This window comes from Peptoniphilus sp. KCTC 25270, from assembly GCF_021012875.1.
GTDB lineage: Bacteria > Bacillota > Clostridia > Tissierellales > Peptoniphilaceae > JAJMZJ01.
Genome location: NZ_JAJMZJ010000001.1, coordinates 57,672 through 173,014 on the forward strand (window position 1 = coordinate 57,672; position 115,343 = coordinate 173,014).

Below are 115,343 nucleotides of genomic sequence, written 5' to 3' on the forward strand. Positions count from 1 at the left end.
GAAACGCCTGTAATTTTAGGGGGGAATAGCGAAGGATTAGTAGATTCCGCTACGCCTACAGTGGAGGTTCTAGTCAGCAGTTTCGAGGAGTTGAAAGCGGCCATTGAAAATGCACCAGAAGGTCAGGCGACGACCATTGTCATCGATACGAGCTTTGAATTAGTAGAAAAGCTGACGATTAAAAAAGGTCAAAATATTATCTTGACTGCCAAAAACATTAGACTGGAAGAAGATAAACATTCCTGGGAAAAACCTTGGAGCCCTATCACACAACCGGCCGATGTCGCTGAACAGGGTGAAGAAAAACAAAGAGAAGTGATTGAAGAAGCCGTAGGTCGTGGCGAAGAAGCTATTCAAGAGGCCGATGTACCACTTCCTGATGAAAACAAAGGTGACATTATCATTAAAAGAGCAAAGGAATTTGTAAAAGACAGTTTGTTTAATGTTTTGGGCAAGCTGACCTTGGGGACAGAGGATTCTGCAATTTATATTGATGGAAACAGCGATGTTCAGACTGCTCTTGACGATAGAGGAACGGTTATTAATGTTGATAATGGTGGACAGCTTACTATGAAGAATGCTGTCATTATGAACTCTAAGAATGGACACGGTTACACCGGCCCTATTAAAGTTAAAAAGGGCGGATCCTTTACCATGGATGGAGGAAGGATTTCTAGCAATACTTCCTACGAGAAAATTGACCCTGACTATAACCGTCCGACTTCCGCCGGAGCTGTGTATGTGGATCTGGGTGCAAACTTTACCATGAACAATGGCCTTATTGACAATAACAATGGGGGCATGACCGGTGGAGTTTTTGCCGGTTCCTTATTTGGTAGCTCAGGAGATCCAGCCATAGTAGAAATTAACGGTGGTATTATTGCCAATAACAAGTCTAATACTCGTTTTCAATCGGGCGGCGGCGTAACAGCCTATCCTAAGGCTAAACTTACTATAAAGGATGGCATTATTGCTGGCAACCGTTCTGGTTCTGGCGGAGGCGTGGCCGTTTCCGACCAATTTATATCCGAATTTAGCAATATTGTAAACAGAGAGTACGCTAATACTCCGGCAGATTACGAAAAACATCTAAAGGAGAATAAGGCTGAAGCCAATTTAAATGGAGGCTTAATCTACAAGAATGTCGCTTCCAATGTTGGTGGTGGGGTCTATGTGGACTCAAACCATGTGAACTTTAATAAGACCATGATTTTGGATAATAGCGCAGGAAATTTTGGTGGAGGTATTTATGTATCTTTCCCTCCTAGGGTGCAAGATCTAGAGAATCTCTTAGTTACTGAAAACAGTGCCAAGGCTACTTGGGTAGATTCTTTTGGTGGCGGTAACGGGGGAGGACTTTGGAACTGTCCGACTGGCTATGTCCACATCGGCGATGGCCACAGTGTCTATGTATTTAACAATGCATCCGATTCTTTCGGAAAAGATTTAACTTTTTCAAAAAAGACCGGCTATTTTAAATTAAATGGTGTGAATATTAAAGATATCTTCTATTCTCATGTTTCGCCTGTGACAAAAGAGGGAAACATCATTAAGTTTTTAGAAGACGGCGAAGAAGGCGTCGATATTCCAAAGGAAATGTCCTTTACCAATGATGTTGTTCATTTAAGAGCTGTTTACGACGCAATATTGCAAAAAGAGGCTTGGAAGAACGCTCAAACCTTTATTTTGGGCAATACGGCTCGAAATGGTGGCGGAATCGGCTCCAATGCCAATTTACAAACGCCGAATGACGAGGGCGAATATGGTTTAAAGATTAAGAAAAAATGGGACGGAAGCATTGATACGGATGCGTTTGATTCTAACAAAACCGTCAAAGCGGATATCTTTATTGTCCCTGTGGACAAGGATGAAGCCTATGTGAGATTACACTACGGTATCGATCCGAATGTATATAAATACGGCGAGATCGAACTTAGCAAAAAGAACAATTGGGAATCCTTCTTCCACACACAAGGCGGTTCCTTCTCTCCGGACTTGGTCGAAAAATTCCCAGCGATCAAGGGTTGGGATTTTGCCTATAACAAAGACAAGGGTCTTCCCTTTACGGCAGAAGAGCTAAAAGCAAGAGGTTTAAAGTATTTGGTTGTGGAACAGGGAAATGAATTTTTCTCCATAGTTGAAGAAATTCCTGAAAAGAAAGACGCACAAGTGGAAGCGGGCGCTGTGAAAATCACAAGAATTGAGAGTGAAGACTACGGTGAGTATGCAAGTAGCAAGCAAGACATTTACTTATTCTACTACGATCAAGAGGCCAACAAGGGTCTGGGCCGCTTGGAACTTTTGACAAAAGAAGAGCTTAATGACGAAAATAATCATACAGCAATCTTTAGAGATCCCGGGCTCTTAGATATCGATACAATCGAATACTATGGCGAGGATCTAAGGCTTATGGAATGGGGAAAGGATTGGTATGAATCAGACCTAAGAGGTTTTGAAATTACAGATCGTGGTAACGCCTTTGTCCTTGTGGAAAAGGACGGCAAAAAAACTTTGCTGGTGCCATATCTTTGGACCATGTACGATAAAAAGTCCGGTTATTTTGCAGAGATTGTAGATTCTACGAATGAAATGATCGACCTTGCCGGCAATCCTCACACCTTTGAAATTACCAATTACCCTCGGACCGATCTCCCCGTAGAAAAAGTTTGGAAATTGGACGAGGCGGATGAAAAAAACATTCCCGATTCTGTTAAAGTGTATTTGTTATTGGATAATAAGCGTATTCTAATCGGCTACGAAAAGGACAAGGACGGAAACTATCTCAAAGATGCACAGGGAAACTTTATCCCTATCTATCAGTCCCTTGTCTTAAAAAAAGCGGACGGTTGGAAAGGAAAATTTGATAATGTAAATCCTATCGCGCTAGTCAACAACCGCTATTCCATTGAGGAAGAAGAAAATGGATATTTGCCTTTCTTTTATCTTCAAGAGAATGGAAAAATAAGTTTTCGCATTGGATTTAAAAAAAATTATCATGAAATTGGCGATCCTCAAGGTTATTCGAAAGCCATCACTGATGCTTTCCATGACTTTGTAGGTGACGTCACCTTACATCTTCATATTCGCATTCCCAATCAGGATGAAAAAGTCTTGACACAAAAGTATACTTGGAGACAAATCAATAATCCACTTTATCCTGACTATTCTGACAATGAATATATCATGGAGATGGATAGAGATCATGCGTCCTTTGACAATATTTCCTTGGATCTCAAGGGCATGAATCTGCGAGTGGAGTATTATGATGCGCCTGAGACTAAATTAGGTTTGACGGATTATCATTTCTATTTACAACAAGATGAGCAAGGATTTTATACCTTATATATGCCTTCTGTGATGATCCATGGCGTGCCCTATGGTCAATTTGAGTTAGAAGACTTTAAACATGAAGAAAAAGATGCTTTTATCGGAAAGGTAGAAAATTATCCCGGTCCGCATCATGACATCGACATCGAAAAGATTTGGCACGGGGATGAGGAAGGAGATCGTCCCGAAACTCTTAAAATTACGATTCGTGATAAGAGCGGTAAGGTGCAGGAGATTTTCTTAAAAGAAGGGGACGATTGGAAAGCTTCCTTGCAAGGTCTTCAAGGAAAGCTCAATGCCAAGGACTATGAATTGGTGGAAGAAGCCATCGATAAATATCGTTCTGAAAAGGCGACATCCGTTCAATTAAAACTTTTGAGAAAAGTAAAAGAAGGAGAATCTCTCTTACCAATCAAGCTTTACCTTGACGGAAAAGAAGTCGAGGATGCCGTCATTTATTCGACCATCGATCGCAGTGAAGTTCGAATCGATAGTCAGATACTTTCGGATATTCTTCTAAAGGGAAATTACAAGTATAAACTGTATAAGTCGCAAGAAGAGACCGAACAAGCCGTAAGAATTATAAAAAATGAAGACGGAAGTTATCTCATCGAAGTACCTGTCGATATCACCATGGCGGAAGTCTTAGACGTCAAGTTTAATAACTTCTACACTCCGGTAACACCACCGGATGTACCGGAAGAACCACCGGTAACACCACCGGATGTACCGGAAGAACCACCGGTAACACCACCGGATGTACCGGAAGAACCACCGATAACACCACCGGATGTACCGGAAGAACCGCCGGTAACACCACCGGATGTACCGGAAGAACCGCCGGTAACACCACCGGATGTACCGGAAGAACCACCGGTAACACCACCGGATGTACCGGAAGAAGTGTCAAGGAGACAACCGAAGACACCGCAGACAGGTCCACCAAAGACCTTTGATCCTGGAATCGCAGGTTATGCATTTACGAGCATTATCAGTATATTGGTGCTCGCAATACTTGGGTTCGAGGGCAAGAAAAAAAGAATGTAAAAAGTAGGGCAAGTAACCTTGCCCTACTTTCTTTAGTGAGGAAATATGAAGGATTACTTTAAAAAAATACTCGTCGTGGTGTTAGTCATCGTGGCCGTTTTTTCTATTTATCAAATTGGCGATTATATTGCAATAAATGTCCGATTTGACGAAGAATTAGAAGAAATTCAAACACAAAAGACCGAGGAAACCGCCATACCATCGACGGTCCAGAAAATATCGAAAAAGCCTGATGAAATGAGCCCGAACGAGGCGGAGAGGATTCGTCGTCTGCAGGCATTGTATCCTGATCTCGTGGGTTGGATTACTATTGTGGGAACGGAGATCGATTTTCCTCTTATGTATAGCGAAAACAACTATTTTTATCTAGATCATAACTATAAAGGGGAATATCATCCTTTTGGTACGCCCTATATCGATGCTGGAAATCGAACGGATTTTACGGATCAAAATACAGTTATATATGGTCATAATGTCCGCTCAGGCAAAGTATTCCATGATTTAACACAATATATGGACAAGGAATTTGTAGAGAAAGCGTCAGAAATTTGCATCAGTACGAGTCAGGGGGTTTTGCGATATGAGATTTTTGCTGCCTATGTGGCGGATCCATACGACAATTTTCGTTCTCCGACATATGAGGGAGAAGCAAAAGCAACTTTTCTCGCCGAGATTGGTGAGAAAAATTTATTGGATAAGGATGTACCAAAAGATGTGAAAAACTTTTTAACACTACAAACCTGCTTGGATGACAATAAAAGGCTTGTTATTCATGGAAAGATACAGACGAATCTATAGTATGTTTTTAGGAAGTACTTTTGTACTTCCTTTTTTATATCCTGATCTATCCGGGGTGATTATTATCTGGTTATTTATATAGGTCATTCTTTTCTTAATGATACCAAAGAGAACACATTCAAAAATTCAGGAAAAAGATTCTATATTTTGCTGTTCTCACCGTCATTCATTATTAAGTAAAAAGATGAGGTGATGTGTAAAGTAAAGCAAAAAGCGGATAAGTTGATTCATCAAATAAAATAAATAATAATTATTTCGATATATTTTGTAGACTCTTTGCTCTGTGAAAAGAAATAGCCTGATTGGAATTTTTGGAAAAGTCTATATGCTTTGCGGAAGAGTGAGAGCGGGTTTTAAAAAATTTCTTAAATATAATTAAGTGGATAGTATGTTCTTATCCTTAGAAAAATAAGAAAGGAAATTTTTATGGAATCTTTATATGTATGCAAAGATATAAGACTTTCCTCTTGTTGTGAATGAGAGAGTGATAGGTTATAGGATGTGTTTATAGGCATGAAAAATCCTCCTGATTTCATCTATTTCGTTTCAATCAGGAGGGTATACTTGTACTAAAATTTGGTCCATTCTTGATTTTTATTAAAATTTATCCTATATTCAATTTATGTTATAGGATAGGCATAAAATATAAGCCTCTGTGACGCACTTCCTAAAGAATGAAAAGGATAACAAGTAGTAATCAATAGAACCTCTTCTCCCATAGGTTTTACAATGGTAGTATCATCCGCATTAACGATTTTTTGTATCTCTTATTTCATATTTATATTCGCCGTAAGGCATCTTTAATAAAAAAATATCTCCTAGTTCAATCTGAACAAATTCTTTAAAAACGGTATCTCTATGCCCAGAGATGATGATTTGTTCACCTTCACCAGGCATTGCGGTTTCAATCATATGTCCAGCTCCTCTGGATAAGTTTTCGTAATCCGTTCCTTCAACTATAGCTATTTCTTTATTCAATTTCTCGACGTAGAGTATTCCAAAGGACGATCCTGGATTGGGCTTTGGAATTTTTGCATTTGAGATAGAATCTTGAGTAAGAGAAGAATTTTCTAAATTAGGAAGTATTTTATGCACATCATTTTTAATAGGAATGGCTAGTATAATTTACTCTAGATTATACTCTACGTCAAATGTAGAAATAAACAAGTATAAAATAATGGTAAAATCAGGTATGGAAAAGAAACTAATAAAAAAAGCAGCTTCTAGTGCAATAAAATGGATATTCTTACTACCAATTGTCCTAGGACTTATAGCAACTCGGATCTTTATATTACTAATGAGCAAATATTTTTTAACATCATATATTCAAATAATGCTAATATGTAGCGGAGTATATATAGTTATAGAATCCATCCTATATGTAATAATAAGAAACAGATACCAAAAAATGATAACAGGAGGGGTATATGAAAAATAAATTAACATCATTTGATTTAAAAATAATAGCCTTAATATTTATGGTGGTAGACCATATTAATACAGCTTTTGGCCATCAATTGGGGTTGCCTTCATGGGTTGGCTTTTTAGGACGATTCGTGGCTCCGGTGTTTTTGTATTTGTTAATGGAAGGATTTAAGTATACAAAAGATAGAAAAAAATATTTAACACGATTGTTTATAGGCGCAATGGTGATGTATGGAATCAATATTGTTCACAATATTTTAACAAAAGCATATATTCATCCTTACACAAAGGAATTTGAAGCATTTCGAATTATAAGTGGAAACAATATCTTCTGGACGCTATTTTTGTTTTTAAGTCTATTTCTTATGATGGATAAAATAAAAGAGGAATCCAAAGGGGGCAAATGGAAGTGGGGGATTCTCTTTATCCTACTTCTTCCTTTTGTGCTATTGAGTGAAGGTGGTGTGTACTTATTCCCAATAGCTCTAGCGTGTTACTTTTTTAAGAATGATAAGAAAAAAGTAAGTTTGGCCATTCTAGTTTGGTCGACTGTTTTACTTGGAAAGGCCATCTTTGGATATTATACAAGTTCAAGGGGATTGATTTCCTTATGTGAACATTTAGCTTATGCAAATGAATTTGTGATATTTACCTCTATTCCGTTTATTTGTCTTTATAATGGACAAAGAGGAGGAAAAGGTAAAGCGTGGGAGAAGAATCTATTCTACATGTTCTATCCTCTTCATTTTGTAATAATTTATTTTATTATGTGGTTTGCAAATATTTAAGCAAAAAGGAATTTTTGGTAGCTTTATGAAAAGATCGGATCGAAAAGAAATCTAAAAATTAAACAATCATTTCTTGTTAAAAACATAGGAAATGGATTTTTTGGTAAAGTTTTTCATCTATGGATTGGAATGATAATAGTGGGGTAAAAAGAAAATGTAAAAAAAGATTTGTTTTGGGAAATTCATGTTTTGTGTTTTTCAAAGTTCACAGATAATAAAAGGAGAGAAAAATGAGTATAATGAAGGCATTAAGAGAGAGAAGAACCTATTACGCAATCAACAAGGATCTACCAATTTCTGAGGAAAAAGTAGTGGAGAAAATTAAAGAAGTCGTAACTTTGGTTCCAGACGCTTTTAATATGAAGAGTGCAAGAACGGTAGTGGCTCTAGGGGAAAAGCAAGATGAACTTTGGGACGCGATTTATGATGTATTTGATGGCAAAGTAGAAAGAGAAAAAATCGATTCTTTCAAAGCGGGTGCAGGGACAATTTTGTATTTTATCGATGAAGACGTGGTAAAATCTTTACAAGAAGAGTTCCCAAATTATGCGGAGAATTTTCCTATTTGGGCCAATCATGCCAATGGAATGCTTCAATTGGCGATTTGGAGCGCTTTAAGGGAGGAAGGAATTGGGGCGTCTTTGCAGCATTACAATCCTGTTATTGATGAAAAGGTAAAAGAGATGTTTTCGGTTCCAGAAAGTTATAAATTAATTGCTCAAATGCCTTTTGGTGGAATTGTTCAAGAACCAGAAGCGAAGGAAGCAGAAGATCCAAACAACCGAACAAAAGTTGTGAAATAAAAAATAAATAGGCAGAGTTTCCAATGGAATTTTGGTGCTCTGCCTATTTTCTTTTTTAGAGAAGGGATAGATTTATCCTAAACCTAACAAGAAGTTCATTTAGAACCATACATTGGAATGGTATTATAAAAATAAGACAACTTAAAATGAAGAAAGAAACCTTCCGGATGGACAGATTTTTTATAAAAACGAAAGATTCTTTGTAAGTGGGAAGATAAGCGGGTTATAAAGATTATAGAAAATGCCCTTTTATCTTTTGCAACTTTGATTTGACAAATTGACAGCCTGAGATGGTGGTTTGCAAATAGAGGAAAAGTTATGATTTGTTTAGAAAAGAAAATAAGGAGGGGAAAAATGATTTTAGCAGACAAGATTATAGAAGAAAGAAAAAAGAATGGTTGGTCTCAGGAAGAATTGGCAGAGCGCATGGGCGTTTCTAGACAGGCAGTTTCAAAATGGGAAAGTGCAGGGGCGATTCCAGATCTTAAGAAGATCATTCAGTTGGCGAGTCTTTTTGGGGTAAGCACAGATTATTTGTTAAAAGATGATATGGGCCCAGAAAATCTTTCTGATTCTATGGTAGAGAATGTATCCAATGAGCCCATCCATCGGGTTACCATGGAAGAAGCCAATGAATTTTTGGACTTGAGAAGGACTCAGGCTCCGATGCTTGCCAATGCCGTGTCTATGTGTATTTTAAGTCCCGTGGTCCTTGTAATTTTAGCGAATTTTTCCGAAAGCAAAATGTTTCAGATCACCGAAGGCATGGCCGTTGGTATTGGAGGAACCATTTTATTTGCGATGATTGCAGCGGCGGTATTTATTTTTATTACCTCTGGCATCAAAGGAGATCATATGGAGTTTTTGGAAGAGGAATATTTTGATACAGAATATGGCGTAACGGGAATGGTAAAAGAGAAAGATCGCGGGTATAAAAATGTCTTCGCTCAAAACATTGCCTTAGGCGTTGTGTTGTGTATTGTTGGTGTAATTCCAATTGTGGTGGCAGGAGGAATGAATGCCTCAGATTCTGTTGTTGGGGTTCTTATCGGCTTGCTTCTTTTCTTAATTGCCATAGGCGTAAATCGGATTGTTCGTGTAAGTATCATCAAAAGCAGCTATGAGACGTTGCTTCAAGAAGGAGAATTTACCCGTTCTGAAAAACGAATAAAGAAAAAAATGAGGGCGTTTTCAGCCATTTACTGGTGTGTTGCAACAGCGATCTATTTAGGTTGGAGTTTTTGGACAGGAGATTGGGGCTCTACTTGGATGGTATGGCCCGTTGCGGGAGTACTTTTTGCCGTAGTGCCCAGTATTGTTCGTTTGGGAATGAACGAGGACGAATAATTGAGAAAATCGATAGAGAAATCTATCGATTTTTTTTTGTGGAGAAGAAAGAAATTTTCTATGTTTATTTCCATAAATAACTAGTTTATGTCTTTTAGGGTAAATATCAGAGGAAAAGTGGAAGATGTAAGTTTGCGATGGATTTGTTTATAAAGGAGAAGAAAATGAATGAAATGATAAAAGGAATAAAAGAGCGTAGAAGTATACGAAAATTTAAGCCAGAAATGCCAGAGAAGAAGGATTTGGAGCAAATTATAGAAGCGGGGCTTTGTGCTCCCAACGGCAAGGGGAAACAGTCAACCATTATTGTGGCAGTAATCAATAAGGAATTGCGAGATAAGATTTCTAAGGCGAATGGTAAAATTGGCGGTTGGGAAGAGGATTTTGATCCTTTTTATGGAGCGCCGGCGATTTTGATTGTTTTGGCCGAAAAAGATTGGCCAACTCGCGTTTATGATGGAAGTCTGGTTATGGGAAATATGATGTTGGCATCTCATTCTTTGGGACTTGGTAGTATTTGGATTCATCGGGCAAAAGAGGAATTTGAAAAAGAAGAGTATCAAGAAATATTAAAAAGCCTTGGAATCGAAGGAGAATGGGAAGGGATTGGTCACTGTGCTATTGGATTTATAGAGGGAGAAAATCCTAAGGCTCCAGAGAGAAAAGAAAATCGAGTATTTTGGGTGGAATAAGAGAATATAGATTTGTTGATTATGGAAAAATCGGAGGAGAAATTCTTCGATTTTTTGATACAATAGAAGAAGAAAAAAAAGATAGGTGAAACAAGCAATAAAGGGAAATCAAGGAGAATTCTATGGAAAGACAAATCAAAAAAATTATTTTGAAAGGAACCTCAGGCTATTGTGATTTCAAAGACCAATTTCAAGAAAAAGTAGAAATTACAGAGGAATCCATCACCTATGAAGGAATTTTTCCAGGAAAAGAAGAAAAGAAGGAAGAGCGTTGGGAAGGGGAAACTTTGCCCCAAGAGTTTGAAAAAATTGCGAACCTTTTTGTGGAAGGTTGGGAAAAAGAGGTAGCCTTATTTGTTACCGATGTGGGGACGATCGAAATTATCCTTGTCCATTCGGATGGGAAAGAGGAGAAAAAAGAAATTTCCATGGTAGGGCATTTCTTCCAAAAGGCTTTAGAAGAAGTGAGGAAATGGATTCCGGAAGGAGAGGAAGTCCCAGTTCTTTTAAGCGTTGTGGAGTAAGAGAGAGGAAGAACCGTTGAAGAAACCTTCAGCGGTTTTTCTATGTTATAATAAAAATAACTAAGAATGGGATTGTTAGGAGGATCTATGGAACGAGATATACGTAGTTTGAACCCTTTAATGGAAACGGGCTTGGCTCTTCGAATCATTTGCAAAGATGGAGATGTTTTTGAGGGAGATTATATGGCCAGCGGCAGTTTAGCTGAAAAGGGAAAAAAAGAAATGGCAGAAATTTTTTATATTGAAATTTCCTGTGGGGGGATAGAAATAGATTTCTACGAAAATGAAATTGAGCGAATCGAGGAGATTTAAGGCCAAGGAAAGGAAGAGGGATGAATAAAGTCAAACTTTTTTTTCGAGATGTTGTATTGGTAGAGTTTTTTTTAATTGCTTTTCTAACTATAGTTGAATCCCAATTTACGTTTACAAGGGGAAAAAGCGAGATTTTTTCTGTTGGATTTAAGTTGGCTATGGTGGTTCTTTTTCATCTTTTCTATGATGGGATTTTATGGAAGAAAAAGAAAATAACAAAAGATCATCAAAAACTATATGGATGTATCACTTTGTATTTTTCAGGGATTTTTGCTCTTTATTACGCTCTTCGATTTTTTGGTCTAAGTGTAGCGACTTTAGAGGGAAGCGTTTTTTATTCAACCCTTCCATGGCTTATTTATTATGTGATCTTCAAATGGGGAGGTTCCGTCTTCTATTATGGGCTGATTCTTATAATTCACACAGGAATCCGTTGGCTCTTTGCTCTTGTAGCAAATCGAGGATTTAGAGAAAAAGAGGTAAAACCATTGGCCCTGCTGACTGTTTTCTTTACTTTATTGTTGGGATTTTTCGGGTCGAAAGTTCCAGAAATTCGCTATCAGGGACACAATTTCTCCTATATGAAAGGATATTCTAGTACAGATTTTTCCGATTACATGGTTTATAATCCTGAAAATCGATTGTTTTTATTGGATGAATCCCCTTCTTTGTGGATTGAGAAAGAAGAAGAAATGCCCATTTTAGACGGAGCGGAGGCCGTCTATCCACTGTATGCTTCCGTTGCCAAAAATATCTATAAAGACATTGACAAAATTGAAAAAAATGCCCTAGAAACGGATTTTGTTTTTACCAACGGACAAATTGTTTCTTTTACCAATACGGTGGAGGGATATTTTAGGCTGTTGAATAAAGATGTGGATATTTTCTTTGGAGCGATGCCTTCAGAAACGGATCAAGCCACTGCAAAAGAACTAGGAGTAGAGTTTCAGTTGACGCCTATTGGAAAAGAAGCCTTCGTGTTTTTTGTAGAAGAAGATAACCCAATAGAAAATATTTCTTCAGAAGACGTTCGAAAAATTTATAATGGAGAAATTACCAATTGGAAAGAACTCGGAGGAGAAAATCAAAAAATTCTAGCGTTTCAACGACCAGAAAATTCCGGTTCTCAAGTAATGATGCGTCATTTTATGGGAGAAATTCCCTTAAAGAAACCAATAGAAAAAGAAGAGATCGGCGCCATGGGTGGCGTAATTTCTGAAGTGGCTCGTTATAAAAATGAAGAAGGAGCCATGGGCTATACATTCCGTTATTTTTTAACGGGATTGCATCAGGAGGAGAAGGTAAAGATTTTATCCATTGATGGAGTTTCTCCAACGGAAGAAAATATTTCTAACGGGGAATATCCTTTTGTAGGAAAAGTTTATGCTTCGACAATCAAAGGAAATCCAAAACCAAATGTAGAAAAAGTTCTGAATTTTATGGTTTCGGATCAAGGACAAGAATTAGTAAAAAAATCGGGATACGTTCCCTATACAGAAGAAACAGCAAAATAGGCTGTTTCTTTTTTTGTAGGAAAAAGGTACTTCCAGCGCTCCTCCCTACCACACCATTTCCACAGAGCTCTCCCCAACCACGTCATTTCCACGGAGCGTCCTCCCTACCACGTCATTTCGACTAAGAAAACCGAAGGTTTTCGCATGGAGAAATCTCCCCGGGGTGGGCGTTTACCTGTGGGAAGGCCCTTGGAAGTGTCAGCGTAAAAGGTGTGTGAGATTTCTCCACTCCAAAATTCTTATCAGAATTTTTCCGGTCGAAATGACGTAATTGGTGAAGATAATTCCTCCCGCGAATCCATACCAATGCTTTTTCGTCAGAAAAAGCCACATCTAGAAAGGCGTTAGGGTAACAAGGATGGGGGTCCTAGGGGAGGGACATAGGGCGAATCGCAACGCCCTTGTCCCTGCCCCTAGAAAGCAAAGCACAAAAGAATGAGAAAGTTTGCGAAATTCACGAAGAATGGGGCATCAAAAATATCCCCTTTTTCTTTAGAAGAATCCTCCCAACCACGTCATTTCGAGGGAGCGAAGCGAGTCGAGAAATCTCACCGGGTGGGCGTCCACCTGTGGGAAGGCCCTTGGGCGTGTCAGCGTAAAAGGTGTGTGAGATTTCTCCGCTACAAAATCCCTAACGGAATTTTTCCGGTCGAAATGACGTAAGTGGGGAAAATTCTTCCGTACTTCCTCGGTCGAAATGACGTAAGTGGTGGGGGAAATCCCTATGCAAAATCTCATTGAAAATAACAGAACCAGCGAAGAAGAATCCTTCTTTCTTACTTATTGGATAAATATTAGATTTTCTCCATACTTTGGCTACTTTTTTTCCACAATTTTTTCATATTTTTGGCGTACTCTTTTTCTAGGAGGAGAGTCATGAGAAATTTTGGGAGAGTGTTTTATTTGATTCTTGGTGTGGTTATGCTTTTATCTGCGTGTGCTCCAAGTGATTCAGAAAATAATGGCAATTCTATGGATTCAGACCAAGGGATTTATGGGAAAAGCCTTGATATAGACGGAAAATTTATGAATGTATATGAAGGGGGAAAGGGGAAGAGGACTATTGTTATTGTTCCGGGAACGGAAGATTATTCCCCGATTCAGTCCTATACAAATCTTGTGAAAGAATTGGAAAAAAATTACCATGTTGTTTTGATTGAACCCTTTGGCTACGGTCTAAGTGATGGGACGGATGAGCCTAGAACTTCGGAAAATATTGGGGATGAAATTCACCAGGCAGTGAAAACTTTGGGAATTCAAAAATATGTTTTGCTAGGCCGTTCCATGGCGGGGATTTATGCCTTAAAATACGTGGAAAAATATGGGAATGAAGTAGAAGCTTTTGTTGGATTGGATACAAGTACCCCCTGGATGAATGGAGGAAATCCGATTCCCGTTGAGGCAACTCGCTTGGAAGATATTCCCATGATTCCAGATGTAGAGGAAGAAATCAATCGACAATATTTGGATGCTTTACGGAATAATTTGAACAATTCCACAAGAATGAATGAAAAGGCGGCAGCGACGGAAAATTTGAAACAGGCGGAAAATCAAAAGTTTCCAGAGGGATTTAAGACTCTTCAGTTGATTGCACAAGAAAGTTTTGATCAAATGGAAGATCGAAGAAAAGACTTAGGAGTGGAGGAAACTTGGGAGGAACAACATATTTCTTTGCAAAAAGATCCTACAGACGCTCGGGTTAAAATTTTTCCGGGGAATTCCCTATTTTACCAAGTGTCCTATAGGGAAATTGGAGAAGAAATTCATAGATTTTTAGAAAATCAATAAAAAGATATAAAAAATAAAATCCTATATGATACAATAAAATAAGTTAAAATATGTAAATTATATATCATTATAGGTGGGATAGGATGAGAAAGTTTTCGCTTGGGATATTGTGTCTTTTTTTCTTAGTCATTGCTTTGGGTTGTCAGAAAAAAGATATAGGAGAAAATCCTCCTACCCCTATGGAGGTACCTGGAACCCTTGTTTCTACGGAAGAAATGCAAAGGGCGAAGAAAGAATCCAACCCAGAGGTAGATGCAGAGAATGTGATTTTAATGCAAATAATAGATAGGGAGTTGGCTGAAAAAAGCGAGAGTTTAACGGAAATGTACCAGACACCTACTTATGTGGCAAAGGTGGATGAAATGAATTTACGGATTCGAGATGTGGAAAATTGGACGAAAGAGGCTCCAAAAAATAAAATTTCTTTGCGAATGGATGTAGTGGATGCATTTGATTTAATGGGGTTTGTAGGAGAAGATGGAACGGAATATAAAGTGGAGAAAGAGGGAGACTATTTTTGGGTTTCTAAGAATTTAGATAAGGATTTGGCTCCAGGGACCGACGATTCTATGATTGGCAGCGTATTGAAAACGGCGATTTATAAAAATGTTTCTCATCCAGACTTTGAGAAAGGGGCTTTGCTCATTGCGCCGGTTCCTGCTTTTTTCATTACAGATCCTGTAGAAGAATAAAAAAATCCCCTAAGGAGGGGAATTTTTTCAAAGAAGATTTATTGAAAAACGATAAAAAATGATAAGATTAGGGCAAGGAGGGAAAAATGAAAAAGGTAAGTTTTTATGGAATGATTTTTTTATTGGCTGTGATTTCGATTTTTCTGGGATTTTTGTTTGTGGGTGGATCAAGGATCGCTTATGAGATTTTAACCAATACAAAAGGGGAAATTTTTAGTGGAAGACAATATATGTTTCTTCCTACGTTGTCCTATGTTTTAATAGGAATTTTATTTAGTATTTTTGCAATTTTTCCTTTGATTTATGCCAATGCACAATACATTCGAGGGAAAACTTTTCAAAGAAAAACGGTGGATGCTTTGAGATGGTCTTTGAATTTTTTCGCGGGTACGGATTTGTGTGTTTTTCTGCTGATTTTGTATTTTTTCTTTAATCGATATTACGGGATTCCTTTGCTGATTTTGCTTTTTGCTGTTTGTGTATTTTCTCTGGTACTTCTTGTGCTGCATTCGATTACAAATATTGTAAAAGACGGAGTAGAAATGCAAGAAGAACAGGATCTTGTGATTTGAGGGGCTTATGATTCGAGTAAATTTAGATTTGGTATTGGAAAAACGAGGAATGAGCTTGACGGAATTGTCCCAAAAAGTGGGGATTACTATGGCGAATCTTTCGATTTTGAAAACGGGGAAAGCAAAGGCCGTTCGTTTTTCTACATTGGACAAAATTTGTCAGGTATTGCATTGTCAGCCAGGGGAGATTTTAGTGTATGAGGAGGAAGGACATGAATAAAAAAATTTTTGGAAAGGGAAAGATTTTTTTGCTCCTATTTTTCGTGGTTTCTTTGGCAGTCCTCTATAAGAATTCCGATTTACGGGATCCAGGGGTTCAAACTGTATCGACCATAATGGAAATTCCTCTTTCTAGGGAGACAAAAGACGAAGCAGTTACCATGCGGAAATCTAGTTTTTTAGGAGATGGAAGTGATGCGATTGTTTTGAAATTGGGGGAAGAGGACCGAAGAAATTTAGAAGAACAGATTCAGAGAGAGGGTTGGAAAGTTCCTGATGAAGAGTCGTGGGAAGAATTTCAGCGGATTATCTCTGATGCGAAACCTTTGGAGAACCAATTGGGGAAAGACGACTTTGTCTATAAATGGAAAAGCACCAATGAAAAAGCGGGAGGAAGGTTTTGGAACTACGCCATGGTATTTTATTCTCCCCAAAAGGAAAAATTATATTATGTGGCGAGCGATTCTTAAGGATTTTTTGTAGAAAAAAACACAACTTACGCAAAAGTAGGTTGTGTTTTTCTTTTGGGGAAATTTATGCTCTTTCCACCAATTTTTTGAATAATACTAACAAAGTTTCCTTTGCCATTTCCATATGTTGAACAGGGATGTATTCGAATTTTCCGTGGAAATTCATTCCTCCTGTAAATAAATTTGGGGTAGGAAGTCCCATCCAAGAAAGACGGCTTCCGTCGGTTCCGCCACGAATCGGTTCTACAATGGGTTCGATTCCTAACTCTTCCATGGATTCAATGGCCAAATCGACCCAATCCATATGAGGCTCGATTTTTTCTCTCATATTTCGATAGGATTCTTCCATTTCCAAAACAATGCGTTTTCCATATTTTTCGTTTAAGAAAGAAACGGCATCGGTTAAGGTTTTTTGCATTTTCAAGATATTTTCTTCGGCGAAATCCCGTAGAATGTACTCCATTTCGGTAGAATCTACATTTCCCTTTATTTCGTCTAAGTGGAAAAATCCTTCATAATTTTCCGTATATTCTGGTCTTTGGGCCTTTGGCAACATTCCATCCAATTCCATAGCCAAAGAAATGGAATTGATCATTTTGTTTTTGGCAGATCCAGGATGGACGCTGACCCCTTGAATCTTTATTTTTGCTCCCACAGCAAAAAAGCATTCGTATTGGATTTCTCCCAAGCGAGAACCGTCTAGGGTAAAGGCAAAATCGGCCCCAAATTCTTCCACGTTAAAATAATCTACGCCACGGCCGACTTCTTCATCGGGAGTAAAAGCAACGCGAATTTTTCCGTGGGGGATTTCTGGATGGGAGGTAAGATGTTCTAAAGTATCCATAATAATGGCAATCCCGGCTTTATCATCGGCTCCCAATAGGGTTTTTCCATCGGTAACAACCAAATCCAATCCCTTGGCCTTTTCCAACTCAGGAAAATCTTCCACTTTCATAACAATATTTTCTTCTTTGTTTAGAACCACATCTTTTCCATCGTAATTTTTCACGATTTGAGGATTTACATTTTTTCCTGTAAAAGCGGGCGCCGTATCCATATGGGATAAAAGCCCTAAAACGGGAATGTTTTTTTTCGTGTTGCTCTCTAATGTAGCCGTAACATAACCGTATTTGTCCACTTTCACTTCCGTAAGTCCCAATTCTTTTAATTCTTCTTCTAAAATATATGCCAAGTCAAATTGTTTTTTTGTACTTGGAAACGAATCCGAATGAGGATCGGACTCGGTATCAATTTTTACATATTTCAATAAACGTTCTGAAACCATAATTTCCTCCTATACTGTTTCTTGTATCAAGAATAGCCCAAATGGTATACTAAAGTCAACAGAGGGGGGTATTGTTTTGAAAATTGGAATTATTGGTGGTGGCGCATCGGGTTTGGCCTGTGGTATCTTTTTGGCACGAGAAGGCCATGAAGTAAAAATTTTAGAAAGAGGCGATCGCGTAGGAAAAAAACTTTTGGCTACGGGAAATGGTCGTTGCAACGTTTCCAATGTGGATTTGTCCTCCCATCATTTTCATAGTGTAGAAGGGGAAGTTTTTTCTTCTATATTAGAGGAGTTTACAGGAGAAGATACGAAAGAGTTTTTTGAGTCCTTGGGAATGGACTTGGTAGAAGAGGCCCGGGGAAAATTGTATCCGATTACCTTAAACTCCAATACGGTCTTAAACGCTTTTCGAGAAGAACTTTCTCGTCTAGGTGTGGAGGAAATTACCCAGTGGAAAGTGCGAGAGATTCAAAAAGAAAAAAAGGGATTTCGTCTAATTGGCCAAGGAGAATTGTTTGTGGACCGTGTAATTTTAGCCACGGGAGGAAAAACCATGGCAAAATCCGGTTCAGATGGAAATGGATATGGGCTTTTGGAAACATTTGGCCATAAGAAAAGTAAATTGTTTCCTGGGATCTGCGCTGTTCAATTGGATTCCCCCCATTTGCGTCATTTGAGTGGTACAAAAGTAGTAGGAGAAATTGAACTATATAATGGTAAGAAAAAGATTTTTTCTTCTCATGGGGAAATTCTTTTGGCAAAAGACGGAATTAGCGGTCCGCCGGTTTTGGATTTGGCACGTTATGTAAATTGCGGGAGAGGCGATTTGTTTGTAAAATTCCCTCTTTTGAACCATCTGGATCAGCGTCCTTCCAACTACCGAGAAATATTGGAATCTCGCACCTACTTGGATCGTTCTTTGGAATCCTTTTTACAAGGGATCGTTTCAAAAAAATGGATTCATGTGATTTGCAAAGAATTAAATCTTTCTCCAGAAAGTAGCGTAATGGATTTAGAATACGAGCAAAGACAAACGGTATTGGATTTGCTTTTTGGTATGGAGATGAAAGTACTGGGAACGAGAGATTTTGAGTCGGCGCAAGTCACTTGTGGGGGGTTGCGACTGGAAGATTTTGATGAAAAAACCTTAGAGTCAAAAAGAGTCCCTGGAATTTTTGCCATTGGGGAAGTATTGGATGTGGACGGAGATTGTGGAGGATATAATTTGCAATGGGCTTGGGCCTCAGCTTGGGCTTGCGCTAGGGGAATGGAAAAAAACTAAATATTTTTGAAAAAATCCCATAAAATACTTGCATTCCACAGGGAGATTTGGTATTATATTTCATGTTGAAACCGCAGACAGTAGGTGGCGTGTCCTTAATTTCCTACCGAGGTATATATGAATCTGAATTCGTGTAATCTCATTGTGTCTGCAATGCGATTTTTTTATGTAAAAAATTGGGAGGTGAAGAAGTGAAAGAAGCAAAACTTCAATCAAAAATCGGTCTTGTTGATGAAATCAAAGAAAAGATCGAGAATGCTCACTCCATCGTCCTAGTCAACTATCGTGGATTAACTGTAGAAGCAGTTACTGAACTTCGTAAACAACTTCGTGAAAATGGTGTTGATTACAGAGTTTACAAAAATACCATGATGAGACGTGCTTTCAATGATTTAAGCTTTGAAGGCCTAGACGAGTATCTTGTAGGACCATCTGCAATTGCTTTTGGTATGGAAGATGCTGTTGCTCCAGCAAAAATTATTTCTGAATTTGCAAAAGATAATGAAGCAATCGAAATTAAAGCTGGTGTAGTAGATGGAAAGGTTATTGATGTTGCTGGTATCGAAGCTTTGGCAAAATTACCACCAAGAGAAGTACTTATTGCACAAGTACTTGGCGGCTTGAATTCACCAATTCAAGGATTTGCGAATGTTCTTCAAGGAAACTTACGTGGCCTAGCAACAGTAATGAACGCAATCAAAGAAAAGAAAGAACAAGAAGAGAGCGCTTAATTAGCGCGTAACCAGGAGGTATTATACAATGGCAAGTGAAAAAGTATTAGCTCTTATTGAAGAAGTAAAAAACCTTACAGTTTTAGAATTATCTGAAGTTGTTAGTGCATTAGAAGAAGAATTTGGCGTAAGCGCTGCTGCACCTGTAGCTGCTGTAGCTGCTGCTCCAGCTGCTGGCGGAGCTGCTCCAGCAGAAGAAAAAACTGAATTCGACGTAATTTTAGCTTCAGCTGGTGCTGAAAAAGTTAAAGTTATCAAAGTTGTTAAAGATGTAACTGGTCTTGGATTAAAAGACGCTAAAGCTTTAGTTGACGAAGCTCCAAAACCAATCAAAGAAGGCGCAAACAAAGAAGAAGCTGAAGAAATCAAAGCTAAATTAGAAGAAGTTGGCGCTACTGTAGAAGTTAAGTAATGGAATAAGGTAGCTGTCTCAATGAGGCAGCTATTTTTTTTTGAAAGAGGTTAAAATGAGTTTATTAAAGAAAGTTTTTCCAAAAACTATACCCGTTTTAATCACGTATTTCTTTTTGGGGATTGGCTTTGGCGTTTTGGTAAAGTCAATGGGATACGGCTCCTTAATGAGTCTTTTAATGAGTGGATATATTTATGCTGGAGCGATGCAATTTGCAACTCTAGGCCTATTTCAAAATCCATTTCAGATCTTTGACATAATATTGCTGGCTCTTTCTGTCAATTTGCGATATTTATTTTATTCCATTAGCTTTATTCATCAGTTAAAAGGAACGGCTACATGGAAGCAATTATTGATTTATCATTTCTGCAGTGACGAAAGTTATTCTCTTTATTTATCGCCGGATCGTCCAAAGGGCATAAAATTAGAAGATTATATGCTTGGTATAGGTTTTCTAAATTTTATCTACTGGATTGGAGCTTCTGTGCTGGGAGTTTATATTGGAACCATTATACCGATTGATGCTACAGGAATTGATTTTATGATGACGGCATTATTTGTTATTATAGTAATGGATCAATGGGAATCTCGGGGAGATAAATTTCCAACTCTTTTAGGATTTGGAGCTTCGATTTTGTGTTTGCTACTGTTTGGCCCACAAAATTTTATTTTGCCTTCCATGTTTATTATTTTGGTAGGCAATCTTCTTCATAGAAGGAGGGCAGGAAAATGACGAGTACACAAGCAATCATTACCGTTCTCATTGTAGGTTTTATAACCATGGTGATTCGCCTTTCTCCTTTTTTATTTTTCCGGAAAAGAGAAGAGCTTCCAGAAGTGATTAAGGATTTGGGAAATTTGCTTCCTTATTCTATGATGGCGTTGTTAGTTGTTTATTGCTTAAAAGGGATCCATTTCCAAGAGCCCAGTGGTTTTGTTCCTCTTTTAAGTGGTGTGGTAATTACCGCAGTAAGTTATAAATGGAAGAAGAAATTAATTCTTTCCATGGTATTGGGCACGGTCGTCTATATGTTTTTCGTTCAGCAAGTTTTTGTTTGATCGGGGATGAATTTGAAAAGGAGAAATTGATGGACAAATTTTTCAAATTGGGTGAAAATGGCACAAATGTTTCTACGGAAATTTTAGCTGGTTTGACTACATTTTTTGCCATGAGCTACATTATCTTCGTTAATCCAGCTATGTTGGCTCAAACCGGTGTACCTTGGGGCGCGGTTTACTTGGCTACCATTTTGGCGTCTGTAGCTGGAACTTTGGTTATGGGATTGTTTGCAAATGTACCTTACGCATTGGCGCCAGGTATGGGACTCAATGCATTCTTTACCTATACGGTTGTATTCGGTTTAGGATTTACCTGGCAACAAGCTTTGGGAATGGTATTTTTATGTGGTTTGATTAATGTAATTATCACCGTTACAAAATTCCGTAAACAAATTATTGTTTCCATTCCAGAATCTATGCAACACGCAATTTCTGGCGGGATTGGTATTTTTATCGCCTATATCGGAATTAAAAACTCTGGCTTCTTAACCTTTACTTTAGATCCAGGAACATACACTGCTTTGGATTCTGGAACCATTATTGGTAGTGCAGCAGCGATTCCTGAAATGGCAACATTTAACCAAGCTGGTGTGTTATTGGCTTTGGTTGGTTTGATTATTACAGTTCTATTGGTAATTAAAAATGTAAAAGGTGCCATTTTAATTGGTATCATTGCTACGACTCTATTGGGAATTCCTTTTGGCGTTGTAGATTTAAGCCAATTGAACGCTGGTTCTACAACTTCTGTAAGCCAAGCATTCTCAGAATTGGGGACCGTAATTGGTGTGGCTGTAGGTCCAGAAGGTTTGTTGAGTCTGTTCCAAGATTCTACAAAAATTATTACCGTTTTAATGACAGTATTTGCCTTCTCCCTAAGCGATACATTTGATACATTGGGAACTTTCATTGGAACTGGTCGTCGCTCTGGAATCTTCAGTGACGAAGACATTGCTTCTATGGAAAATAGTACAGGATTCAAATCCAAATTGGATAAAGCATTATTTGCCGATGCCATTGGTACAAGTGTAGGTGCCGTGTTAGGTACTTCCAATACAACCACTTACGTAGAATCTGCCGCTGGGATTGGGGCCGGTGGACGCACAGGTTTGACTTCTGTTGTAATTAGTATCTTATTCTTATTGAGTATTTTTGCTGCTCCTATAGCTGGATTGGTTCCAGGACAAGCAACGGCTCCCGCTTTGATTGTTGTAGGGGTAATGATGTTAGCAAGCTTCAAAGATATTGATTGGACGGATTTAGATATGGCTGTTCCAGCATTCTTTGCCTCTGTATTTATGGGATTATCTTATTCCATTAGTAACGGAATCGCAGCTGGATTCGTATTCTATTGCCTAATCCAAATTGTAAGAGGAAAAGCAAAAGAGTTGCATCCAATCTTAATTGTTTCAACCATTTTGTTTATTATCAACTTTATCTTGCTTGCTTTCCTATAAAAGCAAAAGAAAAAGCAGCCAAAAGGCTGCTTTTTTTGTGTCTATTTTTTTGTTTTTCGCTGAAAATAAAAGGCGATTCCTACAAAAATTCCCAAAGGGAGGATTATTTTTAAGGGAGTAATAGAATTTTTTTGGGTTTCTTCTGGAATATATTCCCCTCGATGTCCCATGCCGTCTTCTAAAACGGCGTAGTCAAAGGAAATTTTTGGATCAAAAACAAATTCTCCTTTTTCATCTACATTCCCTTGGGCGAGAATCTCATCCTTTTGATTGTATAAAGTGACTGTCATACGAGGGGAAAATCCACCACCGTCGTATTCTCCTCGGAATTTTCCAGGCTCCACCAAAATCAAATGAATTCCATGGGCGTAGAGGATTGTAGGAAATAAAAGGAGGAAAGCCAATATTATAAGCAAAGTTTTTTTCATATTCATTCTCCTTGTATCCATTGTGGCTTGGTTTTTTCAATAAAAGAAACCGCTCCCCCTGTAACAATGCCTTCCAAAAGGGCAAGGGGAATGTGTGAAAGGAAAAGAACGGTTAAAATGGAAATTTCCCCTTGAGCAAATTGAGAATGGGAAAAATATAAAATTCCCAACAATAGGAAAAGGGCAAAAAGAGTAGCTAGAACCCCAGCGAGGAATCCTCGCAAAAAATAGGAGAGTTTTTTTGTGCGGAAATAGAGAAAATGAGCCAATAGGGCGGGAAGATAGAAAAGGAGCAAATTCGCTCCAAGGGATGTAATGCCTCCATGTTGAAAAAGAAGAGCCTGTAGCAATAGGGCGGGGAATAGGGCGAGACTGGCTCGTCTTCCCAATAAAATCCCTAACAATCCACACAAAATAGGATGGACGGAAGAGGGAGGAATGGGAATGGAAATCAAAGAGCCGGCAAAAAAAGTCGCCGCCAACAATGAAATTTTTGGAATTTCTTCTTCCTTCAGTCCCTTTGCTCCGTAAGCAACGGCTGCGACCGCCCCAATGGAGGTGAGAGTAATGGTCTTTCCGTCTAAAACGCCATCAGAAATATGCACAAGATCACCTTATTTTTCCAAAGAAATAGGGGTAAGAACCGTTCCTTCTTTATCTAGAATTTGCCATTGAAGATCTTCTTCCTCTAAAGAAAAAGCAAAGGCATATTCTCCGTCTTTTTCAATGGAAAAAACAAGGGACTCCTCTGGAGTTTCTTGTGGAAACTCATAGGCATAATCCGCTTTTGGAAGGAATGGATTTCCTACAGAAATCATTTCTTTTTCACTAGATAAAACGTGGCTGGCATGGTGTTCAATATCATCGATTCCATTGCCTAAATCCAAAAACGCAAAATCTATGGTTCCGCCCTTTGGATAGGTTGTTTTTAGGGTATATTCTCCCGCTGGCAATTGGTAGGCATAGAGCTGGCCAATGTCGTGGTGATGATGGTCGTGATCGTGGTCGTGTTCTGGGTTTTCAGCCATTGCATTGTGGCTGTGATTGTTTTCCATAGAGTGGTTGTTTTCTACTTGGTTTTCGATTGGATTTCCTATATTTTCCATACTGTTGTTTTCTGCTGGGCTATTTCCCGTAGTACAAGCGACCAAAGATAGGCCAAGCAATGCGACTCCTAATGTTTTTGTGTGTTTTTTCATTTTGTACTCCTTTTGATTTGTTTTTTCGCCTCTTCTATATTTCGAGGAAGATCCTCTTTTTCTTCAAATAGAGAAAGAAAAAAGGGTTTTTCCAATTGCGTTTTCTCATAAATTTCGTTATTTCTTAAAATTTCTAAGGTTTTTCCGTACTCTAAAATTTCTCCTTGATCTAGGACGATAACCGAATCGGCCCATTCGTAGGCCAAATTCATATCGTGGGTGGAAAAAATTAACGTGTGTTGGTTATCAATCCACTGATCCAATAAATTTTTCAGTGCCTTTTTATTAGGCGGATCCAAACCGGCGAAAGGTTCATCGGCCACCAAAAGTTTTGGATTGAGAACGAGAAGGCCAGCCAGGGCTACGGTTTTTTTCTGTCCTAAACTAAGTTGATGGGGAATTTTTTCCAATAGATTTCCTAAGGAAAGTTTTTTAGAAATTTCCTTTATTTTTTCACGGATTTCTTCCCTTGAATAGCCGTAATTTTCCAAACCAAAAGCCAAATCTTTTTTCACAGTAGAAGAAATGAGCTGATGGTCTGGATTATCAAATAAAAATCCAATATGTCGGCGAAGGGTTTTTACGTTTTTCTTCTCCATTTTGGTATCCCAGAGGAAAATTTCTCCTTCTTGAGGGAGAAGAATCCCGTTAAAATGGGAAAGGAAGGTTGTCTTTCCGCTTCCGTTTCTTCCCACAAGAGCGATTTTTTGTCCTTCTTCCAATTCCAAGGAAATATTCTTTAAGGTAGATGTTTCTTTGGGATAAGAATAGGAAAGATTTTTAATTGTAATAGACATGGAAAAATCTCCTTTCCCAAAGAAGAAATAGAAGGCAAATGGCCACAAAAGTAAGGAAGAGAAGGGTATAAGAAGGATTCCAAATGGAAGAATCCTTTGATTTCCCTTGAAATCCTCTTGCTAACATCGCTTGATAGATTTTTTCGCTATGATCGATGCTGTGGAGAAAAAATCCCCCCATCCATTCTCCTGTAGAAAAAAGTCTTTGGAAAAGTGGACGTTGGAGAAACCCGCGAGAGTGCAAGGCCTTTTGGCTGATTTGGAGTTCTTGCCATAGAGAATAAAAATAGCGAAAGCTTAAGACAAAAATCTGGTTCATAAAGGGGGGAAGTCCAAGAGATAGAATCCCATTTATCATTTCAATGGGACGATAAAATCGAATCAAAGAGCCTAAAATCAAAGCGGAAATCAAAACTTTTAGAAAGATCCGACTTTGAAAAAGAAAGGCCACCTCATTTCCTGTATAGAAAGAGATTCCTGCAAAAATTCCCATAAGAAGTAAAAAGGGAAATACGGGAAGAATCTGTTTATGAACAAAAAAATCCTTCGTTATCCCAATAGAAAGGACAAGGGAAAAACCAAGGAAGAGTAGCAATATTTCCAAAGATAAAATCGAAGATAGAAAAAATAGGAAGACAAAAGAAAGAGCCAAAGTTTGTCCAGATTTCATGGTTTTCATCCTTTCCTAATATTTAGATTCTTCGAAAATAATTGAAATGTGCTATCAAATTTGTTTTTTAATATGGAAATGATATCAAAATTCTTTTATTTTGTCAAAATTTCTCTCTAAAAGGGGAAGAAAAGAGAAATAGGGTAAAAGGGAAAATAGGAGGAAGAAATATGAAAAAATTTATTCGAAACAGATGGACACTGGTAATTGCATTTGTTATAGTACTTCTACTAAATTATTTATCATCAGCAGGGATTGTACTTCCTTATTCTCAAAAAGAAATTTCGGATATGTATTATAATTTGTACGCTCCGGCTGATTTCATTTTCAGTATTTGGGGTGTAATTTATTTAGGTGTAGTATTTACAATTTATCGAGAGTTTGGAAAATTTCCTAATTCTTTTCAAGAAGCATTTAGGAAACGATTAAAGGGATTGTTTTTGGGTTGGATGATTTGTAATATTTTTTGGAATATTACATGGAACTTGAACTTCTTGTCAATCTCTTTTGTATGTATTTTTATTTACACTCTTTTATTGTATTTTGCCAATGAAGAAGTAGCAAAAGATCACATTCTGTATAGAGAAAAATGGATGGTTCGCTATCCAATTGGATTACATTTGGGGTGGCTAATTCCTGCTAGTTTTGCCAATCTCTTTACTTTATTGGTAAAATGGGGAATGAATGGTGTTGGGACCTTGGCTTGTGTATTGACCTGTTTAGCAATTATAATAGTTGTATTTACCGTTATTATTATTGCTGTTCGCACAAAAAATATAGCTGTGGCAATTCCGTCCTTATGGGCTTTGATTGGGATTGGCGTGAAAAATTTTGGTTTCACAGACTTTGCCTACCCAGAGCTTTCTGTGGCTATCTCAGCTTCAATATTCTTTGTATTAGGTATTGTTGCTCTAATAATTTTCTATCCTAGAAGAGAAAGTTATAACTAAAATAAATGAGTATTTATTTTACCGTTTTTTGTATTGAGGATTGTGTTAGAATAGGAAAGAAGATATATTGAGATATATTTGAAAGGAGTTTTTATGAAGTTTAATTTGAATAAAAAAGGTGGAGTAAAAGTACATTTTGTTCCTAAGGGAGAAAGTATTGACTCGCCTGTTTTTGTTTGGGCAAAAGAACACGAAAAATTTGAAGGAAAAGGCGGCCAATTGGTTTATTTCCCAAAAGTAGAGGGAGAGGCAGAAATTCTATTGGGCGTAGGAGATGTAGAGGAACTAAGCCTTTATGATTTGCGTGCCTGGGCCAAAAAATTGGCAAAACTTCTTCAATCCAAAGGAGAAACCGAAGTAGAACTTTCTCTAATTGACTTAAAAGTTTGCAATCGTAAAGTTCTAATGGCGATTTATGAAGGATTCCGTCAAGTGGAATATCGTTTCTTGAAAAAAGAAGAAGAAGTTCCTGCAGAGATTACAGTAAACTATACTGCCTTCAAAGGACCAGAAGAAAAATTAATGGAAGGTTTGAATCGAATCCAAGGCCAATTGGACGGGGTATTCTTTGCCCGTGATTTGGTAAACGAAACGTCTAACGTTATTTATCCTGAAACCTTGGCACAAAAAGCCGTAGAAAATTTATCAGAAGTAGGGGTAAATGTTACAGTTTACGACAAAAAACAAATTGAAGAAATGGGAATGGAAGCCTTTTTAAGCGTTGGAAAGGGATCCGACAACGAACCTCGTTTTATTGTAATGGAATACAAAGGAAATCCAGATTCGAAAGAAGTAACTGGTCTTGTAGGAAAGGGATTGACTTACGATAGTGGTGGATATAGTATCAAAACACCTGGCGGCATGGTAACCATGCATTGCGACATGGGTGGGGCAGGAACCGTTATTGGTACCATGTATGCCTTAGGAAAAACCAAAGCCAAAGCCAATGTTACCGCTGTAGTAGCCGCTTGTGAAAATTTAATTTCTGGTCATGCTTACAAAACGGGAGATATTATTTCTTCCTTATCTGGAAAAACCATTGAAGTAGTAAATACGGACGCAGAAGGCCGTATTACATTGGCTGATGCTATGTATTATATTACCAATGAATTGAAAGTAGACCGTGTTATTGATTTGGCTACTTTAACGGGAGCGGTTTTATCAGCTCTAGGAGAAGAGTATACAGGGGCATTAACCAACAACCAAGAATTCTTTGATAATTTCCAAAAAGCAGCGGATTTAGCGGGAGAAAAAGTATGGCAATTGCCAAATGATGAAGCCTTCAAACGCGGTTATAAATCCAAAGTGGCCGATTTCAAAAATTCAGGGGGACGAAATGCCGGAACCATTACAGCGGGCCAATTTGTAGGAGAGTTTGTTGCCAACGATATTCCTTGGATTCACTTGGATATTGCAGGAACGGCATATCTATCCAAAGAAAACGCTTATTTACCAGAACTTGCCACAGGGGTTCATGTAAAAGCTCTTTACAATTTAGTGGCGCCAATGGACGAATGCTAAAACAAAAGAAACCAAGAGGGAAATCCTCTTGGTTTTTTATTTTGGCAAAATGTTTTGTCCGTTTTGATACAATTGTTCTCGCACTTGTTCTAAGGGAAGATGTTTTTCCTTGGCGATGGATTCCACAATCATTTTAATGTAATCTGGTTCTCCATAGATTCCATTGACCCATTCCACGGAAGTGGCGCCGTCGGTTTCGGAAAGAATTCGATCCAGTGGGAGGATTTGCAATAACTCGCTCGTAATTTTACTATAGCCAACATCAGGGCCAATGGTAAAATAACAGCCTTCTTCCAAATATTTTTCCACCAATTCCAAAGGTCCACTATACCAATGAATAACAGGAGTGGGGACGTTATATTTTTGAAGTAGGGACAGGATTTCTAATTCGGCTCCCTTGGTGTGAATATTGGGAAATTTTTGGTATTCTTCCGCCTTTTGTAAGAAGAATTCAAAAACTTCTTTTTGTTGGGGATAATATTCTTTCTGTTCCGCCCAATAAAAATCCATGCCAATTTCCCCAATAAAATCGCAAGAGGAGAAATAGGGTTCTAAGGATTTTAAGTTGTTTTCTTTTTTGACTTCCCAAGGATGAATCCCCAAACCAATGGAAATAAGGGGATGATCCGAAAAAGTTTCTTTTAATGAAAGATATTCTTCTAAATTCATAGAAACAAAAAGAGTATGGATTTTTTCTTTTTCTAAAATGCTAAGGGATGTTTCCTTGTCTTTATAAAAAGAATAATGGTCGTGAAAATTAAAATACATGATTTCCTCCTTCCCTTCCTATACTATAGTATGTACTTATGTTATAATAAAAGCAACAATTGAATCATTCACTGGGGGAGCGTAAGCTGAGAGTTCTTATGGAACGACCCTTTGAACCTGATATAGGTAAAACTAGCGTAGGGAAGTGTGTTTTTTGACTCGAACTTTCCAAAGGTTGGAGTCTTTTCTATTTTATGGGGAGGTTTTTATGAATTGTGCATTGGCATTGCAAACATTGCCACAAGTAGACGACACCAAAGAATTGGTGCGAATTGTAGACGAAGTGATAGCATATATTGAATCTACGGGATTGGAATATTTTGTTGGTCCCTTTGAAACCACAGTAGAAGGGGATTTGGACCAAATTATGGATATTATCCGTAAAAGCCAAGAAATCGCCATTCGCGAAGGAGCGCCTATGGTAAGCTCTTATGTAAAATTGGTTTATAGTCCAGACCAATCCATTTTAACAACGGATGAAAAAGTTTCAAAATATCACGAATAGAGCGCAATCTCTTTCTGGGATTGTAGGGATATTGCTTTTGTGGACGTTTCTTTCTGAAACGGGGATTGTCAATTCCTATATGTTGCCAAGTCCTATTGATGTAATCAAAGCCTTAATTCAAGATGCGCCTTTGCTTATAGAACATGGAAAAGTAACATTATTGGAAGCTTTTATTGGGCTATTTTTGGGGATTCTTTTGGGATTTTCCATGGCTCTTTTAATGGAATATTTCAATCCTTTGTACAAAGCAATGTATCCTGTTTTGGTTGTAACCCAAACTGTCCCAACGGTGGCGATTGCCCCATTGTTGGTTCTTTGGTTTGGCTACGACATCCAAGCAAAAATTGTTTTAATTGTTATCGCTACGTTTTTTCCTATTACAGTAGGAGTTTTGGATGGATTCAAATCGGTGGATCCGGATATGATTAAATTGTTTCGCTCTATGGGAGCGAATCCTTTACAAATTCTTTGGCATGGGAAATTGCCCCATGTAAAGTCTTATTTTTTTGCCAGTCTAAGAATTTCAGCGGCCTATGCAGTAGTAGGAGCTGTAATTGCAGAATGGCTAGGAGGTTATAGTGGATTGGGCGTTTATATGACTCGCGTTCGAAAATCCTATGCCTTTGATCGAATGTTTGCTGTAATTTTATTAATATCTGTATTAAGTGTACTCTTGATGAAACTGGTAGATTGGATTCAAATTTTGAGTATGCCTTGGATAAGAAAACACAGAGGGGATTGAGATGAAAAAAATATTGTCCGCTATATTGCTTGCGGGTGCTTTTATTTTTGTAGGATGTAGCAATGGAGAGATGGCAAAGACAGAAGATGGAAAAGAAATGCACTCTCTACAATTGGTATTGGATTATACGCCAAATACAAACCATACGGGAATTTATGTAGCTGATGCTTTGGGATATTATGAAGAAGAAGGAATTGATTTGGATATTGCCCAACCGCCAGAAGGAGGCGCGCCTGTTTTGGTAGCTTCTGGAAAAGCACAGTTGGGAATTGATTACCAAGATACCATCGCTTCGGCCTATGCCCAAGAAAATCCGTTGCCTGTTACAAATATTGCGGCTTTGGTTCAACACAATACATCTGGAATCGTATCTTTGAAAGGAAATGGAATGGATCGTCCTAAGGGGATGGAAGGAAAAAGATACGCAACTTGGGGTATGGAAACAGAACAAGCCATGGTAAAAAATGTAGTGGAAGAAGATGGGGGAGATTTTTCAAAGGTACAATTGTTGCCATCGAATTTCACCGATGTGTTTACAGGTTTAGGAAATGAAGCAGACGCCGTATGGATTTTTTACGGATGGGATGGTGTAGCTGCAGAAGTAAAAGAGGTTCCGATTGACTATTTCGCCTTTAGAGATATCAATCCAGTATTTGATTATTACACACCAACCATTATTGCCAATAACGAATTCTTAGAAGAAAATGGCGAGTTAACCAAAGCCTTTTTACGAGCAACAAAAAAAGGATATGAATATGCCATTGAAAATCCAGAAGAAGCAGCGGATATTTTATTAAAAGCCAGTCCAGAGTTGGACCGCGACATTGTAGTAGCGAGCCAAAAATATTTGAGCAAAGAATATATTGCCGATGCAGAAAAATGGGGATATATTGACAGCGCTCGTTGGAACGCATTCTATCAATGGTTATATGAAAACAAATTGATTGAAAGTGAGATAGAAGATGACTTTGGATTCACCAACGAATTCTTACCAGAATAACGCCGTCTTAACCGTAGAAGGGGTTATGAAATCCTACCAAAACATTCCCACCATTGAAGACATCCATCTTCAAGTAAAAGAGGGCGAAATTGTTTCTCTTTTGGGTTTAAGTGGAGTAGGAAAGACAACCCTTTTTAACGTAATTTCTGGAGTAGGAATTCCCGATAAGGGAAAGGTATTTTTCCAAGGAATGGACGTAACGGGAAAGCCGGGACATATTAGCTATATGTTACAAAAGGATCTTTTGATTGAACAAAAAAACATTATGGACAATGTGATTTTGCCTTTGATTCTAAAGGGAGAGAAGAAATCTTTGGCCCAAGAAAAGGCGAAAAAACTTTTGCCCATGTTTGGTTTGGAAGGATATGAAAAATCCTATCCCAATGCTTTATCAGGAGGAATGCGTCAACGGGCCGCCTTTTTGCGAACTTACTTTGCCTCAGAGGAAGTGGTCTTATTGGACGAACCCTTTAGTGCCTTAGATGCCATAACAAAAAAGCAAATGCATAAGTGGTACCAAGAAATGAGTGAAACCTTAGGTCTTACAACGCTTTTTATTACCCACGATATTGATGAAGCCCTTTTGTTGTCCGATCGCATCTATTTAATGACAGGGTCCCCAGGACGAATTTCCTTTGAATTGCCTTTGAAAAAACGAGATGGGGAAGATTTTTCCCTTACGCCAGAATTTTTAGAATACAAAAAACAAATCCTAAGAGAATTGGGGTTGGAATAGAAATGCGACTTCTTCGGAAGTCGTATTTTTTGTAGAAAAAAAGAAAAATACACGGATTTTTCTTCAATCGACCGAAATTCCCAAGAAAGGGTATAGGTATAGGGAAAGCACGAAAAGAAAGAGAAAGTAGAGGATTTATGAATAATACTTGGAATTTGCTTACCACCAATGGAGATTTTTTTCTTCGGCTATTTATAGAACATTTACAAATTGCTGGTACATCTATTTTTATTGCCAGTATATTGGGTCTAGCCATTGGGATACTGATTACTCGATACGAAAAAATTGCGGAATTTGTATTGGGATTTGTGAACATTGTTTATACGATTCCATCCATTGCCCTTTTGGGAATTTTGGTAGCATTTACAGGAATTGGAAACACGACAGCCATTATTGCTTTAACGATTTACGCTTTATTGCCAATGGTTCGTAGTACATATACAGGAATCAAAAATATTAATCCGAATATTATTGAAGCAGCTTATGGAATGGGGAGTACAGACCGAGAAGTTTTAACAAAAATTACTTTGCCCTTGGCCCTTCCTGTTATTATGACGGGGTTAAGAAATATGGTAACTATGACCATTGCTTTGGCAGGAATCGCTTCTTTTGTTGGAGCCGGTGGACTGGGAGTCGCTATATTTCGTGGAATCACCACCAACAAAACAGAGATGATTTTAGCCGGAAGTATTTTGGTGGCGTTATTGGCTTTATTGTGTGATTTTATTTTGGGAAGAATAGAAAATCGCATAGAAAATCACAAGAAAGTATATGGAAAGATTCTCATCCCCTTAGCGGCTCTTTTATTGATTGTACCTATGGTGCTTTCTAGTATTTCTGGGAATAGAACCATTCATATTGCAACAAAACCAACAACAGAAAATTATATTACAGGACAGATTACAAAACTTTTAATAGAAGAAATGACGGATTTAGAACCCATTGTTACAAGTGGCGTTGCTGGGGGAACTTCTAATATTCATCCCGCTATGGAAAAAGGAGATTTTGACATCTATACAGAGTATACGGGAACGGCTTGGCAAGTTATTTTGAAACGAGAAGATCATTACGACGAATCAAAGTTTGAAGAGTTAAAGCAAGCCTATGAAGAAGAGTGTGGTTTGACCTTTGATGGAATGTTTGGTTTTAACAACACCTATGGAATCGCCGTATTGAATTCTGTTGCGGAACGTTATAATTTAGAAACATATAGCGACTTAGGAGCCGTATCTTCTGCCTTAACCTTTGGAGCAGAAGCCGACTTTTTTGAAAGAGAAGATGGGTATCAGGCTTTGGTAGATACCTATGGATTTGAATTTGGAAGTATTTCTGATATGGATGTTGGACTAAAGTATAAGGCGATTCAACAAGAAGAAATGGACGCTATGGTTATTTATACAACCGATGGGCAACTTTCTTCTACGGATGTAAAAGTTTTAGAAGATGACAAAAAACTCTATCCTTCTTATTTGGCTGGAAACGTAGTTCGAATGGATACCTTAGAAAGCCATCCCGAATTGCAAGAGGTTCTAGACGCTATGGATGGATTGATTGGAGAAGAAGAAATGATTGAAATGAACAATAAAGTAGAGTCTTTGGGAGAAACCCCAGAGAATGTTGCCAGAGAGTTTCTTCTTTCCAAAGGAATGATAAAAGAGGAGGGAAAAAATGGGAATTGAATATAAAAACGTAACGAAATCCTATGGGGATCGGATGATTATTCCTCCTTTTCATTTAGAGATTCATGAGGGAGAATTTTTAACCATTATTGGAGAATCTGGCTCAGGGAAGACGACGATTATGAAAATGATCAATGGATTGGTGGAACCTGATTCTGGGGAAATTCAAATGAATGGAGAAAATATTGCCAATATGGACATGATTCAGCTTCGCCGGAAAATAGGCTATGCGATTCAAGGAAATATTTTGTTTCCTCATTTAACGGTAAAGGAAAACATTGCCTATGTTCTTCGACTTTTGGGAAATTCAGAGGAAAAAATCGATGAAATTGTAGAAAATTTGTTGGAAATGGTCAATTTATCCATAGAAGAAAAAGAAAAATACCCCTCGGAACTTTCCGGTGGGCAAAAACAAAGGGTGGGGATTGCCCGTTCCATAGCAGCTTCTCCTGATGTTTTATTAATGGATGAGCCCTTTGGTGCCTTAGATGCCATAACAAAGCATCAGCTCCAAAAGGAGATGAAAGCCATTCACAAAAAGTTGGGAACGACCATCGTCTTTATTACCCATGATATTTCGGAAGCCTTAAAGTTGGGAACGCGGGTTATGGTTATGTCTAAGGGAGAAATTCAGCAAATTGGAACGCCTAGAGAAATTGTAGAAGAACCAGCCAATGAATACATTCAAGAATTAATTGAAACTGCTTTTATCCGCTGGGAAGAAGAAGTGTAGCCATGTAAAAAGGCCCCCGAAATTTCGGGGACCTTTTTTTGTTTATTTTTCGTAAGCCAAAGCACCGTTGACAAAAGTTTTTTCTACGGTAATGTCTTTGATTTCCATGGGGTCACAAGTAAAAATATCTCGATCCAAAACAATAAAATCGGCATAATATCCAGGTTTTAATCGTCCTTTTCGATCTTCAACGCCTTCCATATAAGCAGATTCTAATGTATAAGAATCAATGGCATCTTCCACAGAAACTCGCTCTTCTGGATAAAATCCGCCCTCTGGGAATCCGTTGGTTTTCTGACGTGTTACGGCAGAAAAAATACAAGGGAATGGATTTAAGTCTTCCACGGGAGAATCGGTACTATAGGCCGTATGGGCTCCATAGATATTTTTCATAGAATGATAAGCGTAGGAAGTAGAAGCAAGTTCTGGACCAACGCGATCTTCCATCATAGTAATATCATATTCTAAGAAAATAGGTTGATAACTGACAACAATATCCAAATCGCCAATTCGCTTCATCAATGGTTTGTCCGTAATTTGGCAGTGAACCAAAGTGTGGCGAAGAGAATTTTTCCCGTCCTTAAAATGTTTTTCGTAACTATCTACAACCGTACGAATGGCCTCATCTCCAATGGTATGAACCAAAAGTGGGATGCGTTTTTCTTCTGCAAAAGCACAAAAAGCATCCATATCTTCCTTGGAAATGGCCTCGACGCCCTTAGTACTTGGATCATCATAATAAGGTTTTGACAAAAGAGCCGTTCTTGCCCCTAAAGAACCATCCTTAAACAATTTAATGGCCCCTTTTTGGTAAACATCGTCATAAATATCTTGGTAATAATATTTTTCAATGTATTCCTTTAATGTGTCCATTTGGTTGAAATTAAATTGAGGGAAATAACGCATAGGCGTTTTCTTTTCCTTATAAATCTTTTGAATCACAGAAAACATAGGGTCCCAATGGTCCGCCATCATAATATCGCAAGATTGAACCGTTGTAACGCCATTTTTTAAGGCATAATCAGCAGCCAATAAGAATTTCTTCTCAATTTCTTCTTCGCTATCCTGTGGGACGATGGAACGAGCTTCAATGGCCGCATTTTCTGTGAAAACGCCTAACATTTCGCCGTCCTCTTCCCGATAGATTTCTCCTCCGGGAATAACCTTGTCCTTATCCCAACCCAAAAGTTCCAAAGCCTTTGTATTCATACTAATAACATGAACGCAAACACGCTCTGCTACAATGGGAACCTCTGTAGAAATTCGGTCCAAATCGTGGCGATTTACAGAGCGTTTTTCTCCCTCTTCAAAATAATCTTGATTCCATCCTCTACCAACAACAAAAGATAGATCTGGATTTTCTTCTATATATTTTTTGCCTCGTTCAACAATTTCATCGATGCTTCTAGCACCGTTTAATTGAAGTTGCGCCAAAGCATTTCCAGTAATATATAGGTGTAGATGGGAATCGTTAATCCCCGGAATTACGGTTTTTCCTTCTAAATCTACAATAGTATCTCCTTTTGAAGATTTGATTTCATCGTTGGTTCCGACGGCAATGATTTTCTCATCCTCAACAGACATAGCTTCAACAAACCGTCCCTGTTCCACGTAAATTTTTCCATTTATATATTTTGTAATCATCGATTCATCCTTTCTTCTCAAAGATTACCTTAAAGTATATCATAAATTGGCATTTTATTGAAATAAAGCAAAAAAAACAGCCCGAAGGCTGCTTTTTATAAATCCATAAGGGTTGTAGTAAATTCCTTCACCTCTTTGGCAATGTTGTCTTTTTCCTCTAAAATTTCTTCATTGGAACTAGATAAACTAATCGTAGCGAAACAATCTCCTCTGCGATTGAGAATCGGGAAGGCAATAGAGCCAATTCCATCGCTAATTTCACCAATTTCCAAAGCATATCCTTGCTTCTTTATTTCTTGCATTTCTTGGAATAGAATTTCAGGGTTTGTCTTAGTAGATTCGGTATATTTTGTTAAATTGGTTTCTTCTAGGTATTCGTGTTGCAATTTTTCGCTTAGAGTAGAAAGATACGCTTTTCCAGAGGAAGTAGCGTGGAGAGGGAAAGGAGTACGGGAACGCGTCATCAAAAGATAGCGAGAGTTATCAGGGACTTCTGTATAAAGGGTAAAAAGTCGCCCTGAAGAAATCATATTTAAGCGTACACTCATTAAGTATTCATTGGACAATTTTTTCAAAAAAGGCTGAATTTTATGTTTTGTATGATAAATAATTTGTTCTTCTACAAGCTCTGCTTTAGGAACATAAGCAAGGCCTAAGCAATAGCTATTGTCTGAAGAATCGTGAGACAAATAATGAAAATGAACAAGAGTATTGACCAAACCTCTTGTGGTATTAATGTTTAGATGAACCATTTCTGTAATATCATTTAGGCTAAGACGAGGGTGCAATTCATCAAAACAATCCAATATAGCAAAAGCTCGCTGTAATGATTGAATAATTCTATGATTTTTTTCCATATTTATTCCTTCTTTCCTAGGGTTGACTTTATTATACATGATTCTAAAAATCTTAACAATTAACATTTGTGACCAATCTGTACTTGTTTTCATAAGATGAAACTGATAAACTTATAAATACACTGATTCGATAAGTAAGTAGTTGGAATAGATAGGAGAAATGTAGGTTCATGAAGACATTGGCGAAGGTGTTTTTGATTTTAATCGGCCTTTTATTGGTTTTATATATTGTAGGATTCGTATTTTTCCAACAGTATTTTTTACCTAATACGATTATTAACGGGAAAGACTTTGGTTTGAAACCAAGGGCGAATTTTGTTCAGACCTATGAAGGGATTTGGAAGAACCACTCTTTGGAATTGTCTGGAAGAAACGAAAGAAAAGAAACCATTTATCCAAAAGATTTTGATTATATAGAAAAAATCGAAAACTATAAAGGATTGAATGAGAATCTTTTTTATTGGCCTATTCATAGTTTGACAAGAAATGAATACAAAGTAGATGCAAAAGTAGAATTTAATGAAGGAAAATTAAATCAAGCCATCGACAAATTAAGTATGGTTTCCTCTTCCAATATTAAAGATCCAGTACCTGCTCATATTGGTTATGAGCAAGGGAAGGGATACGTTGTAATCCCAGCAGAAGAAGGGGACCGATTAAATAAAGAAAAATTAAAAAAAGAAATTTTATCCAGCTTAAAAGCAGGAGAATATCAATTGAATTTAGAGGAGAAAAAAGCCTACGTTACGGCAGAACCTGCTGAAGATATGGATAAGATGGAAAACCATGCAAAGAGCTTAAATGAAATCGAAAGCTATAGTTTGGCTTATAATTTTTCTGACCGAGTGGAAAATTTGCGAGGAGAAGATTTAATTCGCCTATATTCTCAAGATGAAAAAGGGAATTTAATTCCCGATCGAGAAAAAGCAGCGGCCTATGTAAAAGAATTGGCAAAAAAATATGATACTTTTAAGGGAACGAGAGATTTTAATATAACAGGTGGCGGAACGGTTCGCATACCAGGTGGAATCTATGGTTGGTTAACGGATCAAGAAAAAACTACCGACGCTTTAATGGCGGCTATGGAATTAAAAGAGCCACAAGAAATGAAGCCGTTTTATTCTAGAGAAGCCCAATCTCGTAACGTAGATGATGTAGGAAATACCTATATTGAAATTGATATAGCAAGACAACATATGTGGATGTATAAAAATGGAGAGAAAGTTTTAGACACAGCGGTTGTAACGGGAGATCCAACCAAAGGAAATGGAACCCCAACAGGGACTCACGTAATTTGGAGTAGAGAACGAGACCGCTATTTAACAGGAGCAACATGGAGAAGTCATGTAAATTATTGGATGCCATTTAACTGGACCGGTTGCGGAATCCATGACAGCAATTGGCGTTCTTCCTACGGTGGAAACATTTATCGAGGAAATGGAAGCCACGGTTGTGTAAATACGCCACCAGGAATCGCGGATGATTTTTACAATCAAGCTTTCCACGGTATGCCTGTAATTGTCTATAACTCAGCAACACAAAAAATATAAGAGAGAAGAGATCTTTTATGGATCTCTTTTTTATTTGGAAAATATTTTGAGAAAATATATCAATTCCTATAATTTTACTATACAAGCAAAAGCCTTTGTGTTATAATAAGAACAAGATAAAAATAAGATATCTTCAGGGCGAGGCGAAATTCCTCACCGGTGGTTATAGTCCACGAGTCGATTGACTGAATTGGTGAAATTCCAATACCGACGGTATAGTCCGGATGAAAGAAGATGGCTTTTAAGCTGCCCCGAAGATTACGGGCATTTTTTTGTGCTCGAATTCATTTGGGAGGATATCAATGAACCAAGTATCAAGATCAAAATCTTTAAGTAGCACACAAGTAATTACTCGTGTGGCTGTATTGTCCGCTATTGCTTTTATTTTAATGTTTTTCCAATTTCCTTTGGCTGTAATCGCACCACCATTTATCCAATTGGACGTTTCTGACGTGCCAGGATTGATTGCGGGATTTGCCATGGGCCCATTGGCAGGGATTGCCGTTGAGTTCTTCAAAAATATTTTGCATATGTTATTGCAAGGAACTTCTACCATGGGAGTGGGAGAGCTTAGTAACTTTATTATCGGTTCCACATTGGTAGGCGTATCTTCTGTGATTTATCGTAGAAAACGCACATACAAAACAGCCATTATTGCTTTGTTTGCCGGAACGGTATGTATGGCATCTTTGGCCGTATTAAGCAACTACTTTGTTGTATTTCCATTGTATGCAAAGGCTATGGGATTGGAAAATATCGTAGCAGCAGGAACAGCTATAAACGGAAACATTACTTCTTTGTGGACAATGATGATTTACTCTATCTTGCCTTTTAACTTAATCAAAGGCTTGGTAATGACAATTGTAACTTTGTTGATTTACAAAAAAGTATCTTATTTATTGCATTAAAAAAGACCAGTCGAAAGACTGGTTTTTCTTTTGCGTAAAATTTTGAAATAAAAAAGAACCTGCCAGAGGGTAGGCTCTTTTTGTTTGCAAATTATTCAGCGTCTTCTTCTGTTTCTGTTTCATCAACTGTTGGAACATCAGCAGCAGAGATTTCTTCGCCTTCAACTTCTTCTTCGATTACTTCTTCTTTTGGTTCATTTAAGGAAGCAACGGCTTCTTCTGCTTCTGTAAGAACTTCGATTCCATCAATAGAAGAAACATCTAAATCAGCAACGGTTAATGTATCGCCGATTTCCATATTTTCAACATCAACAACAGCTTCGCTTGGAAGGCTTGTTGGCAAACATTCTACTTCTACTTCGTCTAATAATTGCATCAATACAGATGGTTGTACTTTGATGTTGTCGCGATTTTGAAGAACAACAGGAATAGAGAGTTTTAATTTTTCTTTCAAGTTTACTCCATAAGCGTCAAAGTGAAGAATTTGGTTTTTGTATGGGTGCATTTGAACGTCTTTGAAAAGAACTTTTGATGCAGTTCCATCTAAATCAACATCTACAAGTGTAGAAGTACCAGCAGCGTTAACGATTTTTTCTAATTCGTTTTTCTTCGCTGCCACATGTACTGTTTCTTCTCCTTTAGAGTACAATACACCTGGAACAATTTCTTCATTTCTCATTTTATCAACCTTATTTTTACCAAGGTCTTCACGTTTCATAAGATTCAATTTTAATTCTGACATGGTCTACCTCCTATTAGTATCTGTTTTCAGTCAACTATATATTATACTAGAAACCCTTGTTATTATCTACTATTATTCCAGAATTCTCCAAATTTCTTAAAATCTTTCTCCCTCAGTGGTAACGATCAAAGCTTCTGGGCCCAAATGCGCTCCTACTACAGGGCTTAAAGGCTGAATTCTGATTTCGTATTGTGGAAATTCTTCTTCGATTAACCCTTTTATTTTTTCCGCTTCCTTTTCATTGTCGCAGTGAGAAATAATGCAAGGGCCTTCTTTTAATCCATGGTCTTGGATTTGTCGAAGAATTTCTTTGTGAGCCATTTTCAATCCTCGAGCCTTAGCAAAAGGAGTCAACTTCCCTTCGGTATCAAAATTCAATAAAGGTTTGATACTTAGAGCGGTTCCTAATAGAGCACTAGATGCACTCAAACGGCCACCACGATAAAGATGGGTTAAACTCATAGCGATTCCAATTCCCATAACATCTTGCCGTGCTTTTTCCAAAAACGCAGCATTTTCTTCCACAGACATTCCAGCCTCTAAATTTTTAATGGCCTTATCCAATGGGATGCCCGCAATGGAACAAGCAGCCAAACTGTCAATTAAATACATTTTCTGATCGGGAAATTCTTTTTCTAAAATATTTTTTGCCAATTCAGCTTGAGTAAGAGTGCCTGTAATTTGGCTACTTAAAGAAAAATAAATCAGATCTTGTCCTTTTTCTAATACTTCTCGAAAGCTCTCTTCGTATTTTATAGAAGGAATCATAGAAGTAGAAGGCAACTCTTCATTTTTAATACGTTGATAAAAGTTTTTATGGAAATCTGCGGATTCGTCTCCGTAAATGGTAACAATTTCTTCGCCAAATAAAACATCCATAGGGATGACATGAACATTTTCTGGGATTTCATCCCGAATCAACTCAATGGCTGCATCGGTAAAAATTGCATAGGATGACATAGGTTCCCCCTTTCTATACATACATATACATTATATCATAATCGCTTCATATGAGGGTTAGGAATTTATAAGAAAAAAATGAAAGTGAAGTGTTTAAATTACTTACTTTTTGGGTAGGTTTATAATCGGAAAAAGAAACAAACTATATAAAGAAAGAATGTAAGGTGTATTGAAAGGGGAATTTATGAAATCAAAAATGAAGAACATGGCGCTTGTTGTTTCAGCGATGTCCTTATTGGTAGCGTGTGGACAACCTGCAGCCAACGGAAATAACAACGCCGCAAACAACACAGCCGCAAACAATGGAGCAGCAAACAACAATGCGACAACTGAGGTGGCAGCAGGGGATATGGCTAAATTAGGTCTAGGATTTGATACAGAAGTTGTAGCGAAATCTAGCGAAGGCGAAATGGGAGCAAGTACCCAAGGAAATGCCTTAGCTGTTGCCGTTGCGTTTGATTCAGAAAATAAAATTGTAGACATTAAATTTGATGCCATTCAACCAAAAGTAGAATTTGACAGCGAAAACAATTTGGTTGAAAACACAGAAGAAATTCGATCAAAAGTGGATTTAGGCGATGAGTATGGAATGAAAGAAGCAAGTGCTATTGAAAAAGAATGGTACGAGCAAGTGGCTGCCTTGGAAGAATATTTCAAAGGAAAAACAGTAGAAGAAGTAGAAGCCGTTCCTACAAAAGATGGCAATACACCAGACACTCCAGACTTGGCTTCATCCGTAACCATTAGCATTGGTGAATTCCAAAGTCTTGTAAAAGAAGCTTCTGAAAATACGGTAGATATTCCAGGAGCAACGGATATTGGTTTGAAGTTAAAAGCCGATACTTCTAAAAGCAAAGGCTTAGAAGGAGAAATGGGACCAAAGGCTGCTATGGATATTTATGCGACAGCCGTTGCAGTAGATGGCGAAGGCAAGTTGGTAGATAGTATATTAGATATTTCTCAACCAGAAGTAGAATATTCTGTAGACGGTGTAGCTCCAGAAGGATTGGAAGCATTTATTCAATCCAAACGTGAATTGGGAGCAGAATACGGAATGAAAGCGGCAAGTAAAATCGAAAAAGAATGGTTTGAGCAAATGGATGCCTTGGAAGATTATTTCCAAGGAAAATCCGTTGAAGAAATTACAGGAGTAACCTTAGAAGAAGGTAGCGAAGCGGCCGCGGATTTGGCTTCTTCTGTAACCATTAAAATTGACGAATTAAAAGAAATGATTGTTGGAGCAATGGAAAACGTAAAAAAATAATCCAATAGATGTTTGAGGACAAAGGTAAGAATGATTCTTACCTTTGTTTTTTGTGGGGAATTTGATAATATATTCTTAATTAATTTTTAAGGGGGAAGAAATGAAAAAAACATTGATTGCCTTGGTTTTGGCCATGGTTTTTATGATGACCAGTTGCGCCAATAGCGGAAAGGATTCCAATAAAAATATTTCTTTGATGCGTTATGAAGTAACCTATTATGATAGTTTTGATACAATCATTCAAGGGATTTTGTACGCCGAAAGCGAAGAAGAGGCAAAAGAATATGCCAATATTATGCATGATGAATTTTTGCGTTTGCATAAATTGTACGACAAATACAACGCCTACGATGGAATTACCAATATATATTCCATAAACGAAAACGCAGGACAAGGGCCCATAAAAGTAGAGGCAGACATTATCCATCTTCTAAAAGATGCAAAAGATTGGTACGGCCAATACGGCAGCACCAATATTGCCTTTGGTTCTGTAACTGAAATTTGGTCAGATTATCGAGATGGCCACGAAGTTTCTCAAGATTCCATGGACGCAGCGGCAGATCATCACGACCATAATCACGAAGAAACAACCGAAGAGGGGCATGATCACGAACACGAGGCGAACTCTCCTAGTTTGCCTCCTATGGCGGATTTAAAAGCGGCCAATGAACATACAAATATAGAAGATGTTATCATTGACGAAGAAAACCAAACGGTAGAGATTAAAGATCCTGATTTGCGTTTGGACGTAGGAGCCGTAGCCAAAGGATATGCCACAGAAAAAGTAGCGAAAAAATTGATAGAAAGCGGAATGGAAGCAGGATTAATAAGTGCAGGCGGAAATGTTCGTATTATTGGAAATCCTCCAGAAAATGACAAAGATTATTTTGCCGTAGGATTGCAAAATCCTGATGCGGTGATGTCTATGGATCCTTCCAATGAAAATATGATTGACACCGTTTATGCAAACAATACGTCCATTGTAACCAGCGGGGATTATCAAAGATTTTATATTGTAGATGGAAAATCTTATCACCATTTAATTGATCCAACGACCCTTATGCCAGCGGATCATTTTCGTGCAGTAAGTATTATGGCAGAAGACAGTGGATTGAGCGATTTTCTATCAACGGCAGCTTTTTGTTTGCCTTACGAAAAGAGCAAGGCTTTAATCGAATCCATTGACGGAGTTGAAGGATATTGGATTCACAAAGACGGAACCGTAACCTTTACTGAAGGAATGGCGAAACATTTGAAGAGCCAAGGAGCAACGAATCGAGGATAAAATGTTAAGAAACAATGTGTTATCAACAATATTTCAAATCCTTTTAAGTATTTTTTGGACACTGGTTTTATTGTTAATAGGAAAAAATCCTTCCATGGAACACTTTTTTTACGGGAATCCTTTGATTCCTTGGATTTTGTTTCTTTTAATATTAGGTCTATTTTTTGTTTTTGGAAAATTTCTTTTTAAGGATTTGGACAAAAAAGAAATTTTTCTTAGTACCCTTTTGCCAGCCTTAATAGGCTACCTAACCATAGGAATTGCCTTAGCTGGCTCTGGAAATGGAATTTTTCATAGTGAAGTAGGAAAAAATTTAGCTCATATGCCCATGTATCTTTATTTGATGCCTCAATTGTATGGGATGGAAATAGTAGGAATAAGTAGAACGCCTTTTACCATAGGGATCGCTCCTCTCATAGGAAGTGGAATGATGCTTTTGAGTTTGTGGATTTCCTATTGGAAGGCCAATCGATAGAAAAGGAAGAGATATGTACAATTACAATATGGAAGAATTATATGAAATGACTGTTGAAGCTTTAAGAAAAAATGGCGTAGAAATCCGAGACATAGCCGAGATTGTATACGATTTGCAAAAAGTTTATGGCGAATTGACCATGGAAGTGTGCGAAGAGAATGTAAGAGCCGTGTTGAAAAAAAGAGAGACCGTACACGCCATTTTAACCGCCATAGGCATTGATGAAATGGTAGAAAAAGGATTGTTCCCGGAACCCATCCAATCCATTATTAAAGAAGATGAAGGGTTGTATGGAATTGACGAAATTTTAGGTCTATCCATTGTGAATATTTATGGTTCCATTGGGTTGACCAATTTTGGCTATTTGGACAAACAAAAAATGGGAATTATTGATCGTTTGGATAAAATGAAAGGCAAAAAAGTTACGACCTTTATTGACGATATTGTGGCAGCCATTGCAGCGGCAGCGGCTTCTCGCTACGCCCATCAAAATGTAGCCAAAGATCCAGCCTCTGTAGAAGGGTTGGTACGATGAAATTTACGGCAAGAGGGATAACAAGAATGGCTCTAATTGCGGCCGTTTACTTTGCTTTATCCACATTGGTATCCTCTGTTGCCTACGGGCCCATTCAGTTTCGGATTTCAGAAATATTGAATTTATTGGCTTTTTATAATCCCGTATTTGCCCCGGGAATCGTTTTGGGTGTCTTTTTCACCAACTTAGGATCCCCTTTGGGCATTTATGATTTATTTTTTGGAACCCTTCACACAGCCATTTCTCTGTATTTTATGACTCGTACCAAAAATAAACTTTTGGCCAGTTTATGGCCTACGATTTTTTCCTTTATTATTGGGATGGAATTGGCCTTGGTAATGGGGGGAGGATTTAAGGGATTTATTACCATGACATTGTCTGTAATGGCTTCAGAACTGATTATTTGCACCCTTATTAGTTTGCCCGTGTATTCTATTTTAGAAAAAAACCATAAATTTATTGATATAATTGCAAAATGATGAGATACTAAATGAGAAAAGGAGTGTTGTTCAATGAATGTAAAATTATGCGTAGGCTCACGATGTACTATGATGGGATCCAATGGAATTTTGGATGCCCTAGAAAATTTAGTTGAAGACTTTTTTCAAGATGGTAGTTTAACCATTGAGCCAGTAAACTGTATGAATTTGTGCAAAAATGTTGAGAATGCAAACTCACCAGTAGTAAGTATTGATGGAGATGTTATTACCCGTGCATCTGCTCAAGAAGTGTGTGAGGCCGTTCTTAAAAGAGCCAACAAATTGGTAGACTAGGAGGTAGTAGTGAAAGAGAGTTATGTAAGTGTTGTAAATCTACGTCGTCGCGTATTCTCTGAGGTGGCACGTATTGCATACACTGATGCCCCTCTAGAGGAATTAGAAACAGCAGCCTATAGATTGTTTCCAGGGACTGCAAATTCCGATGTAGAAGATATTTTTAGAAAAAGAGCCATTGCCGAGGAAATGATTCGTTTGGCAATGGGTCTAGAAGTTCGTGATTTCCACGACTTCAAACCAGTTACCGACGGATTTGATAGAATCAATATTGACGAAAATATTTTTCAAATTCCTTTGGTAGACGTTATTAAATTTGCTTGTGAAGCTTGTCCAACTCGAGGCTTTACAGTAACAAATAATTGTAGAAAATGTATGGCTCATCCATGTTCCAATGTATGTCCTGTAAATGCGATTACCATTGGTCGGGAAGGAGCGGTAATTGATAAAGAAAAATGTGTAAAATGTGGCCGTTGCGAAAAAACTTGTCCATACAATGCGATTGTAGAATACGATCGTCCTTGTGCAAAAGTTTGTGGTGTAAATGCCATTGAATCCGATGAATTGAATCGCGCCATTATCAATCACGACAAATGTGTAGGTTGTGGACGTTGTGTAACAGAATGTCCTTTTGGTGCCATTGGAGACAAAACGCAAATCTACCAATTGGGAAAAGCATTAAGATCAAAACGGAAAATTTATGCTATTATGGCCCCCTCTTACATAGGTCAATTTGGAGCATTAACAACCCCTGCCCAATTGACAGCAGCTATGAAAAAATTAGGTTTTGAGGACATGGTAGAAGTAGGACTTGGCGCAGATATGACAACCCTTCATGAAGCCAACGAATACTTAGAAAGAGTTCCAGAAAAAATTCCATTTATGGGAACCAGCTGTTGCTATTCTTGGTCCCTATTGTTTGAATATAACTTCCCTGAATTAAAGGGTTATATTTCGGATTCTGGATCTCCTATGAAATATACGGCTGAACACATTAAGAAAATTGATCCAGAAGCAGAAGTATGCTTTGTTGGACCTTGTACATCCAAAAAAGTAGAGGCCATTGATTCCAAAGTAGAAGATTACGTAGACTTTGTTATTACTTTTGAAGAATTAATGGGAATTTTCGTGGCAGCAGATATTGAGCCATCTGAAATGGAAGCAGTAGAAGAAGAGGAAGAATCTTCTCGTTCTGCCCGTGGTTACGCTATGGCTGGCGGTGTAGCAGCGGCAGTAAAAGAAGTTGCCGAAAAAATCGACCCAAGTCGAAACATTCAAATTGAAGGAGCCAATTCTTTGAAAGAATGTATCAAGTTGATTCAAATGGCAAAAGCGGGTAAAAAAGATGGATATTTGTTAGAAGGTATGGCTTGTGATGGTGGATGTATCGCCGGTATGGGGACAGTTGCCTCCATTACTCGAGTGAGAAAAGCCTTAAGCCAATATATGAACGAAGCGGAAGCCCCCACTCCTTTTGAAAATGAATTGATTCCGGACCACTTAAAGGCGGATCATCAATAAGAAAAAAGACTCTACCAAAAGGTAGGGTCTTTTTATTTCTATTGCACGGAAAGAAAATCTGTGATATATTGAAAAAAATGAATAAATCATATATGCCTTGTGCGAGCCTATGGCTTAGGGAATTGGGTGCAAATCCCAAACTATCCCAGTAACCGTAACGTGGACAAAGGACAAAATACCACTGCCTTTTTTGGCGGGAAGGTGTCTGGAGGAAGAAGCGAAGTCGGGAGACCTGTATATGATTTGGAACTCCTGGGTTTGGGCTTTTTTTTGGTGACTTCCCAGGCGGAGTCTTTTTTTATTGGAGGAAAAAATGAAGAAATTTTTACAAGTAACAGCCATTGGATTGAGTTTATTTGCTTTGGTAGCCTGTGGACAGCAAACAACAAATAACACAGCCAATGTAGAAACCAACAATGCAGCAACAGAAAGCGTAGCAGAAAAGGGCGCCTATACGGTAACCGATATTCAAGGAAGAGAAGTTTCCTTTGAAAAAGTACCAGAAAAAGTAGTAGCCATTAACCCATCCAATACAGAAATGTTAGATGCCATTGGAGCGGCAGATAAAATTGTTGCTAGAGGAAGTTATGTAATGTATCCAGAAAGCGTAGCAACTCTTCCAGAAGTAGAATCTGGATCCAAATTAAACGTAGAACAAATTATCGCCTTAGAACCAGACGTTGTATTTATGAGCGTAATGGATCAAAGCGTAGAACAAATAGAAGCCTTGGAAAAAGCAGGGGTTCCTGTCGTAATGACAGACCATAAAAATACTTTAGAAGAAGTATACCAAGGAATTCAATTGGTAGGACAAGTTATGGACAAAGAAGACGAAGCCAACCAAGTGGTTGAAAATATGAAAACTTCTTTCGAAGAATTGGCAAAAAATAAAGAAGCCAACGAAGGAAAAACCGTTTACTTTGAAGTTTCTCCCTTGGAATATGGATTGTGGACTTCTGGCAAAGGAACTTTTATGCAAGAAGTAGCCGATATTATCGGAATGAAAAATATTTTTGATGATGTAGAAGGTTGGGCAGAAGTGTCAGAAGAACAAGTATTAGAAAGAAATCCTGACTACATTGTAACCATTACAATGTACTACGGAGAAGGACCTTCTCCAGAAGAAGAGATTCCATCTCGTCCAGGTTGGGAAAATGTAACGGCAGTAAAAGAAAATCATATTTTGCACATTAAAGATGATTTATTGTCAAAATCTTCTCCTCGCTTAGTAGAAGGAGCAAAAGCCTTCTCTGATTTTGTAAACGAGAAATAATATATGTTACAGTACAAAGGATGGAGGACGCATGTCCTCTATCTTCTTATAACCCTATTTACAATGGGAGTTTGCGTTGCCTTAGGAAGCGTCAACATTCCCTTAAAAGAAGTTTTTTCTATTATGAGCCAAGGCATCCAAGGAGGAGAAACTGGTGCAATGGGCTCCATCGTTTTATCCGTGCGATTTCCCCGGGTATTAAACGTGGCCTTAGTAGGAGCAGGACTCGCCATTAGTGGAGGAGCCATGCAAGGACTTCTTAGAAATCCACTGGCCGACGGTTCCACCCTAGGCGTTTCCGCCGGAGCCGCCCTAGGAGCCATTCTTTCCATCGCCTTTGGAATTTCTATTCCCTTTTTTCCTCTAGGAGGAACGGTGGTTATGGCCATAGTATTCGCTTTTTTGTCCATCGTATTTATACTATCGTTGGCCCATAAAGTAGACCACTCTCTTTCCACCAACACCATTATTTTAATCGGGGTAATCTTTTCCATGTTTGCCTCAAGTATCTCTAGTTTTATCATTGTTTTGGCTTCAAACAAAGTCGAAAGCATAACCTTTTGGCAAATGGGAAGTTTAGCCGGAAGCACCTATAAAGGCGCCGCTTTTATTGCGATTGTATTGATTCTAAGTTCCCTTCTCATTCTATCCAAAAGTAGAGAACTAGACGCCTTCGCCATTGGAGAAAGAAACGCCCAACACATAGGGGTAGATGTAAGAAAAACAAAACTCTTAATTATGCTCTCCATCTCTGCCATAATAGGCGTCTGTGTAGCCTTTAGCGGAATGATTGGATTCGTAGGGCTAATTATCCCTCATATGGTTCGAAAAATTACCGGGCCAAACCACAGAAAACTTCTCTCCCTTTGTATTTACGTAGGAGCGAATTTTCTCCTTTTAGCGGATCTCTTAGCCAGAACCATTTTAAGGCCACTAGAATTACCCATTGGAATCGTAACCTCCTTTGTAGGAACCCTATTGTTTATCTATATCTTCTATAATATGAGAAAGGCGGAATAATGTTACAAGTAAAAAATTTAACCGTAGCATTTACGGGACAAACCATCCTCGACTCCATAAACTTTCATATAGAAGAAGGGGACTGGCTTATGATTATTGGATCTAACGGTGCAGGAAAAACAACCATAACCAACGCAATTTCCCAAAGTCTGCCCTATACAGGGGAGATTCTTTACAAAGGAACCGACATCAAAGAAATGAGATCCAAAGATCGAGCCGAAAAAATCGGGGTACTTATGCAAAATCATATGGTATCCTACGGATTCAAAGTAAAAGAAATTGTAGAAATGGGACGTTACGCCTATTCCAAAGACTTTTTGTCCACCATAAGTGACGAAGACGAAAACATGGTAGAATATGCCCTAGAAAAAACAGGATTAAAAAAACTAAAAAATCAATCCGTATTAAAACTATCTGGAGGGGAATTGCAAAGAACCTTTTTGGCCCAACTCATTGCCCAAAATCCCTCCCTTATGATATTGGACGAACCCACCAATCACCTAGACATTTCCTATCAAGAACAAACCTTTAACCTAATACGAGACTGGTTAAAAGAAGGAAATCGTGCCGTAATTTCCGTAGTCCACGATTTGCGTCTTGCAAGAATGTACGGAAACAAAGCCCTCTTACTCAAAGAAGGAAAAATTATGTTTGCAGGAAAAATGGAAGAAGTAATGCAACAAGACGTATTAAAACAAGGATACGGCGTAGATGTCTACGACTGGCAAAAACGACTCAATAAAAATTGGAATTAAAAAAAGCGTGCCACAAAGGCGCGCTTTATTTTTTCTTCGCTTTTTCAATTTTCGGAATTTTATCCTCGCCCATTAAAAGAGCCTCAATATTTCTCTGATCAAAAAGCAAAATCTTCTCATCATTCAACTGTTTCTTTGCATTTTCATCCAATTTCGCACTATCTACAATCAATATTTTTCGGTCGTCGGTATCCCCAGGGAAATGTCCCAAAATATCCTTCACTTCCATAGGAGAAATAATTCCCTCGATTTCAAATTTCTTAATTTCCACCGCATAGGTTCGACGTTCCTTTTTCATACGAAAGTCAAAAGGCAAAGACGGATTGTCCCGGTCATTATCGATAATCTCATAACCATTCCGTTCAAAAGCAAGCTCCGCCAATTTCTCATGGGTAAGCTCCGATTCCAAAAGAGAAAGAGCCTTCAAAAGATGAGTCGGGTAGAGCTTCATAATCCCGCTACAAATATAAGTCCCATTCTCCCTATTGTAATTTCGCATATCAAAAGCAACCAACATATCATCCACCACATTAAAAAGTCCGTGGGCAATTGCATTTCGCAAATGACGCAAAAGAGAAGAAGTCTTGGTTTCTCCATCGGCCTGTGTTAAAATAATTTTCTGGCATCTTGTACAGATCGCCTCACGATAATATTCCACAATATCATCATCAATAAACTTCAAAAAAATCGCATCTTTTTCCGTAAGCTCCATCTCTTCTAAAATTAAAGAAAAAGTAAACTCATCATAAAGAGCCTTTTCAATTAACTCATTTTTAGAAGACTGTAGAGAATTAATATTGGGAACGTACCACAACAAATATTCCAAAGCCGTTTCCATGGCTTCATTAAGATTCAAAGGTCTAGGTCTGTGGAAAAGAGAATATTCTTTTCTCGAACCATGGGGGCAGTCGTATTCAAAACCCTGACGGTAAAAACTAGGTAGTTGATCTTTTTTCATATGTACCTCCTAATTTAATTATACATAAGTTTTACAAGATGGAAAAGAAAAGGAAAAAAACAAGGAAATTCTTGAAAAAACCACAACAATTGGTTGACAAACCTTGAAAAAATCGGTAAAATATCTACTAGTGTTTTGAAAAGCCCCGGAAACTTTAGAAATACAACCTGATTGAAACCTGAGGAGGATACCCAATGAAGACAACTATGGCAAAAGCCAGTGAAATCAATAGAAAATGGTATGTCATCGACGCAGAAGACAAAGTTCTAGGTCGTTTGGCAGCTGAAGTGGCTACAATTTTAAGAGGTAAAAACAAACCAATTTTTACTCCACACGTAGACACAGGAGATTTTGTAGTAATTATTAACGCAGAAAAAGTAAAAATGACTGGAAACAAATGGGAAGACAAAATCCATGCTTACCATACTGGATATCCAGGAGGACGTCGTGAAGTAAAATATAAAGATCTTCGCGCAAAACACCCAGAAAGAGTTATTGAGTATGCCGTAAAAGGTATGCTTCCAAAAAACCGTCTAGGTCGTCAAATGTATAGAAAACTTAAAGTTTATGCTGGCAGTGAACATCCACATGCAGCACAACAACCTGAAGTTTACGAATTTTAAGAAGGAAGGGTGAAAGAATGGCAACGGAACAATTCAGAGGCACAGGAAGAAGAAAAACATCTGTAGCGCAAGTACGTCTTGTATCAGGATCCGGCAAGTTCACCATCAATGGTCGCGACATCGAAGAATTTTTCGGTTTCGAAACTCTTCGTACAGTGGCTAAGGCTCCTCTTGTATTAACGGAAACTGAAGGTCAATACGACGTTTTAGTAACAGTTAAAGGTGGAGGATACACTGGACAAGCTGGTGCAATCCGTCACGGTATTTCCCGTGCACTAATCGAAGCAGACGCAGAATTACGTCCAACTTTGAAACGTGCAGGATTCTTAACACGTGATCCACGTATGAAAGAAAGAAAGAAATACGGTTTGAAAAAAGCGAGAAAAGCTCCACAATTCTCAAAACGTTAAGATTTTACAAAGAAACAAAACCCTATTCCATTATGGAATGGGGTTTTTCTTTGCTTGTAGAGGTTTGGGAATTCTTGCGAGAAAAAGAAATTGTGTAAAAGAATAGGGGAGAATAAGGGGCGCAGCTGTATTTTCGGCTTTATGGGAGAGCCATATAATGATATAATTCTAGAGATGGCTATTAAATAAAAATAGCAAAAAGATTGTGTTATCGATTTCCTAAGGAATTCGCAGAATTTAGAAAAAACAGAGGGGTAAGGAGAAATCTATGATTACATCAGAAGAAATCAAAGTGCGCTTATGGAATGGAGCCAATGAACTAAGAGGGTCCATGGACGCCAGCCGATACAAAGACTACATGTTAGGCCTTATGTTCTATAAATTTTTAAGTGACCAAACGCTAAAAACATTCGCAACCACCGCCGGCTTATCCAGTGGAGACGATTGGTACGAAGAATATAAAGAAGCACACGAAGAATATGGTGCCGAATTGGAAAAAATGATCCAAGACGTTTTGGGCTATTTTGTGCGCCCAGAACACCTTTACCAAACATGGATAAAAGATATGAACTCCGGTCATTTTGAAGTACAAAAAGTAACCGATAGTCTAAGCCAATTTGAACGCAGTATCTCCGTAACCAACGGATCCGATGACTTTCAAGGACTCTTTGCCAATTCCACTTTGGATTTATCCGACACAGCCTTAGGAAGCAACCTAAACGAACGGAGCAAAAATATTCAAGCACTCATTCGTCTATTTGAAGACTTAGACATGGTCGCTCTTCAACAAGGAGACGTATTAGGAGACGCCTATGAATATCTTATTGGAAAATTTGCCATGGAATCTGGGAAGAAGGCAGGAGAATTCTACACTCCTCACCAAGTCAGCGAAGTCATGGCCCAAATTGTTGCCACAAAGGGAGAAATTGCATCCATTTACGACCCAACCGTTGGGTCTCGTGTCATAATTATGACAACGGCAGATAGTAACGATGAATACAGGGGTTTGGCCCGCTACTAAAAATATAAAATAATGGATTGGAGATAAAAATGGATTTTGAGATTAGAGAAGCACTTCCAAGTGATGCAGAACAAATTCTTTTAAATGCAAAAAAATGTGGAGGTGAAACAGATAATTTGAGCTATGGGAAAGAAGGTTTTAGTTATACTTTAGAACAGGAAGAAGAATTTTTAAAGAACTTGTTAAAAAGTCAAAACCAAATATTATTTGTAGCAGAAGTTGATAGTAAGATTGTTGGGACAGCAAGTTACACGACTTCTAATATAAAAAGATTATCTCATCGTGGTAGCATAGGTTTATGTGTTCAGAAAAAATTTTGGAATCAAGGAATTGCTACTTCTTTTATGGAACACCTAATAAAATTTGGAAAAGAAGAAGCTGAAGCTAAAATAATTTCTTTAGGTGTTAGAAGTGATAACCAAGTGGCTATTCATTTGTATAAAAAATTTGGATTTGAAAAAATTGGAACTTTTGAAGGTTATTATGAAATAGATAATGAACTTATTGATGTCGATTATATGAATTTGAAACTTTAAAAAAGAATGTTCATTTATAGACATCTATATGAAATTTAGTTAATTTTGTAATAGTTTACAATCCACCTGAAAGAATGAAAGATTTGTAGCTATGAACAATGATATTGCCATATGATTTTACACCCGTTCTCGTGTCATAATTATGACAACGGCAAATAGTAACGATGGGAACGGGCTTTCGAGCCTTATACTAGAGAGACAAAATACAAATTGGTGTGCTATTTAGAGTATTATGGGTACATTTTAGAGAAAAGTGATTATTATCAGGAAGGTAAAAAAAATGGAACATAAAGGGACAGTTGTGATTGAAACTAAACGTCTATTACTTAGGAGATTTAATATGGACGACATAGAGTTTGCATTTAAGAACTGGACAAGTGATGAAAAAGTAACTGAGTTTTTAAGGTGGCCAACTCATAAAGATATAACAATCACCCAAAGAGTATTAGAAGATTGGATAGATAATTATAAAAACGAAAATTATTATCAATGGGCTATAGAATTGAAAGAAATATCTGAACCTATAGGTTCTATTTCTGTTGTTGATATGGATGATAAAACAGATAAGGTTCATATCGGTTATGCAATCGGTAGTAATTGGTGGAATCAAGGAATTACAAGCGAAGCATTTAAAGGAATTATTCCTTTCTTGTTTGAGGAAATCAAGGTTCAAAGAATTGAGTCACAGCATGATCCTAACAATCCAAATTCAGGAAAAGTAATGCTGAAAAATGGATTAACTTTTGAAGGGATTTTAAGACAAGCCGATTGGAGTAATAAAGGGATAGTTGATGCTTCTATGTACAGTTTATTAGCTGAAGAATACTTTAATAAAAACAAAGTTAACAACTATCCAGATTAAATCAGTAAACCATCAGAAAGCTATTAAAAATATAGTTGAAAGCATTGATATAACTATAAGATTTTTCTTGTGGATCCGGCTCCCTTCTTTTAACCGTAAAGAAACATTTAAGCGAAGACGAACAAAAAAATTTGAATTATTACGGCCAAGAAAAGAATACAGCAACCTATAACTTAACTCGAATGAACCTCCTACTTCATGGCGTTCGACCAGAGAAAATGAGCATAAAAAACGGCGACACCCTTGCCCAAGACTGGCCCGAAGATCCAGAACGACCCAACGAAGGAGTACAATTTGACGCTGTAGTAATGAATCCGCCCTATTCCATAAAAAATTGGAATCGTGCCGGATTAAAAGCAAGCGACCCACGATTTGAAATCGCCGGGATTTTGCCCCCCGACTCAAAAGGAGACTTTGCCTTCTTGCTCCATGGCCTATATCACCTATCAACAGAAGGAACCATGGCCATCGTCTTGCCTCACGGAGTTTTGTTCCGTGGCGCTGCAGAAGGAGAAATTCGGAAACGCTTAATCGAAAAAAATCAAATCGACGCCGTAATCGGATTGCCAAGCAATTTATTTACCAACACAGGAATTCCCGTATGTATTATTATTTTGAAAAAGAACCGAGGCTTACAAAAACCCGTTCTATTTATTGACGCTTCCAAAAACTTTATTAAAGTCGGTAAACAAAACGCCCTTCAAGAAAAAGATATAGCCAAAATCGTAGACATTTACCAAAATCAAATCGAAGAGAAAGGCTATAGCCACTTAGCCACTCGCCAAGAATTGATTCAAAACGACTACAATATGAACATTCCTCGCTATATAGAATCCATAGACGAAGAAATTCCCCATGACGTAGACGGCCATTTATACGGTGGGATTCCAGAAAAAAATATCCAAGACCTAAAAGTCTTAAACCTAGCTGTAAAAGAAGTATTAGAAGAAGCTCTAATCCAAAAACGCCCCGGTTATTTAGAATTGACTCTAACCACAGAAGAATTTTCAGAAAAAGTTCTATCGAACCCCGCCGTTCAAGAAAAATCTGCAAAAGTAAAAAAAGTAGTCGAAGAATACATTCAAAACTATTGGAACAAGTTGCATCAATTAACCCCTGAAACCAATACAAGAATACTAAAAGCAGCCATGTTAGAAGAAATAAAAAAACAACTGGAATCCTTTGAACACATTGACATCTATGAAGGGTACCAAATTATCGCAGAAATTTGGACAAAAACACTAACCCACGACGCAGAATTAATTGAACAACTAGGATTCTATAAAGCCGGACGGACTCGTGAACCCAACATGGTAACCAAAGGGAAAAACAAAGAAAAAATCCAAGACGGCTGGAACGGCGCAATCATTCCTAACAATCTAATAGCAGAAGAATGTTACAAAGAAGAACAATTAGAAATCGATGGGCTCAGATCTCGTATTTCAGAAATCGAAAGCCAATTAAGCGAATTAGTAGAAAACGCAAAAGTAGAAGACAGCGAAGAAAACAACGCATTATTTGACGTTCTAAAGAAAAACGAAGACGGAGACCCACAAGATAGCTTTGATGGAAAGCTAGTAAAAGCAGGACTAAAAGAAGCAGAAAAAAATTCAGAAGAATACCATTATCTAAAACAAGTGGATGATTTAACCAAAGAAAAAAGTTCTATTAATAAATCCATCAAAGAAAAAGAACAAGAACTCAAAGAAAAGGTATCCAATCGAATCGAAAACTTAACCGATGAAGAAGTGGATAGGCTATTGTACAAAAAATGGTTTGGCTCCGTTGTAGAAAAAGCCTTGTCCCTTGTAGAGATGCCATTGAAAAAAGAAATTTCAATCATTGAGGAATTAAACAAGCGCTATTCCCATACATTGGACGACATCGACGAAGAAATTGCCAGCCTAGAAAAAGAGTTAGAAGCTCTTATGAACGAATTGGTGGTGCTCTAATGATAGAAGAAAAAAAGAACATTCCCAAAAGACGGTTTAAGGAATTTGAAAAAGCGGAAGCTTGGGAATAGCGTAGGTTGGGAGAGTTTGTTGACAAGGCAGTCGATAATAGAGGGAAAACACCTCCATTAGATGATAATGGAATTCATCCATTAATAGAAGTGGCGGCACTTGGTGGAATACATCCTGATTATTCGAAAATTGAGAAATATCTAAATGAGAAATCCTTTAAGAATAATTTAAGAGGATACCTAAAAAAAGGAGATATTTTATTTGCTACTGTTGGAAGTATAGGGCTCGTAAGTCTTATGGATTCAAAGGAAGAGTCAGCTATTGCACAAAATATAGTAGGTTTTAGAGCGAAAGAAAATTTTATCCCTGATTACCTTTATGCAATGTTTTCAAATGAAAAAAATCAGTACAAGGCAAAAAGAATTGTAATGGGTGCTGTTCAGCCAAGTATAAAAGTTTCTCAGCTTGTTAATGTTGAGTATGTACTTACTTCAAATTTTCTAGAACAAAAACAAATTGGTTCATTTTTCCAGAATCTCGACCGCCTTATCACCCTTCATCAGCGTAAGCTTGATTTCTTTTAACTTAAACCAGATAAATATCGCATAACTAAATCGGTATCTTGATTTTCAAGTTCCGATATAACATGCATGTACACTTTTTGAGTCGTCGTTATAGAAGAATGCCCCAATCGTCTCGAGACACTTGCAATAGATACCCCTGCATACATTAAAAGAGAAGCATGGGTATGCCGTAAACCATGTATCGAAATAACCGGGACTCCCACTTTTTTACAATGCCTTTCCAACCATTTATTCGGCGTTGAGTTGCAAATGGGTCCATTGACAAAAATCGGCTGATTTTCAGGTAAATCTTTTATCAATTGCTGAAATTGCATACTTAATTGCCAATCAATCTGTACCTTCCGGACAGAGGATTTATTTTTCGTTGGCAAAAATCCTCCTTCACCTTTATAGTCCCAAGTTTTTGTAACGGACAAATTTTGTTGAACAAAATTAAAATCCGCTGGCGTTAACCCCAAGGCCTCTGAAAATCGTAGTCCTGTTTTTGCAATAAGTAAAATCAACCAATCCCAATTGATTTTGTCTTCTAAATTCAAACTAGCCAGAACACTATGAAGTTCAAATTGGTTCAAATATTTAATTTTCTTGGCCCTTGGGGCTTTTCCCTTGAAAATAACTTTCCGCGTAGGATCTCTATTTACCAACCCCTCATCCACAGCATCCAACACAGCTCCCTTAATTTGGTGATGAAAATCGATAACCGTTTGTCTTTCGTGGGTTTTGGCGTACTCATTTAATATTTGCTGATAAATGGTTCGGTCCAGTTCACACAATTTCAGATTTGGGACAATATTTTTTAGATGTTGATAATTGTTTCGATACTTTTCAAGGGTAACTGGGCGAACCGCTCCTTCTTTGAAAAGTTTTGTCCATTGTTGAAAATATTCATGTAACAAAGATTCTCTTGTAATTTTATTCATAACTTCCTTTCTTGCTTACGCTGATGAAGGGTGATAAGGTTGTCGAGATTTGAAAAATACTCTGCAATTTTAGCTTGTTCTTCTTTCGATACAGGGATTTCATAAACTAATTCACTAATCGAACTCCAATTTACATAGATTTGTGTATTCCCTTGAGACGCACGAATAATCTTTGAACGAATATTGTCAGCATTCAAAAGTTGATACAAAAATTCTGGCAGATATTCATTTTCATAAACTTCGATTCGTTCAGTTCGCTGATTATAAACATAGGTATCATCAGCATCTATAAGCAAAACTCGTCCAATAATATTACCCGAAGCGGTCTTATCGTTAAGTATCATCGTTAAATCATTTTTGTTTAAAATTCTTTTTTCTGTCTTTTCTGTTTTTGCGGCTCTAATGCCTTGATCTGTATATTTGCTTGCTTCTGAATAAGATCCGATGCTAATGACTTTATATTTTCCAGTTTCAGTAAATTCTGATTCTATCGAGGTTCCGCTGGTTGCTTTTCCGAACTCCCCCAGCTTCCGCTGTTCCCAAGCATAGTATTTTTACCAATCTCCTTAATTCTTAAATATTTTTTTGACAAACCTTTTCCTTTGTGTTAGACTATGTCCATAAGAAAAAATTAAATACATCTTCAGGGCGAGGTGCAATTCCTCACCGGTGGTGATAGTCCACGAGTCGAAAGATTGAATTGGTGAAATTCCAATACCGACGGTTATAGTCCGGATGGGAGAAGAGAAATTTTGATGACGCAATTTTTTTGTGTTGTCTCCTTTTGCGAACAATCCGAAGCCCTGTGCTTCGGATTTTTTTGTGGGGTGAATATGGATTTAGAATATATGAAGTTGGCGATGGAATGGGCCGAGAAGGGAAGGGGTTTTACAAAAACCAATCCTTTGGTTGGTGCGATTCTTGTGAAAGAGGGAGAGATAGTCGGTCGTGGTTATCATAGGGCTTTTGGCGAGGACCACGCGGAGGTTATGGCTTTGAAAGAGGCGGGGGAGAAGGCCAAGGGAGCGACGATTTATGTGACTTTGGAACCTTGTTGCCATTATGGAAAGACGCCGCCTTGTACGGAGGCTCTTATAAAAGCGGGCGTTGCAAAAGTTGTGATTGGAATGCTGGATGTGGATGTGAGAGTGGCTGGGCGAGGGGCTGAGATTTTACGGAGTCATGGGGTTGTGGTTGAAGTGGGACTTTTGGAAGAGAAGCTCCGATTTCAAAATCGAATGTTTTTGGTTCAGCAGAGAGAGAAGCGTCCTTATGTGGTGTTAAAGTTTGCCAGTAGTTTGGATGGAAAAATTGCTACAAAAACGGGGGAAAGCCAATGGATTACTTCGGAGGAAAGTCGCTTAGATGGCCATGGTCTTCGGGGAATGTTGGATGGAATTCTTGTGGGGACGGAAACGGTTTTGCAGGATAATCCGACCTTAAACAATCGAAGTGGTTCGGGGAAAAATCCTATAAAGATTCTTTTGGATCGAAGGGGAAAGATTCCTTTGGATGCTTTGGTTTTTACGAAGGAGAAGGAGAAGACTTTGGTGGTGACGGATCGGGAGAATCTTTCCTATCAAAGGGTTTTGGAGGAGAAAAATATTTCCTATATTGGCGTTTCTTCTGGGAAAGAGGGATTAAATTTGCGGGAAATGTTGGAAAAATTGTATGAGAAGAATGTGGGAAGCCTTTTGATTGAGGGAGGCGGAACGGTTCATGGAAGTTTTGTTTCGGAAAATCTTTTTGATGAGGTCTATGCTTATATTGCACCAAAGTTAATTGGAGGTGAGGGGGCGAAGTCGGCGGTGTCAGGCCGGGGATTGGCTCGTCTTTCTCAGGTGGAGGATTTAGAAATCTATGAAATAAAAAATTTGGGTTCAGATATTAGAATTCATGGAGGTCGGAAATGTTTACGGGAATTGTAGAGGAAATAGGCGTAATTCGAAATATGGAGCGATCGGGAAATGCGATGAAAATTCGTGTTGGTGCGAAAAAAGTTTTGGAAGGTGTCCAGTTGGGTGACAGCATTGCTACCAATGGGGTTTGTCTGACGGTGACGTCTTTTGGAGAGGATTTTTTTACGGCGGATGTTATGGTGGCGACCATGGAGAAGGCGGGGTTAAATCGTCTTTCCATTGGGAGCAAGGTAAATTTAGAACGGGCTTTGACCTTGTCCAGTCGTTTGGGAGGCCATATTCTTCAGGGCCACGTGGATTGTGTGGGAAGGATTTGTTCCATTGAGGAGCAACCGTCGGTGTACTTATTGGAAGTGGAAATGGATCCGAAATTTTATCCTTATGTTTTGGATCAGGGGTCCATTGGGTTGAATGGTGTGAGTCTTACCATTTATAAGGCGCGGGAGGATTCGGTTACGGTTTCTTTGATACCGGAGACTTTGTCTCGAACGAATATTATGGATTTGTCTGTAGGGGATCCCATTACCATGGAGTTTGATCTATTGGGGAAATATGTTTATAAAAATCTTTTTGGGAAGGAAAAGGCCACCAAGGAGAAGAAAGATATAACAAGAGAGTTTTTGTTGGAAAATGGATTTTAGGAGGATATTATGTGGAGTACAGTGGAAGAAGCGTTGGAAGCGTTAAAACGGGGAGAAATTATTTTTGTAAGCGATAATGAAGACCGGGAAAACGAAGGGGATATGATTATGGCGGCGGAATTCGCCTCTCCTGAGACGCTAAATTGTATGGCATCAAAGGCGAAGGGTTTGATCTGTATGCCTATGAGTATAGAACATGGACAGCGTTTGGGTCTTGGGCCAATGGTTGCCCACAATACAGACAATCATGAAACGGCTTTTACCGTTTCCATTGACCATATTTCTACAACAACGGGAATTTCTGCTTTTGAACGAGCCGAAACCGCAAGAATTTGTACGGAAGAGGGGGCTCGCCCAGAAGATTTTCGCCGTCCAGGGCATATGTTTCCTTTGATTGCCCGAGAAGGGGGCGTTTTGGTTCGAGATGGCCATACAGAAGCGACGGTGGATTTGTTGCGTTTGGCGGGATTAAAGGAAATTGGACTTTGTTGCGAAATTATGGAAGAGGACGGGACGATGATGAAAAGGGATCGTCTGTCCGAACTTGCGAAATCCATGAACGCTCCTTTTATTACCATTGACCAATTGAAACAATATCGAAAGGAACACGAATGTTTGGTAAAGAGAATTTCAGAATGCGAAATGCCAACAAAACATGGAATTTTTAAGGCTTATGGTTATTTGAATCTTTTGAATGGAGAGCATCATGTGGCCCTTGTAAAGGGAGATTTGGGAGAGGGCGAAAATGTTTTGTGTCGTGTTCATTCGGAATGTTTAACGGGAGATGCCTTTGGATCTAGTCGTTGCGATTGTGGAGATCAGTTGCAAGAGGCTATGCGAAGAATTGACAAAGAAGGACGGGGTGTTCTTCTCTATATGCGTCAAGAGGGACGAGGAATCGGACTTTTGAATAAATTGCGTGCCTATGAATTGCAAGATGGCGGTTTGGATACGGTGGAAGCCAATTTGGAATTGGGTTTTCCAGAGGATGCGAGAGAATACTATATTGGATCTCATATTTTGCGAGATTTAGGGGTGAAGGAATTGCGACTTTTAACCAATAATCCAGACAAAGTCTATCATTTAGGACAATATGGGTTGTCTATTGTGGAGCGGGTTCCCATTGAAATCCATAGTCATGAGCACGATCATTTCTATTTAGAAACCAAAGCGAAGAAGATGAACCATTATTTACATGAATTCAAAGAGGAGGTAGCAAGATGAGAACGTTAGAAGGAAAGTTAATTGGGGGAGATAAGAAATTTGCCATTGTAATTAGTCGTTTCAACGAATTTATTACATCAAAATTATTGGGCGGAGCCATTGATTGTTTGGAACGACATGGGGTGGATTCGGAAAATATTACCCAGTGTTGGGTTCCGGGGGCTTTTGAAATTCCTTTGTTTGCCCAAAATTTAGCCAATACGAAGGAATACGATGGAATTATTTGTCTAGGGGCTGTAATTCGTGGAAGCACTCCTCATTTTGATTATGTTTGTAGTGAGGTTTCTAAGGGAATTGCAAAAGTGAGTTTGGATACCAATCTTCCCATTGGATTTGGCGTAATTACAACAGACTCTATTGAGCAGGCCATTGAGAGAGCGGGAACCAAAGCGGGAAACAAAGGATATGATGCGGCGATTACGGTGTTGGAATCTGTGAATTTATTGGATACCATTCGTGGATAGAAAAAAGGAGGGGTTGGCCCTCCTTTTTCTGTTAATCTTATGTAAAGTGGATAAACAAGTTTTGGGAAATATGCTATAATGAGAAAAGTTAATGTTAAGGAGGTAGAGGATGAAAGCGGTAATTACAGTAATTGGTAAAGACAAAATTGGGATTGTGTACGAAGTGAGCAAAGTATTAAAAGAACATCGTTTGAATATTTTGGATATAACTCAAACCATTATGGAAAAATATTTTACGATGATTGCTATTGTGGAGTCCGAAGAGGGAGAGTACGACAGCGAAGTTGTCGGGAAAGCTTTTGATGCCTTAGCAGAGGAGTTGGGCGTTTCGATTCACGTTCAAAACGAAGAATTATTCAATCAAATGCACCAAATTTAGGAGGAAACCATGGATCAAAAACGAATTCTTGATACGATCCATATGTTGGATCAAGAAAATCTGGATATACGGACAGCGACCATTGGGATTTCTCTTTTGGATTGTATGACCGATGATTTGGAAGAAACAAAAAAACGAATTTACGACAAAATTTATTCTTATGGAAAAGATTTGGTTCAAACGGCGGATGCGGTTGGGCGAAAATATGGCGTTCAAATTATCAATAAAAGAATTTCTGTAACGCCGGTTTCCCTTTTGCTACCTAGAGGGAAAGGGGAAGAGTTTATTGAAATTGCCAAGGTTTTGGATGAAGTAGCGGAAGAAATTGGCGTGGATTTTGTTGGGGGTTATTCGGCTCTAGTACATAAGGGAATGCGTCCACAAGAAGAGGAATTTTTGCGTTCCATTCCAAAGGCATTAGCTTCTACCAATAAGGTTTGTTCTTCTGTAAATGTTGGGTCAACGAAATCGGGGTTGAATATGGAAGCGGTATCTTTAATGGGGAAAGTGATTAAAGAAACGGCGGAGCTAACTAAGGGTTCCGATAGTATTGGTTGTGCCAAATTGGTAGTTTTTGCCAATGCAGTAGAGGACAATCCATTTATGGCCGGAGCCTTCCACGGCGTTGGATTGGGAGATGTGACTTTACATGTGGGAATTTCTGGACCTGGGGTAGTAAAGCACGCTTTGGAATCTTATCGTGGGGAACCGTTCCAAGAAGTGTCTAATGTAATTTCTAAAATGGCCTTTAAGATTACAAGAATGGGTGAATTGATAGGAAAAGAAATTGCCGAGCGTTTGGAAATTGGCTTTGGTTCGATTGATTTGTCTTTGGCTCCAACACCAGCCATTGGGGATTCTGTAGCTAGAATTTTAGAAGAAATTGGAATTGGCCATGTAGGAGGCCACGGAACAACGGCGGCTTTGGCTTTGCTAAATGATGCCGTGAAAAAAGGCGGAATTATGGCTTCTACTCATGTTGGAGGATTAAGTGGTGCTTTTATCCCTGTAAGTGAAGATGAGGGAATGATTCAAAGGGCAAGAGAACAAAAAATTACTTTGGATAAATTAGAAGCCATGACTTGTGTGTGTTCCGTTGGATTGGATATGGTGGCAATTCCTGGACGAACAAAGGATTCTACCATTGGGGCTATGATTGCGGATGAAGCCATGGTTGGAATTATCAATCAAAAGACAACGGCGGTTCGAATCATTCCTGTGATTGGAAAAGATGTGGGAGAAGAGGCTGTGTTTGGCGGGCTTTTAGGTAGCGCTCCAATTATGCCTGTACATGAAAATGAAGCCGATGCTTTTGTTGCCCGCGGAGGATTTATTCCTGCCCCTATTCATAGTTTTAAAAATTAGAAGGATATTATGACTGTAAATTTTTCGGAATATATTTCTTTATCTCTGGAATACCCGGCTTTGTTTTTTCTGGGAATCCTAATTTTCGGTGTTTTATTTGTGCATGGTTGGACCGATGCGGCCAATTCTGTTGCCACTTGTATTGCAACAAGAACCTTAGAACCAAATCTATCCCTATTTTTGGCGGCAATTTCTACTTTTCTCGGAGTGTTGGTAATGGTATTGTTTCAGACCAACGTAATGGAAAGTATTTTGCATATGGTAAATTTAGGGGAAGATATCCAAACGGCCCTGTTGGCTCTTTGTGCTGTGCAAATTAGTATTATTTTATGGTCGGTTGGGAATTGGTATTACGGAATTCCTACCTCGGAATCCCATGGGTTGATTGCGGGACTTTCTGGGGCGGCTATTGCTCTTCATCAAGGCCTTACGGGCATTCAGCAAAAAGAATGGACTAGTATTTTTTTAGGATTTCTTTTTACGGTTGTTTTGAGTTTTTTCTTGGGTTACCTTTTTACAAAAATGATTCAGAAAATATTTCAAGATCGAGATAAAGAGGGAAGCAACCGATTTTTCCGTAGAGGACAGATTTTTGGTTTGTTGGGAACGGCTTTTATGCAAGGAGCCCAAGGGGGGCAAAAATTTATTGCCGTATTTTTGTTGGCCCTATCTATGGCAAAACACAATGCTCAAGTTCAACCCATTGTCATTCCCGTATGGCTTTTAATGGCAACAGCAATGGTATTTTCTGTTGGGACGAGTATGGGAGGCTATCGAATTATTAAAAATGTGGGGATGCGCTTGGTTAAAATGCGACCTTATGAGGGTTTTTCTGCCGATGCTTCTACGGTAACGGGGTTGGTCCTTTCTACGATTATCGGTTCACCGGTTTCGGCGACCCTTACGAAAAATATTTCCATTATGGGCGTGGGAGCGGCAAAACGTATGCGAAATGTAAATTGGAATGTTTCAAAGGAAATGCTTCGATCTTGGATTTTGACCTTTCCCGTTTGTGGAATTTTAGCCTATTTATTTACCAATCTATTGGTTTGGATATTTTAAGGAGATAAGCTATGAGATTAGGGAAATACGACTATTTTGGAAAATTTGTGGCCTTGTCCCAAAAAGGGAATGAAGCGGCAAAAAAATTACAAGAAATTATGGAGAATTTCGATCCAGGGAAATTGCAAGAGGAAACCAAAGAAATGCATCAAATTGAGCAGGAAGCGGACAATGTGATGCATGAGGTAATCAATCAGTTGATGATCGAATTCCTTCCTCCTATTGAAGGGGAAGACATTGTGGAATTGGTTCATCATTTGGATGATGTAGTGGATAATATAGAGGATGTTTTGGTAGGATTGTATATGTTTCGAGTTCGGGAACTTTTGCCAGAGGCGAAACAGTTTGTGGATTTGATTCAAAAATCTTCCCTTCGATTGAGTGAATTGATGGTAGATTTTTCAGGGTTCAAACAGTCTACGACCTTAAAAGAGGGAGTGATTGAAATCAATACTCTAGAGGAAAAAGGAGACGAACTCTACGTAAATACCATGCGGAACTTGTACGATTATTCTCGAGAATTTGATCCAAGATTTGTGATTACATGGACTCGTTTGTTGGATCGTTTAGAAAGAGCCTTAGATAGTATTGAGGCAGTGGCAAATAGCTTGGAATCCATATTGTTGAAAAATAAATAAAAAAAGCCCTTCCATTAGGAAGGGTTCTTTTTGTGCCATTCTTCAATTTGTTCATAGAAAACAGAGGGTTTTGTTAAAAGGTGGTTGACGGTTTTAGGGGAAATCAAATAGAGATTTTTCCTTGCCCGGCTCATGGCAACGTAAAACAAGCGTCGTTCTTCTTCCAATTCTTCAAAATCTTTTCCATCGGCTCGAGTTAAAGCCATAGGGGAAGGAATAATATCTTCGATTAAATCAATCAAAAAGACCGTATCGAATTCCAGGCCTTTTGCCCCGTGGAAAGTGGATAAAAATAAATTTTCGTTGTCAATATAACCGCCCTTTAAGAGTTGATCCAAATAAAGGATTCGCCCCATAAAGGTTTCTTTATCTTTGGCGTGTTTGGCAATGTGTTTCATATAGAAGAGAATGCGCAAAGAAGCATGTTCTGAAGAACCAAAGGTCTTGGCGTGTTTGGTAATGTAGGTACGATAGTTTAAGTCGTATTCAATAAATCGAAAAGCTTGGTTTAGGGGGAGAGTCTTTAGATGACGGAAATTCTCCCGCAATTCTCGAAGATTTTTTTGTAAATAGGGGGGAATGTCGTCCCTTGCCATGGTATCAATAACAGAATTTCCCTTGGCATGTTTTTTGGCGTATTCAATATTTTTTTTGGAAACATATCCGTTGATTTTGTAATAAAATCTTTCGTATAGATCCAAGCGTGTTGGATCTTGGGCAAATTCTAAAATCATGAGAAGATCCTTCAAAACCCAGTGGTGGGTGAGGGTGTTTTTTGTATCTCGGCAACGAAAGCTAATTTCTCTTTGTTCTAAGGTTTCAATCAATCCTAGAGCCGAAATATTATTTCGGTACAATACCGCCACTTCCCCAAGATCCTCTTTGGCCATTTCCCGTAGAATAAATTCGTATTGAGCCTTCAAATCATTCAGACGGAAAAATTTTGGTTCGATTCCTTTTTCATGAAAGGTTTGGATGTCTTTTTGGAATCGTTCTTCGTTTTGTTCAATAAATCGGCGACAGGTAGAAACAATTTCTGGTGTAGACCGAAAATTTATGGAAAGATAGAAGGATTTCAAGTCGGGATAAATGGTTTTTAAGCGAAAGAGAGCCTTGTAATCTGCTCCGCGAAATCCGTAGATGCTTTGGTCGTCGTCGGCGACGATAAATAAATTGTTGTGAGGTTTTGCGATGGATTGAATGATTCGCATCTGCTGAAAAGAAGTGTCCTGTCCTTCATCTACTTGAATGTAGTCGTAGGCTTTTCGAACGCTTCGAAGAAGGGAAGCATCCTTTTGCAAAATGGAGATTGACAGGGTAATCATATCGTCAAAATCAATCCATAATTTTTCCTTTTTTAATTTTTCGTATTGAAAATAAATGGCGTAAAACTGAGTGGTTTGACAATCTCGACTCTGACCGTAGGATTCAGGGGAGATGGATTTGTTTTTTACCATTCCAATTTCACGAACCATAGCCTCTAGTTGATCTTCATTGGGAAGAGTATGGTTTACGGATTTATAAATATCTTTTAAAATTTGGTATTTAGAGGGACCCTTTCCTCCTTCAATTAAGGTATATTGCCGTCCGGTTTTTCGTTCGTAAGAGCGAATAATGGAATAACAAAAACTATGAATCGTAGAAAAAACAGGACGTTGTCGCATTTCAGGAAATAGCTGTTCAAAACGTTTTTGAATGTCTTTGGCCGCTGTTCGAGAAAAAGTAATGGTTAAAATCCGAGAGGGATGAATTCCCTGTTCCAATAATTGTTTTGTACGCCAAAGAAGCATGGTGGTTTTTCCTGATCCAGGAACAGCCAATACCAATGCTGGCCCGTCTTTATGGGCGATGGCGAGTTCTTGTTCTTTTGTTAAATTCATAGTTTTCCTCCTTCTATAAGAGTATAACAGTTTCTGGAAGGAAATAGAAATATCCTTTTCAATAGATGGGAATTGGGGTATAATGGGATTAGTCGAATGTTCAGGTGGTGAAAATGAAAAATCCTTTTAAAGTTTTTGACGATTTTTTCATACAACGATTGAATAGGGACTTGAAACATCCCGTTTTTAACGTGTTTTTCTATTATTACACCTATCTTGCAGGGCCTACTGTATTGGGAATTTTTTCTCTTGTGGCTTTGGTTTTGGGAGATCGATGGTTAGGCGTTGCAAGTCGGGAAATGGTTCTCAGCCTCGTTTTGAGTACGATTGTCGCAACAATTTTGAAGAAAATTTTTACGAGAAATCGCCCCTACTGGATTTTAGAAAATCTAAATACGTATGGAATTGATTTAACGGATTATTCTTTTCCGTCGGGACATACAACGGCAGCATTTACGATAGCAACCGCCCTTTCGTTGAATTTTCCTTCATGGACGGTTCTGTTTGTAATAATGGCACTGCTTATTGCAATATCTCGTGTATATTTGGCAGTGCATTACCCTACAGATGTTGTTGCAGGAATGATAATAGGTATAGGGACAGGTTTTATTGTACATATATTGGTATTTCCTTGGATCATGGTACGGTTCATAGGCCAATAAGATGAATTTAGGAGGCAAATGATTATGGTAATGACAAATTTTTTACAAAAAAGAAAAACAGTTCGTGATTACAAATCCAATGCATTGGATGCTGTAACTCTAAAAGAAGTACGCGATATTTTAGCCCAAGTAGAAGCACAAGAAAATTCAGAAGTGTTGAATTTTGCTTTCTTCGAAAATGGAAAAATTATTGCAGACGGTTTAGAAGGAAAAGCTGGATATGGTGGAGTTATGATTCATGCCCCACATTACATCTCATTGGAAGTAAATAGTACTGATGAAGCAGAATTGGTTCGTACAGGCTATTTCTTAGAAAAAGTAAACACTGCTTTGGTTGAAAAAGATTTGGGAACTTGCTGGATTACAGTGGACCAAGTAGACGATGCAACAAAACGCAATCTATTTGGCGAAGGGGGAGAAAACGTACAATACCTAATTGGTTTTGGTATCCCTCAAGGAAAGAAATTGTTCTCTAAAGAAACTTCTACTCCAAGATTAACTTTGGATAAATTTGTTTTCAAAAATCATTTTGATACCCCAGCGACTCCAGAAGAATTGGAACAATTGGGGCTTATGGATTTGTTTTCTTCCGTTCGTTTCGCTCCAAGTCATATGAACAGCCAACCATGGAGATTCTTATTAAATGATGCAAAAGTAACACTTTATATGTTACGTTCTGACTGGGATCATCGCAGTCTAGTAGACATTGGCGTTATTATGTATTATGTAGAAGAAATGTTAGCTTCTATGGGAAATACAGCAAAATGGGAATTGATTGACGAAGCAGACAAAGACGGTATGAAAGCCGTAGCTCGTATTACAATCTAATGGAACAGAAAAGTTAAAGTCCTCCCTTGTGGGAGGACTTTTTTATTGACAAAAAAATAAGAAATTTATATAATCAACATATGAGTAAACGTTCATATGTTTGGAGGAAAAAATGAAACAGATCTATTATTTAAATCATTTGGGTTGCGCCAATTGTGGGGCAAAAATTGAAGATAAAATTCAGAAAATCCAAGGGGTAGAGGATGCCGTTTTGGATTTTGCGAAAACGAGAATGGTAGTGGAACAAAAATCAGATGAGGATTTAACGGTAACCATTCAAGAGATTTGTGATTCTGTAGAGGCGGGCATTTTCGTTTCTAAGGAAAAAAATATAGAGGAAGAGGAATCTCCAGGGGAGGAATTAAAAGGAACTCTTTTGGAATTATTTCTCGTAGCCCTAGCCGTTGTGGGAATCCGTATATTTGTTTCCAAGGAAACTTTAGCTATGGCTTTCTATGGAGTTCTTTTGATTTATGTAGGATTTTCTGTCTATAGAGAATCTCTGTCCAAAATTCGTACGGGAGATTTTTTTGACGAAAATTTTTTAATGTCTATTGCGAGTTTTGGGGCTTTTTTTGTGGGGGAATATTTGGAAGCTTTGGCGGTTATGATTTTTTATCGTATTGGAGAGGCTTTACAGGATATGGCGGTAGAGCGTTCAAAAAAATCCATCGCCAATCTTTTGGAAACGGACCAATCCTATGCCCATGTTTGGAGAAATGAGAACTGGATGGAAGTGGATCCAGAGGAACTTCAAGTGGGAGATAAAATTTTAATAAAGCCGGGAGAGAATGTTCCTATTGACGGAATGGTTCAAAAAGGTGAAAGCTTAATCAACAATCAAGCCATTACGGGAGAATCACGGCCTATAGAAACTGGAGTGGGAGAAAAAATTTTGGCGGGATCCATTGCGGTGGATGGAACGTTGGAAATTTTAGTAGAAAAAAGTCGAGAAAATTCCACTATGGCAAAAATTCAAGAAATGGTGGATCAATCGACGATGGAGAAAGCCCGAGTTGAGCGATGGATTACTCGATTTGCGAAAATTTATACGCCAATTGTTGTAGGCATTGCAGCGGTGATTGGATTTTTAATTCCTATCATTTTGCAATCGGAATTTTCTCCTTGGATTTATCGTGCTTGTACTTTTTTGATTATTTCTTGTCCTTGTGCTTTGGTATTGTCCGTGCCTCTTAGTATGTATGCGGGAATCGGCCGCGCATCGAAAGAAGGGATTTTCATTCGTGGCGGAGACCGTATGGAACTTATGGCTGAAATGGATGGCATTGCCTTTGATAAAACGGGGACTTTAACCGATGGGAAATTTTATATTGATGAAATCCGATGTTTGACAGGAACAGAAGAGGCGTTGTTTTCTGCGGCAAAATCAGGAGAAATTTTCTCCAACCATCCCATTGGAAAAGCCATTATGGAATATCCCCTTGGGGAGGCTTATAACGTAGAGAGTCATAAGGATTTTGCTGGAAAGGGAATCGTTGCCGAAACTTCTCAAGGAAGAATTTTGGTGGGAAATGAAAAAATATTGGAAGAATTTTCCATAGAAAATCCTTTAGAAAAAAGCCAAAAGACGCGGGTGCTCGTTGTTCAGGGAGAGACGCTTTTGGGAGAAATATTGTTATCGGACCGGATAAAATCGGGAGTAGAGAAATCTCTTGTATGGTTGAGGAAAAATAAAATTTCTACGTTCTTATATTCAGGGGATAACGACGCTTTGGTCCAAGATTTTGCTAAGAAAATTCCCATTGATAAAGCCTATGGGGGTTTGATGCCCGAGGAGAAATTATTCCATTTGGAAGAAGAGCTTTCTAAGGGGAAACACCTTGCCTATATTGGAGATGGAATCAATGACGCTCCCGTTTTGGCTCGGGCCGATGTGGGTATTGCTATGGGAACTCAAGGAAGCGATATGGCGATTTCTTCTAGTGATATTATTTTGTTACAGGATGATATTGGAAAAATTCCTACTTTGATTTCCCTGGCGAAAGAAACAAAAAAAGTCACCTATGGAAATATTTATTTTGCTTTGGGAGCAAAGATTTTAATTATGATTTTAAGTTTATTGGGAATAACTTCCCTCTGGTTGGCTGTTTTTGCCGATGTTGGCGTGGCTCTTTTGGCTGTGGCCTATGCAACCAGTCTTCTTCGTTGGAAAACTCCTAGTCTGTAAAATTCTCCCTGTGCTATAATAGGTTCTAGGGGGCGTTTGGATGAATCGAGTAAACAATTATCGTATTATTTACGAAAAATTTTTAATAGACAATGACATACCTCGAGCCTTTCAAGCCTTAAAAAGGGCCTTAAAACTTGCTAAAGACAAAGAGGAACAAGTGGAAATTTTATTTGAGCTGGGCGATTTGTATTGGCAAGAGGAAGCGTTAGATAAAGCGGAAGAATGTTATGAGAAGATATTAAAAATATCAGAAGAACCGGGTGCATATTATGCTTTGGGGATTCTCAACGAAAGAGAAGAGGAAAATTTTTATACTTCTTTAGAATATTACCGAAAAGCCATCGCCTTGGATCCAAAATACAAAAACGCCTATTATTACCAGGCTTTGGTATGGGATCGTCTGGGAGATCGAGAAAAGGCGAAGGAATTGTTTCTCCAATGTTTAACCATCGATCCATGGGATAATGTAGTCTATAGTGATTTGTCTTCTTGTTATGAAGAAGAAGGAGACTATGAAAAGGCTTTGGAGATGGTGAAGAAATCTTTGGAAATCAATCCGTATTACGATAAAGCTCTTTATAATTTGGGCGTGATTGAACAGAGATTGAACCATTGGGAAAAATCTTTAGAGGCCTATTATAAAGCCATCGAAAGCAATCCTTGGGATCCGGCTTATTATTTGAATGCTTCTGCCATTTATTTGGAGTTAGGGAAGCCAGAAAAAGCCATAGAAATTTTGACCCAAGGGATTGAGTTGGATTTAGAAAGTGTGAATTTATTTTACAATCGGGCCTGTTCTAAGGTGCGTTTGGGAGAAGAAAAAAAGGCTTTGGAAGATTTGAAAGAAGCCGTGCGAATTCTTCCGGATGCGTTATTATGGGCTAGAAGAGATACAGATTTAATGGAAATAAGCCGGGAGGTCTAATTTGATCGTTATAAAAACTAAGCAAGAAATTGAAAAGATGCAAGTGGCTGCTGATCTTTTGGTAGAAGTGCATAAAGCTTTGCGCAAAGAAATCAAACCAGGGGTTACAACAATGGAGTTGGATAAATTTGTAGAAGAATTTATTACTTCTCGCGGGGGATGGCCAGAACAAAAAGGATATGAAGGATTCCCTTACAGTATTTGTGCATCTGTAAATGACGAAATCTGTCACGGGTTTCCTAGAAAAAAACCTCTAAAAGAAGGAGATATTGTTACCATTGACATGGTTGTAAATGTGGATGGATATTTAGCGGATAGTGCTTGGTCCTATGCCGTAGGAGAAATTTCTGCCGAAGCAAAGGAGCTGATGGATGTAACCAAAGAATGTTTGTATAGAGGAATCGAGCAAGCAAAAGTAGGGAATCGTCTAGGAGATATTGGACATGCCATTCAAGAATATGCGGAGTCTAAGGGATATTCTGTTGTGCGAAATTTCGTAGGACACGGCATTGGAAAAGATATGCACGAAGATCCACAAGTTTGCCATTATGGAAAACCAGGACGAGGCGTTCGAATTCAAGAGGGAATGGTATTTACCATTGAACCTATGATCAACGTAGGAACATGGAAAATTTCTATGGATGATAACGAATGGACCGCTCGTACAGCGGATGGATCCTTATCTTGTCAATATGAACATACCTTGGCCATTACAGCAGACGGGCCCATTATTTTAACAGAACAGGGAGAGGGAGCTTAATGAATTTACCAAGAAGAAAAGGTCACGATGAATGTTTTAACGCCATTAGCCATTGGATTGGCGTGCCCATTGGAATTGTAGGATTGGTATTCTTATTGTATTTCGGAATCAAAGATCATAACCCAGGGAAGATTGCGTCCTTTTCTATCTATGGTGGTTCTTTTATTTTCCTATACTTAGCCAGTGCGATTTATCACACCATTCAAAAAGAAAGACCAAAGAGGATTTTGCGGGTGTTTGATCACGGAGCGATTTTTCTATTTATTGCCGGGTCCTATACGCCCATTATCATCCTAAGTTTCCAAGGAATTTTTCGAATCGCTATGATTGTAGCTGTGTGGGCCATTGCTTTGTTTGGAATCGGATTTAAGATTTTTACCTTTAATCGATTTGATACCACAAAAAGAATTTCTCTATTTTTGTATTTATCTCTAGGCTGGATGGCAATTTTAATGGCCAAGCCTATTATTGAAAATACCTCTATTCAATTTTTGATTTTGCTTGCAGTAGGGGGAGTTTTTTATACAATAGGGACCTTCTTTTATTCCAATAAAAAAATCCCCTATCATCATGGAATCTGGCATATTTTTGTACTGGCCGGATCCATCGTTCACTATTCGGGGATTTTACAGCTTTATGCACTGGGGTGATGTATGAAAAATTTGAACTTATTAGAAGGGCCTATTGGAAAGGTCCTTTTTCGTTTGGCACTGCCGTTAATGGGCATTTCTTTCGTAGAAATGACCTATGGATTTGTAGATACTCTTTGGCTGGGACGTCTTTCCACAGAGGCTGTAGCGGCTGTTGGGGGAATTAGTATTTTTGTTTGGCTTGCCCATGCGATTATGTTGATTTCAAAAACAGGAATGTCTGTAGAATTAAGCCAAGCTTTAGGAAAAGGAGATGAAGAAGAGGCGAAAAAAGTTGTCGCCGCAGGGTTTCAGGCCAATTTTTTATTCTGTGCAATCATTACGGCGCTTTTCTTTTTTGGACGAGACCTTTTGATTGGATTTTATGGATTGGATGAAACCGTAGGAGCTTTGGCAGAATCCTATTTGAAAATCATGTCCTTGGGGTTGGTCTTTACCTTTTTCAATCCTATGCTTTCAGCGATTTTTGTAACCAACGGAAATTCCGTGACGCCTTTCAAAGTTTCGACTCTTTCTTTGCTTTTTAATATGATAATGGATCCTCTTTTGATTTTTGGAATTGGATTTTTTCCTAAAATGGGAGTAGCAGGAGCCGCGTGGGCAACGGTTTTGGCACAACTTATGGCTTTTATTATTTTCTTATATTTGCTTGTGTCGAAAAAATCGATTTTAACCACTGCGAAATTTTTTTCTTTTTATCGGAAAAATTTCCTAGATATTATAAAATTGGGAGTTCCTGCCTGTCTTCAATCCATGGTTCACGCCATTGTTGGAGTGATTCTTAACCGACAAATCGCCTCTTTCGGATCTACTTATATTGCCGTATATTCCATTGGTGCGCAAATCGAATCCATTTCTTGGATGAGTGCCGAGGGGTTTGCTGCTGCGGTTTCGGCATTTATCGGCCAAAACTATGGCAAGAAATGTTACGATCGGATTCACAGAGGGTATCTAACAGGAGTAAAGATTATTGGAACCATAGGAATTTTGGCCTCCTTCTTGCTTTTCTTTGGCGCCGAAGATTTGTATCGAATTTTTGTGCCCCATGATGCAAATACCATTTACGAAGGAGGAAGATATTTAAGAATTATTAGTTTAAGCCAATTTTTAATGACCATGGAAATTGTAACTAGTGGTGCAATGAATGGGTTAGGGCTGACTCGCTATCCTGCTATAGTGGCTGTTGTCTTAAATATTATGCGAATTCCTATGGCTTTTGCCCTAATGCCATTCTTGGGAATTACCGGAATTTGGTGGGCTATGAGTATTACGAGTATATTAAAAGGAATCGGAATTTATGGATTTTATCGAGGAATCGGAAAACGAACCGAAGGATTCCGAATTCATATGGATCGATATGTAAGTCGTCAGGAAGTGTAAAGGAGAAATTATGTTAAAACAATTGGAAAAACCAGCAGTAGGAGAACAAGTAGCTGTATTGGAAACAAATCACGGGGAAATTGTATTTCGTTTGTTTCCAGAAGCGGCACCAAGAACCGTAGAAAATTTTACAACATTAATTGAAAGAGGATATTACAACGGAATTATTTTCCATCGTGTGATTCCAGATTTTATGATTCAAGGGGGCGATCCAACCGGATCTGGCCGCGGTGGCGAAAGCATTTACGGTGCAAAATTTGAAGACGAGTTTGACGTAAACTATCGCAACCTGGTAGGTGCTTTATCTATGGCAAATGCGGGACCAAATACAAATGGAAGCCAATTTTTCATTGTTCAAGGAGCGGAAGTTTCAAATGATATTTTGGGACAAATGGAAAAATTGGGAGAAGGCCAAGGGTATTCTCAAGATGTAGTAGACGCGTATAGAGAACATGGTGGCGCTTTCTGGCTAGACGGAAAACACACGGTTTTTGGTCATGTGGTAGAAGGAATGGACGTTGTGGAAAAAATTGCACAAGTGGAACGCAATTCCATGGACAAACCATTGGAAGATGTAGTTATTGAAAAAGCGTATTTAAGAGAATACAAATAAAAAGAAAAAGAAAAGGTAGGAAATCTTAGGATCTCCTACCTTTTTTTGTGGTTTTAATTGTGATAGATTGTTGTATCTTTTACTAATAAAAGAAGCACAATATCCGCAACAAGCATTAGTAATGTTACCAATAAACAGAATAGATAAGGGAAAAATTGTATCATTTGATATCCAATAAGAAGGATAATCGCGGACAAAATTAAATTCCCGAATCCGGTAAAGAAGGCTTGTTTGGATTGTTTTGCCAATTGTTTTGGGTCGTCCCAAGTATAATTAGCGAAGGTTAAGTCGAAAAATAGCCCGAGTCCGTTGTTAAAGATCATATAAAAAAGTGGGCCAAAGAAAATAAGCGGTAGATAGCTTGGGGATGGCTTTAGAGAAATCATAACCAAGACAAAGGAAAGAAGGAAGACGGGAAACACCTGCACAAGTCCAGAGGTTAATTTTGCTAAGAAAATTTTCTGCCCAGAAAGGGGAAGAACATAGGTGTTATAGGCCATGCGACTTTCTAGACTAAATTGGAAACAAGAGATATTTGCCGTTCCCACAAGGAAAAACATAGCGAAAAAAACAAGGGTGTCTTTTGTTAAATAGCCAAAGGTCATTTCTTCTAAAGCGAAGTTTTTCAGAGAAGGAACAAAGGTAAGAGCGGCTAGAATCAACATAAAAAATACAGAAATAAATGTATTGGCTACAATGGCGCTATTGCTCCAATAAAGAGAAATTTCTTTTTTTACCAAAGCCACAAAAGGCTTTTGCACTCGGAGGTCTTTTGTATTTACTTTTTTTGCTTTTTTCTGTGAAGCAGATTTTTCGTTGAGGATATGATATTTTTCCTTTAGGAGGAAGAATAATAGCCCCATAAAAATTACAGCAAAAAGGAAGAAGAACAAAAGATAGATGTAGCTTCCGGTGAAAGTTTTAGAAGCCAACTGGAAAATAGGGATGGAATGAACATGATTGAGATAAAAATCTCCCACTCCTTGGAATCCGCTAAAAGCCTGTTGGAAATAAACAACAAAGAAAACCAACATAAACAACATTCGGATCAAAGATACACCCCATCTAGAGAGGTGGAACTTTGAGAGAAGAAAGATAAATAATAAGCGGATGAACATTCCAAAGGCCAATCCTCCCAAACCGCCAGCAGTGGTTAAAAACAAATGGAAGAAAATAGGGGCGATATGGGACTTTCCAAAATAAACGCAGACCAAAGTAGGAATGGTATATAGAAAAGTAGGAAGAATCATGGTAAGGACAAATCCAATGTATTTGGATAAGAAGATTTCCATTTTTTCTACAGGTAAGGCCCATAAAGTATCCTGATCAAAGGAGTTAAAAAAAGTATTTTTCCCCATAAAAAAGCCAAAAAGAATGGCAATAATTAAAATGGAGAGAAGATGCAAATCGCCAGCAGCATAGAAAATTTCTGTGGATATATCCAAACTTGCCGATGGAGCGGTGGAATCTTCTAACCCTACTGCATAACCTAATGTGAACATAGGAACAAAGATGCCTAAAGATAGAGAAGAAAATAACATAAGGATGTAGATAAAAATAGAAAAGGCTTTGTTTTTCTTCGTTAGTGTGGCGAGATTTCGTTTGATTTCCAAACGGATTAAAGTAGAAAGATTATTCATTGTCGCTCATCCTCTGTACAAATAAATCTTCAAGAGACACTTCAGAAAGAACGTCTTCCGTATTCCCAAATAAAACGAGGGAACCGTTTTTTATAATGGCTACTTTGTTACAAAGTTTTTCTGCCACTTCCAAAACGTGGGTAGAGAAGAGGATGGTAACGCCCTCTTCCTTTGCCAAACGACGGAATTCTTCACGGACAAATCGTGTAGCCAAAGGATCCAAACCAACAAAAGGTTCATCTAGAAGAATCAGTTTTGGGCTGTGGATCAAGGCGCCAATCAAAGCAATTTTTTGTTGCATACCATGGCTATAGGAATCGATGCTTTCTCCCAAACGATCATAGATTCCAAAGGCCTGTCCGTAGGTTTCGATTTTTTCCTTGCGAACTTCATAGGGAAGAGAAAAAATATCGCCAATAAAATTTAGATAATCAATACCACGCATAAAGCCATAAAGTTCTGGATTGTCTGGAACGTAGGACAAAATTTTCTTTGTTTCTACACTTTCTTTTTCTACATCCATACCGTTGACAAAAATTTGTCCCCCGTCAAAGGGAATGAGTCCAACAATTGACTTTATAGTAGTTGTTTTTCCTGCGCCATTGGCGCCGATAAATGCACAAATATCCCCAGATTCTAAAGAAAAATCAATTTCGTGGAGAATTTTTTTCTCTCCGTAATATTTAACTAAATTTTCAATCTTTAACATAAAAACCCCCTTTTCTGCTATTATAGCATAGGAAGAAAAATATTACTAAGAGATAAACAATCGTTGGAAATGATATTGACATAAATAAGTTTGAATTATTATAATAAATGTGGAGGACAAAATGCACCAATACAAAGGGAAGTTATTATTGCATACAGGAAGTATGTTTTCAGGAAAAACATCAAGTCTTGAGCGTGAAATAAAGCGGTTTCGAATTGCGGGATATCATACTTTGGTCTTTAAGCCATCGATTGACAATCGTAACAATCGAGACGCCATAAAAAGTCATGACAACGAAGAAATTGATGCGTATTCTGTCGATACGGTGGCGGCTTTGGATGAAATTGCAGAAAGAGAAAAAGCCGATGTAATTGCAGTAGATGAGGTTCAATTTTTAGGTGGTTCTGTAGAGGAAGTATTGGCTGTTTTTAATAAATACCTAGACTGCGGAAAAACCGTTGTGTGCGCTGGATTGGATATGGATTTTGAAACCAATCCATTTGATCTTGTTAAAGAAATTATGGCAAGGGCTGATTATGTAGAAAAACACCACGCCGTTTGTGCTTCTTGTGGAGCGGATGCTTGGATAAGCCATCGAACGACAAAAGAAGAGGAAAGAGTCGTAATCGGTGCAACAGAAAAATATGAGCCTTTATGCCGTGTTTGTTATAATTTGAAATTAAAAGGGGAATGACTTCGATGACGCCAAGTGAAAAAAGAATAATGAAGATGATTCGTTCGAATCCTTATATTACCCAACAAGAAATTGCCGACGCTTTAGGAACGGCTCGCTCTTCTGTTGCTGTGCATATTTCCAATATGACAGCCAAGGGGATTATTTTAGGTAGAGGATATTTGTTGCCAGATACGAGCCAACATCCAAACGAAAAATTTGTTGTAGTTGTTGGAGGAGCCAATGTAGACATTGTTGGAAAATCTCATGCCCCCATGTTAATGGATGATTCCAATCCAGGAGAAATTACCATGTCTGCCGGTGGCGTAGGCTTTAACATTGCCTCAAATTTATCTTCTATGAAGGTAATGACAGAATTGATTGTGCCTTATGGGGGAGATGCAAGAAGCCAATATATTTTAAGAGAGAAAAATAAATTTTTACAAATGACTCATTCTCTACAATTCCCTGAAGAAACAACAGGAACCTACTTGGTTCTTATGGATCAGCAAGGGGAAATGTTAAGTGGAATCAACGATATGAGCATTACCAATAAAATTACTCCTAAATTGCTACATTCAAAAATTAACTTCTTAAATGAAGCATCTGTGGCTGTATTTGAAGCCAATTTATCGAAGAAAACATTGGAATTTTTGGTAGAGAATGTAAAGGCTCTAAAAGTGGTCGATGCCGTATCTTCTGCAAAAGCTCCAAGACTTGCTGATTGTTTAGATAAAATTGACGTCTTGAAATGCAACCAACATGAAGCCTCTGTATTGGCAGGGGTTTCCATTAGTAGCAATTCAGACATTATAAAAGCAGGTCGTGTTTTGCGAGAAAAAGGCGTTGGTACAGTTGTAATTACAGCAGGATCTGATGGAGCTTTTATTCTTCGGGAAGAAGAATCTTACCATTTCTATTCAAAAAATTTAAATATCGTAAATGTTACAGGAGCAGGAGATGCTTTCTGTGCAATTATGGTTCATGGATTGATTCGTGATTTGGAAATTATAGACATTTTTAAGAATGCCATGGCAGCAAGTCGATTAATTATTCAAAGTAACAACAGCCATTTGACTTCCGTAACAGAAGAAGAATTGGAAAGAGAGAAAAAAGAGGTTAACTATGAAATCATTTGAGATTTTGAAAGATAAATATATGGATATTCATCCAGAAGTAAAAGAAGCTTTGGATTCAGGCAAACCAGTGGTGGCTTTAGAATCTACGATTATTTCTCACGGGATGCCTTATCCAAAAAACTTAGAAACGGCCAAAGCTTGTGAAGAAATTTTAAGAGAAACAGGCGTTGTCCCAGCGACAACAGCGATTATTAACGGTCGTATAAAAGTCGGCTTAACAGCAGAAGAGTTGGAATTTATGGCCACATCAAAAGATGTAATTAAATCCAGCCGTAGAGACTATGCCCACGTTGTGGCCAATGGATTAAATGGGGCCACAACGGTTGCCACATCCATTATTACAGCTCGTTTGGCCGGGATTCCAATTTTGGTAACAGGAGGAATCGGTGGCGTTCATAGAGGCGCCCAAGAAACCTTCGATATCTCTCGTGACTTACAAGAATTAGCAGGAACGGATATCGCCGTAGTTTGTGCTGGATGCAAATCCATTTTAGACATTGGATTGACTTTAGAATATTTAGAAACTTTTGGCGTTCCTGTATTGGGCTACAAAACCGATGAAATGCCCGCGTTCTTTACACAAAAAAGTGGCCACAAATTAGATTATCGTTACGATAGCCCAGAAGAAATGGCAAAATCCATTCGAACCAAATGGGAATTGGGCTTAGAAGGCGGCGTATTGGTAGCCAATCCAATTCCAAAGGAAGATGCGATGGACGAAGAAGTCATTGAAAAAGCCATTGCAGAAGCCGTTGAAGATGCAAAAAAACAAGGAATCCACGGGAAAGAAAGCACGCCATTTTTGTTGAGCCGAGTTTTGGAAGCAACCGGCGGGGATTCTTTGGAATCGAACATCGCATTGGTTCTAAACAATACAAGACTAGGAGCAGAAATCGCAAAATCCTTGTAAAAGTTTATAAATAGGAGAAGTATTGTGGGAGAGAATAAAAACAATTTATCACAAGAAGCATATGATATTTTGCTAAGAGAGATTATGACTTTGGAGTTGGCCCCCAATCAACCTGTAAAAGAAGTCGAAGTAAGCTCTCGATTAAATATAAGTCGAACCCCCGTACGGACAGCCATTCAAAAATTATTATCTTATGGATTTATAAAGCAAGACCCCATCAAAGGAAATGTCGTGGCCGATATGTCTGTGGAGCATTTTGAAAAAATATTTCAAGTGCGAGAAGCCTTTGAGTATTCCTCTGTTATAGCAGCAACGAAAAAATGGGAAACAAAAGATTTGCTAGAAATAGAAGAAAAATACATCCATAACAATGAAGAAGAAATGATAGAATCTACAGACAATGTAAGCCTGTTCTTAAAAGATATGAATTTCCATAAATCCATTGCAAAAATTGGTGGAAATGAAATTTTATATGGAGGCTTAAGCATCATTATTGATCACTTCTTTCGTTACAACTATTTAGCCAATAAAATGAAGAGGCAATTCAAAAATCGTGGTGAACATCAAGCAATTTTAGATATGATTCGAACACGGAACTGTTTTTTAGCAGAAAATATGATGCGTCAACATTTGGCTACAGTGAAAGAAGAAATTTACGAAAATCTCACAAATATAGAATTGGTGAAATACCAAGACAACCCCCAATAAATAGGCCCCAGGATTTCCTGGGGTCTATTTATTTAAGTACAAGAAGAAGATTAGAGGTAGAAAAACAAAGTGAAATTAGATATAATAATTCATAGTGGAATTGTTATGATTGGAGGAAGTATGAGTAGGTTTCAGTCAAAAAATAGCCAGTTATCAGCCGTTGCGTTTAACATAATAAAAGATGAAATATTGACCCTGAAACTTTTGCCAGGGCAACCAATTCGAGAGAAAGAATTGACAGAGCGATTGGAAATCAGTAGGACTCCCATACGAAGTGCAATTCAACAATTGACCAATGAAGGATTTATAGAATTTCATAAAACCAAAGGAAATTTGGTTTCAAAATTATCCGTAGATCATTATCTAAAGATCTTTGACTTACGGGAGGCCTTAGAAATGGTCTCCATTCGTTTAGCAACACAGAATTGGACAAAAGAAGATATAGAAGCTCTAGAAAAGGAGTGGAGAGAACACAATCGAGAAGTGTCAAAAGATGTTCTGGATAAAGAAAAAATCTTGATGGCAGATGTAAATTTTCATGATTTAATTAGCAAAGCATCCAAAAATGAATTAATTCAAGTAGAGTTAAAAAAAGTAAATGAAAAATTTTACAGATATAACTATTTAGCGGATACAATATTACGTTCTGGGAAGACAAATGAAGAGCACAAAGCGATTATTGAAATGATAAAAACGCGAAATTCTACCTTGGCGGAAAATATGATGGCCCAGCATTTGTATTGTGTGAAGAATGAAACATTAATGAAATTATTAAATCAAAAAATTAATTTTTTTGAGCATACATGGAGTGAATAAAAAGCTTATCGTAAAAGATAAGCTTTTTTTATTTATTAAACTTGCAAAAAGAAAAATAATATGTATACTTATTATTAAGAGAGAAAACAACAAATTGTTAAAAAATCTGATTATATGTTAGTTTTTCTAGGGAAAGGGAAAATATAACGTATACATATTATTATGAAGGAGGTAATGTATGAAGGCGAATGGAAAAGTTAAAAGTGTTGTGAAATCGTTATCAATATCTCTCCTTCTTTGTTTGCTTGTAGTCGCTGGGATTTTTGCAAAAGAAAGAAGCAATTTAAGCCAAGTGAACGAGGATGAGATTGTAGTAAGGATTGGACATGTTGCGGCGGAAGGGACGCCTATAGATTTAGGGTGTCTAAAGTTCAAAGAACTATTAGAAGAACGTTCTGGCAACAAATTTGATGTTCGAGTGTACCCGAATGGACAGTTGGGAGGAGATCGTCAAAGTATAGAAAGTGTGGCGCTAGGATATTTAACGGGAAGTTTACCAGGAGCTGGTGCCATAGCTGGATTTGAACCTAGATTCATGGTAAGTGACTTGCCTTTTTTGTATAAAGAAAAGGAAGACGCTTTCATGGCTTTCGATAATGAATTGGGTGGTAGGCTGGATACATATTTGAGCGATTTAGGCATTCATAGTTTAGGCTATTGCGATACAGGTTATCGATATATCACGACAAATGGGATCGAGATTAAAAAGCCGGAGGACTTAAAAGGGATTAAAATTCGTACAATGGAAAATCCAATCCATATTGATTCTTTTATTGCCTGGGGAGCAAGTCCGACGCCGATGAATTTTTCAGAAGTTTTCACAGGTCTTCAACAAGGAGCTGTAGATGCTCAAGAAAATCCTTTGCAAATTACAATTTCTTCCCGTTTTTATGAAGTTCAAGACACGCTATCTTTAACAGGGCATTTTTACGCATATGGTCCTCTAATCGTTGGACAACAATTTATGGAAAGTTTGTCTGAGGAAGATCGACAGTTAGTAAATGAATGTGGTAGAGAAGCTGTTTTATATGAACGCTATATTTCTGAAAAAATGGAAGAGGAATATCTAGAAGAAGCGAAATCAAATGGAATGAATTTGGTGGAATTAACTCCAGAAGAAAAAAATGCTTTTATTGAGAGTGCATCTGATGTGTATGAGGATTTCTACAAGCAATATGCTGATGGAAAAGACTTGGTGGAGTTGGCTCGTCAATATGAAGGGGAAGGAAAAGAATTGTATAAAGGATATGAAGACCTTGAGGAAGGAGATAAATAGATGAAAATATTGAGATTCTTGGATGAAAATCTAGAAAAGTATTTTGGTCTGGCATCTTTAGTATTTATGGTACTTATCATTACCTTACAAGTATTGGCTAGATTTGTAGGTTGGTCGCTACCGTGGACTGAAGAGGTTACAAGATATGTGATGCTGTGGCAAATATGGTTAGGTGCATCTTATGCGGTAAAAACAGATTCTCATTTACGTATTGAATTTATTCGAGATAAATTTGAAGGGAAAAGTCGCATAAAAATGGAATTAATCGTTACTTGTGTTTGGTTAATTTTCTCCTTGTGGCTAGCAACAAAGGGAACATTAGTGACGCGCTTTATTTTAGGTAGCGGGCAGTTTTCGCCAGCAATGCAGATTCCAATGGGTTGGGCTTATGCATCCGTTCCTATTGGCTGTGCTCTGATGAGTATTCGTTTGATTCAAAAAATGAAAAAACTGTTTGAAGCTTATAATGGGGCTTATGTAGAAGGAGGAAACAAATGTTAATACTATTATTTATCTTGTTGGCAGTGTTTGTTTCTATTTCTTTGCCCATAGGGATTTCTTTAGGGTTATCTACTTTACTAGCTGTTATACTAACGACCAATATAGATTCTGCTATGATTGCCCAAACGGCTTTTACAGGTTTGGATTCTTTTACTTTAATGGCAATACCATTCTTTATGTTGGCGGGAAATTTCATGAGATACGGCGGTATATCTAAAAGATTATTGCACTTAGCAGACACTTTGGTTGGGCATATGACTGGTGGCATGGGTGCTGTAACAACTTTGACAAGTATGTTTTTTGCGGCAATTTCTGGTTCGGGGCCTGCAACAGTCTCAGCTATTGGCGGATTCATGATACCAGAGATGGAAGCTAGAGGCTATGATCGAGGATATTCAGGTGCTTTAGCAGCGGCTACTGGAACGATAGGGGTAGTAATTCCTCCGTCTATTCCATTTGTTATTTATGGTGTAGTTACCAATACATCAATAGGCGATATGTTTAAGGCGGGGATTTTGCCAGGAATTTTAATGGGCGTTGCAATTATGGTTTACAACTATATTGTTTCCAATAAATTTGGATGGAAAGGGAATACTGAAAAAGCATCTTTTGGGGATGTGGTAGCAGCTTTCAAAGAAGGATTTTGGGCATTGTTGAGCCCGATTATTATTCTAGGTGGGATTTATTCTGGTTATTTTACACCCACAGAAGCGGCGGCCATTTCTTGTGTATATACTTGGTTTATAGGGACATTTATTTACAAAGAAATAGGAAAGAAAGAATTATACGACTGTTTGAATGATACATTTATGATTGCAGGAGCAACTTCTTTTCTAATTGGTTTATCCGCGGGATTTGCCTTCTTACTAACAATGGAACAAGTTCCAGGTACAGTAGCAAATATGATTCTAGGATTCTCTGAAAATAAAATTGTAATCCTATTGTTAATTAATGTTTTCTTGTTGGTAGTAGGAATGTTTATCGACAATATTTCAAGTTGCACAATTTTAGCTCCAATATTTTTACCAGTAGTCGTTGCCTTAGGAGTGAACCCGATACATTTTGGAATTATCATGACAATAAATTTGGCAATTGGTTTTATTACACCGCCTTACGGGGCGAACCTATTTATTGCTTCAGCAATTTCAAATCAATCAATGGATCGAATTGCAAAATGGATTTGGGGTTTGATCGCTATAATAATAGCTGTTTTGCTATTAGTAACTTTCGTTCCTCAATTGTCTTTAATGTTGGTATAAGGAGGTTTTTATGAGAAGTTATAACGATAGAATGAAAGAGATGAATTTTGGCGGTTTGTATGAAATTTTTTCTCATGCCAATAAATTGGAGGCTTCTGGAAAGAGAATTATACATATGGAAATTGGAAGGCCAGATTTTGACTCTCCCCAGATTGCCAAAGAAGCTGTAAAAGAAGCGCTAGATAGAGGGGAAGTGCACTATACCGACATCAATGGGGTAGAGGAACTAAGACGTGCGATTTGTGAGAAAGAGCGAAGAAGATTTGGATTGGAGTACGATTATGAAAGTGAGATTGCCATTACAGCAGGTGCTTGTGAAGCGATTTCTAGCATAATTTTATCCTATATGAATTTTGGGGAAGAAATTATTATCCCGACCCCCTATTTCTCTGCCTACACAGAACAGGCGATTATTGCAGGAGTGAATATCCTCGATGTTCCTTTAAGTATTGAAAATAATTGGGAGTTGGATCCTAAAGAAATAGAAAAGAGGATTACAGAGAAAACGAAAGTTTTAATGATAAATTCTCCAAGTAATCCGGCAGGGTATATTTTATCCAAAGAAAATCTGCAAAAAATTGCTGATATTGCAATCAAATATGATTTGTTGGTTATTTCTGACGAATGTTATGATGAGTTTGTTTACGGAGAAGAGTTTGTGTCTATTGCAACTTTACCAGAGATGTTTGAAAGAACTCTTGTTGTAAAGTCTACTTCAAAATCATTTTCTATGACCGGCTGGAGAATTGCCTATGTATTAGGACCTTCAGAAATGGTTAAGTACATTAACAAGGTGCATCAAAACTTATCAACTTGCGCGACGGCTTTTGCTCAATGGGGTGCTGTAGCAGCTTTTGATAAGGCGGATAGCTTTATTGATAAAATGGTAGAGGAATTTAGAAAACGTGGGGAAGTTCTCTACGAAAAGCTAAGTCAGATTCCAGAATTCAAATTGGCTAAACCAGAAGGTGCGTTTTATTTATATCCAGAGATTTCTGCTACAGGAATGACAGATAAAGAAATGGCTTCTTACTTAATGGAAGAAGCAGGGGTTGTAGTTGTGCCAGGTAGTTCATTTGGTTCAAAAAATGGCCAGTATATTCGTTTGGCCTATTGTCGTTCTATGGATGAAATTATCGAAGCGGGAGATAAAATTACAAAAGCAATAGCCAAGTTGCGGGAGGAATAATATGAAAAAGATTGTACTTTCAAGTGTTATTGTAGAGAACCCTGATATAGAAGAAAAAATTATAGAGAAATATGAAGATATTGACTTGGTGTTTATACCAAATGAAGAAGAGGAAAAGTTTCAATCAGAAATTATAGAGGCAGACGGAATCGTTGTTGCGGATAAAAAAATCAATGGAGATAGGATTGAAGGCTTAAAAAACTGTAAAGTGATAGTAAGACAAGGCATCGGATTTGATTCTATTGATATAGAAGCGGCAAAGAAGAAAGGGATTGTGGTTTCTAATATTCCTGATTATAGTATTGAAGAAGTTTCGGAATTTACAGTAGCTCTTTTATTGGCTGTTATGAGACACGTGGTAGATTACAATAATCACACAAGGGCTGGTCTCTGGGATATTCAATCGGTTCATGAAAAGAGCGGGTTTCCTCCAATGAGAAGGTCTTCTACTCAGACGCTGGGAATTGTGGGGATGGGTAGAATTGCCAAACTAGTAGCGAAAAAGGCTAAAAATTTCGGATTTAATATGATCTCTTATGATCCTTATGTAAAACAAGAGTCGGTAGATGACTTAGGTGTTAAGATGGTGGAGTTTGATACTCTGATTAAAGAATCGGATTTTATTACCTTGAATTTGCCTTTGAATAAAGACACCTATCACTGTATTGATAGAGGAGTTTTTGAAAAGATGAAACCAACTTCCTATCTAATTAACACAGGGAGAGGGCCGTTGGTAGATGAAGAGGCTTTGCTATGGGCTTTAGAGAATAAGAAAATAGCAGGAGCAGCCATTGATGTTACAGAAACGGAGCCATTAGAAAAGGAGCATCCCCTTTTTCAATGTGAAAATCTAATTGTTACTCCTCATGCAGCATTTTTTACGGAGGATTCCTTTATAGAATTACGAGAAAGGGCATTAAAAGAAGCAATTAGAGTCATTAACGGGGAAGAGCCTCTTACTCAAGTTAACAAATAAGCGATTTACCCCCATAAAAAAGAGAAGACCACCTTACTCACTCACTTTTTTGGTGGTCTTCTCTTTTTATTTTTTCATTCTTCGAACTCTTTCGCGATGGAGTTTGTCGTCAAAATAGTCGCCTATATCATAGTATTTTTCAAGAATCCATTCTTCTATAGGATTGGATTCTTTTTCTTTTTTGTTGAAACGGTGGAAACGAACACTTAAAATCAATCCAATCATGGCCAAATTTACCAATTGGAAACTCCCCCCATAGCTAATAAAGGGAAGGGGGATTCCTGTAACGGGCATAAGTCCTAGAGTCATACCGATGTTTTCCCAAATGTGGACAATGAAAATACTTCCATAGCCCAAAACCAAAAGTTTTCCCATTCGATCTTTGCTTAGTTGAGAAATGTGAAACATTCTATAGATAATTCCTCCATAGAGAAGAAGCAAGAGGAATCCGCCAACAAAACCAAGTTCTTCCACCAAAACAGGGTAGATAAAGTCGGTTTCTTTTGTAGGGATAAAGTTGTTTTGGGTTTGGGTTCCTTCATAAAGGCCTCGCCCAAAGAAACGGCCGTTTCCAATGGCGATTCGACCTTCGTAGGCTTGGTAACCGGATCCAGAAATATTTTCTCCTGGTTTCATAAAATCTAGGATTCGGTCTTTTTGATAATTATCCAATCGAGCATAAAGAAAAGGAAGGGAGAGAAGAACGGCTCCTATGGCTCCAAAAATATAATTCCAGTCCAAGTCGGCGAAAAATAGCATAACGGCAATAAAAACCAAATAAACCATGGCGGTCCCAAAATCAGGCTGCAATAGAATAAGCCCTACGGGGATCCCTACATAAGCGAGGGATTTCACCAAAACAATAGGCTGATTCAGGGTTTCTTGATGATCTTCCAACCATCCAGCAAAACACAATACCAACCAGATTTTTACAAATTCAGCCGGTTGAAAATTCAAAGGACCAATACGAAGCCATGATTTTGCTCCCCAAGTGGTGTCTCCGTGACCAAAGATGAGGGTAGCTACAAGAAGCAAAATACTGATTCCGTACAAAAGCCAGTGGAGTTTTTTCCAAAGTCGATAGTCGATATACATGAGAACAAACATAACAACCATCCCTAACAAGGTGGCGATGATTTGTGTTTGAAGGTGAGAATTGCTTTCTAAGGTTAAGGTGGCACTAGAGAGAATCAAAATTCCCAAGGCGATAACGGCAATCAAAAGAAGAATCAGTTGAAAATCAACTTGTCTTTTTGATACCCCCGTTAGAAAAGCGGTTTTTTTTATAGAAAATTTTTGCAATCTTTTGTTTTTCATAACAAACCTTTCTAATTTATGTAGGATTCATATGTTATTATAGTATAGAATGGAAAAAGAGTCGAGGAGGGAAGAAGATGTGGGAAATGATTCTAGAAGAGTCAAAAAAAATAGGAATCCATGATTTGGCGATAATACATCCCCATAGAGATCCTTCCTTAAAAGAATTATTGAATAGAAGAAAAGAAGAAGGACGACAGCTTTCCATTGAGGAAGAAAATATTGCTTTACGGGTGGATCCTTTTCTTTCTCTTCCTCCGTGTCAATCGATGTTTGTGCTTTTTTATCAAATTCCCTATGAATTAGAAAAAGGGAACCCATCTAAAGAAATGGGGGAATTGGCGTCTATTTCTTGGGGGGAAGATTATCATAGAATTCTAACAAGACAATTGGAAGAATTGGACGAATTTCTTCGAGGGAAAATAGGAGAAACCTATCAATCTTATTTCCAAGTAGATACAGGGCCTCTTTATGAACGATATTTTGCAGAAAAAACAGGTCGGGGAAGCCGAGGGAAAAATGGTAGCTTTATTCATAAAGATTTGGGCAGTTTTGTGGCCATAGGGCTTTTGCTTACCAATATAGAAATAAAAAAGATGGAAGAAAAAATGTTGCCTTCCCTATGTGGAAGGTGCCAAAAGTGTATAGAAAACTGTCCAGGAGGAGCCATTTCAGAAGAAGGGATTGTAGATCCTAGAAAATGTCGGTCTTGGATTACTCAGAAAAAAGAAGAGCTTACGGTTTGGGAAGAAATACTTATGGGCAATTCCCTTTATGGTTGTGATATTTGTCAAAAAGTTTGTCCTCAAAATAGAAACATTCAAAAGAGGAATCAGGAAGAAAATTTGATTCAGGAAATTTCTTTAGAGGAAATCGAAACTTTATCCAATCGAGAATGTAAGAAAAAATTTGGCCATTTAAGCGGATTTTGGCGTGGACCAAAATTATGGAAAAGAAATGCCCAGATTATCCGTAAAAATCAAAACTCTATGTTATAATACTAGTTACGTTATAGGTTATGAAGAGAAAGTGAGTGATGGCTTTGGCGAGAATGACCAAAAAACGGGCAGAGGAAATTTATTTTATTTTGGAAGAAATGTTTCCAGATGCAAAAGCAGAATTGAATTTTACCAATCCTTATGAACTATTGATTGCGACGATTTTATCGGCTCAGTGTACCGATGTTCGGGTCAATCAGGTGACGGAGGTATTGTTTAAGAAATATCCCAATCCGGAAGATATTGCCAATTTATCTCAAGAAGAATTGGAAAAAGAAATCTACACTTGTGGGTTTTATCGAAATAAGGCGAAAAATATTTTATCGGCAACAAGAATTTTGTTAGAAGAATACAATGGGGTTGTCCCTGAAACTATTGAAGAATTGGTGAAGCTTCCAGGCGTGGGAAAGAAAACGGCCAATGTTGTAGCAAGTTGTGCTTTTGGGGTACCGGCCATTGCTGTAGACACCCATGTTTTTCGAACTTCAAACCGTTTGGGGTTAGCCAATGCAGACACCGTTGAGAAAACAGAAGCTCAGCTGGAAAAAATTTGGCCAAAAGAATTTTGGAGCAAGGGGCATCATTTGTTGATTTTTTTAGGTCGAAGAGTATGTAAGTCTAGAAAACCACTTTGCGAAGAATGCAATCTTAGCATGGAATGCAAATACTACACAAAGGAAAAGAAATAATGGAATGGATGAGAGAAAATAGAAAAATTGTTATAGGGATTGCCTGTGGGGTTCTGGCTGTTTTATTGGGGCTTTTGATTTATGGATTTGTAGAAGTGAGATCCAATAAAATTTTGCGAGGAGTACATATGGGAGAAGCGGATCTCTCTGGTTTAACGAAGGCCCAAGCGGAAGAACATTTGGAAAAATTCACTTCCGAAAAACGAAAAGACCACATTCGTTTGAAAACTCCTGTAACTTCTTACGATTATACCTATGGGGATTTGGGTTTCAAAACCCATCCCAAGGAAGCGGTAAAAGAAGCCATGGAAATTGGCCGAACAAGGGATCCTTTATCCAATGCAGTGGAAGCGGCGGTATTGCTTTTTAGCAAACGAGATTTGGGCTTGACTTCTAGTTATGAGAAAGAGGACTTGGACGCTGCTGTGGCAGAATTGGCAGAAAAAATCCATGTAAAAAGTGAAAATGCGACTCTTGAAGAGGACGAAGAAGGAAACGTAACCGTTACCAATCACAAACTCGGTTCCTATTTGGATTTAGATGAGGCAGAAGAGTTAATAACTAGTCTAGAAGGAACGGAAGAAGTTGTGGATCTTCCTGTATATTCTTTGGAACCGGAAATTACAAAAGAGGATTTAAGTTTTATTGATGGAGTTTTGGGAAAAGGAGAAACCAACTATTCTTCTTCTGAAAAAAATAGAAAAGACAATATTGCCTTAGGGACAAGTTACTTTAATGAAATGATGTTAGAGCCAGGGGAAGAGGTTTCTTTCCTAGAAACCATCGGCGGTATCGATGCAGACAAAGGTTTCAAAGAGTCTGGTGTAATTGTAGATGGGGAATTTGATCGTGGAATTGGTGGAGGAATTTGCCAAGTTTCAACGACTTTATACAATGCTTTAATTTATTCCGATGTAGAAATTGTAGAAAGATACAATCATTCTCGACCTATTGGCTATGTGAAAAAAGGGATGGATGCAGCAGTTGTAGATGGATATAAGGATTTGAAATTCAAAAATTCGTTTAAGAATCCGATTTACATTATTGGAAAGGCCAATGGATCGGATTTGGAATTTACCGTTTATGGAACGAAGGCAGATAAGCCTTATGAAGTTGAAATTATTCCAGAGTCTCTTGGATCGATTGCTCCAAAAGTAAAAACAAGATATAGTAGCTCCATGTATGAAGGAACGCAAAAAACGGAGAAAAGTGGAGCTTATGGATATAGCTACCAAACTTGGAGAGTGAAAAAAGTAGATGGGGAAGAAGTGGAACGAAATGTATTGAACAAATCCTATTATGTGCCAAAAGATAAAATTATAGTAGTAGGAACACGTTCTGCTCCATCCAGTGACTCTGGCAATGGCAACAATGATAATGACGATTGATAAAAAGAGAGATGAAAAATCTCTCTTTTTATAATTTCTTAAAAAATATAGAAAAAACTCTTGAAAAATAAGGTATTCAATGTTAAAATTATAAATTGCATAATAATAAAATAAAGTCACTGTTTTAGACATAAATAGTGGCTGTGAGCGAAGAAAAGAAGGAATCGAAAATGTATATGTGAACGTGGAGGAGCCGAATATCCAAAAATAAAAACGACCCGTTTGCACTATACATTTTTTCTATTCTAAGTAGTAAGTTTGATAAGGGGTGAAGTTGCTAGATGGTACATCCTGTGAAATATGGGAAGCGCGAGAGAATGTCTTTTTCTCGAATTGAAGACGTATTAGAATTACCAAATCTATTAGAAGTACAAACATCATCATTTCAGTGGCTGATTGATGAAGGATTAAAAGAGGTGTTCCAAGACGTATCTCCAATCGAGGATTTTTCTGGAAATCTTATTTTGGAATTTGTAGATTATTATGTATCTGACGAATTAAAATACGATATTGAAAATGCAAAACAAAGAGACACAAACTATTCTGCGCCATTAAAAGTAAAAGTAAGATTAATTAATGTAGAAACCGGTGAAGTAAAAGAACAAGAGGTATTTATGGGAGATTTGCCTCTTATGACTCCAACAGGAACGTTCATTATCAATGGTGCGGAACGTGTTGTTGTAAGTCAGTTGGTACGTTCTCCCGGCGCATATTATAAAGAAGAAACAGACAAAACGGGAAAGAATCTTTATTCTGCAACATTAATTCCAAACCGTGGAGCTTGGTTAGAATTTGAAACCGATGCCCAAGGTGTAGTTAATGTGCGTATTGATCGTACACGTAAGATTCCTGTTTCCATCTTATTGCGTGCAATTGGAGTGGAATCCAACCTAGAAATTACAAAACTATTAGGAGAAAGTGAAGAGCTTCTAAAAGTATTTGAAAAAGATCAAACCTACAATAAAACAGAAGCATTAATTGAAATTTATAAAAAACTTCGCCCAGGGGAACCTCCAACTATTGAATCGGCTCAATCTTTATTTGAGAATATGTTCTTTGATCCACGTCGTTACGATATGGCAAAAGTTGGACGTTATAAATTCAATAAAAAATTGGCCCTTAGAGAAAGAATCCAAAACCAAATCATGGCAGAAGATGTAATCGATGGGGAAACAGGGGAAGTATTAGCCCATGCCAATGAGCGTATTGACCTTGAAAAAGCGATTGAAATCGAATCTGCAGGAATCAATCGTGTAGAAATTATTATTCCATCTTCAAAAGAAATGGAAGAAACAAAACGCGTGGTAGTAATCGGAAACCATTTTGTGGATCCAAAAGAGTTGGACTTAGACATTGATTTTGAGGCTTTAGGATACAAAGAAAAAGTATATTACCCACTACTTAACGAATTATTAGAAGAGTATGAAGGGGAAGAGTTAGAAGATCAATTAAGAAATCGCTACAAAGAATTGAGCCCAAAACATATTTTGGTCGACGATATTCTAGCGGCGGTAAGCTATGAATTTAACTTATTTGCTGGAGTAGGAAAAATCGATGATATCGACCATTTAGGAAATCGTAGAATCCGTTCGGTAGGGGAATTGTTGCAAAATCAATTCCGTATCGGTTTTACTCGTATGGAAAGAGTAATCCGAGAAAGAATGGCTGTGCAAGATCCGGATACTTCCACTCCTCAATCATTGATCAACATTCGTCCTGTAACGGCGGCTGTAAAAGAATTCTTTGGTTCTTCTCAGTTGTCACAGTTTATGGATCAAAATAACCCATTGTCAGAATTGACTCACAAACGTCGTCTGTCTGCTCTTGGACCTGGTGGTTTGAGCCGTGATCGTGCCGGAATGGAAGTTCGTGACGTTCACAATTCTCACTATGGTAGAATGTGTCCAATTGAAACGCCAGAAGGTCCAAACATTGGTTTGATCACTTCTTTAACAACATTTGCTCGAATCAATGACTATGGATTTATTGAAGCTCCTTACCGAAAAGTAGTAAAAGGAGAAGGAAAAGTAACAGGCGAAATTGAATATATGACAGCCGATATTGAATATGACAATATCATTGCCCAATCCAACGAACCATTGGACGAAAACGGATACTTTGTAAACGACAGAGTAGTTGCCCGTGGTCGTCAAGGGGTCGTGGATATTTTCCACAGGGAAGACATTTCTTACATGGATGTATCGCCAAAACAAATTGTAGCCGTAGGTACATCGATGATTCCTTTCTTGGAAAATGATGACGCCAACCGTGCCTTAATGGGTTCTAACATGCAGCGTCAAGCGGTGCCATTGTTAAAAGCAGAAGCGCCAGTTATTGCAACGGGTATTGAATACAAAGCAGCGAAGGATTCAGGGGTTGTAGCTGTAGCTACAGTAGATGGAACCATTCGCAAAGTATCTTCTGATTCAATTATCCTTACTCCAAAAGATGGAAGCGATGACATTCATTATAAATTGCATAAATTCAAAGGAGCCAACCAAGGCACAACCATTAATCAACGTCCAATTGTAAAACAAGGACAAGAAGTGGAAAAAGGCGAGGTAATTGCCGATGGACCTTCTACAGATATGGGAGAAATGGCTCTTGGTAAAAATATTTTGATTGCCTTTATGAACTGGGAAGGTTACAACTACGAGGATGCCATGCTTCTAAATGAAGAATTGGTAATCGATGATGTTTTAACTTCTCTTCATATTGAAGAATACGAATCAGAAGCAAGAGATACAAAACTTGGCCCAGAAGAGATTACAAGAGATATTCCAAATGTGTCTGAAGATATGTTAAAAGACTTAGACGAACGCGGAATCATTCGCATTGGGGCAGAAGTAACACCAGGAGATATTCTTGTTGGGAAAGTAACGCCAAAGGGAGAAACCGAACTTTCTGCCGAAGAACGTCTATTGCGTGCAATTTTCGGAGAAAAAGCACGAGAAGTTCGTGATACATCTCTACGCTTGCCACATGGGGAAGCGGGAATTGTTGTTGATGTAAAAACCTTTAACCGTGCCCATGGGGATGAGTTACAACCAGGGGTTAACGAAATGGTTCGTGTATTTATTGCAACAAAGAGAAAAATTCAAGTGGGAGATAAGATGTGTGGTCGCCACGGTAATAAAGGGGTTATCTCACGAATTCTTCCAAAAGAAGATATGCCATATATGCCAGATGGACGCCCTATTCAAATCGTACTAAATCCACTAGGGGTACCTTCTCGAATGAACTTAGGACAGGTATTGGAAGTGCATTTAGGACTTGCGGCGAAAAAATTGGGATGGCACATTGCAACGCCAGTATTTGACGGGGCAAACGAAGAAGATATTATTGAAACATTACAAAAAGCAGGCTATGCAGCAGATGGAAAAGTACAATTGCGCGACGGTCGTACAGGGGAAGAATTTAACAACCCAGTAACCGTAGGGTATATGTATATGCTAAAACTTCACCATTTGGTAGACGAAAAAATCCATGCTCGTTCAACCGGTCCATATTCTTTGGTAACACAACAACCATTGGGCGGAAAAGCTCAATTCGGGGGACAAAGATTTGGAGAGATGGAAGTTTGGGCCCTAGAAGCTTATGGGGCAAGCCATACTTTACAAGAAATGTTAACCGTAAAATCAGACGACATTGTAGGTCGTGTAAAAACATACGAAGCCATCGTAAAAGGAGAAAACATCCCTCAACCAGGAATTCCAGAATCCTTCAAAGTATTGATCAAAGAATTGGAAGCTTTGGCTTTAGAAATTGAAGTTTTGGATCGTGACGAAAATCCAGTAGATTTGAATAAAGATGAAGACGAATTGAATCACTTAGACAACATGGATGGAAAAATCGATGGAGAAGACGTTACAGAATTGATTGAAGGAACGGAGTCAAGCACAACAGTAGGAATCCGTCGTATTACCGGGGAAACCGCATTAGATGGATTTGTAGATGAAGAGATAGAAGACGAAGATAGTGATATGATTTCTATGGGTTTAGATGACGATGAATCAGACTCTGAGTAATCAGAAAGGAGAGGATGTTCTTGAACGAACAAGAAATTTTCCATTCTATAAAAATAGGTTTAGCATCTCCAGAAAAAATCCGTGAGTGGTCTTATGGGGAAGTAAAAAAGCCAGAAACCATTAACTACCGAACTTTGAAGCCAGAAAAAGAAGGTCTTTTCTGTGAAAAGATTTTTGGGCCAACCAAAGATTGGGAGTGTAATTGCGGAAAATACAAACGAGTACGTTACAAAGGGGTCGTTTGTGAAAAATGTGGAGTAGAAGTTACCAAGGCCAAAGTGCGCCGTGAACGTATGGGGCATATTGAATTGGCAGCTCCTGTATCTCACATTTGGTACTTCAAAGGGATTCCATCTCGAATGGGATTGGTATTGGATATGTCTCCAAGAGCCCTAGAAAAAGTATTGTATTTCGCGTCCTACATTGTAACTCATGTAGAACCAGGGGAAACCCCACTATACGAAAAACAACTATTAACAGAAACAGAATATAGAGAAAATAAAAAAGAATACGGCGATAAATTTGAAGCCAAAATGGGAGCGGAAGCCATTCGTGAAATCTTAATGTCCATCGACTTAGAAGCCGAAGGAAAAGATTTAAGAGATCAATTGAAAGGCTCAACAGGGCAAAAACGTGTAAGAATTACTCGCCGCTTGGAAGTAATCGAAGCCTTACGTAAATCGGGAAACAAAGCAGAATGGATGATTTTGGATTGCATTCCAGTTATTCCACCAGATATCCGCCCAATGGTTCAATTGGACGGGGGACGTTTTGCCACTTCTGACTTAAACGATTTGTACCGTCGTGTAATTAACCGTAACAATCGTTTAAGAAAATTATTGGATATTGGAGCACCAGAGATTATTGTAAGAAACGAAAAGCGTATGTTACAAGAATCAGTAGACGCCTTGATTGACAACGGTCGTCGTGGTCGTCCTGTAACAGGACCAGGAAACCGTCCATTAAAGAGTCTTTCTGAAATGCTAAAAGGGAAACAAGGTCGTTTCCGTCAAAACTTATTAGGAAAGCGTGTTGACTATTCCGGACGTTCTGTAATCGTAGTAGGCCCAGAATTGAAATTCTACCAATGTGGTTTGCCAAAAAATATGGCCCTTGAATTATTCAAGCCTTTCGTAATGAAAGAATTGGTAGCAGGAGGAATGGCCCACAATATTAAATCTGCCAAGAGAATGGTAGAGCGTGTACGTCCTGAAGTTTGGGATGTTTTGGAAGAAGTAATCAAGGATCATCCTGTACTTCTAAACCGTGCCCCAACCCTTCATAGATTGGGAATTCAAGCCTTCGAACCAATTTTAGTAGAAGGAAAAGCCATTAAATTGCATCCACTGTCCTGTACAGCTTATAATGCCGACTTTGACGGTGACCAAATGGCGGTCCATTTGCCACTTTCAGCCGAAGCTCAAGCCGAAGCAAGACTTTTGATGTTATCCACTAACAATATCTTGGCCCTAAAAGATGGTCGTCCAATTACAACCCCATCTCAGGATATGGTTTTAGGATGTTACTACCTAACATTGGATCGTGAAGAACCAATGAAAGGGGATGGTATGACATTTATCAACTATGATGAAATGATGCATGCATTGCAATCGGGTTTCTTACACTTACATTCCAAAGTGCGTGTAAGAGTACACTTAGACGAAAATGACAAACGCGGTAAGATTATTGAATCTTCCGTAGGGCGTTTTATTATTAATAAATGCATTCCTCAAGATTTAGGTTTTGTAGATCGTGAAAAAGATCCATACGCTTTGGAAATCGACAGAGTAGTAGATAAAAAGTTACTTGGAAAAATCATCGACAAAACCTACAAAATCCACGACAACATTGCTACGGCAAAATTCTTGGATGAAATTAAATCTTTAGGATATCACTACTCTACAATCGGTGCGATTTCCATTTCCATGGGAGACGTACAAGTTCCAGAAAACAAACCAGAAATTCTAGAACGTGCCGATGAAGAAGTAGAAAAATACGAAAAAGCATTCCGTCGTGGTTTGATTAGTGACGAAGAACGTTACGAACGCGTAATCGACGTATGGAATGATGCAACAGACGAATTAACCAACGAAGTAATGGAAGGATTCGGTTCTCTAAATAATATTTATATTATGGCGGACTCAGGAGCCCGTGGTAGTAAGAACCAAATCCGACAATTGGCTGGTATGCGTGGATTGATGGCATCCCCATCTGGACGTACCATCGAGGTACCAATTACTTCAAACTTCCGTGAAGGTTTGACCGTATTGGAATTCTTCATGTCTACACATGGTTCTCGTAAAGGTTTGGCCGATACAGCGATTCGTACAGCCGACTCAGGTTATTTGACTCGTCGTTTGGTAGATGTATCTCAACAAGTTATTATTACAGAAGACGATTGCGGAACAGACGGCTATGTTGTAGCCAAAGCTTTCAAAGATGGTCGTGAAGTAATCGAAGAATTAGGCGATCGTATTGAAGGTCGTACTGCTTTTGAAGACATTCTTCATCCAGAAACAGGCGAAGTTTTGGTATCGAAAAATCAATTGATTACCATGGACCGAGCGGAAAAAATTGTTGCCGCTGGAATTGAAAATGTAAAAATCCGCAGTGTAATGAACTGTAAAAGCGAACACGGTGTATGTGCTGCTTGTTACGGACAAAACCTTGCTACAGGAAACAATGTAGGAATCGGGGAAGCCGTAGGAGTTATCGCAGCTCAATCCATCGGGGAACCAGGAACGCAGTTGACAATGCGTACATTCCATACTGGTGGGGTAGCCGCTGCAGCCGACATTACACAAGGTCTTCCACGTGTTGAAGAGTTGTTTGAGGTAAGAAAACCAAAAGGTTTGGCTGTTATTGCAGAAATTGACGGTACCGTTGAAATCAAAGAAACAGCGAAAAAACGTGAAGTTGTTATTACTGGCGACGATGGAAATTCAGAATCCTATAACATCGTATACGGAGCGAGAATCCGTGTGAAAAATGGTGACTATGTAGAAAAGGGAGAAGAGTTAACCCAAGGTTCTGTTTATCCACAAGATTTGCTTCGTGTAAAAGGCGTACTTGGCGTACAAGAATACATTGTAAAAGAAGTACAAAGGGTATACCGCCTACAAGGGGTAGAAATCAACGACAAACACATTGAAGTAATCGTTAAACAAATGATGGGTAAAATCAAAATTAACGAGTGCGGAGATACCGATTTACTTCCAGGAAGTATGGTAAACAAAAACGAATTCGAAAAAGCAAATGAAGAAGCTGTAGCCAATGGATTGCGTCCTGCAACTGGGGAAGCCACTCTATTGGGTATTACAAAAGCCTCTTTGGCAACGGATTCTTTCCTATCCGCCGCATCTTTCCAAGAAACGACTAGAGTCTTGACAGATGCAGCAATTAAAGGAAAACAAGATTACCTAAAAGGATTAAAAGAAAATATTATTATTGGACAATTGATTCCTGCTGGTACAGGAGTTCGTGAGAACGCAGACGTTCACATGAAAGAAGAAAAACCACTAGCACAAGAAAATATTGAATTATTGGATCAAATGGAAGAAATGATGTAATAAAAAAGCCTTACACATTGTGTAGGGCTTTTCTTTCAAGGAGGAGTAAATGAAAACAAAATCTATTACAACCATAGCTCTTTTATTTTCCCTTATTATATTGTCAGCCTTTGTTTCTATTCCCACCCCAGCAGGAGTCCCTATTGTTTTACAAAATCTTATGATTTTTATAGCCGTAGGCTATTTGGGCGGGGAAAAAGGTGGAATCCTTATGGTTCTGTTTTTTGTATCGGCGGCCTTAGGATTTCCCGTATTGTCAGGAGGACGCGGTGGGCTTGCTTTATTGATTGGGCCTACAGGTGGCTATCTATTGGGATATTTTTTAACGCCCCTTACCATAGGCTGGCCTTTAGAAAAAGTAGAAAATCGATTTTGGAAAATTTATCTTGTATTATTGCTAGGAGGCGCTGTAGCCATAAATGCAACAGGGAGTCTGTACTTATCCTATCTAAATCAGATGGGAATAAAAGAAACCATAGGGATGTTTTTTGCCTTCTTGCCTCTTGATGCAGCGAAATGTATTTTTGGGGCCGTCATCTTGAAAAAAATAAAAGAAGCGGAAAGAAAAAAACAATAGGAAAAGGGGAAGAAAACCCGTTGTTTTTCGCAAGAAAACTTGACTTTCTGTAGTTCCAATGATAAAATACATGAGTGTAAATTTTGGAAACCCTAAAGACTACCCGACATGGGTAGTTTTTCATGGGGAGATAAAATTTACAGACGTTATAAATCTATTATAAAAAGAAGGAGGTGCACTTAGTGCCAACTATCAACCAACTTGTTAAAAGAGGTAGAAAAAAGGTCGAAACTAAGTCGAAATCACCAGCTTTGGATTTCAACTATGACTCTTTGAAGAAAGAAGAAACTGTCGTTAATTCTCCACAAAAAAGAGGCGTATGTGTAGCTGTACGTACAGTAACACCTAAGAAACCAAACTCAGCTTTACGTAAAGTTGCCCGTGTTCGTCTTTCCAATGGATATGAAGTAATGGCTTACATCCCAGGAATCGGCCACAATCTGCAAGAACATAGTGTTGTTTTAATTCGTGGCGGTCGTGTTAAGGACTTACCAGGGGTACGTTACCATATCGTACGTGGTACACTTGATACAGCAGGCGTTGACGGAAGAAAACAAGGACGTTCTAAATACGGAGCGAAAAAACCAAAGAATTAATAGAAGAGCAGATTATTTTTCATATAGATGCTCTTGGCGATCGGCGTAATTACGTCGAGTACCGTTGATTCTACTACAAACCTATGGTTAAGGAGGGAAGAGAATGCCAAGAAAAGGACATATCCCAAAGAGGGAAGTAATGCCAGATCCAATGTACAATGACGTTGTGGTTACAAAATTAATTAACAACGTAATGTTGGACGGTAAAAAAGGAACGGCTCAAAGAATTGTATACGGAGCCTTTGAATCAGTAAAAGAAAACACTGGTGAAGACGCTTTAGAAGTATTCTACAAAGCGTTGAACAATGTAATGCCAGTATTGGAAGTAAAAGCTCGCCGTATCGGTGGGGCAACTTACCAAGTACCAATGGAAGTACGTCCAGAAAGACGTCAAACATTAGGTTTACGTTGGTTAGTAAAATATGCGAGAGACCGTGGTGAAAAAACTATGGAAGAACGCTTATACAAAGAAATTATGGATGCGTCTAACGGTTTAGGCTCAAGCGTAAAACGTAAAGATGAAATGCATCGTGCAGCAGAAGCCAACAAAGCATTTGCTCACTATAGATGGTAAGAGTAAGAAAGGGGAAAATTTGTGACAAGAGAAGTGCCCTTGAATAAAATTCGTAATATCGGAATCATGGCTCACATTGATGCGGGTAAAACCACAACAACTGAGCGTATCCTATATTATACGGGACGTATCCACAAAATCGGGGAAACTCATGATGGTGGAGCGCAAATGGACTGGATGGAGCAAGAGCAAGAAAGAGGGATTACAATTACCTCTGCGGCTACTACAGCTCACTGGAAAGGTTATCGCTTAAACGTTATCGATACTCCAGGTCACGTTGACTTTACAGTAGAAGTAGAACGTTCACTACGTGTACTTGACGGTTCCGTAGCGTTGTTCGATGCGAAAAGTGGGGTAGAACCACAATCAGAAACTGTATGGAGACAAGCGGATCGTTACCATGTACCACGTATCGCTCATATTAACAAAATGGACGTTACTGGTGCCGATTTCTATCGTTCCGTAAAAACAATTGACGAAAAATTACACGGCAATCCAGTGCCAATTCAAATCCCAATGGGAGCAGAAGACGACTTTATTGGTATGATCGACTTAGTAACAATGAAAGCCGAAATCTATAAAGACGACTTAGGTACTGAAATTGATATTACAGACGTACCAGCTGAGTACGAAGAAAAAGCAAATGAAATGCGCGAAAATCTTGTAGAAAAAGTATCAGAATTCGACGAAGAATTAATGATGGCTTATCTAGAAGGCGAAGAAATCGCAGAAGAAGATTTGAAACGTGCGATTCGTAAAGCAACATTAGATGTACAAATTACTCCTGTAACTTGTGGATCTTCTTATAAAAACAAAGGGGTACAATTGTTACTAGATGCGGTAATCGATTATTTACCAGCACCAACAGATATCCCAGCGATTAAAGGTGTGTTGCCAAACACAGAAGAAGAAGCAGAACGTCACGCATCTGATGACGAGCCATTCTCCGCTTTGGCATTTAAGATCGTAACCGATCCATATGTAGGTAAGTTGGCATACTTCAGAGTTTACTCTGGATCTATTAAAGCCGGTAGCTACGTATACAACTCATCAAAAGGAAAACGTGAAAGAATCGGCCGTATCCTAATGATGCACGCCAACAAACGTGAAGAAGTGGAAGAAGTCCATGCAGGAGAAATCGCTGCAGCAGTAGGTCTAAAAGATACATCAACAGGGGACACATTGTGTGATGAAAAAGAAACCATCATCTTAGAAACAATGGATTTCCCAGAACCAGTAATCTCTGTAGCAATCGAACCAAAAACAAAAGCCAGCCAAGATAAAATGACAGTAGCTCTTCAAAAATTAGCAGAAGAAGATCCAACCTTTAAAACCCATACAGACGAAGAAACTGGGCAAACCATTATTTCCGGTATGGGTGAGCTTCACTTGGATATTATCGTAGATAGAATGCTACGTGAATTTAAAGTAGAAGCAAACATTGGTAACCCACAAGTATCTTACCGTGAAGGTATCCTAGCCGCTGCAGAAGGGGAAGGAAAATACGTACGTCAATCTGGTGGTCGTGGACAATACGGACATGCTAAGATTAAAGTTGAGCCATTGGAACCAGGTACAGGATTTGTATTTGAAAACAATATCGTAGGGGGAGCGATTCCAAAAGAATTTATCAACCCAACACAACAAGGTATTGAAGAAGCCATGAACAACGGTATCTTAGGTGGATACGAAGTACTAGACGTAAAAGTATCTCTATATGATGGATCTTTCCATGATGTCGACTCTTCAGAAATGGCATTTAAGATCGCAGGATCTATGGCATTAAGAGATGCATTGGCAAAAGCGAACCCTGTACTACTTGAACCAATTATGAAAGTTGAAATAACCACTCCAGAAGAATACATGGGAGACGTTATCGGAGATATTAACTCCAGACGTGGTCGTATGGAAGGTATGGAATTGGTAGCAGGGGCTCAAATCGTAACATGTTATGTACCATTGGCAGAAATGTTTGGATACGCAACAAGCTTACGTTCTAATACACAAGGTCGTGCTCAATACTCAATGCAATTCGACCACTATGAACAAGTACCAAAGAGCGTTCAAGAGGATGTTCTTGGAGATAAGAAAGACAAATAAGTAATTAGTCCTGAAAAGTAGGAGGAAATTATAATGGCAAGAGAAAAATTTGAAAGAACCAAACCACACGTTAACATTGGTACAATCGGTCACGTAGACCACGGTAAAACAACGTTAACAGCAGCAATCACATTAGTACTAAACAAAAGATTCGGAAGCGGTGAATTCGTAGATTACGCAAACATCGATAAAGCACCAGAAGAAAGAGAACGTGGAATCACAATCTCAACTTCTCACGTAGAATACGAAACACCAAACCGTCACTACGCTCACGTAGACTGCCCAGGCCATGCTGACTATGTAAAAAACATGATCACAGGAGCCGCTCAAATGGACGGAGCTATCCTAGTATGTTCTGCAGCAGACGGACCAATGCCACAAACTCGTGAGCACATCCTATTAAGCCGCCAAGTAGGGGTACCAAAAATCGTAGTATTCCTAAACAAACAAGACCAAGTAGACGACGAAGAACTAATCGAATTAGTAGAAATGGAAATCCGTGACCTATTAAGCGAATACGACTTCGACGGCGACAACACACCAATCACTGTAGGATCTGCCTTAAAAGCATTAGAAGATCCAGACGGAGAATGGGGCGACAAAATCGTAAAATTAATGGAAACCGTAGACGAATACATCGACGAACCAGTACGTGACGTAGACCATGCTTTCCTAATGCCAGTAGAAGACATCTTCTCTATCACAGGTCGTGGAACCGTAGCAACAGGCCGTGTAGAAACAGGCGTAGTAAAAGTAGGCGACAGCGTAGAAGTAGTAGGATTAACAACAGAAAAACGTACCATCGTAGTAACAGGGGTAGAAATGTTCAAAAAACAATTGGATCAAGCCCAAGCCGGAGACAACGTAGGTCTATTATTACGTGGTGTACAAAGAGACGAAATCGAACGTGGACAAGTATTAGCAGCACCAAACAGCATCGCTCCACACACAAAATTTGAAGGCGAAGTATACGTATTAAGCAAAGAAGAAGGTGGACGTCACACACCATTCTTCAACGGATATCGTCCACAATTCTACTTCCGTACAACAGACGTAACAGGTGATATCAAATTACCAGAAGGCGTAGAAATGGTAATGCCAGGAGACAACGCAACATTCACAGTAGAACTAATCACACCAATCGCAATGGACGAAGGATTACGTTTTGCGATTCGTGAAGGTGGTCGTACAGTAGCATCAGGCGTAGTAACAAAAATTCTTGGATAAGAATTGTTATAAGCAAAAATAAGAAAGAGAGTCGAAAGACTCTCTTTTTTATGGGAAAAACGTCCCTTTGATGGAACTTCTTTTGGTAGTTTTTTAGGAAGAACCGATTCGAGCAGAATTTTTAGAAAGAATGGAATAAGAAAAAGTTCTTTTATGGGTATAAATAGCAAAATATTTTAAGAGGGGTTTATGGAGCGAGAAAAAATTTTGGAAAAGGTGAAAGAGCGTTGGGACTTGGGAAAAGAGAAAGATTTGGAAAATTCATGGGAGGAGATTTCCAATAAAATTTCGGACGCAATGATTGAAACCATTGCTTATATAGAGGAAACCGGTGGAGAGCCTCGTGTTCTTTTTTTCCATAATCGTTGGATGGTTGTGGACGGGGCGAAAGAGACGCCAAAGGGACGCGTTTCTTTGTGCTACGATGAAGAGGCACGGTTGAACCGAAAGAAAAATACCCCCAGTTCTTCGGCAGAAAAAGAGGCGAAAGAGCATAATTTGTCTCTGTTATCGGAAGAAATGTATTTTTCTTTGCAAAAATTGTTTCTTATGGATGAGAAAATTTCCTCTTGGCTTTTTACGGAAAAAGAGGTGCGAGAAAAGGGAGGGGCTATTTTTGGGGATCGAAGATTTGGAAGGGTGTTTGTCTATCACAATGGCGCCGATAGCTATTACGGCAGCCGAGGATTCCGGGGCTATTTCTTTTTATAAAATGCAATTCGCGAAAAATTTTCCTTTTCTAACGCCTTTTTGGATAAATATCCTTTCTATATAAAAAGCACAGCCAAAGGGCTGTGCTTTATCTTTTTGTTTCTTGAATTTTTTTCTGTATAGTTTGTAAGGTATGCCATTTTTTCAAGCTCCATTTTGGGGCGATGAGTTCGTGTCGATTTCCATCGCCAGTAATGCGATGGATAACCATATCCTCTGGCAAAATTCCAATGGATTCAGCGACGATTTCGGCGTATTCCTCTAATTCTAAAACTTCAAACGTTCCCTTTCTATATTCTTTGGCAAGATCCGTATTTTCCAAAACGTGTAAAAGTTGCAATTTGATTCCATTGGATTTGCTTTTTCCAACGTAGTCCACCGTTTCTAACATTTGTTTTTTTGTTTCACCAGGCAATCCCAAAATAACGTGGGTGATGATTTGTTCAATTCCTATATTCCTTAGTTTTTCAACGGCTTCGTCATAGGTTTTTAGTGAATAGCCTCTTCGAATATATTTTGCGCTCTTTTCATGAATGGTTTGCAGACCTAGTTCAATCCAAAGGGGCTTGATTTTGTTGAGTTTTTCAAGAAGTGGGAGAATGTCCTCTTCTAAACAGTCCGGACGCGTTGCAATGGATAGGGCAATTACGTCTGGATGATTTATGGCTTCGGTAAATAATGACTCCAATTTTTCCATAGGGGCGTAGGTATTTGTATAGGCTTGGAAATAGGCAATGTATTTGGTATTTTCTTTTTTGTTTTTCCTTTGAACGAGTTTTTTTCCTTCTTCAATTTGCTCTGTAATGGATTTTGCCTTGCTTTGGGCATAGTCTCCCGATCCATATTGGGAACAAAAAATACAGCCGCGGGTTCCCTTTGTCCCATCTCGCGTTGGACAGGTAAAGCCGCCGTCGAGGGAAATTTTGTAGGCTTTTTCCCCGAACCGCTTTTTTATATATTGGTTGGCTGATAAGTATTCCATATTTTCTCCTTCCAAAGAAAAAGAGACCCTAGGAGTCTCTTTTGCCTTCTTCCATACTTTGCCTTTCCAAAGGTAGGCCTTCATACGTTGATGATAACAATCGGCAAAGAAAGAAACAAATTAAATTTTCTTCCAAAATAAGGTATTGTCTTCAAAATAAACTTCCAGTTTGCCAGATTCTTTCAACCAAGCAAGATAGGAACGCACAGTGCTTCCAATAAGAACGTATTGTTCAAAATTCATTTCCAACTGGTATTCCCTAAAAAGATTTTTTAAGATTTCTTCAAAATAAGAAGGGGTTTCGCAAAGTTCTAAAATCTTCCCTTCAATTTCTCTTACTTTGTCTATATTGTATTGGGCCAGATCAGAAATTTCTTCCGTAACTTCTGTATGAGAAGGAACAAACAATTTGGCTTCAAGATTTTTTACCATCTCTAAAGTTTCTAAATAAGCAGCCACATCGTAAATAAATCCGATTTGATATTTATCCAAAATTTCCTTACTAGAAAGGCAATCGGCAAGGAACAGTATATTGTCTGGGGTGCGGAATCCAACCATATCAAAGAAATGGCCCGGTAATTTTATCATTTCAAACCCTTCTGGTAATGTATCGGGTGTGAGTTCCTCTGCTTTGCTTTCTTGGGCCAATAAAAATTTGTGGCGCAAATCTTTTGGAGGATAGCCACCATATAAAAAGGCGGGTTCTAAAATAGGATGATTGGTAAAGGCACAGTCAATCCTGGGAGCATAGATTTTGCAATCAGTTTGACCTTGTAAATATTTATTGCCTCCAATATGATCGGCGTTGGCGTGGGTATTGTAAATGGCCGTAAGATTCCAACCGTTGGATTCTAGAATTTTTCGGATTTTGCGTCCAGCATCCTTGTCGTTTCCGCTGTCAATTAAACAAACATTTTTATCGTCTAATTTGACCAGTCCAATCTTCGCAGGGCTGTTAATATAATAAGTTTGCTCAGAAAGTTGTACTAATTCATACATTGTGTTTCCTCCTTAAATCGATTGGATAAAAGATTTTTCCTTAAAATAGCAGGATAAATCAAGAGATGGTATGCGAAATGGTTGTTCCAATTTTATCATCTAAAAATACATTTCGCAATTTCGATTTTTATAGCGTCAAGGGAGATCTTTTATTCAAAATTACGCAACAACAGAGGATTTAGAAGAGTTGTTGGATTGAATAAAAGAAAGAAAATTTAGAATGAGAGAAATAAAAAAAGGCTACTTTCATTGGGTAGCCTTTTGTGTTTTTTATAAAAAGATTGATTTTGTATAGGGTGTAGTGCTATACAAAAAGCACGGAAAGATCGCAAAACAAAAATAGAAACTATAGAAAAAATACTATCCTTTATGACTGGGATATTAAGCTTAGCCGCTGCAGTAATATCATTAAAAAGCCTAAAGGATAGTAACAGAAAATAGGGGCGAATGCTCTACCCCCTTAGGAAATTATACTACAGAATTTCACCTTTTACAATGATGGTATCTATATCCTTTGACATAAACTCGTTCCCTTAGCCATTCGTCCATCCCTGTACAAATTAGGAGGTAAGTAATGAAAGATTTCACGACGACAGAAGCAGAAAGGATGTAACTACAGGGTTGAATTTGTTAAGGTGATAAAAGTTCAAAAAGCAAAATTTGAAGTGGAAAAATTTTGGCAAAAAAAGAACACAACAAGTTTTCATCTGCTTGTTGTGTTCTAATATGGTCGAGATGACAGGATTTGAACCTGCGACCCCATGTCCCCCAGACATGTACGCTACCAAACTGCGCCACATCTCGATACTCTGTGTATTATATCAATTTTCTTTTTTTTGTGCAAGGTGGGAAAAGTTCTTAAAATCTTTCAGGAAATGTTGTGACGAATTGGGGAATGTGTTATAATTTATTCATTAAGGGAGGGATTTTATGGGGATTTGTTCATGTGTTTGTTGGCCTAATAAGAAATATGAGAGCTTGCTGAACCTTGACGCGAACCCTAGAAAATTAAAGTTTACGTTTTCCTCCGATATTTTTCGCCTTTTTAAGGTACATAACTATAATTGCATACTATTGCCATGATTTAAGATACAAAGGGATTTGTGTCTTTTTTCGTTTTTAGGGGAAAAATATAGAAACGTTGAGTTTTTTTTTGACATTTATTCGTTGTTTTGCTTTGATTTGGGAGAGATTTTTAGAAAGGAACTAAGAATTAATGTGTGGAGTTTTAGGAATTTATAGTAAGGAAGATGTGAGCCGTAAACTTTTTTATGGTTTGAACTCTTTGCAACATCGTGGACAGGAAAGTGCGGGGATTGCTACTTCTAATGGGGAGGAATTAAAACGTCACCGTACCATGGGACTTGTGCAAGATGTTTTTAAGGAATCAGACATCAATATGTTGGAGGGTTCGATTGGTATTGGTCATGTTCGTTATTCTACAGCTGGTGGCGCACATGAGTTTAATACACAACCTTTAATGGGTTTTGCTCGTGGAGAAATGGTTGCTTTAGGTCATAATGGAAATTTAATTAACTATCAAATTCTTCGAACTCGTTTGGAAGAAGATGGGATGATGTTCCAATCTACCAATGACTCTGAGGTTATTTTGTATTTGATTACAAGATATTACAATGGGGATATTGTTGAGGCGATTCGTACGACTATGAAGTTGATTGAAGGGGCGTATTCTATTACGTTGCTTTTGAAGGATAAGTTAGTGGCTTTCCGCGATCCTTATGGAATTCGTCCTTTGGTTTTGGGTCGCGAGGGAGACGATTATATTGTTTCTAGTGAAAATGCTCCGATTGAAATTATGGGGGGCGAAGTGATTCGCGATGTGGAGCCAGGAGAAATTGTTGTTATTGATGATACAGGGGCTCATTCTTATAAGTTAGACGAAGGGGAGACTCCTAGAAATTGTGTATTTGAATATGTGTATTTTGCTCGAAATGATGCAACTTTAGATGGGATCAATGCCTATACATTCCGTCGTCGTTGTGGAGAAATTTTATGGGAAGAAAGCCCTTGTGATGTGGATTTGGTTATTCCCGTTCCAGATTCAGGGATTCCTTCCGCTATTGGTTATTCTCAAGCATCAGGGATTCCTTTTGGGGAAGGCTTGGTAAAGAATCGTTATATGGGTCGTACATTTATTAAACCAACGCAGCAGGAACGGGAGATTGCGGTTAAGCTAAAGCTAAATCCGTTAATTGATGTTGTAAAGGATAAGAGAATTGTGTTGTTGGATGACTCTATTGTTCGTGGAACAACGAGTCGTAAGTTAATTGATCGTTTGCGAGATGCAGGAGCGAAGGAAGTGCATATGCGCATTACTTCTCCTCCAGTTTGTCATCCTTGCTATTATGGAATCGATACACCAAGCCGTAAGAATTTAATTGCGGCAAACCAAAGTGTGGAAGAGATGAGAGAAAATATTGGGGCAGATAGTTTGTCTTTTATTTCCATGGATGGCTTGGCAGAGGCTGGGAAAAAAGACATTGATCATTTCTGTACAGCTTGTTTTGATGGAAATTATCCAGTAGATCCAATCATTATTTAAGGGGGAAAAAATGAAAATTAGTTACGAAGATGCAGGCGTAAATATTTCAGAAGGAAATCGTGCGGTTGATTTGATTAAACAATCGGTAAAATCTACTTTTGACGATAATGTATTGGGTGAGATTGGTCTTTTTGCCGGTGGATATAGCATTAAAGAGGCCCTTTCTATGGAAGATCCAACTTTAATGGCGGCTACAGACGGTGTAGGCACAAAGCTTATGATTGCTCAAATGATGAACATCCACAATACAGTGGGAATTGATTTGGTGGCAATGTGTGTCAATGATTTGATTTGCCAAGGGGCGAAACCTTTATTCTTCTTGGATTACATTGCAACAGGTCATGTAGAAGCAGAAAAGATGCAAAAAATTGTAGAAGGAATTGCTGATGGTTGTCGTCAAGCCAATTGTGCTTTGATTGGTGGAGAGACAGCTGAGATGCCTGGCATGTATGGAGAGGACGATTACGATTTGGCTGGTTTTGCTGTTGGAATCGCAGATCGTGGAAATTTAATTGACGGTTCTAACATTGAGCCAGCAGATGTGATTGTGGGAATTAAAAGTTCGGGTCTTCATTCCAATGGCTATAGTTTGGCAAGAAAATTGTTCTTTGATCATTTGCAAGCGAAAAAAGATGACAAGGTGCATAATATGAGAGAAACCATTGGTCAAGCTTTGTTGAAACCAACTCGTATTTATGTTCGTACCATTCAAAAAGTTTTGGATCGCTATAAAGTAAAGGGAATTTGTAACATTACTGGCGGGGGCTTGATTGAAAATGTGCCTCGTATTTTACCAGAAGATGCCCAAGCGGTGGTTTACGAAAGCCGTTGGGAAAAAGGAGAATTGTTTGAAGCGATTGAAAGTTTCAATGCCATTGAGAGAGAAGAATTGTTCCGTTCTTTCAACATGGGCGTTGGTATGGTAATTGTTGCAGATGTGGTTTCCGCTCAAGAAATTGTAAAGTTAATTAATGAAGAAACAGAGGACGAAGCCGTTATTATTGGAGAAATTGTTAAAGGCGAAAAGAAATGTGTCATAAAGGAATAAAGCACAGAATTGCCGTTTTTGTTTCTGGCGGTGGTACCAATTTAGAGTCTTTGTTATTGGCCCAAGAGGAAGGTTTCTTTCAATCAGAAATCGTCCTTGTGGTTTCCAATAAAGAGGATGCCTACGCCTTGGAACGGGGAAGAAATCACGGAATCGAAACCTATGTAGAGAAAGATTGGGACTCTTTGGAGTCTCTCTTAAAGGAACGCCAAGTGGATTTAATTGTTTTGGCGGGTTATTTGAAAATCCTTGGATCTGAAATTTTAGAGCAGTACAAAAATCGTATTATCAATATTCATCCTTCCCTTTTGCCGAAGTTTGGAGGAAAGGGAATGTATGGAATGAACGTGCATCGCAGTGTTTTTGAAGCGAAGGAGAAAATGTCTGGGGCAACGGTTCATTTGGTAAATAAGGAAATTGACGGAGGAAAAATTCTTTTGCAGACGGCCATTAATATTGAAAAATGTTCCTCTCCAGAGGAGATTCAAAAAGCCGTTCTTTATGTAGAGCATGAAGCGTTGAAGACAGCGATTCGTTTGTATGAGGAGGATTATGTATGAAATACGCCTTGTTAAGTGTTACAGACAAAACAGGAATTGAAGAATTTGCCAAAGGTTTGGTGGATTTGGGGTATACTCTTTTGTCTACTGGTGGAACCATGAAAAAAATTGCCGATGCAGGAATTCCTGTTATGGCGATTGACGAACATACAGGTTTCCCGGAAATTTTAGATGGTCGTGTAAAAACGCTACATCCTAGAGTGCATGGTGGGATTTTGTATCGTAGAGATGTGAAAGAGCATCAAGATACAGTTCAAGAGTTGGATATTTCACCGATTGATGTGGTTTGCGTAAATTTATACGCCTTTGAAGAAAAATTTCATGAAGGAAATCCAGAAGAGATCATGATTGAAAATATCGATATTGGCGGGCCTTCTATGGTACGTTCGGCGGCCAAAAACTTCAAGGATGTTTTAATCGTTACCGATCCAAAAGATTATGACGAAGTATTAAGCCAAATGAAAGCGGGAAAAGTGGATTTTGAATATCGCAAACGATTGGCGATGAAGGCTTTTTCTTTAACAGCTTATTATGATTCTATGATTTCTCGTTATTTCCAAATGATTACTGGAGAAAAGGCCGCTACTTATACTTATGGACTAAAGAGAAAATCGAAGCTACGCTATGGGGAAAATCCTCACCAAGAAGCCAGCTTGTTTGTGGATCCAATGTCCAACAGCTATTTCTCTCATTTTGAGCAATTGCAAGGGAAAGAGCTTTCTTATAACAATATTAATGACTTAAACACAGCGGTTTGTTTAGCGGCAGAATTTGATGAAGAATCAGAAGGCGTTGTTTGCGTTGGCTTAAAACATGCGACACCTTGTGGGGTGGCTTTGGGCAAAGATGATTTGGAAGCCTATACAAAATGTTACGAATCGGATCCATTGTCTATTTTTGGCGGAATCATTGCCATGAATTCCGTTGTAGACAAAGAGGCTGCAGAAGAGATGACAAAGATTTTCTTAGAAGTTGTTGCAGCGAAAGATTTTACGCCAGAAGCTTTGGAAGTTTTCAAAAAGAAAGAAAATTTACGTTTATTAAAAGTTGATTTTACCGCAGGACCTTTAATGGAAGAAATCCGCTTGGCTTCAGGATTGGTATTGGTTCAAGATACAGATACAGATAGCGAAGAAGGTTTTGATGTAGTAACCAAAAAACAACCAACTCCAGAGGAAACAAGAGATTTATTGTTTGGAATGAAGGTGGTAAAATATGTCCGTTCCAACGCGATTGTTTTAGTAAAAGACGGCGTAACCATCGGCATTGGTGGTGGACAGACAAGTCGTATTTGGGCATTGGAAAATATCTTCTCCAATCAAAAGGATAAAGATTTTGAAGGAGCAGTTCTGGCTTCAGATGCATTCTTCCCATTTGACGACTGCGTAAGAAAAGCAAATGAATATGGAATTTCTTCCATCATCCAACCGGGTGGTTCTGTTCGAGATCAAGATTCCATTGATGCTTGTAATGAAGAAAATATTTCTATGGTATTTACAGGAGCAAGACATTTCCGTCATTAAGAAGGAGGCGTTATGAAAATCTTAATCGTAGGTAATGGGTCAAGAGAACACAGTATTGGTCAATCCATTGCGAAAAATAAGAATGTAGAGAAAATTTATTTTGCCCCTGGTAATGGGGGAACCCAGGAAATTGGAGAAAATATTTCCTTAGGAGTAAACGATATTTCCAATTTGGTTGATTTTGCAAAACAAGTGGGAATTGATTATACCATTGTTGGGCCAGAAGAGCCTTTGGTACATGGAATTGGGGATGTTTTTGAAGAAGAAGGATTGAAGATTTTTGCTCCTTCAAAGGAAGCGGCTCGTTTGGAAGGTTCTAAGGCCTATGCAAAAGAGTTTTGCGTTCGTCACAATATTCCTACAGCCGATTATTTGGAATCAGAAAGCGAAGATACCATTCGTCAAAAAGCTTTGAACTTATTGGAGGACAATGGGGTAGCGGTTCTAAAAGCAGATGGTTTGGCTGCAGGAAAAGGCGTGAAAATTGTCTATAGTGAAAAAGAAATCGAGTCTTTTTTACAGGAAGTATTCCAAGAAGGAAAATTTGATTCAGAAAAAGTAGTAGTAGAAGAATTTTTAGATGGATTTGAAATGAGTTTGTTGGCTTTTGTCGATGGAAAAACCATCCGTCCTTTGGCTACAGCAAAAGATCATAAAACGATTTTTGAAGGAGGAAAGGGATCAAATACAGGGGGTATGGGAACCTATAGCCCTAATATTGAAGCAGAACCTTTCCTTGAAGAAATCGAAGAAATCGTCTTAAAGCCTTTCCTTAAAGCTTTACAAGAAGACGAAATCGATTATCGTGGGTTGGTATTTATCGGCTTAATGATTGGAAATCGTGGAATTTCTGTTTTGGAATTCAACGTACGTTTTGGAGATCCGGAAACACAATCTGTATTGCAACGCTTGGATACAGATTTATTGGATTTGATGATGGCAACTTCAGAAGGTCGTTTGGAAGAAGTGGAAGTGAAAAACAACGATAAGAAAGTTGTATCGGTTGTGTTGGCCTCTGGTGGCTATCCAGAATCTTCTGAAAAAGGCGTAGAAATCAAAAACTTAGACAAAGCAAAAGAGGTTATGATTTTCCATGCCGGAACCAAAGAGGAAGAAGGAAAAATTCTTACCAATGGAGGTCGCGTTCTTACGGTAACAGCTGTTGGAGATACTTTCCAAGAAGCCATGGAAAAGGCCTATAAAGGCGCAGATGAGATTGAATTTAATAATAAGCAAATTCGTCGAGATATTGGTCCAAAGGTTTCTCGTGTATATGTAACGAGAAAAGAGGGCTTTGATGAGGCGGAAAAATCCTTGAAAAAGAAAATTGAGGAAGAGCTAGGCCTTACCTTGGAAGGATTGAAACATTATTTGCGTTACGATTTAGAAGGTTTAACAGAGGACGAGGTAGAACGTTTAAGCCGTGAAGTTTTATCAGAAGCTCCATCAGATTTCGTTTATTTCGGGGAAGAAGCCTTAAAAGTACAAGCAAATTTTGAAAATCCTTTGGTGATTCAATATCTTCCTGGACAGTATGTTCAAAGAAATGCCGGTGTATTGGATACAGCCAATGCCATTTTTGGTCATGAACACTTAAAGAGCCACACGGCAGATGTATACTCTTTTACGGGGAATTTAGATCGCGAAGATGTAGAGAAAATTGAAAAATATCTTGTAAATCCTGTAGACCAAATGAAGGGCGAGGTCTATGGCGTTCCGACTACTTTAGAAGAAGAAATTGTTCGCAATTTGGAGAATCCAACCATTGAAGGGTTTATCTCTTTGTCTGAAGAAGAGCTTTCCTCTTTATTAGAAGATCGTGGTTTGGCTATGAGCCTAGAGGATTTGGCCTTTATTCAAGATCATTTCAAAGGATTGGGAAGAGATATTAACGAAACCGAACTTGCGATTTTGGATACCTATTGGTCGGATCATTGTCGTCATACGACGTTCTTAACGGAATTGGATATTAAGGTAGAAGAAAAAGTTGCCCCTTATATTCAAGAAGCATTCCAAAGATATTTAGATACTCGCAAAGAATTAAATCGTACAAAACCAATTTCTCTTATGGATTTGGGTACAATTGTAGCGAAATATTTGAAAACAAAAGGAATTAAGACAAATATTGAAGAATCGGAAGAAATCAACGCTTGCTCCATTCATATTGATGTAGAAAGCGAAGATCCAGTTACAGGAAAAACCGAATCCATTCCTTATTTGTTAATGTTCAAAAACGAAACCCATAACCATCCAACAGAAATCGAACCTTATGGGGGAGCTTCCACTTGTTTAGGTGGTTGTATTCGCGATCCGTTAAGTGGACGTGCCTTTGTTTACCAAGCCATGCGTGTAACGGGTTCTGGGGATCCACGTCAAAAAGTGGAAGATACGTTAGAAAGTAAATTGCCACAGAGAAAAATTACCACAGAAGCAGCCAATGGATATAGTGCTTACGGGAACCAAATTGGTTTGCCAGCGGGATTGATTCACGAAATTTATCACAACGACTATGTGGCCAAACGTATGGAAATTGGTGCGGTTGTTGGAGCGGCTCCAACGGATTGGGTAACTCGTGCCGTTCCAGCTCCTGGAGATTTGATTCTATTATTAGGAGGCCGTACAGGTCGTGATGGCGTTGGGGGAGCAACGGGTTCTTCCAAAGAACACGACGCGAAAAGCTTATTTACGGCATCTGCGGAAGTACAAAAAGGAAATGCTCCAATGGAAAGAAAGTTGGTGCGTCTGTTTAGAACAGAAGAAGTTTCCAAAAAAATCAAACGCTGTAACGATTTTGGTGCCGGTGGT

108 protein-coding genes, 1 tRNA gene, 2 pseudogenes, 4 riboswitches and 1 other annotated feature (2 of these 116 cut by a window edge) are annotated in these 115,343 nt (G+C 38.3%); of the genes and pseudogenes, 89 read left to right on the plus strand and 22 right to left on the minus strand.

Translation table 11 applies throughout. From position 1 onward, the window contains the following. Both LQU94_RS00265 and srtB read left to right on the plus strand, forming a co-directional pair. Positions 1-4,374: the 3' portion of a Cna B-type domain-containing protein gene (locus LQU94_RS00265; protein WP_230633950.1), read on the plus strand. The gene continues 495 nt to the left of window position 1, outside the view; 4,374 of the gene's 4,869 nt are visible here — the last part of the coding sequence; the start codon falls outside the window, past its left edge; the stop codon is at positions 4,372-4,374. A gap of 45 nt (positions 4,375-4,419) precedes the next feature. Further along, a complete protein-coding gene (gene srtB / locus LQU94_RS00270) occupies positions 4,420-5,172 on the plus strand; it encodes a class B sortase (protein WP_230633952.1) in 753 nt (250 codons plus the stop codon). A gap of 747 nt (positions 5,173-5,919) precedes the next feature. Here srtB and LQU94_RS00275 read toward each other — a convergent pair. Beyond that, positions 5,920-6,267 carry a sortase gene (locus LQU94_RS00275; protein ID WP_370631496.1) on the minus strand — a complete coding sequence of 116 codons (348 nt, stop codon included), beginning with the start codon at positions 6,265-6,267 and terminating at the stop codon, positions 5,920-5,922. A 332-nt stretch (positions 6,268-6,599) separates the two neighbouring features. On the opposite strand from LQU94_RS00275, the gene LQU94_RS00280 reads away from it, so the two are divergent. The 12 genes from LQU94_RS00280 to LQU94_RS00335 all read left to right on the plus strand — a co-directional run bounded on the left by LQU94_RS00280 (position 6,600) and on the right by LQU94_RS00335 (position 16,318). Then, positions 6,600-7,385 (plus strand): TraX family protein, encoded by a 786-nt coding sequence (locus tag LQU94_RS00280; protein ID WP_230633958.1) that lies wholly within the window; start codon positions 6,600-6,602, stop codon positions 7,383-7,385. 230 nt (positions 7,386-7,615) lie between these two features. Then, entirely contained in the window at positions 7,616-8,188 is a 573-nt protein-coding gene (locus LQU94_RS00285; protein ID WP_230633960.1) for a nitroreductase family protein, read from the plus strand. Positions 8,189-8,542: 354 nt separating this feature from the next. Next, entirely contained in the window at positions 8,543-9,535 is a 993-nt protein-coding gene (locus tag LQU94_RS00290) for a helix-turn-helix domain-containing protein (protein WP_230633961.1), read from the plus strand. 164 nt (positions 9,536-9,699) lie between these two features. Next, the gene (locus LQU94_RS00295; RefSeq protein ID WP_230633963.1) at positions 9,700-10,227 is read left to right on the plus strand and encodes a nitroreductase; all 528 of its coding nucleotides are present in this window, start codon (positions 9,700-9,702) and stop codon (positions 10,225-10,227) included. A gap of 122 nt (positions 10,228-10,349) precedes the next feature. Next, positions 10,350-10,751 carry a hypothetical protein gene (locus tag LQU94_RS00300; RefSeq protein ID WP_230633964.1) on the plus strand — a complete coding sequence of 134 codons (402 nt, stop codon included), beginning with the start codon at positions 10,350-10,352 and terminating at the stop codon, positions 10,749-10,751. A gap of 87 nt (positions 10,752-10,838) precedes the next feature. Further along, entirely contained in the window at positions 10,839-11,063 is a 225-nt protein-coding gene (locus LQU94_RS00305; RefSeq protein WP_230633965.1) for a hypothetical protein, read from the plus strand. A 20-nt stretch (positions 11,064-11,083) separates the two neighbouring features. Beyond that, positions 11,084-12,577 (plus strand): PstS family phosphate ABC transporter substrate-binding protein, encoded by a 1,494-nt coding sequence (locus tag LQU94_RS00310; protein WP_230633967.1) that lies wholly within the window; start codon positions 11,084-11,086, stop codon positions 12,575-12,577. A gap of 876 nt (positions 12,578-13,453) precedes the next feature. Next, the gene (locus tag LQU94_RS00315; protein WP_230633969.1) at positions 13,454-14,365 is read left to right on the plus strand and encodes an alpha/beta fold hydrolase; all 912 of its coding nucleotides are present in this window, start codon (positions 13,454-13,456) and stop codon (positions 14,363-14,365) included. Between the two features lie 83 nt (positions 14,366-14,448). Beyond that, positions 14,449-15,057, plus strand: coding sequence for a hypothetical protein (locus tag LQU94_RS00320; protein ID WP_230633971.1), 609 nt, complete (start codon positions 14,449-14,451; stop codon positions 15,055-15,057). Positions 15,058-15,143: 86 nt separating this feature from the next. Next, positions 15,144-15,629, plus strand: coding sequence for a DUF2975 domain-containing protein (locus tag LQU94_RS00325; protein ID WP_230633972.1), 486 nt, complete (start codon positions 15,144-15,146; stop codon positions 15,627-15,629). A gap of 7 nt (positions 15,630-15,636) precedes the next feature. Then, on the plus strand, positions 15,637-15,849 hold the full coding sequence (locus LQU94_RS00330; RefSeq protein ID WP_230633973.1) for a helix-turn-helix transcriptional regulator: 213 nt from the start codon (positions 15,637-15,639) through the stop codon (positions 15,847-15,849). Next, a complete protein-coding gene (locus LQU94_RS00335; protein WP_230633975.1) occupies positions 15,842-16,318 on the plus strand; it encodes a hypothetical protein in 477 nt (158 codons plus the stop codon). The genes LQU94_RS00330 and LQU94_RS00335 overlap by 8 nt, the downstream gene beginning before the upstream one ends. A gap of 64 nt (positions 16,319-16,382) precedes the next feature. Here the strand turns inward: LQU94_RS00335 and pepT are convergent, their stop codons facing one another. Next, complete coding sequence (gene pepT, locus LQU94_RS00340; RefSeq protein WP_230633977.1) at positions 16,383-17,603, minus strand: peptidase T; 1,221 nt, start codon at positions 17,601-17,603, stop codon at positions 16,383-16,385. 76 nt (positions 17,604-17,679) lie between these two features. Between pepT and LQU94_RS00345 the strand changes: the two genes are divergently transcribed. The 6 genes from LQU94_RS00345 (at position 17,680) to LQU94_RS00370 (ending at position 22,544) form a co-directional block, all read left to right on the plus strand. Beyond that, positions 17,680-18,888 (plus strand): aminoacetone oxidase family FAD-binding enzyme, encoded by a 1,209-nt coding sequence (locus LQU94_RS00345; protein WP_230633979.1) that lies wholly within the window; start codon positions 17,680-17,682, stop codon positions 18,886-18,888. A gap of 53 nt (positions 18,889-18,941) precedes the next feature. After that, positions 18,942-19,062, plus strand: a sequence feature (ribosomal protein L10 leader region). A 17-nt stretch (positions 19,063-19,079) separates the two neighbouring features. Further along, complete coding sequence (gene rplJ / locus LQU94_RS00350; protein ID WP_230633981.1) at positions 19,080-19,619, plus strand: 50S ribosomal protein L10; 540 nt, start codon at positions 19,080-19,082, stop codon at positions 19,617-19,619. 28 nt (positions 19,620-19,647) lie between these two features. After that, on the plus strand, positions 19,648-20,031 hold the full coding sequence (gene rplL / locus LQU94_RS00355) for a 50S ribosomal protein L7/L12 (RefSeq protein ID WP_230633983.1): 384 nt from the start codon (positions 19,648-19,650) through the stop codon (positions 20,029-20,031). A gap of 55 nt (positions 20,032-20,086) precedes the next feature. Continuing rightward, positions 20,087-20,764, plus strand: a complete 678-nt coding sequence (locus LQU94_RS00360; RefSeq protein ID WP_230633986.1) for an AzlC family ABC transporter permease — start codon at positions 20,087-20,089, stop codon at positions 20,762-20,764. Further along, a complete protein-coding gene (locus LQU94_RS00365) occupies positions 20,761-21,090 on the plus strand; it encodes a branched-chain amino acid transporter permease (RefSeq protein ID WP_230633989.1) in 330 nt (109 codons plus the stop codon). Before LQU94_RS00360 ends, LQU94_RS00365 begins: the two co-directional genes overlap by 4 nt. A gap of 29 nt (positions 21,091-21,119) precedes the next feature. Further along, positions 21,120-22,544 (plus strand): NCS2 family permease, encoded by a 1,425-nt coding sequence (locus LQU94_RS00370; RefSeq protein WP_230633992.1) that lies wholly within the window; start codon positions 21,120-21,122, stop codon positions 22,542-22,544. A 41-nt stretch (positions 22,545-22,585) separates the two neighbouring features. Here LQU94_RS00370 and LQU94_RS00375 read toward each other — a convergent pair whose 3' ends face one another. Genes LQU94_RS00375 through LQU94_RS00395 form a run of 5 tightly spaced genes read right to left on the minus strand, consistent with a single transcriptional unit; the run spans position 22,586 to position 25,638 of the window. Beyond that, on the minus strand, positions 22,586-22,972 hold the full coding sequence (locus LQU94_RS00375) for a hypothetical protein (RefSeq protein ID WP_230633995.1): 387 nt from the start codon (positions 22,970-22,972) through the stop codon (positions 22,586-22,588). 2 nt (positions 22,973-22,974) lie between these two features. Beyond that, on the minus strand, positions 22,975-23,577 hold the full coding sequence (gene cbiM / locus LQU94_RS00380; protein ID WP_230633998.1) for a cobalt transporter CbiM: 603 nt from the start codon (positions 23,575-23,577) through the stop codon (positions 22,975-22,977). 9 nt (positions 23,578-23,586) lie between these two features. Then, the gene (locus tag LQU94_RS00385; protein WP_230634001.1) at positions 23,587-24,171 is read right to left on the minus strand and encodes a hypothetical protein; all 585 of its coding nucleotides are present in this window, start codon (positions 24,169-24,171) and stop codon (positions 23,587-23,589) included. Beyond that, the gene (locus LQU94_RS00390; protein WP_230634004.1) at positions 24,168-24,968 is read right to left on the minus strand and encodes an energy-coupling factor ABC transporter ATP-binding protein; all 801 of its coding nucleotides are present in this window, start codon (positions 24,966-24,968) and stop codon (positions 24,168-24,170) included. The genes LQU94_RS00385 and LQU94_RS00390 overlap by 4 nt, the downstream gene beginning before the upstream one ends. Further along, positions 24,952-25,638, minus strand: coding sequence for an energy-coupling factor transporter transmembrane protein EcfT (locus LQU94_RS00395; protein WP_230634007.1), 687 nt, complete (start codon positions 25,636-25,638; stop codon positions 24,952-24,954). The genes LQU94_RS00390 and LQU94_RS00395 overlap by 17 nt, the downstream gene beginning before the upstream one ends. 170 nt (positions 25,639-25,808) lie before the next feature. Here LQU94_RS00395 and LQU94_RS00400 point away from each other — a divergent pair, with 170 nt between their 5' ends. Next, the gene (locus LQU94_RS00400; RefSeq protein WP_230634010.1) at positions 25,809-26,588 is read left to right on the plus strand and encodes a hypothetical protein; all 780 of its coding nucleotides are present in this window, start codon (positions 25,809-25,811) and stop codon (positions 26,586-26,588) included. A 93-nt stretch (positions 26,589-26,681) separates the two neighbouring features. After that, a complete protein-coding gene (locus LQU94_RS00405; protein WP_230634013.1) occupies positions 26,682-28,109 on the plus strand; it encodes a leucyl aminopeptidase in 1,428 nt (475 codons plus the stop codon). A gap of 36 nt (positions 28,110-28,145) precedes the next feature. Here LQU94_RS00405 and LQU94_RS00410 read toward each other — a convergent pair whose 3' ends face one another. Next, positions 28,146-28,877, minus strand: coding sequence for a TatD family hydrolase (locus LQU94_RS00410; RefSeq protein WP_230634016.1), 732 nt, complete (start codon positions 28,875-28,877; stop codon positions 28,146-28,148). A gap of 63 nt (positions 28,878-28,940) precedes the next feature. Beyond that, positions 28,941-29,038: riboswitch (TPP riboswitch) on the plus strand. Positions 29,039-29,085: 47 nt separating this feature from the next. Between LQU94_RS00410 and LQU94_RS00415 the strand changes: the two genes are divergently transcribed. The 6 genes from LQU94_RS00415 (at position 29,086) to LQU94_RS00440 (ending at position 34,272) form a co-directional block, all read left to right on the plus strand. Beyond that, positions 29,086-29,382 carry a thiamine-binding protein gene (locus tag LQU94_RS00415; protein ID WP_230634019.1) on the plus strand — a complete coding sequence of 99 codons (297 nt, stop codon included), beginning with the start codon at positions 29,086-29,088 and terminating at the stop codon, positions 29,380-29,382. A 37-nt stretch (positions 29,383-29,419) separates the two neighbouring features. Then, positions 29,420-30,124 carry an ABC transporter permease gene (locus LQU94_RS00420; protein ID WP_230634022.1) on the plus strand — a complete coding sequence of 235 codons (705 nt, stop codon included), beginning with the start codon at positions 29,420-29,422 and terminating at the stop codon, positions 30,122-30,124. Between the two features lies 1 nt (position 30,125). Then, positions 30,126-31,124 (plus strand): ABC transporter substrate-binding protein, encoded by a 999-nt coding sequence (locus LQU94_RS00425; protein ID WP_230634025.1) that lies wholly within the window; start codon positions 30,126-30,128, stop codon positions 31,122-31,124. Further along, positions 31,087-31,860 carry an ABC transporter ATP-binding protein gene (locus tag LQU94_RS00430; protein WP_230634028.1) on the plus strand — a complete coding sequence of 258 codons (774 nt, stop codon included), beginning with the start codon at positions 31,087-31,089 and terminating at the stop codon, positions 31,858-31,860. The genes LQU94_RS00425 and LQU94_RS00430 overlap by 38 nt, the downstream gene beginning before the upstream one ends. A gap of 137 nt (positions 31,861-31,997) precedes the next feature. Further along, positions 31,998-33,539, plus strand: coding sequence for an ABC transporter permease/substrate-binding protein (locus LQU94_RS00435; protein WP_230634030.1), 1,542 nt, complete (start codon positions 31,998-32,000; stop codon positions 33,537-33,539). Continuing rightward, positions 33,529-34,272: an ABC transporter ATP-binding protein gene (locus tag LQU94_RS00440; protein WP_230634033.1), complete on the plus strand. Its 744-nt coding sequence runs from the start codon at positions 33,529-33,531 to the stop codon at positions 34,270-34,272. The genes LQU94_RS00435 and LQU94_RS00440 overlap by 11 nt, the downstream gene beginning before the upstream one ends. A 42-nt stretch (positions 34,273-34,314) precedes the next feature. Here the strand turns inward: LQU94_RS00440 and LQU94_RS00445 are convergent, their stop codons facing one another. Both LQU94_RS00445 and LQU94_RS00450 read right to left on the minus strand, forming a co-directional pair. Further along, on the minus strand, positions 34,315-35,916 hold the full coding sequence (locus LQU94_RS00445) for an amidohydrolase (RefSeq protein ID WP_230634036.1): 1,602 nt from the start codon (positions 35,914-35,916) through the stop codon (positions 34,315-34,317). Positions 35,917-36,011: 95 nt separating this feature from the next. Beyond that, on the minus strand, positions 36,012-36,773 hold the full coding sequence (locus tag LQU94_RS00450; protein ID WP_230634038.1) for an IclR family transcriptional regulator: 762 nt from the start codon (positions 36,771-36,773) through the stop codon (positions 36,012-36,014). A gap of 170 nt (positions 36,774-36,943) precedes the next feature. Here LQU94_RS00450 and LQU94_RS00455 point away from each other — a divergent pair, with 170 nt between their 5' ends. Both LQU94_RS00455 and LQU94_RS00460 read left to right on the plus strand, forming a co-directional pair. After that, positions 36,944-38,323, plus strand: a complete 1,380-nt coding sequence (locus tag LQU94_RS00455; protein WP_230634041.1) for a L,D-transpeptidase family protein — start codon at positions 36,944-36,946, stop codon at positions 38,321-38,323. 125 nt (positions 38,324-38,448) lie between these two features. Next, positions 38,449-38,563, plus strand: a riboswitch (FMN riboswitch). 62 nt (positions 38,564-38,625) lie between these two features. After that, complete coding sequence (locus LQU94_RS00460) at positions 38,626-39,231, plus strand: ECF transporter S component (RefSeq protein ID WP_230634044.1); 606 nt, start codon at positions 38,626-38,628, stop codon at positions 39,229-39,231. A 91-nt stretch (positions 39,232-39,322) separates the two neighbouring features. Here LQU94_RS00460 and LQU94_RS00465 read toward each other — a convergent pair whose 3' ends face one another. Together LQU94_RS00465 and LQU94_RS00470 are read right to left on the minus strand one after the other, a co-directional pair. Further along, positions 39,323-39,973 (minus strand): 50S ribosomal protein L25, encoded by a 651-nt coding sequence (locus LQU94_RS00465; RefSeq protein ID WP_230634047.1) that lies wholly within the window; start codon positions 39,971-39,973, stop codon positions 39,323-39,325. A 96-nt stretch (positions 39,974-40,069) separates the two neighbouring features. Further along, entirely contained in the window at positions 40,070-40,933 is an 864-nt protein-coding gene (locus LQU94_RS00470; protein ID WP_230634050.1) for a DegV family protein, read from the minus strand. A gap of 184 nt (positions 40,934-41,117) precedes the next feature. Between LQU94_RS00470 and LQU94_RS00475 the strand changes: the two genes are divergently transcribed. The 10 genes from LQU94_RS00475 to LQU94_RS00520 all read left to right on the plus strand — a co-directional run bounded on the left by LQU94_RS00475 (position 41,118) and on the right by LQU94_RS00520 (position 49,834). Then, positions 41,118-42,197: a hypothetical protein gene (locus LQU94_RS00475; protein WP_230634053.1), complete on the plus strand. Its 1,080-nt coding sequence runs from the start codon at positions 41,118-41,120 to the stop codon at positions 42,195-42,197. Between the two features lie 100 nt (positions 42,198-42,297). Then, positions 42,298-43,482 (plus strand): FAD:protein FMN transferase, encoded by a 1,185-nt coding sequence (locus LQU94_RS00480; RefSeq protein ID WP_230634056.1) that lies wholly within the window; start codon positions 42,298-42,300, stop codon positions 43,480-43,482. A 1-nt stretch (position 43,483) separates the two neighbouring features. Next, positions 43,484-43,957: a hypothetical protein gene (locus LQU94_RS00485; protein WP_230634059.1), complete on the plus strand. Its 474-nt coding sequence runs from the start codon at positions 43,484-43,486 to the stop codon at positions 43,955-43,957. A gap of 13 nt (positions 43,958-43,970) precedes the next feature. Beyond that, the gene (locus LQU94_RS00490; RefSeq protein WP_230634062.1) at positions 43,971-44,492 is read left to right on the plus strand and encodes a phosphatidylglycerophosphatase A; all 522 of its coding nucleotides are present in this window, start codon (positions 43,971-43,973) and stop codon (positions 44,490-44,492) included. Continuing rightward, a complete protein-coding gene (locus tag LQU94_RS00495) occupies positions 44,489-44,971 on the plus strand; it encodes a QueT transporter family protein (protein WP_230634064.1) in 483 nt (160 codons plus the stop codon). Before LQU94_RS00490 ends, LQU94_RS00495 begins: the two co-directional genes overlap by 4 nt. A 33-nt stretch (positions 44,972-45,004) precedes the next feature. Beyond that, complete coding sequence (locus tag LQU94_RS00500) at positions 45,005-45,265, plus strand: NAD(P)H-dependent oxidoreductase subunit E (RefSeq protein ID WP_230634066.1); 261 nt, start codon at positions 45,005-45,007, stop codon at positions 45,263-45,265. A 9-nt stretch (positions 45,266-45,274) separates the two neighbouring features. Further along, positions 45,275-46,786, plus strand: a complete 1,512-nt coding sequence (locus tag LQU94_RS00505) for a 4Fe-4S dicluster domain-containing protein (RefSeq protein ID WP_230634069.1) — start codon at positions 45,275-45,277, stop codon at positions 46,784-46,786. Positions 46,787-46,859: 73 nt separating this feature from the next. After that, a riboswitch (cobalamin riboswitch) is annotated at positions 46,860-47,041 on the plus strand. A gap of 58 nt (positions 47,042-47,099) precedes the next feature. Continuing rightward, complete coding sequence (locus tag LQU94_RS00510) at positions 47,100-48,059, plus strand: ABC transporter substrate-binding protein (RefSeq protein ID WP_230634072.1); 960 nt, start codon at positions 47,100-47,102, stop codon at positions 48,057-48,059. 3 nt (positions 48,060-48,062) lie between these two features. Continuing rightward, a complete protein-coding gene (locus LQU94_RS00515; RefSeq protein WP_230634075.1) occupies positions 48,063-49,079 on the plus strand; it encodes an iron ABC transporter permease in 1,017 nt (338 codons plus the stop codon). After that, entirely contained in the window at positions 49,079-49,834 is a 756-nt protein-coding gene (locus LQU94_RS00520; protein WP_230634078.1) for an ABC transporter ATP-binding protein, read from the plus strand. The genes LQU94_RS00515 and LQU94_RS00520 overlap by 1 nt, the downstream gene beginning before the upstream one ends. Positions 49,835-49,859: 25 nt before the next feature. Here LQU94_RS00520 and LQU94_RS00525 read toward each other — a convergent pair whose 3' ends face one another. After that, positions 49,860-50,792 carry a hypothetical protein gene (locus LQU94_RS00525; protein WP_230634081.1) on the minus strand — a complete coding sequence of 311 codons (933 nt, stop codon included), beginning with the start codon at positions 50,790-50,792 and terminating at the stop codon, positions 49,860-49,862. Between the two features lie 194 nt (positions 50,793-50,986). Between LQU94_RS00525 and rplM the strand changes: the two genes are divergently transcribed. The 7 genes and pseudogenes from rplM to LQU94_RS00560 all read left to right on the plus strand — a co-directional run bounded on the left by rplM (position 50,987) and on the right by LQU94_RS00560 (position 56,792). After that, positions 50,987-51,415: a 50S ribosomal protein L13 gene (gene rplM, locus LQU94_RS00530; RefSeq protein WP_230634084.1), complete on the plus strand. Its 429-nt coding sequence runs from the start codon at positions 50,987-50,989 to the stop codon at positions 51,413-51,415. Positions 51,416-51,432: 17 nt separating this feature from the next. After that, positions 51,433-51,825: a 30S ribosomal protein S9 gene (gene rpsI, locus LQU94_RS00535; protein WP_230634087.1), complete on the plus strand. Its 393-nt coding sequence runs from the start codon at positions 51,433-51,435 to the stop codon at positions 51,823-51,825. A 268-nt stretch (positions 51,826-52,093) separates the two neighbouring features. Continuing rightward, positions 52,094-52,846, plus strand: a complete 753-nt coding sequence (locus LQU94_RS00540) for an N-6 DNA methylase (protein WP_230634090.1) — start codon at positions 52,094-52,096, stop codon at positions 52,844-52,846. Between the two features lie 29 nt (positions 52,847-52,875). Then, complete coding sequence (locus tag LQU94_RS00545; RefSeq protein WP_230634093.1) at positions 52,876-53,382, plus strand: GNAT family N-acetyltransferase; 507 nt, start codon at positions 52,876-52,878, stop codon at positions 53,380-53,382. Between the two features lie 280 nt (positions 53,383-53,662). After that, positions 53,663-54,244 carry a GNAT family N-acetyltransferase gene (locus LQU94_RS00550; RefSeq protein ID WP_255702360.1) on the plus strand — a complete coding sequence of 194 codons (582 nt, stop codon included), beginning with the start codon at positions 53,663-53,665 and terminating at the stop codon, positions 54,242-54,244. A 71-nt stretch (positions 54,245-54,315) separates the two neighbouring features. After that, positions 54,316-56,196 (plus strand): annotated as a pseudogene (locus tag LQU94_RS00555) (type I restriction-modification system subunit M); the annotation flags it as partial. Positions 56,197-56,273: 77 nt separating this feature from the next. Next, positions 56,274-56,792 (plus strand): restriction endonuclease subunit S, encoded by a 519-nt coding sequence (locus LQU94_RS00560; RefSeq protein WP_230634099.1) that lies wholly within the window; start codon positions 56,274-56,276, stop codon positions 56,790-56,792. On the opposite strand, the gene LQU94_RS00565 is transcribed toward LQU94_RS00560, so the two are convergent. Both LQU94_RS00565 and LQU94_RS00570 read right to left on the minus strand, forming a co-directional pair. Then, the gene (locus LQU94_RS00565; protein WP_230634102.1) at positions 56,789-57,712 is read right to left on the minus strand and encodes a site-specific integrase; all 924 of its coding nucleotides are present in this window, start codon (positions 57,710-57,712) and stop codon (positions 56,789-56,791) included. The two genes, LQU94_RS00560 and LQU94_RS00565, sit on opposite strands and share 4 nt — an antisense overlap. Next, positions 57,709-58,242 (minus strand): annotated as a pseudogene (locus LQU94_RS00570) (restriction endonuclease subunit S); the annotation flags it as partial. The gene LQU94_RS00565 and the pseudogene LQU94_RS00570, both read right to left, overlap by 4 nt. 105 nt (positions 58,243-58,347) lie before the next feature. Further along, positions 58,348-58,463, plus strand: a riboswitch (FMN riboswitch). Positions 58,464-58,545: 82 nt separating this feature from the next. Here LQU94_RS00570 and ribD point away from each other — a divergent pair. From ribD to LQU94_RS00610, 8 genes are all read left to right on the plus strand, one after another. Then, positions 58,546-59,640, plus strand: coding sequence for a bifunctional diaminohydroxyphosphoribosylaminopyrimidine deaminase/5-amino-6-(5-phosphoribosylamino)uracil reductase RibD (ribD, locus tag LQU94_RS00575; RefSeq protein ID WP_230634105.1), 1,095 nt, complete (start codon positions 58,546-58,548; stop codon positions 59,638-59,640). After that, the gene (locus LQU94_RS00580) at positions 59,622-60,272 is read left to right on the plus strand and encodes a riboflavin synthase (RefSeq protein WP_230634108.1); all 651 of its coding nucleotides are present in this window, start codon (positions 59,622-59,624) and stop codon (positions 60,270-60,272) included. The genes ribD and LQU94_RS00580 overlap by 19 nt, the downstream gene beginning before the upstream one ends. Positions 60,273-60,281: 9 nt before the next feature. After that, positions 60,282-61,496 (plus strand): bifunctional 3,4-dihydroxy-2-butanone-4-phosphate synthase/GTP cyclohydrolase II, encoded by a 1,215-nt coding sequence (locus LQU94_RS00585; RefSeq protein WP_230634111.1) that lies wholly within the window; start codon positions 60,282-60,284, stop codon positions 61,494-61,496. Further along, positions 61,493-61,960 carry a 6,7-dimethyl-8-ribityllumazine synthase gene (ribE, locus tag LQU94_RS00590; RefSeq protein WP_230634114.1) on the plus strand — a complete coding sequence of 156 codons (468 nt, stop codon included), beginning with the start codon at positions 61,493-61,495 and terminating at the stop codon, positions 61,958-61,960. Before LQU94_RS00585 ends, ribE begins: the two co-directional genes overlap by 4 nt. A gap of 109 nt (positions 61,961-62,069) precedes the next feature. Next, positions 62,070-62,339, plus strand: coding sequence for an ACT domain-containing protein (locus LQU94_RS00595; protein ID WP_230634117.1), 270 nt, complete (start codon positions 62,070-62,072; stop codon positions 62,337-62,339). A 9-nt stretch (positions 62,340-62,348) separates the two neighbouring features. Next, positions 62,349-63,704, plus strand: coding sequence for a PFL family protein (locus tag LQU94_RS00600; protein ID WP_230634120.1), 1,356 nt, complete (start codon positions 62,349-62,351; stop codon positions 63,702-63,704). 9 nt (positions 63,705-63,713) lie between these two features. Next, the gene (locus LQU94_RS00605; protein WP_230634123.1) at positions 63,714-64,766 is read left to right on the plus strand and encodes an inorganic phosphate transporter; all 1,053 of its coding nucleotides are present in this window, start codon (positions 63,714-63,716) and stop codon (positions 64,764-64,766) included. Positions 64,767-64,777: 11 nt separating this feature from the next. Further along, positions 64,778-65,404 carry a DUF47 domain-containing protein gene (locus tag LQU94_RS00610; protein WP_230634127.1) on the plus strand — a complete coding sequence of 209 codons (627 nt, stop codon included), beginning with the start codon at positions 64,778-64,780 and terminating at the stop codon, positions 65,402-65,404. Between the two features lie 14 nt (positions 65,405-65,418). On the opposite strand, the gene LQU94_RS00615 is transcribed toward LQU94_RS00610, so the two are convergent. Further along, positions 65,419-67,284 (minus strand): ATP-dependent helicase, encoded by a 1,866-nt coding sequence (locus LQU94_RS00615; protein ID WP_230634130.1) that lies wholly within the window; start codon positions 67,282-67,284, stop codon positions 65,419-65,421. Positions 67,285-67,397: 113 nt separating this feature from the next. On the opposite strand from LQU94_RS00615, the gene LQU94_RS00620 reads away from it, so the two are divergent. The 8 genes from LQU94_RS00620 (at position 67,398) to LQU94_RS00655 (ending at position 75,293) form a co-directional block, all read left to right on the plus strand. Further along, a complete protein-coding gene (locus LQU94_RS00620) occupies positions 67,398-67,946 on the plus strand; it encodes a phosphatase PAP2 family protein (RefSeq protein WP_230634133.1) in 549 nt (182 codons plus the stop codon). An 18-nt stretch (positions 67,947-67,964) separates the two neighbouring features. Continuing rightward, positions 67,965-68,774: a nitroreductase family protein gene (locus LQU94_RS00625; protein WP_230634136.1), complete on the plus strand. Its 810-nt coding sequence runs from the start codon at positions 67,965-67,967 to the stop codon at positions 68,772-68,774. A 112-nt stretch (positions 68,775-68,886) separates the two neighbouring features. Then, positions 68,887-70,962, plus strand: coding sequence for a heavy metal translocating P-type ATPase (locus LQU94_RS00630; RefSeq protein WP_230634139.1), 2,076 nt, complete (start codon positions 68,887-68,889; stop codon positions 70,960-70,962). Between the two features lie 40 nt (positions 70,963-71,002). Continuing rightward, complete coding sequence (locus LQU94_RS00635) at positions 71,003-71,890, plus strand: lipopolysaccharide assembly protein LapB (RefSeq protein ID WP_230634143.1); 888 nt, start codon at positions 71,003-71,005, stop codon at positions 71,888-71,890. Between the two features lies 1 nt (position 71,891). Next, positions 71,892-72,650 carry a type I methionyl aminopeptidase gene (gene map / locus LQU94_RS00640; RefSeq protein ID WP_230634146.1) on the plus strand — a complete coding sequence of 253 codons (759 nt, stop codon included), beginning with the start codon at positions 71,892-71,894 and terminating at the stop codon, positions 72,648-72,650. Then, positions 72,650-73,300, plus strand: a complete 651-nt coding sequence (locus LQU94_RS00645; RefSeq protein WP_230634149.1) for a hemolysin III family protein — start codon at positions 72,650-72,652, stop codon at positions 73,298-73,300. The genes map and LQU94_RS00645 overlap by 1 nt, the downstream gene beginning before the upstream one ends. Before the next feature lie 3 nt (positions 73,301-73,303). Then, on the plus strand, positions 73,304-74,680 hold the full coding sequence (locus LQU94_RS00650; RefSeq protein WP_230634151.1) for an MATE family efflux transporter: 1,377 nt from the start codon (positions 73,304-73,306) through the stop codon (positions 74,678-74,680). 10 nt (positions 74,681-74,690) lie between these two features. Continuing rightward, positions 74,691-75,293, plus strand: coding sequence for a peptidylprolyl isomerase (locus LQU94_RS00655; protein WP_230634154.1), 603 nt, complete (start codon positions 74,691-74,693; stop codon positions 75,291-75,293). Between the two features lie 53 nt (positions 75,294-75,346). Here LQU94_RS00655 and LQU94_RS00660 read toward each other — a convergent pair whose 3' ends face one another. Together LQU94_RS00660 and LQU94_RS00665 are read right to left on the minus strand one after the other, a co-directional pair. Further along, positions 75,347-76,933, minus strand: a complete 1,587-nt coding sequence (locus LQU94_RS00660) for a hypothetical protein (protein ID WP_230634157.1) — start codon at positions 76,931-76,933, stop codon at positions 75,347-75,349. After that, complete coding sequence (locus LQU94_RS00665) at positions 76,926-77,642, minus strand: ABC transporter ATP-binding protein (protein WP_230634160.1); 717 nt, start codon at positions 77,640-77,642, stop codon at positions 76,926-76,928. Before LQU94_RS00665 ends, LQU94_RS00660 begins: the two co-directional genes overlap by 8 nt. Before the next feature lie 121 nt (positions 77,643-77,763). Here LQU94_RS00665 and LQU94_RS00670 point away from each other — a divergent pair, with 121 nt between their 5' ends. The 10 genes from LQU94_RS00670 to LQU94_RS00715 all read left to right on the plus strand — a co-directional run bounded on the left by LQU94_RS00670 (position 77,764) and on the right by LQU94_RS00715 (position 87,089). Further along, positions 77,764-78,336 carry a thymidine kinase gene (locus LQU94_RS00670; protein ID WP_230634163.1) on the plus strand — a complete coding sequence of 191 codons (573 nt, stop codon included), beginning with the start codon at positions 77,764-77,766 and terminating at the stop codon, positions 78,334-78,336. Positions 78,337-78,341: 5 nt separating this feature from the next. Further along, entirely contained in the window at positions 78,342-79,454 is a 1,113-nt protein-coding gene (locus LQU94_RS00675) for a carbohydrate kinase (protein ID WP_230634165.1), read from the plus strand. Next, positions 79,441-80,364 (plus strand): pseudouridine-5'-phosphate glycosidase, encoded by a 924-nt coding sequence (locus LQU94_RS00680; RefSeq protein ID WP_230634168.1) that lies wholly within the window; start codon positions 79,441-79,443, stop codon positions 80,362-80,364. Before LQU94_RS00675 ends, LQU94_RS00680 begins: the two co-directional genes overlap by 14 nt. A gap of 24 nt (positions 80,365-80,388) precedes the next feature. Continuing rightward, complete coding sequence (locus LQU94_RS00685; RefSeq protein ID WP_230634172.1) at positions 80,389-81,072, plus strand: GntR family transcriptional regulator; 684 nt, start codon at positions 80,389-80,391, stop codon at positions 81,070-81,072. Positions 81,073-81,141: 69 nt separating this feature from the next. Then, positions 81,142-81,888 carry a GntR family transcriptional regulator gene (locus LQU94_RS00690; protein ID WP_230634175.1) on the plus strand — a complete coding sequence of 249 codons (747 nt, stop codon included), beginning with the start codon at positions 81,142-81,144 and terminating at the stop codon, positions 81,886-81,888. 178 nt (positions 81,889-82,066) lie between these two features. Next, positions 82,067-83,164, plus strand: coding sequence for a TRAP transporter substrate-binding protein (locus tag LQU94_RS00695; protein ID WP_230634177.1), 1,098 nt, complete (start codon positions 82,067-82,069; stop codon positions 83,162-83,164). Beyond that, on the plus strand, positions 83,165-83,665 hold the full coding sequence (locus tag LQU94_RS00700; protein WP_230634180.1) for a TRAP transporter small permease: 501 nt from the start codon (positions 83,165-83,167) through the stop codon (positions 83,663-83,665). After that, a complete protein-coding gene (locus LQU94_RS00705; RefSeq protein WP_230634183.1) occupies positions 83,659-84,924 on the plus strand; it encodes a TRAP transporter large permease in 1,266 nt (421 codons plus the stop codon). Before LQU94_RS00700 ends, LQU94_RS00705 begins: the two co-directional genes overlap by 7 nt. A gap of 10 nt (positions 84,925-84,934) precedes the next feature. Continuing rightward, complete coding sequence (locus LQU94_RS00710; RefSeq protein WP_230634186.1) at positions 84,935-86,113, plus strand: pyridoxal phosphate-dependent aminotransferase; 1,179 nt, start codon at positions 84,935-84,937, stop codon at positions 86,111-86,113. A gap of 1 nt (position 86,114) precedes the next feature. Beyond that, positions 86,115-87,089, plus strand: coding sequence for a C-terminal binding protein (locus LQU94_RS00715; protein ID WP_230634189.1), 975 nt, complete (start codon positions 86,115-86,117; stop codon positions 87,087-87,089). Between the two features lie 66 nt (positions 87,090-87,155). On the opposite strand, the gene rodA is transcribed toward LQU94_RS00715, so the two are convergent. After that, entirely contained in the window at positions 87,156-88,406 is a 1,251-nt protein-coding gene (gene rodA, locus LQU94_RS00720; RefSeq protein ID WP_230634192.1) for a rod shape-determining protein RodA, read from the minus strand. Positions 88,407-88,483: 77 nt separating this feature from the next. Here rodA and queG point away from each other — a divergent pair, with 77 nt between their 5' ends. The 11 genes from queG to LQU94_RS00775 all read left to right on the plus strand — a co-directional run bounded on the left by queG (position 88,484) and on the right by LQU94_RS00775 (position 104,863). Next, entirely contained in the window at positions 88,484-89,404 is a 921-nt protein-coding gene (gene queG, locus LQU94_RS00725; protein ID WP_230634195.1) for a tRNA epoxyqueuosine(34) reductase QueG, read from the plus strand. 38 nt (positions 89,405-89,442) lie between these two features. Continuing rightward, entirely contained in the window at positions 89,443-90,093 is a 651-nt protein-coding gene (gene nth, locus LQU94_RS00730; protein WP_230634197.1) for an endonuclease III, read from the plus strand. Beyond that, positions 90,093-91,481 carry a VanW family protein gene (locus LQU94_RS00735; protein ID WP_230634200.1) on the plus strand — a complete coding sequence of 463 codons (1,389 nt, stop codon included), beginning with the start codon at positions 90,093-90,095 and terminating at the stop codon, positions 91,479-91,481. The genes nth and LQU94_RS00735 overlap by 1 nt, the downstream gene beginning before the upstream one ends. A 281-nt stretch (positions 91,482-91,762) precedes the next feature. Further along, positions 91,763-95,509, plus strand: a complete 3,747-nt coding sequence (locus LQU94_RS00740) for a DNA-directed RNA polymerase subunit beta (RefSeq protein ID WP_230634205.1) — start codon at positions 91,763-91,765, stop codon at positions 95,507-95,509. A 20-nt stretch (positions 95,510-95,529) separates the two neighbouring features. After that, positions 95,530-99,078, plus strand: a complete 3,549-nt coding sequence (gene rpoC / locus LQU94_RS00745; RefSeq protein ID WP_230634209.1) for a DNA-directed RNA polymerase subunit beta' — start codon at positions 95,530-95,532, stop codon at positions 99,076-99,078. A gap of 49 nt (positions 99,079-99,127) precedes the next feature. Next, positions 99,128-99,655, plus strand: coding sequence for a biotin transporter BioY (locus tag LQU94_RS00750; RefSeq protein ID WP_230634212.1), 528 nt, complete (start codon positions 99,128-99,130; stop codon positions 99,653-99,655). 182 nt (positions 99,656-99,837) lie between these two features. Continuing rightward, on the plus strand, positions 99,838-100,251 hold the full coding sequence (gene rpsL, locus LQU94_RS00755) for a 30S ribosomal protein S12 (protein WP_230634216.1): 414 nt from the start codon (positions 99,838-99,840) through the stop codon (positions 100,249-100,251). Positions 100,252-100,354: 103 nt separating this feature from the next. Further along, positions 100,355-100,825 carry a 30S ribosomal protein S7 gene (rpsG, locus tag LQU94_RS00760; protein WP_230634219.1) on the plus strand — a complete coding sequence of 157 codons (471 nt, stop codon included), beginning with the start codon at positions 100,355-100,357 and terminating at the stop codon, positions 100,823-100,825. A gap of 21 nt (positions 100,826-100,846) precedes the next feature. Then, the gene (gene fusA, locus LQU94_RS00765) at positions 100,847-102,925 is read left to right on the plus strand and encodes an elongation factor G (protein WP_230634222.1); all 2,079 of its coding nucleotides are present in this window, start codon (positions 100,847-100,849) and stop codon (positions 102,923-102,925) included. A 33-nt stretch (positions 102,926-102,958) separates the two neighbouring features. Continuing rightward, positions 102,959-104,152, plus strand: coding sequence for an elongation factor Tu (gene tuf / locus LQU94_RS00770; protein ID WP_230634225.1), 1,194 nt, complete (start codon positions 102,959-102,961; stop codon positions 104,150-104,152). 189 nt (positions 104,153-104,341) lie between these two features. Further along, a complete protein-coding gene (locus tag LQU94_RS00775) occupies positions 104,342-104,863 on the plus strand; it encodes a DUF4256 domain-containing protein (protein ID WP_230634228.1) in 522 nt (173 codons plus the stop codon). An 88-nt stretch (positions 104,864-104,951) separates the two neighbouring features. On the opposite strand, the gene LQU94_RS00780 is transcribed toward LQU94_RS00775, so the two are convergent. The 3 genes from LQU94_RS00780 to LQU94_RS00790 all read right to left on the minus strand — a co-directional run bounded on the left by LQU94_RS00780 (position 104,952) and on the right by LQU94_RS00790 (position 107,648). After that, complete coding sequence (locus LQU94_RS00780) at positions 104,952-105,845, minus strand: TIGR01212 family radical SAM protein (RefSeq protein WP_230634232.1); 894 nt, start codon at positions 105,843-105,845, stop codon at positions 104,952-104,954. A 120-nt stretch (positions 105,846-105,965) separates the two neighbouring features. Next, complete coding sequence (locus LQU94_RS00785; RefSeq protein ID WP_230634234.1) at positions 105,966-106,844, minus strand: MBL fold metallo-hydrolase; 879 nt, start codon at positions 106,842-106,844, stop codon at positions 105,966-105,968. A gap of 727 nt (positions 106,845-107,571) precedes the next feature. Continuing rightward, positions 107,572-107,648: transfer RNA gene (locus tag LQU94_RS00790), tRNA-Pro, on the minus strand. Between the two features lie 412 nt (positions 107,649-108,060). On the opposite strand from LQU94_RS00790, the gene purF reads away from it, so the two are divergent. The 5 genes in view from purF to LQU94_RS00815 are tightly spaced (at most 12 nt apart) and all read left to right on the plus strand, a layout consistent with a single transcriptional unit that may run on beyond the window. Beyond that, positions 108,061-109,407, plus strand: a complete 1,347-nt coding sequence (gene purF / locus LQU94_RS00795) for an amidophosphoribosyltransferase (RefSeq protein ID WP_230634236.1) — start codon at positions 108,061-108,063, stop codon at positions 109,405-109,407. Positions 109,408-109,417: 10 nt separating this feature from the next. After that, the gene (gene purM, locus LQU94_RS00800; protein ID WP_230634238.1) at positions 109,418-110,455 is read left to right on the plus strand and encodes a phosphoribosylformylglycinamidine cyclo-ligase; all 1,038 of its coding nucleotides are present in this window, start codon (positions 109,418-109,420) and stop codon (positions 110,453-110,455) included. After that, positions 110,437-111,015, plus strand: coding sequence for a phosphoribosylglycinamide formyltransferase (purN, locus tag LQU94_RS00805; protein ID WP_230634240.1), 579 nt, complete (start codon positions 110,437-110,439; stop codon positions 111,013-111,015). The genes purM and purN overlap by 19 nt, the downstream gene beginning before the upstream one ends. Further along, on the plus strand, positions 111,012-112,538 hold the full coding sequence (purH, locus tag LQU94_RS00810) for a bifunctional phosphoribosylaminoimidazolecarboxamide formyltransferase/IMP cyclohydrolase (RefSeq protein ID WP_230634242.1): 1,527 nt from the start codon (positions 111,012-111,014) through the stop codon (positions 112,536-112,538). The genes purN and purH overlap by 4 nt, the downstream gene beginning before the upstream one ends. Before the next feature lie 12 nt (positions 112,539-112,550). Beyond that, positions 112,551-115,343, plus strand: partial view of a phosphoribosylformylglycinamidine synthase gene (locus LQU94_RS00815; protein WP_230634245.1) — the 5' portion only. 2,148 nt of this gene lie beyond the right edge of the window; 2,793 of the gene's 4,941 nt are visible here — the first part of the coding sequence; its start codon is at positions 112,551-112,553; its stop codon lies beyond the right edge, outside the window.

Excerpts from the sequence above, each read along its gene's own strand:
- srtB (WP_230633952.1), top strand. The coding sequence starts at position 4,420 with ATGAAGGATTACTTTAAAAAAATACTCGTCGTGGTGTTAGTCATCGTG.
- LQU94_RS00280 (WP_230633958.1), top strand. The coding sequence starts at position 6,600 with ATGAAAAATAAATTAACATCATTTGATTTAAAAATAATAGCCTTAATA.
- LQU94_RS00285 (WP_230633960.1), top strand. The coding sequence starts at position 7,616 with ATGAGTATAATGAAGGCATTAAGAGAGAGAAGAACCTATTACGCAATC.
- LQU94_RS00290 (WP_230633961.1), top strand. The coding sequence starts at position 8,543 with ATGATTTTAGCAGACAAGATTATAGAAGAAAGAAAAAAGAATGGTTGG.
- LQU94_RS00295 (WP_230633963.1), top strand. The coding sequence starts at position 9,700 with ATGAATGAAATGATAAAAGGAATAAAAGAGCGTAGAAGTATACGAAAA.
- LQU94_RS00300 (WP_230633964.1), top strand. The coding sequence starts at position 10,350 with ATGGAAAGACAAATCAAAAAAATTATTTTGAAAGGAACCTCAGGCTAT.
- LQU94_RS00305 (WP_230633965.1), top strand. The coding sequence starts at position 10,839 with ATGGAACGAGATATACGTAGTTTGAACCCTTTAATGGAAACGGGCTTG.
- LQU94_RS00310 (WP_230633967.1), top strand. The coding sequence starts at position 11,084 with ATGAATAAAGTCAAACTTTTTTTTCGAGATGTTGTATTGGTAGAGTTT.
- LQU94_RS00315 (WP_230633969.1), top strand. The coding sequence starts at position 13,454 with ATGAGAAATTTTGGGAGAGTGTTTTATTTGATTCTTGGTGTGGTTATG.
- LQU94_RS00320 (WP_230633971.1), top strand. The coding sequence starts at position 14,449 with ATGAGAAAGTTTTCGCTTGGGATATTGTGTCTTTTTTTCTTAGTCATT.
- LQU94_RS00325 (WP_230633972.1), top strand. The coding sequence starts at position 15,144 with ATGAAAAAGGTAAGTTTTTATGGAATGATTTTTTTATTGGCTGTGATT.
- LQU94_RS00330 (WP_230633973.1), top strand. The coding sequence starts at position 15,637 with ATGATTCGAGTAAATTTAGATTTGGTATTGGAAAAACGAGGAATGAGC.
- LQU94_RS00335 (WP_230633975.1), top strand. The coding sequence starts at position 15,842 with ATGAATAAAAAAATTTTTGGAAAGGGAAAGATTTTTTTGCTCCTATTT.
- pepT (WP_230633977.1), bottom strand. The coding sequence starts at position 17,603 with ATGGTTTCAGAACGTTTATTGAAATATGTAAAAATTGATACCGAGTCC.
- rplL (WP_230633983.1), top strand. The coding sequence starts at position 19,648 with ATGGCAAGTGAAAAAGTATTAGCTCTTATTGAAGAAGTAAAAAACCTT.
- LQU94_RS00360 (WP_230633986.1), top strand. The coding sequence starts at position 20,087 with ATGAGTTTATTAAAGAAAGTTTTTCCAAAAACTATACCCGTTTTAATC.
- LQU94_RS00365 (WP_230633989.1), top strand. The coding sequence starts at position 20,761 with ATGACGAGTACACAAGCAATCATTACCGTTCTCATTGTAGGTTTTATA.
- LQU94_RS00370 (WP_230633992.1), top strand. The coding sequence starts at position 21,120 with ATGGACAAATTTTTCAAATTGGGTGAAAATGGCACAAATGTTTCTACG.
- LQU94_RS00375 (WP_230633995.1), bottom strand. The coding sequence starts at position 22,972 with ATGAAAAAAACTTTGCTTATAATATTGGCTTTCCTCCTTTTATTTCCT.
- LQU94_RS00385 (WP_230634001.1), bottom strand. The coding sequence starts at position 24,171 with ATGAAAAAACACACAAAAACATTAGGAGTCGCATTGCTTGGCCTATCT.
- LQU94_RS00390 (WP_230634004.1), bottom strand. The coding sequence starts at position 24,968 with ATGTCTATTACAATTAAAAATCTTTCCTATTCTTATCCCAAAGAAACA.
- LQU94_RS00395 (WP_230634007.1), bottom strand. The coding sequence starts at position 25,638 with ATGAAATCTGGACAAACTTTGGCTCTTTCTTTTGTCTTCCTATTTTTT.
- LQU94_RS00400 (WP_230634010.1), top strand. The coding sequence starts at position 25,809 with ATGAAAAAATTTATTCGAAACAGATGGACACTGGTAATTGCATTTGTT.
- LQU94_RS00405 (WP_230634013.1), top strand. The coding sequence starts at position 26,682 with ATGAAGTTTAATTTGAATAAAAAAGGTGGAGTAAAAGTACATTTTGTT.
- LQU94_RS00410 (WP_230634016.1), bottom strand. The coding sequence starts at position 28,877 with ATGTATTTTAATTTTCACGACCATTATTCTTTTTATAAAGACAAGGAA.
- LQU94_RS00415 (WP_230634019.1), top strand. The coding sequence starts at position 29,086 with ATGAATTGTGCATTGGCATTGCAAACATTGCCACAAGTAGACGACACC.
- LQU94_RS00425 (WP_230634025.1), top strand. The coding sequence starts at position 30,126 with ATGAAAAAAATATTGTCCGCTATATTGCTTGCGGGTGCTTTTATTTTT.
- LQU94_RS00430 (WP_230634028.1), top strand. The coding sequence starts at position 31,087 with ATGACTTTGGATTCACCAACGAATTCTTACCAGAATAACGCCGTCTTA.
- LQU94_RS00435 (WP_230634030.1), top strand. The coding sequence starts at position 31,998 with ATGAATAATACTTGGAATTTGCTTACCACCAATGGAGATTTTTTTCTT.
- LQU94_RS00440 (WP_230634033.1), top strand. The coding sequence starts at position 33,529 with ATGGGAATTGAATATAAAAACGTAACGAAATCCTATGGGGATCGGATG.
- LQU94_RS00445 (WP_230634036.1), bottom strand. The coding sequence starts at position 35,916 with ATGATTACAAAATATATAAATGGAAAAATTTACGTGGAACAGGGACGG.
- LQU94_RS00450 (WP_230634038.1), bottom strand. The coding sequence starts at position 36,773 with ATGGAAAAAAATCATAGAATTATTCAATCATTACAGCGAGCTTTTGCT.
- LQU94_RS00455 (WP_230634041.1), top strand. The coding sequence starts at position 36,944 with ATGAAGACATTGGCGAAGGTGTTTTTGATTTTAATCGGCCTTTTATTG.
- LQU94_RS00460 (WP_230634044.1), top strand. The coding sequence starts at position 38,626 with ATGAACCAAGTATCAAGATCAAAATCTTTAAGTAGCACACAAGTAATT.
- LQU94_RS00465 (WP_230634047.1), bottom strand. The coding sequence starts at position 39,973 with ATGTCAGAATTAAAATTGAATCTTATGAAACGTGAAGACCTTGGTAAA.
- LQU94_RS00470 (WP_230634050.1), bottom strand. The coding sequence starts at position 40,933 with ATGTCATCCTATGCAATTTTTACCGATGCAGCCATTGAGTTGATTCGG.
- LQU94_RS00475 (WP_230634053.1), top strand. The coding sequence starts at position 41,118 with ATGAAATCAAAAATGAAGAACATGGCGCTTGTTGTTTCAGCGATGTCC.
- LQU94_RS00480 (WP_230634056.1), top strand. The coding sequence starts at position 42,298 with ATGAAAAAAACATTGATTGCCTTGGTTTTGGCCATGGTTTTTATGATG.
- LQU94_RS00485 (WP_230634059.1), top strand. The coding sequence starts at position 43,484 with ATGTTAAGAAACAATGTGTTATCAACAATATTTCAAATCCTTTTAAGT.
- LQU94_RS00490 (WP_230634062.1), top strand. The coding sequence starts at position 43,971 with ATGTACAATTACAATATGGAAGAATTATATGAAATGACTGTTGAAGCT.
- LQU94_RS00495 (WP_230634064.1), top strand. The coding sequence starts at position 44,489 with ATGAAATTTACGGCAAGAGGGATAACAAGAATGGCTCTAATTGCGGCC.
- LQU94_RS00500 (WP_230634066.1), top strand. The coding sequence starts at position 45,005 with ATGAATGTAAAATTATGCGTAGGCTCACGATGTACTATGATGGGATCC.
- LQU94_RS00510 (WP_230634072.1), top strand. The coding sequence starts at position 47,100 with ATGAAGAAATTTTTACAAGTAACAGCCATTGGATTGAGTTTATTTGCT.
- LQU94_RS00515 (WP_230634075.1), top strand. The coding sequence starts at position 48,063 with ATGTTACAGTACAAAGGATGGAGGACGCATGTCCTCTATCTTCTTATA.
- LQU94_RS00520 (WP_230634078.1), top strand. The coding sequence starts at position 49,079 with ATGTTACAAGTAAAAAATTTAACCGTAGCATTTACGGGACAAACCATC.
- LQU94_RS00525 (WP_230634081.1), bottom strand. The coding sequence starts at position 50,792 with ATGAAAAAAGATCAACTACCTAGTTTTTACCGTCAGGGTTTTGAATAC.
- rplM (WP_230634084.1), top strand. The coding sequence starts at position 50,987 with ATGAAGACAACTATGGCAAAAGCCAGTGAAATCAATAGAAAATGGTAT.
- rpsI (WP_230634087.1), top strand. The coding sequence starts at position 51,433 with ATGGCAACGGAACAATTCAGAGGCACAGGAAGAAGAAAAACATCTGTA.
- LQU94_RS00540 (WP_230634090.1), top strand. The coding sequence starts at position 52,094 with ATGATTACATCAGAAGAAATCAAAGTGCGCTTATGGAATGGAGCCAAT.
- LQU94_RS00545 (WP_230634093.1), top strand. The coding sequence starts at position 52,876 with ATGGATTTTGAGATTAGAGAAGCACTTCCAAGTGATGCAGAACAAATT.
- LQU94_RS00550 (WP_255702360.1), top strand. The coding sequence starts at position 53,663 with ATGGAACATAAAGGGACAGTTGTGATTGAAACTAAACGTCTATTACTT.
- LQU94_RS00565 (WP_230634102.1), bottom strand. The coding sequence starts at position 57,712 with ATGAATAAAATTACAAGAGAATCTTTGTTACATGAATATTTTCAACAA.
- ribD (WP_230634105.1), top strand. The coding sequence starts at position 58,546 with ATGGATTTAGAATATATGAAGTTGGCGATGGAATGGGCCGAGAAGGGA.
- LQU94_RS00580 (WP_230634108.1), top strand. The coding sequence starts at position 59,622 with ATGTTTACGGGAATTGTAGAGGAAATAGGCGTAATTCGAAATATGGAG.
- LQU94_RS00585 (WP_230634111.1), top strand. The coding sequence starts at position 60,282 with ATGTGGAGTACAGTGGAAGAAGCGTTGGAAGCGTTAAAACGGGGAGAA.
- ribE (WP_230634114.1), top strand. The coding sequence starts at position 61,493 with ATGAGAACGTTAGAAGGAAAGTTAATTGGGGGAGATAAGAAATTTGCC.
- LQU94_RS00595 (WP_230634117.1), top strand. The coding sequence starts at position 62,070 with ATGAAAGCGGTAATTACAGTAATTGGTAAAGACAAAATTGGGATTGTG.
- LQU94_RS00600 (WP_230634120.1), top strand. The coding sequence starts at position 62,349 with ATGGATCAAAAACGAATTCTTGATACGATCCATATGTTGGATCAAGAA.
- LQU94_RS00605 (WP_230634123.1), top strand. The coding sequence starts at position 63,714 with ATGACTGTAAATTTTTCGGAATATATTTCTTTATCTCTGGAATACCCG.
- LQU94_RS00610 (WP_230634127.1), top strand. The coding sequence starts at position 64,778 with ATGAGATTAGGGAAATACGACTATTTTGGAAAATTTGTGGCCTTGTCC.
- LQU94_RS00615 (WP_230634130.1), bottom strand. The coding sequence starts at position 67,284 with ATGAATTTAACAAAAGAACAAGAACTCGCCATCGCCCATAAAGACGGG.
- LQU94_RS00620 (WP_230634133.1), top strand. The coding sequence starts at position 67,398 with ATGAAAAATCCTTTTAAAGTTTTTGACGATTTTTTCATACAACGATTG.
- LQU94_RS00625 (WP_230634136.1), top strand. The coding sequence starts at position 67,965 with ATGATTATGGTAATGACAAATTTTTTACAAAAAAGAAAAACAGTTCGT.
- LQU94_RS00630 (WP_230634139.1), top strand. The coding sequence starts at position 68,887 with ATGAAACAGATCTATTATTTAAATCATTTGGGTTGCGCCAATTGTGGG.
- LQU94_RS00635 (WP_230634143.1), top strand. The coding sequence starts at position 71,003 with ATGAATCGAGTAAACAATTATCGTATTATTTACGAAAAATTTTTAATA.
- LQU94_RS00645 (WP_230634149.1), top strand. The coding sequence starts at position 72,650 with ATGAATTTACCAAGAAGAAAAGGTCACGATGAATGTTTTAACGCCATT.
- LQU94_RS00650 (WP_230634151.1), top strand. The coding sequence starts at position 73,304 with ATGAAAAATTTGAACTTATTAGAAGGGCCTATTGGAAAGGTCCTTTTT.
- LQU94_RS00655 (WP_230634154.1), top strand. The coding sequence starts at position 74,691 with ATGTTAAAACAATTGGAAAAACCAGCAGTAGGAGAACAAGTAGCTGTA.
- LQU94_RS00660 (WP_230634157.1), bottom strand. The coding sequence starts at position 76,933 with ATGAATAATCTTTCTACTTTAATCCGTTTGGAAATCAAACGAAATCTC.
- LQU94_RS00665 (WP_230634160.1), bottom strand. The coding sequence starts at position 77,642 with ATGTTAAAGATTGAAAATTTAGTTAAATATTACGGAGAGAAAAAAATT.
- LQU94_RS00670 (WP_230634163.1), top strand. The coding sequence starts at position 77,764 with ATGCACCAATACAAAGGGAAGTTATTATTGCATACAGGAAGTATGTTT.
- LQU94_RS00675 (WP_230634165.1), top strand. The coding sequence starts at position 78,342 with ATGACGCCAAGTGAAAAAAGAATAATGAAGATGATTCGTTCGAATCCT.
- LQU94_RS00680 (WP_230634168.1), top strand. The coding sequence starts at position 79,441 with ATGAAATCATTTGAGATTTTGAAAGATAAATATATGGATATTCATCCA.
- LQU94_RS00695 (WP_230634177.1), top strand. The coding sequence starts at position 82,067 with ATGAAGGCGAATGGAAAAGTTAAAAGTGTTGTGAAATCGTTATCAATA.
- LQU94_RS00700 (WP_230634180.1), top strand. The coding sequence starts at position 83,165 with ATGAAAATATTGAGATTCTTGGATGAAAATCTAGAAAAGTATTTTGGT.
- LQU94_RS00705 (WP_230634183.1), top strand. The coding sequence starts at position 83,659 with ATGTTAATACTATTATTTATCTTGTTGGCAGTGTTTGTTTCTATTTCT.
- LQU94_RS00710 (WP_230634186.1), top strand. The coding sequence starts at position 84,935 with ATGAGAAGTTATAACGATAGAATGAAAGAGATGAATTTTGGCGGTTTG.
- LQU94_RS00715 (WP_230634189.1), top strand. The coding sequence starts at position 86,115 with ATGAAAAAGATTGTACTTTCAAGTGTTATTGTAGAGAACCCTGATATA.
- rodA (WP_230634192.1), bottom strand. The coding sequence starts at position 88,406 with ATGAAAAACAAAAGATTGCAAAAATTTTCTATAAAAAAAACCGCTTTT.
- queG (WP_230634195.1), top strand. The coding sequence starts at position 88,484 with ATGTGGGAAATGATTCTAGAAGAGTCAAAAAAAATAGGAATCCATGAT.
- nth (WP_230634197.1), top strand. The coding sequence starts at position 89,443 with ATGGCTTTGGCGAGAATGACCAAAAAACGGGCAGAGGAAATTTATTTT.
- LQU94_RS00735 (WP_230634200.1), top strand. The coding sequence starts at position 90,093 with ATGGAATGGATGAGAGAAAATAGAAAAATTGTTATAGGGATTGCCTGT.
- LQU94_RS00740 (WP_230634205.1), top strand. The coding sequence starts at position 91,763 with ATGGTACATCCTGTGAAATATGGGAAGCGCGAGAGAATGTCTTTTTCT.
- LQU94_RS00750 (WP_230634212.1), top strand. The coding sequence starts at position 99,128 with ATGAAAACAAAATCTATTACAACCATAGCTCTTTTATTTTCCCTTATT.
- rpsG (WP_230634219.1), top strand. The coding sequence starts at position 100,355 with ATGCCAAGAAAAGGACATATCCCAAAGAGGGAAGTAATGCCAGATCCA.
- tuf (WP_230634225.1), top strand. The coding sequence starts at position 102,959 with ATGGCAAGAGAAAAATTTGAAAGAACCAAACCACACGTTAACATTGGT.
- LQU94_RS00775 (WP_230634228.1), top strand. The coding sequence starts at position 104,342 with ATGGAGCGAGAAAAAATTTTGGAAAAGGTGAAAGAGCGTTGGGACTTG.
- LQU94_RS00780 (WP_230634232.1), bottom strand. The coding sequence starts at position 105,845 with ATGGAATACTTATCAGCCAACCAATATATAAAAAAGCGGTTCGGGGAA.
- LQU94_RS00785 (WP_230634234.1), bottom strand. The coding sequence starts at position 106,844 with ATGTATGAATTAGTACAACTTTCTGAGCAAACTTATTATATTAACAGC.
- purF (WP_230634236.1), top strand. The coding sequence starts at position 108,061 with ATGTGTGGAGTTTTAGGAATTTATAGTAAGGAAGATGTGAGCCGTAAA.
- purM (WP_230634238.1), top strand. The coding sequence starts at position 109,418 with ATGAAAATTAGTTACGAAGATGCAGGCGTAAATATTTCAGAAGGAAAT.
- purN (WP_230634240.1), top strand. The coding sequence starts at position 110,437 with ATGTGTCATAAAGGAATAAAGCACAGAATTGCCGTTTTTGTTTCTGGC.
- purH (WP_230634242.1), top strand. The coding sequence starts at position 111,012 with ATGAAATACGCCTTGTTAAGTGTTACAGACAAAACAGGAATTGAAGAA.